This is a genomic window from Sphingobium nicotianae, assembly GCF_018603885.1.
Lineage (GTDB): Bacteria > Pseudomonadota > Alphaproteobacteria > Sphingomonadales > Sphingomonadaceae > Sphingobium > Sphingobium nicotianae.
Map to the genome: position 1 here is coordinate 168,973 of NZ_JAHGAW010000006.1, position 113,053 is coordinate 282,025.

106 protein-coding genes and 1 tRNA gene (2 of these 107 running past the window's edge) are annotated in these 113,053 nt (G+C 65.0%); 69 read left to right on the plus strand and 38 right to left on the minus strand.

All coding sequences use genetic code 11. The features are described 5' to 3' along the window. On the minus strand, nt 1-667 hold the 5' portion of the coding sequence (locus KK488_RS10530) for an SDR family NAD(P)-dependent oxidoreductase (RefSeq protein WP_214623267.1). It extends 104 nt beyond the left edge of the window; the window shows 667 of its 771 coding nt (coding positions 1-667); it begins with the start codon at nt 665-667; its stop codon lies off the left edge, out of view. A 550-nt stretch (nt 668-1,217) separates the two neighbouring features. On the opposite strand from KK488_RS10530, the gene KK488_RS10535 reads away from it, so the two are divergent. The 6 genes from KK488_RS10535 (at nt 1,218) to KK488_RS10560 (ending at nt 6,285) form a co-directional block, all read left to right on the plus strand. After that, the gene (locus KK488_RS10535) at nt 1,218-1,667 is read left to right on the plus strand and encodes a MarR family winged helix-turn-helix transcriptional regulator (protein WP_214623269.1); all 450 of its coding nucleotides are present in this window, start codon (nt 1,218-1,220) and stop codon (nt 1,665-1,667) included. Between the two features lie 254 nt (nt 1,668-1,921). Continuing rightward, complete coding sequence (locus KK488_RS10540; protein WP_214623271.1) at nt 1,922-2,230, plus strand: EthD family reductase; 309 nt, start codon at nt 1,922-1,924, stop codon at nt 2,228-2,230. A gap of 104 nt (nt 2,231-2,334) precedes the next feature. Next, entirely contained in the window at nt 2,335-3,681 is a 1,347-nt protein-coding gene (locus tag KK488_RS10545; protein ID WP_214623273.1) for an aromatic ring-hydroxylating oxygenase subunit alpha, read from the plus strand. Between the two features lie 5 nt (nt 3,682-3,686). Further along, nucleotides 3,687-4,175, plus strand: a complete 489-nt coding sequence (locus KK488_RS10550) for an aromatic-ring-hydroxylating dioxygenase subunit beta (protein WP_250890282.1) — start codon at nt 3,687-3,689, stop codon at nt 4,173-4,175. A gap of 11 nt (nt 4,176-4,186) precedes the next feature. Further along, nucleotides 4,187-5,125, plus strand: a complete 939-nt coding sequence (locus tag KK488_RS10555) for a ketopantoate reductase family protein (protein ID WP_214623277.1) — start codon at nt 4,187-4,189, stop codon at nt 5,123-5,125. Between the two features lie 98 nt (nt 5,126-5,223). Next, the gene (locus KK488_RS10560; RefSeq protein ID WP_214623279.1) at nt 5,224-6,285 is read left to right on the plus strand and encodes an alpha/beta hydrolase; all 1,062 of its coding nucleotides are present in this window, start codon (nt 5,224-5,226) and stop codon (nt 6,283-6,285) included. A 99-nt stretch (nt 6,286-6,384) separates the two neighbouring features. Here the strand turns inward: KK488_RS10560 and KK488_RS10565 are convergent, their stop codons facing one another. Both KK488_RS10565 and mdlC read right to left on the minus strand, forming a co-directional pair. Next, a complete protein-coding gene (locus KK488_RS10565) occupies nt 6,385-7,614 on the minus strand; it encodes an NAD(P)/FAD-dependent oxidoreductase (protein WP_214623280.1) in 1,230 nt (409 codons plus the stop codon). A 4-nt stretch (nt 7,615-7,618) separates the two neighbouring features. After that, nucleotides 7,619-9,178: a benzoylformate decarboxylase gene (gene mdlC, locus KK488_RS10570; RefSeq protein WP_214623282.1), complete on the minus strand. Its 1,560-nt coding sequence runs from the start codon at nt 9,176-9,178 to the stop codon at nt 7,619-7,621. A gap of 97 nt (nt 9,179-9,275) precedes the next feature. On the opposite strand from mdlC, the gene KK488_RS10575 reads away from it, so the two are divergent. The 3 genes from KK488_RS10575 to KK488_RS10585 all read left to right on the plus strand — a co-directional run bounded on the left by KK488_RS10575 (nt 9,276) and on the right by KK488_RS10585 (nt 15,117). Further along, a complete protein-coding gene (locus KK488_RS10575) occupies nt 9,276-10,178 on the plus strand; it encodes a LysR family transcriptional regulator (protein WP_214623284.1) in 903 nt (300 codons plus the stop codon). Between the two features lie 239 nt (nt 10,179-10,417). Continuing rightward, nucleotides 10,418-13,303, plus strand: coding sequence for a TonB-dependent receptor domain-containing protein (locus tag KK488_RS10580; protein ID WP_214623286.1), 2,886 nt, complete (start codon nt 10,418-10,420; stop codon nt 13,301-13,303). Between the two features lie 137 nt (nt 13,304-13,440). Then, complete coding sequence (locus KK488_RS10585; protein WP_214623288.1) at nt 13,441-15,117, plus strand: CocE/NonD family hydrolase; 1,677 nt, start codon at nt 13,441-13,443, stop codon at nt 15,115-15,117. Here the strand turns inward: KK488_RS10585 and KK488_RS10590 are convergent. The 5 genes from KK488_RS10590 to KK488_RS10610 form a co-directional block, all read right to left on the minus strand. Beyond that, the gene (locus KK488_RS10590) at nt 15,075-16,421 is read right to left on the minus strand and encodes a glycosyltransferase (protein WP_214623290.1); all 1,347 of its coding nucleotides are present in this window, start codon (nt 16,419-16,421) and stop codon (nt 15,075-15,077) included. The genes KK488_RS10585 and KK488_RS10590 overlap by 43 nt on opposite strands. Nucleotides 16,422-16,523: 102 nt before the next feature. Beyond that, entirely contained in the window at nt 16,524-16,724 is a 201-nt protein-coding gene (locus tag KK488_RS10595) for a hypothetical protein (RefSeq protein ID WP_214623292.1), read from the minus strand. A 72-nt stretch (nt 16,725-16,796) separates the two neighbouring features. Next, a complete protein-coding gene (locus KK488_RS10600) occupies nt 16,797-17,285 on the minus strand; it encodes a DUF3237 domain-containing protein (protein WP_214623294.1) in 489 nt (162 codons plus the stop codon). Nucleotides 17,286-17,408: 123 nt separating this feature from the next. Continuing rightward, on the minus strand, nt 17,409-17,897 hold the full coding sequence (locus KK488_RS10605) for a DUF3237 family protein (RefSeq protein ID WP_214623296.1): 489 nt from the start codon (nt 17,895-17,897) through the stop codon (nt 17,409-17,411). 23 nt (nt 17,898-17,920) lie between these two features. Beyond that, on the minus strand, nt 17,921-18,322 hold the full coding sequence (locus KK488_RS10610) for a nuclear transport factor 2 family protein (protein ID WP_214623298.1): 402 nt from the start codon (nt 18,320-18,322) through the stop codon (nt 17,921-17,923). A 159-nt stretch (nt 18,323-18,481) separates the two neighbouring features. Here KK488_RS10610 and KK488_RS10615 point away from each other — a divergent pair, with 159 nt between their 5' ends. From KK488_RS10615 to KK488_RS10640, 6 genes are all read left to right on the plus strand, one after another. Continuing rightward, nucleotides 18,482-19,462 carry a MarR family transcriptional regulator gene (locus KK488_RS10615; protein WP_214623300.1) on the plus strand — a complete coding sequence of 327 codons (981 nt, stop codon included), beginning with the start codon at nt 18,482-18,484 and terminating at the stop codon, nt 19,460-19,462. A 67-nt stretch (nt 19,463-19,529) separates the two neighbouring features. Beyond that, nucleotides 19,530-20,984, plus strand: a complete 1,455-nt coding sequence (locus KK488_RS10620) for an aldehyde dehydrogenase family protein (protein ID WP_214623301.1) — start codon at nt 19,530-19,532, stop codon at nt 20,982-20,984. A gap of 83 nt (nt 20,985-21,067) precedes the next feature. Continuing rightward, complete coding sequence (locus tag KK488_RS10625; protein WP_214623302.1) at nt 21,068-21,574, plus strand: nuclear transport factor 2 family protein; 507 nt, start codon at nt 21,068-21,070, stop codon at nt 21,572-21,574. A gap of 133 nt (nt 21,575-21,707) precedes the next feature. Continuing rightward, nucleotides 21,708-22,811: an NAD(P)-dependent alcohol dehydrogenase gene (locus KK488_RS10630; protein ID WP_250890254.1), complete on the plus strand. Its 1,104-nt coding sequence runs from the start codon at nt 21,708-21,710 to the stop codon at nt 22,809-22,811. Beyond that, entirely contained in the window at nt 22,808-23,659 is an 852-nt protein-coding gene (locus KK488_RS10635; RefSeq protein ID WP_214623303.1) for an alpha/beta hydrolase, read from the plus strand. The genes KK488_RS10630 and KK488_RS10635 overlap by 4 nt, the downstream gene beginning before the upstream one ends. A gap of 11 nt (nt 23,660-23,670) precedes the next feature. Continuing rightward, nucleotides 23,671-25,125, plus strand: coding sequence for a carotenoid oxygenase family protein (locus KK488_RS10640; protein WP_214623304.1), 1,455 nt, complete (start codon nt 23,671-23,673; stop codon nt 25,123-25,125). 103 nt (nt 25,126-25,228) lie between these two features. Here KK488_RS10640 and KK488_RS10645 read toward each other — a convergent pair whose 3' ends face one another. Then, nucleotides 25,229-25,612 (minus strand): nuclear transport factor 2 family protein, encoded by a 384-nt coding sequence (locus tag KK488_RS10645; RefSeq protein WP_214623306.1) that lies wholly within the window; start codon nt 25,610-25,612, stop codon nt 25,229-25,231. Next, on the minus strand, nt 25,612-26,964 hold the full coding sequence (locus KK488_RS10650; protein WP_214623308.1) for an MFS transporter: 1,353 nt from the start codon (nt 26,962-26,964) through the stop codon (nt 25,612-25,614). Before KK488_RS10650 ends, KK488_RS10645 begins: the two co-directional genes overlap by 1 nt. A gap of 273 nt (nt 26,965-27,237) precedes the next feature. On the opposite strand from KK488_RS10650, the gene KK488_RS10655 reads away from it, so the two are divergent. The 3 genes from KK488_RS10655 to KK488_RS10665 are packed head-to-tail and all read left to right on the plus strand — an operon-like array spanning nt 27,238 to nt 29,683. Further along, a complete protein-coding gene (locus KK488_RS10655; RefSeq protein ID WP_214623310.1) occupies nt 27,238-29,034 on the plus strand; it encodes a DEAD/DEAH box helicase in 1,797 nt (598 codons plus the stop codon). A gap of 5 nt (nt 29,035-29,039) precedes the next feature. Further along, on the plus strand, nt 29,040-29,495 hold the full coding sequence (locus KK488_RS10660) for a YaiI/YqxD family protein (protein ID WP_214623503.1): 456 nt from the start codon (nt 29,040-29,042) through the stop codon (nt 29,493-29,495). Nucleotides 29,496-29,503: 8 nt separating this feature from the next. Beyond that, nucleotides 29,504-29,683 carry a hypothetical protein gene (locus KK488_RS10665; RefSeq protein WP_214623312.1) on the plus strand — a complete coding sequence of 60 codons (180 nt, stop codon included), beginning with the start codon at nt 29,504-29,506 and terminating at the stop codon, nt 29,681-29,683. Nucleotides 29,684-30,280: 597 nt separating this feature from the next. On the opposite strand, the gene KK488_RS21675 is transcribed toward KK488_RS10665, so the two are convergent. Genes KK488_RS21675 through KK488_RS10680 form a run of 3 tightly spaced genes read right to left on the minus strand, consistent with a single transcriptional unit; the run spans nt 30,281 to nt 33,930 of the window. Then, the gene (locus KK488_RS21675) at nt 30,281-31,924 is read right to left on the minus strand and encodes a GMC family oxidoreductase (protein ID WP_214623314.1); all 1,644 of its coding nucleotides are present in this window, start codon (nt 31,922-31,924) and stop codon (nt 30,281-30,283) included. Continuing rightward, nucleotides 31,925-32,308 carry a nuclear transport factor 2 family protein gene (locus tag KK488_RS10675; RefSeq protein WP_214623316.1) on the minus strand — a complete coding sequence of 128 codons (384 nt, stop codon included), beginning with the start codon at nt 32,306-32,308 and terminating at the stop codon, nt 31,925-31,927. After that, entirely contained in the window at nt 32,305-33,930 is a 1,626-nt protein-coding gene (locus tag KK488_RS10680) for a GMC family oxidoreductase (RefSeq protein ID WP_349356874.1), read from the minus strand. The genes KK488_RS10675 and KK488_RS10680 overlap by 4 nt, the downstream gene beginning before the upstream one ends. Nucleotides 33,931-34,101: 171 nt before the next feature. Here KK488_RS10680 and KK488_RS10685 point away from each other — a divergent pair, with 171 nt between their 5' ends. The 3 genes from KK488_RS10685 to KK488_RS10695 are packed head-to-tail and all read left to right on the plus strand — an operon-like array spanning nt 34,102 to nt 36,955. Continuing rightward, complete coding sequence (locus tag KK488_RS10685) at nt 34,102-35,601, plus strand: aldehyde dehydrogenase family protein (RefSeq protein WP_214623318.1); 1,500 nt, start codon at nt 34,102-34,104, stop codon at nt 35,599-35,601. After that, a complete protein-coding gene (locus KK488_RS10690; protein WP_214623320.1) occupies nt 35,601-36,149 on the plus strand; it encodes a MarR family winged helix-turn-helix transcriptional regulator in 549 nt (182 codons plus the stop codon). The genes KK488_RS10685 and KK488_RS10690 overlap by 1 nt, the downstream gene beginning before the upstream one ends. Then, entirely contained in the window at nt 36,146-36,955 is an 810-nt protein-coding gene (locus KK488_RS10695) for a nuclear transport factor 2 family protein (RefSeq protein ID WP_214623322.1), read from the plus strand. The genes KK488_RS10690 and KK488_RS10695 overlap by 4 nt, the downstream gene beginning before the upstream one ends. Here KK488_RS10695 and KK488_RS21805 read toward each other — a convergent pair. Both KK488_RS21805 and KK488_RS10705 read right to left on the minus strand, forming a co-directional pair. Further along, nucleotides 36,949-37,332, minus strand: a complete 384-nt coding sequence (locus KK488_RS21805) for a hypothetical protein (protein ID WP_432653847.1) — start codon at nt 37,330-37,332, stop codon at nt 36,949-36,951. The genes KK488_RS10695 and KK488_RS21805 overlap by 7 nt on opposite strands. A gap of 40 nt (nt 37,333-37,372) precedes the next feature. Continuing rightward, nucleotides 37,373-38,752 (minus strand): MFS transporter, encoded by a 1,380-nt coding sequence (locus KK488_RS10705; protein WP_250890256.1) that lies wholly within the window; start codon nt 38,750-38,752, stop codon nt 37,373-37,375. Between the two features lie 504 nt (nt 38,753-39,256). Between KK488_RS10705 and KK488_RS10710 the strand changes: the two genes are divergently transcribed. From KK488_RS10710 to KK488_RS10720, 3 genes are all read left to right on the plus strand, one after another. Further along, entirely contained in the window at nt 39,257-39,715 is a 459-nt protein-coding gene (locus KK488_RS10710) for a hypothetical protein (protein ID WP_250890257.1), read from the plus strand. Between the two features lie 312 nt (nt 39,716-40,027). Further along, nucleotides 40,028-40,438, plus strand: a complete 411-nt coding sequence (locus tag KK488_RS10715; RefSeq protein ID WP_250890258.1) for a hypothetical protein — start codon at nt 40,028-40,030, stop codon at nt 40,436-40,438. A gap of 370 nt (nt 40,439-40,808) precedes the next feature. Beyond that, nucleotides 40,809-41,579 carry an outer membrane protein assembly factor BamD gene (locus KK488_RS10720; RefSeq protein WP_214623512.1) on the plus strand — a complete coding sequence of 257 codons (771 nt, stop codon included), beginning with the start codon at nt 40,809-40,811 and terminating at the stop codon, nt 41,577-41,579. Between the two features lie 198 nt (nt 41,580-41,777). Here the strand turns inward: KK488_RS10720 and KK488_RS10725 are convergent, their stop codons facing one another. Next, complete coding sequence (locus KK488_RS10725; RefSeq protein ID WP_214623324.1) at nt 41,778-42,665, minus strand: SDR family oxidoreductase; 888 nt, start codon at nt 42,663-42,665, stop codon at nt 41,778-41,780. 94 nt (nt 42,666-42,759) lie between these two features. On the opposite strand from KK488_RS10725, the gene KK488_RS10730 reads away from it, so the two are divergent. The 10 genes from KK488_RS10730 to sciP all read left to right on the plus strand — a co-directional run bounded on the left by KK488_RS10730 (nt 42,760) and on the right by sciP (nt 51,837). Continuing rightward, nucleotides 42,760-43,632 (plus strand): helix-turn-helix transcriptional regulator, encoded by an 873-nt coding sequence (locus KK488_RS10730; protein ID WP_214623326.1) that lies wholly within the window; start codon nt 42,760-42,762, stop codon nt 43,630-43,632. A gap of 34 nt (nt 43,633-43,666) precedes the next feature. Beyond that, nucleotides 43,667-45,331 (plus strand): DNA repair protein RecN, encoded by a 1,665-nt coding sequence (gene recN, locus KK488_RS10735; protein ID WP_214623328.1) that lies wholly within the window; start codon nt 43,667-43,669, stop codon nt 45,329-45,331. Continuing rightward, a complete protein-coding gene (locus KK488_RS10740; protein ID WP_250890260.1) occupies nt 45,328-45,681 on the plus strand; it encodes a hypothetical protein in 354 nt (117 codons plus the stop codon). The genes recN and KK488_RS10740 overlap by 4 nt, the downstream gene beginning before the upstream one ends. Continuing rightward, complete coding sequence (locus KK488_RS10745) at nt 45,681-46,076, plus strand: putative quinol monooxygenase (protein ID WP_250890261.1); 396 nt, start codon at nt 45,681-45,683, stop codon at nt 46,074-46,076. Before KK488_RS10740 ends, KK488_RS10745 begins: the two co-directional genes overlap by 1 nt. Nucleotides 46,077-46,202: 126 nt before the next feature. Next, nucleotides 46,203-46,613, plus strand: coding sequence for an endonuclease domain-containing protein (locus tag KK488_RS10750; protein ID WP_250890262.1), 411 nt, complete (start codon nt 46,203-46,205; stop codon nt 46,611-46,613). Beyond that, nucleotides 46,610-48,784, plus strand: coding sequence for an NAD-dependent DNA ligase LigA (gene ligA / locus KK488_RS10755; protein ID WP_214623329.1), 2,175 nt, complete (start codon nt 46,610-46,612; stop codon nt 48,782-48,784). The genes KK488_RS10750 and ligA overlap by 4 nt, the downstream gene beginning before the upstream one ends. Nucleotides 48,785-48,922: 138 nt before the next feature. Further along, nucleotides 48,923-49,681: a PEPxxWA-CTERM sorting domain-containing protein gene (locus KK488_RS10760; protein ID WP_214623331.1), complete on the plus strand. Its 759-nt coding sequence runs from the start codon at nt 48,923-48,925 to the stop codon at nt 49,679-49,681. Then, a complete protein-coding gene (locus KK488_RS10765; RefSeq protein ID WP_214623333.1) occupies nt 49,678-50,397 on the plus strand; it encodes a Type 1 glutamine amidotransferase-like domain-containing protein in 720 nt (239 codons plus the stop codon). The genes KK488_RS10760 and KK488_RS10765 overlap by 4 nt, the downstream gene beginning before the upstream one ends. Nucleotides 50,398-50,433: 36 nt before the next feature. After that, complete coding sequence (gene phhA / locus KK488_RS10770) at nt 50,434-51,315, plus strand: phenylalanine 4-monooxygenase (RefSeq protein ID WP_214623335.1); 882 nt, start codon at nt 50,434-50,436, stop codon at nt 51,313-51,315. Between the two features lie 168 nt (nt 51,316-51,483). Next, nucleotides 51,484-51,837, plus strand: a complete 354-nt coding sequence (sciP, locus tag KK488_RS10775) for a CtrA inhibitor SciP (protein WP_214623337.1) — start codon at nt 51,484-51,486, stop codon at nt 51,835-51,837. A gap of 9 nt (nt 51,838-51,846) precedes the next feature. Here sciP and KK488_RS10780 read toward each other — a convergent pair whose 3' ends face one another. Next, entirely contained in the window at nt 51,847-52,881 is a 1,035-nt protein-coding gene (locus tag KK488_RS10780; RefSeq protein WP_214623339.1) for a 50S ribosomal protein L11 methyltransferase, read from the minus strand. 84 nt (nt 52,882-52,965) lie between these two features. Continuing rightward, nucleotides 52,966-54,315, minus strand: coding sequence for a methyl-accepting chemotaxis protein (locus KK488_RS21590; protein WP_214623341.1), 1,350 nt, complete (start codon nt 54,313-54,315; stop codon nt 52,966-52,968). Nucleotides 54,316-54,511: 196 nt separating this feature from the next. On the opposite strand from KK488_RS21590, the gene sdhC reads away from it, so the two are divergent. Genes sdhC through sdhA form a run of 3 tightly spaced genes read left to right on the plus strand, consistent with a single transcriptional unit; the run spans nt 54,512 to nt 57,137 of the window. Further along, nucleotides 54,512-54,946, plus strand: a complete 435-nt coding sequence (gene sdhC / locus KK488_RS10790) for a succinate dehydrogenase, cytochrome b556 subunit (protein ID WP_214623347.1) — start codon at nt 54,512-54,514, stop codon at nt 54,944-54,946. Further along, complete coding sequence (gene sdhD, locus KK488_RS10795) at nt 54,946-55,335, plus strand: succinate dehydrogenase, hydrophobic membrane anchor protein (RefSeq protein WP_214623349.1); 390 nt, start codon at nt 54,946-54,948, stop codon at nt 55,333-55,335. Before sdhC ends, sdhD begins: the two co-directional genes overlap by 1 nt. Beyond that, nucleotides 55,335-57,137: a succinate dehydrogenase flavoprotein subunit gene (sdhA, locus tag KK488_RS10800; RefSeq protein WP_214623351.1), complete on the plus strand. Its 1,803-nt coding sequence runs from the start codon at nt 55,335-55,337 to the stop codon at nt 57,135-57,137. Before sdhD ends, sdhA begins: the two co-directional genes overlap by 1 nt. Nucleotides 57,138-57,361: 224 nt before the next feature. Here the strand turns inward: sdhA and KK488_RS10805 are convergent, their stop codons facing one another. Next, complete coding sequence (locus KK488_RS10805; RefSeq protein WP_214623353.1) at nt 57,362-57,523, minus strand: YdcH family protein; 162 nt, start codon at nt 57,521-57,523, stop codon at nt 57,362-57,364. Between the two features lie 282 nt (nt 57,524-57,805). Here KK488_RS10805 and KK488_RS10810 point away from each other — a divergent pair, with 282 nt between their 5' ends. The 7 genes from KK488_RS10810 to KK488_RS10840 all read left to right on the plus strand — a co-directional run bounded on the left by KK488_RS10810 (nt 57,806) and on the right by KK488_RS10840 (nt 68,554). Next, nucleotides 57,806-58,003, plus strand: a complete 198-nt coding sequence (locus tag KK488_RS10810; protein WP_214623355.1) for a YdcH family protein — start codon at nt 57,806-57,808, stop codon at nt 58,001-58,003. Between the two features lie 104 nt (nt 58,004-58,107). After that, a complete protein-coding gene (locus KK488_RS10815) occupies nt 58,108-58,587 on the plus strand; it encodes a DUF1465 family protein (RefSeq protein WP_214623357.1) in 480 nt (159 codons plus the stop codon). A gap of 120 nt (nt 58,588-58,707) precedes the next feature. After that, nucleotides 58,708-60,834, plus strand: coding sequence for an autotransporter assembly complex protein TamA (locus tag KK488_RS10820; protein ID WP_250890263.1), 2,127 nt, complete (start codon nt 58,708-58,710; stop codon nt 60,832-60,834). Beyond that, nucleotides 60,834-65,018, plus strand: a complete 4,185-nt coding sequence (locus KK488_RS10825; RefSeq protein ID WP_214623359.1) for a translocation/assembly module TamB domain-containing protein — start codon at nt 60,834-60,836, stop codon at nt 65,016-65,018. The genes KK488_RS10820 and KK488_RS10825 overlap by 1 nt, the downstream gene beginning before the upstream one ends. 46 nt (nt 65,019-65,064) lie before the next feature. Continuing rightward, nucleotides 65,065-65,829, plus strand: a complete 765-nt coding sequence (locus tag KK488_RS10830; protein WP_214623361.1) for an NYN domain-containing protein — start codon at nt 65,065-65,067, stop codon at nt 65,827-65,829. Between the two features lie 76 nt (nt 65,830-65,905). Beyond that, the gene (locus KK488_RS10835; protein WP_214623363.1) at nt 65,906-67,000 is read left to right on the plus strand and encodes an AI-2E family transporter; all 1,095 of its coding nucleotides are present in this window, start codon (nt 65,906-65,908) and stop codon (nt 66,998-67,000) included. Nucleotides 67,001-67,204: 204 nt separating this feature from the next. Then, nucleotides 67,205-68,554 carry an aldehyde dehydrogenase family protein gene (locus KK488_RS10840; protein ID WP_214623364.1) on the plus strand — a complete coding sequence of 450 codons (1,350 nt, stop codon included), beginning with the start codon at nt 67,205-67,207 and terminating at the stop codon, nt 68,552-68,554. A 142-nt stretch (nt 68,555-68,696) separates the two neighbouring features. On the opposite strand, the gene glnA is transcribed toward KK488_RS10840, so the two are convergent. The 3 genes from glnA to map all read right to left on the minus strand — a co-directional run bounded on the left by glnA (nt 68,697) and on the right by map (nt 71,582). Further along, entirely contained in the window at nt 68,697-70,109 is a 1,413-nt protein-coding gene (gene glnA / locus KK488_RS10845) for a type I glutamate--ammonia ligase (RefSeq protein WP_214623365.1), read from the minus strand. A gap of 49 nt (nt 70,110-70,158) precedes the next feature. Beyond that, the gene (locus KK488_RS10850) at nt 70,159-70,497 is read right to left on the minus strand and encodes a P-II family nitrogen regulator (protein WP_214623366.1); all 339 of its coding nucleotides are present in this window, start codon (nt 70,495-70,497) and stop codon (nt 70,159-70,161) included. 260 nt (nt 70,498-70,757) lie between these two features. Next, nucleotides 70,758-71,582, minus strand: coding sequence for a type I methionyl aminopeptidase (gene map, locus KK488_RS10855; RefSeq protein ID WP_214623368.1), 825 nt, complete (start codon nt 71,580-71,582; stop codon nt 70,758-70,760). 65 nt (nt 71,583-71,647) lie between these two features. On the opposite strand from map, the gene KK488_RS10860 reads away from it, so the two are divergent. The 3 genes from KK488_RS10860 (at nt 71,648) to KK488_RS10870 (ending at nt 73,489) form a co-directional block, all read left to right on the plus strand. Then, nucleotides 71,648-72,145 (plus strand): GFA family protein, encoded by a 498-nt coding sequence (locus KK488_RS10860; RefSeq protein WP_250890264.1) that lies wholly within the window; start codon nt 71,648-71,650, stop codon nt 72,143-72,145. 79 nt (nt 72,146-72,224) lie between these two features. Further along, nucleotides 72,225-72,737 (plus strand): GFA family protein, encoded by a 513-nt coding sequence (locus tag KK488_RS10865; protein ID WP_214623370.1) that lies wholly within the window; start codon nt 72,225-72,227, stop codon nt 72,735-72,737. Beyond that, on the plus strand, nt 72,734-73,489 hold the full coding sequence (locus tag KK488_RS10870) for a competence/damage-inducible protein A (RefSeq protein WP_214623372.1): 756 nt from the start codon (nt 72,734-72,736) through the stop codon (nt 73,487-73,489). The genes KK488_RS10865 and KK488_RS10870 overlap by 4 nt, the downstream gene beginning before the upstream one ends. A 144-nt stretch (nt 73,490-73,633) precedes the next feature. On the opposite strand, the gene KK488_RS10875 is transcribed toward KK488_RS10870, so the two are convergent. After that, nucleotides 73,634-73,786: a hypothetical protein gene (locus KK488_RS10875; protein ID WP_214623374.1), complete on the minus strand. Its 153-nt coding sequence runs from the start codon at nt 73,784-73,786 to the stop codon at nt 73,634-73,636. Between the two features lie 129 nt (nt 73,787-73,915). Further along, nucleotides 73,916-74,818 carry a hypothetical protein gene (locus tag KK488_RS10880; RefSeq protein ID WP_214623376.1) on the minus strand — a complete coding sequence of 301 codons (903 nt, stop codon included), beginning with the start codon at nt 74,816-74,818 and terminating at the stop codon, nt 73,916-73,918. Nucleotides 74,819-74,984: 166 nt separating this feature from the next. Between KK488_RS10880 and KK488_RS10885 the strand changes: the two genes are divergently transcribed. After that, nucleotides 74,985-76,256 carry a serine hydrolase domain-containing protein gene (locus KK488_RS10885; RefSeq protein WP_214623378.1) on the plus strand — a complete coding sequence of 424 codons (1,272 nt, stop codon included), beginning with the start codon at nt 74,985-74,987 and terminating at the stop codon, nt 76,254-76,256. Between the two features lie 9 nt (nt 76,257-76,265). Here KK488_RS10885 and KK488_RS10890 read toward each other — a convergent pair whose 3' ends face one another. Together KK488_RS10890 and KK488_RS10895 are read right to left on the minus strand one after the other, a co-directional pair. Next, nucleotides 76,266-76,880: a cupin domain-containing protein gene (locus KK488_RS10890; protein ID WP_214623380.1), complete on the minus strand. Its 615-nt coding sequence runs from the start codon at nt 76,878-76,880 to the stop codon at nt 76,266-76,268. 14 nt (nt 76,881-76,894) lie between these two features. After that, nucleotides 76,895-78,040 carry an NHL repeat-containing protein gene (locus KK488_RS10895; protein WP_214623382.1) on the minus strand — a complete coding sequence of 382 codons (1,146 nt, stop codon included), beginning with the start codon at nt 78,038-78,040 and terminating at the stop codon, nt 76,895-76,897. Nucleotides 78,041-78,184: 144 nt separating this feature from the next. Here KK488_RS10895 and KK488_RS10900 point away from each other — a divergent pair, with 144 nt between their 5' ends. After that, entirely contained in the window at nt 78,185-79,618 is a 1,434-nt protein-coding gene (locus tag KK488_RS10900) for a spinster family MFS transporter (protein WP_214623383.1), read from the plus strand. On the opposite strand, the gene KK488_RS10905 is transcribed toward KK488_RS10900, so the two are convergent. Beyond that, nucleotides 79,619-80,839, minus strand: coding sequence for a S8 family serine peptidase (locus KK488_RS10905; protein ID WP_214623385.1), 1,221 nt, complete (start codon nt 80,837-80,839; stop codon nt 79,619-79,621). A 91-nt stretch (nt 80,840-80,930) separates the two neighbouring features. Between KK488_RS10905 and KK488_RS10910 the strand changes: the two genes are divergently transcribed. From KK488_RS10910 to KK488_RS10925, 4 genes are all read left to right on the plus strand, one after another. Further along, nucleotides 80,931-81,425: an RNA polymerase sigma factor gene (locus KK488_RS10910; protein WP_214623522.1), complete on the plus strand. Its 495-nt coding sequence runs from the start codon at nt 80,931-80,933 to the stop codon at nt 81,423-81,425. Beyond that, a complete protein-coding gene (locus KK488_RS10915) occupies nt 81,422-82,159 on the plus strand; it encodes a zf-HC2 domain-containing protein (RefSeq protein ID WP_214623387.1) in 738 nt (245 codons plus the stop codon). Before KK488_RS10910 ends, KK488_RS10915 begins: the two co-directional genes overlap by 4 nt. Before the next feature lie 95 nt (nt 82,160-82,254). Further along, on the plus strand, nt 82,255-82,608 hold the full coding sequence (locus tag KK488_RS10920; protein WP_214623388.1) for a hypothetical protein: 354 nt from the start codon (nt 82,255-82,257) through the stop codon (nt 82,606-82,608). 186 nt (nt 82,609-82,794) lie between these two features. Next, nucleotides 82,795-83,262, plus strand: a complete 468-nt coding sequence (locus KK488_RS10925; protein ID WP_214623390.1) for a DUF805 domain-containing protein — start codon at nt 82,795-82,797, stop codon at nt 83,260-83,262. Between the two features lie 769 nt (nt 83,263-84,031). Here KK488_RS10925 and KK488_RS10930 read toward each other — a convergent pair. The 7 genes from KK488_RS10930 to qatC all read right to left on the minus strand — a co-directional run bounded on the left by KK488_RS10930 (nt 84,032) and on the right by qatC (nt 90,903). Further along, nucleotides 84,032-85,279 (minus strand): TCR/Tet family MFS transporter, encoded by a 1,248-nt coding sequence (locus tag KK488_RS10930; protein WP_214623392.1) that lies wholly within the window; start codon nt 85,277-85,279, stop codon nt 84,032-84,034. A 251-nt stretch (nt 85,280-85,530) separates the two neighbouring features. Then, nucleotides 85,531-86,286: a cytochrome c3 family protein gene (locus KK488_RS10935; RefSeq protein ID WP_214623393.1), complete on the minus strand. Its 756-nt coding sequence runs from the start codon at nt 86,284-86,286 to the stop codon at nt 85,531-85,533. Next, nucleotides 86,283-86,873 (minus strand): hypothetical protein, encoded by a 591-nt coding sequence (locus tag KK488_RS10940; RefSeq protein WP_214623395.1) that lies wholly within the window; start codon nt 86,871-86,873, stop codon nt 86,283-86,285. The genes KK488_RS10935 and KK488_RS10940 overlap by 4 nt, the downstream gene beginning before the upstream one ends. Then, the gene (locus tag KK488_RS10945; protein ID WP_214623397.1) at nt 86,873-87,421 is read right to left on the minus strand and encodes a cytochrome b; all 549 of its coding nucleotides are present in this window, start codon (nt 87,419-87,421) and stop codon (nt 86,873-86,875) included. The genes KK488_RS10940 and KK488_RS10945 overlap by 1 nt, the downstream gene beginning before the upstream one ends. A 295-nt stretch (nt 87,422-87,716) precedes the next feature. After that, complete coding sequence (locus tag KK488_RS10950) at nt 87,717-88,595, minus strand: DUF3800 domain-containing protein (RefSeq protein ID WP_214623399.1); 879 nt, start codon at nt 88,593-88,595, stop codon at nt 87,717-87,719. A 212-nt stretch (nt 88,596-88,807) separates the two neighbouring features. Further along, nucleotides 88,808-89,557 (minus strand): Qat anti-phage system TatD family nuclease QatD, encoded by a 750-nt coding sequence (gene qatD, locus KK488_RS10955; protein WP_214623401.1) that lies wholly within the window; start codon nt 89,555-89,557, stop codon nt 88,808-88,810. Further along, the gene (qatC, locus tag KK488_RS10960) at nt 89,554-90,903 is read right to left on the minus strand and encodes a Qat anti-phage system QueC-like protein QatC (RefSeq protein ID WP_349356875.1); all 1,350 of its coding nucleotides are present in this window, start codon (nt 90,901-90,903) and stop codon (nt 89,554-89,556) included. The genes qatD and qatC overlap by 4 nt, the downstream gene beginning before the upstream one ends. On the opposite strand from qatC, the gene KK488_RS10965 reads away from it, so the two are divergent. The 4 genes from KK488_RS10965 (at nt 90,880) to KK488_RS10980 (ending at nt 95,781) form a co-directional block, all read left to right on the plus strand. After that, nucleotides 90,880-91,857 (plus strand): GIY-YIG nuclease family protein, encoded by a 978-nt coding sequence (locus KK488_RS10965; protein ID WP_250890265.1) that lies wholly within the window; start codon nt 90,880-90,882, stop codon nt 91,855-91,857. The two genes, qatC and KK488_RS10965, sit on opposite strands and share 24 nt — an antisense overlap. A 560-nt stretch (nt 91,858-92,417) precedes the next feature. Further along, nucleotides 92,418-93,041, plus strand: coding sequence for a hypothetical protein (locus KK488_RS10970; RefSeq protein WP_214623405.1), 624 nt, complete (start codon nt 92,418-92,420; stop codon nt 93,039-93,041). Further along, nucleotides 93,011-94,231, plus strand: coding sequence for a MobA/MobL family protein (locus KK488_RS10975; protein ID WP_214623407.1), 1,221 nt, complete (start codon nt 93,011-93,013; stop codon nt 94,229-94,231). The genes KK488_RS10970 and KK488_RS10975 overlap by 31 nt, the downstream gene beginning before the upstream one ends. Nucleotides 94,232-94,359: 128 nt before the next feature. Beyond that, a complete protein-coding gene (locus tag KK488_RS10980; protein WP_214623409.1) occupies nt 94,360-95,781 on the plus strand; it encodes a hypothetical protein in 1,422 nt (473 codons plus the stop codon). Between the two features lie 18 nt (nt 95,782-95,799). On the opposite strand, the gene KK488_RS10985 is transcribed toward KK488_RS10980, so the two are convergent. Both KK488_RS10985 and KK488_RS10990 read right to left on the minus strand, forming a co-directional pair. Further along, nucleotides 95,800-97,896: a DUF6538 domain-containing protein gene (locus KK488_RS10985; RefSeq protein WP_214623411.1), complete on the minus strand. Its 2,097-nt coding sequence runs from the start codon at nt 97,894-97,896 to the stop codon at nt 95,800-95,802. A gap of 139 nt (nt 97,897-98,035) precedes the next feature. After that, a tRNA-Gly gene (locus KK488_RS10990) sits at nt 98,036-98,109 on the minus strand. 208 nt (nt 98,110-98,317) lie between these two features. Here KK488_RS10990 and KK488_RS10995 point away from each other — a divergent pair. Further along, nucleotides 98,318-99,193, plus strand: coding sequence for an alpha/beta hydrolase (locus tag KK488_RS10995; protein WP_214623413.1), 876 nt, complete (start codon nt 98,318-98,320; stop codon nt 99,191-99,193). A 218-nt stretch (nt 99,194-99,411) separates the two neighbouring features. Continuing rightward, complete coding sequence (locus KK488_RS11000) at nt 99,412-100,707, plus strand: MFS transporter (RefSeq protein ID WP_214623416.1); 1,296 nt, start codon at nt 99,412-99,414, stop codon at nt 100,705-100,707. Between the two features lie 30 nt (nt 100,708-100,737). On the opposite strand, the gene KK488_RS11005 is transcribed toward KK488_RS11000, so the two are convergent. Further along, a complete protein-coding gene (locus tag KK488_RS11005; RefSeq protein ID WP_250890266.1) occupies nt 100,738-102,120 on the minus strand; it encodes a tetratricopeptide repeat protein in 1,383 nt (460 codons plus the stop codon). Nucleotides 102,121-102,315: 195 nt separating this feature from the next. Here KK488_RS11005 and KK488_RS11010 point away from each other — a divergent pair, with 195 nt between their 5' ends. Beyond that, a complete protein-coding gene (locus tag KK488_RS11010; RefSeq protein WP_214623419.1) occupies nt 102,316-103,050 on the plus strand; it encodes an SDR family NAD(P)-dependent oxidoreductase in 735 nt (244 codons plus the stop codon). A 120-nt stretch (nt 103,051-103,170) separates the two neighbouring features. Continuing rightward, nucleotides 103,171-104,103: a cupin domain-containing protein gene (locus KK488_RS11015; protein WP_214623422.1), complete on the plus strand. Its 933-nt coding sequence runs from the start codon at nt 103,171-103,173 to the stop codon at nt 104,101-104,103. Nucleotides 104,104-104,136: 33 nt separating this feature from the next. On the opposite strand, the gene KK488_RS11020 is transcribed toward KK488_RS11015, so the two are convergent. Continuing rightward, nucleotides 104,137-104,823, minus strand: coding sequence for a helix-turn-helix transcriptional regulator (locus tag KK488_RS11020; protein WP_214623424.1), 687 nt, complete (start codon nt 104,821-104,823; stop codon nt 104,137-104,139). Between the two features lie 87 nt (nt 104,824-104,910). On the opposite strand from KK488_RS11020, the gene KK488_RS11025 reads away from it, so the two are divergent. The 8 genes from KK488_RS11025 to KK488_RS11060 all read left to right on the plus strand — a co-directional run. After that, nucleotides 104,911-105,315 carry a GFA family protein gene (locus KK488_RS11025; RefSeq protein WP_214623427.1) on the plus strand — a complete coding sequence of 135 codons (405 nt, stop codon included), beginning with the start codon at nt 104,911-104,913 and terminating at the stop codon, nt 105,313-105,315. Between the two features lie 320 nt (nt 105,316-105,635). Next, nucleotides 105,636-107,099, plus strand: coding sequence for an NAD-dependent succinate-semialdehyde dehydrogenase (locus KK488_RS11030; RefSeq protein WP_214623430.1), 1,464 nt, complete (start codon nt 105,636-105,638; stop codon nt 107,097-107,099). A 145-nt stretch (nt 107,100-107,244) separates the two neighbouring features. Beyond that, nucleotides 107,245-108,180 carry a 3,5-dioxohexanoate:acetyl-CoA acetone transferase gene (gene kce / locus KK488_RS11035; RefSeq protein WP_214623432.1) on the plus strand — a complete coding sequence of 312 codons (936 nt, stop codon included), beginning with the start codon at nt 107,245-107,247 and terminating at the stop codon, nt 108,178-108,180. Nucleotides 108,181-108,402: 222 nt separating this feature from the next. After that, nucleotides 108,403-109,416: a DUF8021 domain-containing protein gene (locus KK488_RS11040; protein WP_214623434.1), complete on the plus strand. Its 1,014-nt coding sequence runs from the start codon at nt 108,403-108,405 to the stop codon at nt 109,414-109,416. Beyond that, on the plus strand, nt 109,413-111,203 hold the full coding sequence (locus tag KK488_RS11045) for an SMP-30/gluconolactonase/LRE family protein (protein ID WP_214623437.1): 1,791 nt from the start codon (nt 109,413-109,415) through the stop codon (nt 111,201-111,203). The genes KK488_RS11040 and KK488_RS11045 overlap by 4 nt, the downstream gene beginning before the upstream one ends. Further along, complete coding sequence (locus tag KK488_RS11050; RefSeq protein ID WP_214623439.1) at nt 111,200-111,913, plus strand: nuclear transport factor 2 family protein; 714 nt, start codon at nt 111,200-111,202, stop codon at nt 111,911-111,913. The genes KK488_RS11045 and KK488_RS11050 overlap by 4 nt, the downstream gene beginning before the upstream one ends. Next, nucleotides 111,910-112,665 carry a nuclear transport factor 2 family protein gene (locus KK488_RS11055; protein WP_214623442.1) on the plus strand — a complete coding sequence of 252 codons (756 nt, stop codon included), beginning with the start codon at nt 111,910-111,912 and terminating at the stop codon, nt 112,663-112,665. The genes KK488_RS11050 and KK488_RS11055 overlap by 4 nt, the downstream gene beginning before the upstream one ends. Continuing rightward, a protein-coding gene (locus KK488_RS11060; RefSeq protein WP_214623443.1) for a nuclear transport factor 2 family protein crosses the window boundary here: on the plus strand, nt 112,662-113,053 show its 5' portion. 391 nt of this gene lie beyond the right edge of the window; 392 of the gene's 783 nt are visible here — the first part of the coding sequence; its start codon is at nt 112,662-112,664; its stop codon lies off the right edge, out of view. The genes KK488_RS11055 and KK488_RS11060 overlap by 4 nt, the downstream gene beginning before the upstream one ends.

Here is a 113,053-nt window from a genome sequence, read left to right on the forward strand (position 1 = left end):
GGCCCCAGCGGCCGATCGGCAGGCCCTGGCGGATCAGCGCATCCGGGAAGGGGTCCTCGAACGTGCCGAGGCCGGTCTTGCCGCCGATGCGCGTCTGGATGGCGCCGGGCGCGACGGCGTTGATGCGCACACCGGTCTGGGCAAGCTCCAGGGCCACTGTGCGCACGATGCCGATGATGCCATGTTTCGCCGCCACATAAGGCGTCGCGCCGGGCGCGCCGGAGAAGGCGACGTTGGAGGCGGTGCAGACGATGACGCCCCGGCCGCGCGGCTTCATGTGCCGCACCTGCGCGCGGACGCACAGGAAGATGCCCTTGAGGTTGATATCGACGACTCTGTCCCAGTCCTCGTCGGTCGTGTCCTCGATCGGCTTGAACTTGGAGCCGATGCCGGCATTGTTGAAGCCGATGTCGATCCCGCCGAACGCTTCGATCACGGAGGCGTGGGCCGTATCCACTGCCTGCGAATTGGCGACGTCGATTTCGCGCGTGATGACGTCCGCGCCCATGTCGCGCAGCTTGGCTTCCGCCTCGGCAAGATCGTCCGCGCTGACATCGAGAATGGCGATGCGGGCGCCCTCCCGCGCGAACCCTTCGGCACAGGCGAAGCCGATACCGCGCGCGCCGCCGGTGATGACGACGGATTTGCCCGCCAGTTCCAGGTCCATGCCTCGTCCTCTTCCTCCGGCTGGGCATCGGCATGCCATGCCGCTCCGCCTTAAAACATAACATGATAAGTATGTTTCGACGTTGCCGGAGTCAACGAACGAAATCGCGCTTGTTCAGGCGGGGCGCGGGGAGCAGGGGTTTTCGACTTCGTCGGGTTTGCCACTTATGAAGAATGACGAACCGGATCAGATTCCGGTTGTGCTCGGGGCCTGTCTCGATATAAAATTTCACACGTTAATAAAAATCGTTCAAAACCGCGTCGGAAACCGAAGGGGGAGGGTGTTCAGCAGCAAGTCCGTCGCCGTCTTCTGTCGTCAAGGCGCCCTTGTCTGATGGCGCGTTGTTCTCGCGTCGATGAGCTGTGATGGGTGCACGCAGCGGACGACCTGGTGTCGTGTGGGCGACCCTGCGGATGGCTGGCGAGTGGGAAGGCCGAGGGCGAGGCGCTGCCAGATGTCGATGGTTTATAAATGGCAAATTTTCACGTTCGAAATTTAACCCGACAGGGTTTCTGTTGCGCTAGGCGAAACAGTCAGGCAAGGGGGAAACATGAGCACGATCCGAAAAATTCCTCCGTTCGAACAGTCGCTCGCGGCCGTGACGCTCAGCACGAAGGAAGCCGTGATCGGGCCGATGCGGCCCAAGCTTCGGGAGTATAATATCACCGAGCCGCAGTGGCGCGTGATGCGAGTGATCAATGATCGCGGCGCCACCGATGCCACCGGCCTCGCCGAGGTCGGCCTTCTCCACGCGCCGAGCGTCACGCGAATCCTCAAGGATCTTGAGGATCGCAAGCTCGTGACTCGCGAGCTCGACGCCAATGACCGGCGTCGCACTCTGGTGGCCTTGACCCCGGAGGGGCGGGAGATCGTCAAGGTGATTTCCCGACAAGTGGTACAAATTATGCGGGAATATTCGGACCGTTTCGGTGCCCAGCGACTCGAAAAGCTGGTGACCGAAATGCGGGCGCTTTCTGCGGCTATCAAGGGCGTCGGATAAACCGCCGCGGTCATTTCAGCAGGTTTGAGAGGGAGGCGCGGGAGATTTGTTGTTGCGTCGCAATACTTATCATGTTAAATGCTTTCCGCTGACTGGGCAAATGCGCCCTTTCAGCCGGCTTGCCATCCCTGGGCGAGCCGGGACCGAGACTATGCCGGCAGGCACTGCGAGAGGAAAAGGCATGCGATTGGCCATGGCTTTGCGCTTCGCGGCACTGACGGCGCAAGCCGCCTATGAACGTGATGGAGTCAATCATGCATAAGATCGTCGTCCTTTATCCGCCACAGCCCGATCCCGACGCGTTCAAGGCCTATTATGAAGCGACGCATATTCCGCTGGTGCGCAAGCTGCCGGGCGTGTTGGGCTTCCGGTACAGTTTCAATGTCGAGGCGCTGGGCGGGGAGTCGCCTTATTTCTGCATCTTCGAGGCTGACTTTGCCGATGGCGCGGCGATGGGCGCGGCGCTTCAGTCGCCCGAGGGCGGCGCGGTCGCCGGCGACGTTCCCAATTTCGCGCCGGTCTCCCCGACCCTGATCCACTATCCGGTCACGGGCGGCATGTAACGAGGAGCGGCGGCGCTGGCGGATCGCCGGCGTGGCCCTCGAACGAGAAGATCATGCGGATGCGTCGGCGCGGCCGCCGGGCATCCGCCCAATATGAGGCTGGAATGACAAAACCCTTCGCTCTTCGTGATTTGGTCGATGATCGCCCGCAGGATGGCGTCTTCCGGGTCAATCGCGCGCTGTTCCGCGATCCCGATCTGTTCGCGCTCGAGATGAAGCATGTGTTCGAGGGCGGCTGGGTGTTCGTCGGCCTGGCGACGCAGGCCGAGAATCCGCACGATTATTTCACCGGCTTCATCGGCCGCGTCCCCATCATCGTCCAGCGTGACGGTGACGGTGTTCTTCGCTGCTTTGTTAACGCCTGCCCGCACAAAGGCGTCCGCCTCATCCAGAAACTGTGCGGCAATGCCCGCCGGCATGTCTGCCCCTATCACAGCTGGACGTTTGACAGCACGGGCGCGAACAAGAACATCAAGTGGCAGAAGGCCGGCTGCTATGGCGCCGGGTTCGATGAGGATAATCACGATCTCGCCAGCGTCGCGAAGTTCGGCGAGTATCGCGGCTTCCTGTTCGCTAGCCTCAATCCGAACGTGCCGAGCCTCGAGGATTATCTGGGCGAGGCGCGCAAGTTGATCGACCTCGTCGTCGACAAGAGCCCCGAGGGGCTGGAGCTGGTGCCGGGCCGCGTGACCTTCACCTATGCGGCCAACTGGAAGATGCAGCTCGAGAATTGCTCGGACCAGTACCACTTCACCTCGACGCATCCGAGCTACATCCGCATCCTCGATCAGCGCGCCCGCGAGCAGAGCGCCGAGGTGGTGCAGTCGTCGATCGGCGCGGCCGATTTCTGGCAAGAGGATGCCAGTGGCACGACCGGCGGCACGATGAGCTTCGATCACGGCCATGTGCTCAATTGGGGCATCATGCCGGTGTCGGCGGCGCTACCCGAATATGAGCATGCGGAGGAATGGGCGCAGTTGCACGGCGTCGCCAAGCGCAACTGGATGTTCAACATGCGCAACCTGACGATCTTCCCGAACCTGCAGATCGCCGACAATGCGTCGAGCCAGATGCGCGTTATCCGGCCGATCGCGGCCGGCCTAACCGAGATGCAGACCTGGTGCCTTGCGCCCCGCGGCGAGAGCGCGGAAGCGCGTCGCTTCCGCATCCGCCAGTATGAGGATTTCTTCAATCCGACCGGCATGGCGACGCCCGACGATACGGTCTGCTACGAGGAGGCGCAGCTCGGCATGGCCGAGCAGGACCGGCCCTGGCTGCAGGGGCATGCCCGCGGCCTCACCGCCTCGGTCGAGGGCGGCAACGATTATTCCGACATGATCGATATGAAGCCGGCGCGCAGCGTGCTGGCAGATGCGCAGCTCTGCGACGAGAGCTTGTTCGGGAACTATTATCGCGCCTGGGCCGACCGCATGGCGGAGGTGCTCTCGTGACGGTCATGACACAGGGCGACGCGGCCGCCTATCTCTATGCCGAAGGACTGATGCTGGATCGGCTCGATTTCGATCCCTGGCTTGCGCTCTACACGTCCGACTGTCTGTTCTGGATGCCGGCCTGGCGCGACGATGGCACGCAGACCGATGATCCGGACCGCGAGCTGTCGCTGATCTATTATCGTGGGCGCCGCAATCTTGAGGATCGCGTTCAGCGCATCCGCTCGGGATTCTCGGTCGCGTCCGCCGTCATGCCGCGCGTTGCGCACATGATCGGCGGCGTGCAGCTGACGGAAGCGGAGGAGGGGCGGGTGAAGCTCGATTCCTCTTTCATCACCAATGTCCATGACGTGCGCAGCCGCGCCACCCATGCCTATTTCGGGCGGTACGAGCATGAGCTTGTGCTGGAGGACGGCGCCTGGAAGATCTCGCAGAAGATCATCCGGCTGATGAACGATGTCGTGCCCACCATGCTCGATGTTTACGGCGTTTAGGAGCGATCGGCATGACAACCCTGTCATCGACGCCCAGCGTCGCGATCATCGGTGCGGGCGCCATGGGCTGCCTGTTCGCCGCCCGCATGGCGGAACAGGGCGCGCGCGTGACCCTGGTCGATGTCGACAAGGCACGGCTCGACGCCATCGCGCAAAACGGCATCACGCTCAAGGACGATAACGGCACCCGCACGCTCCCCGTCGGCGCGTCGCTGGCGGCGGATCTTGCGGGGCCGGTCGAGCTGGTCGTGCTGTTCACCAAGGGCATGCACAGCGAGGCGGCGGTCAAGTCTGTCGCGCATCTCGCGGCAAGCAAGCCGATCGCGCTGACCCTGCAGAACGGCATCGGCAATGCCGAGCTGCTCGCGGCCGGTTTCGGCGCCGATCAGGTGCTGCTCGGCACGGCGCATGTGCCGGCCGATCTCAACGGCCCATCTTCGGTCGCGACGCATGGCTTCGGCCATCTCGACGTCGGCGGTTTCACACTGGCGGCGCAGTCCTTCGCGGCACCGGTCGCCGCGCTACTCCAGGCGTCGGGCTTCGACACCCATGTCGCACAGGACATCAACGCGGCGGTCTGGGAGAAAGTGGCCTTCAACGGCGCGCTCAACGCTACCGGCATGATCTGCCAGGTGCCCAATGCCGGCATCGACAACGAGCCGGGGCGCCGCATCGCGGTGCGGATCGTGGACGAGACGGTGGCGGTCGCGGCGGCCAACGGCATCGTTATTGATCGCGATCGGATCGTGGCGACGGTGGATCAGGCGCTGCGCGAGCATGCCCACCACAAGGCCTCGATGCTGCAGGATCGCGAGCATGGCCGGCGGACGGAAATCGAGACAATCAACGGCGCGATCGCGCGGGAAGGCGCTCGCCTCGGCGTGCCGACGCCGGTCTGCGACACGCTGAGCGATCTGGTGCGGGTCATCGAGCTGGCCAGCAGCCGCTGAGCGCTCCGGCCGGCCGTCAAGAATTGCTGCCGCTGGCGCTCGGACGCGCCGGCGCGCCGCGACAATATGCACGGGGAACACGGACGGGAGAGTAGATCATGTCGGCAAAGAGCGTTTCTAATCCATTGCGTTGGGGCCTGCTGGGAGCGCTGACGCTCTCCGCCTCGGCTGCCGTCTATCTGGCGCCGGCGCACGGTGCGCCCAAGAAGGCAGTGGCCAGGGCCGAAGCGCCGATCATGATCAAGGAGGAAGGCAGCTTCGCGGCCGGCGGCAAGATCATCGGCGACGACAGCAAGTCGATCCATTGCGACCAGGGCCATGTCGAATATCAGATCCCGGTCAATCCGCGCAAAGTCGGCCTGTTCATGTGGCACAGCTCCAGCGCCCACGTCTGGCAGAACCGCTGGGATGGCGGCGAGGGCTATCAGAGCATTTTCCTGCGCCGTGGTTTCCCTGTCTTTATCTGGGACGGCCCGCGCGTTGGCCGCGGCAACATGTCGTGCGAACCGACGACCTACGAGCCGCGTATGGGCCAGGATCAGGGCAACTGGATCGCCTGGCGCTTCGGTCCCAAGCCAGGTGAGTGGTTCCCCGGCGTCCAGTTCCCGACCAAGAGCAAGGAAGCTTATGATGCGGCGATGTATGCGCGCTATCATGAGTATGACTTCGCCAAGAACGCGCACATGGAAGCCGAGGCCGCGGCCAAGGCGATGGATAAGATCGGCCCCGTCGTGGCGCTCACCAACAGCGCTGGCGGCTGGCGCGCCATGCTCGCCGCCCTCAAGAGCGACAATCTGAAGGGCATCGTTGCCTATGAGACGGCGGCGTTCGTGTTCCCGGAGGGCGAGGGACCGCAGGGCGTGGAAGGCGGCTTCGGGCCGACGCATGTGCCGCTGGCCGAGTTCAAGCGCCTGACCAAGATCCCGATCCAGCTCGTCTGGGGTGATTATACCGCGCAGACCTACTGGAAGACCAACGTCGAGATCAGCAAGCAGTTCGTCGCCACGATCAACAAATATGGCGGTCATGCCGAGCTGCTTATGCTTCCCGATGCCGGTCTCAAGGGCAACACGCACATCGCCTTTGCGGACATGAACAATGTTCAGGTAGCAGACCTGCTCTCGGCCTTCCTCAAGAAGAACAAGCTCGACCTGCGGTAATCCCTGGCGGTGGAGGCCGTGTTCCTGCCAGCGCAGGAGCACGGCTTGCATCCAGCGCGAGGCAGGCGCGTTGTCGCAGCCTCGCATCAGTCTTTTCTATCAGCCTTGCGGTAACAGTTCCTTCAGCGGAACGGTGACGTCCGTCAGCGCTTCCGCCGCGATCACTGCCCGCGCCTCGACCAGCTTGCGCCCGGCGACATAGTCCTTGACCGCGTTGACGCAGTCGAGCGCGATGACCTGAGCGTCGCGAAGATAGACGATCGAGAAGCTGCGCTCGGGGATATTGCCGCGCACCAGCGCCTGATCATGGCCACCGCTCAGGCCCACGGTCTGCAGCTTGAGATCATATTGGTTGGACCAGAACCAGGGGGTGGCGCGATAGGGGGCGGGCGTGCCGCACAGATGTCTCGCGACCGTGCTCGCCATGTCGTTGGCATTCTGCACGCTCTCCAGGCGGATGACGGCGCCGTCCGCGAACGCATTCGCGTGCGCCGCGCAGTCGCCGATCGCATAGATGTTGGGCAGACTGGTCCGGCAATGCTCATCCACCAGCACGCCATTGCCACAGGTGGCGCCGGCCGCTTCCAGCGGAACGATGGAAGGCAAAATGCCGATACCGACGATGACCGCGTCGCAGGCGATCGTCTCGCCGTTCACTAGCGCCACGCCGGTGACGTGGCCGTCCCGGCCGTCGATGTGGCTGATCGCGGCCTCGAGGCGCAGATCCACGCCATGCGCGCGATGCTCCGCTTCATAGAAGCGCGAGAGCGGTTCGCCCGCCACGCGCGCGAGCACGCGCGGCAAGGCTTCCAGCAGCGTGACCTGGCAGCCGCGCTTGACGAGCACCGCTGCCGCTTCCAGGCCGACATAGCCGCCGCCCACGATCACGACGCGCTGCGCTCCGCCTTCCAGCTCGGTCATGAGCTGATCGACATCGGCGCGGCCGCGGATGACATGGGCTCCGTCGAGATCAGCGCCGGGGCAGGAGAGGCGCCTTGGATCGCCGCCCGCTGTCCAGATCAGGCTTTCATAGTCCAGGGTCGATCCGTCATCGAGCGTGACGCGCTGTGCCTGCGCATCGACGGCGACCACCGAGCGCGACAGGATAAGATCAATCGCCTTGTCCGCCCAGAAGGATCCCGGGCGCAGGAGGATGCGCTCGAAAGGCTTCTCGCCCGAGAGATAATCCTTGCTGAGCGATGGCCGGTCATAGGGGAGATGATCCTCCCGGCCGATCATCGTGATCGATCCGGCATAGCTCTGCTGGCGCAGCGAGATCGCGGCCTGCGCGCCGCCATGGCCGGCGCCGACGATGACGACACCCGCCATGACCTCAGGCGACCATCACTTCGATGAGGGTCGGGCCATTCACCGCATAGGAGTCGGCGAGCGCCTGTTCGAGAGCGGCGACGTCGGAGACTTTGCGGCCGGCCGGGAGGCCATGCCCGGTCGCGAGCGCGCAGAAATCGAGGCCGGAAAGGTCCGTGCCCACCACCTGCTGCATGCCGAAGGTCTGGCCGAAGTCGCGCAGCGCCTGATATTTGCTGTTATTGATGATCACGAAGGTGATCGGGCTGCCGAGCTGGAAGGCAGAGAAGAGCGACTGGATGCCGTACATGGCCGAGCCATCGCCCATGATCGCGATCACGCGCTCGTCCGGCCGCGCCAGCGAGACCCCGACCGCCGCCGGCATGCCGTAGCCAAGGCCGCCGCTCGCGGTGGTGTAGAAGCAGTCCGGCCGGTTGAGGCGCAGATAGGCCTGCATGATCGGACGCGTCGTCGGGGCCTCCTCGACGATGATGGCGTTGGCCGGCAACGTGTCCGCGATGGTCCTTAGCGCGAGGCGGTCGTCGAGGACGGCGCGGTTCAGCTCGGCGGGGGCAGGGCGGGGCTCAGGCGCGGCGCGGTTGGCCGGCTTGCCCAGCGCGACCAGCGCCTGCGCGATCGCGCGCGTATTGCCGAGAATGGCGTTGCCGACCGGGGCCCAGGCGAGCACGCCCGGATTGTCGCCGACCGTCCAGCATTCGGCATCCTCGGGCAGATGCGGGCCGAACCCCTCGGCGTGATAGAGATTGAGCGGGCCACCCATCGACAGGATGAAATCATGCCCGCCGAGCATGGCGTTCATCCGCTCCTTGAAGGCGGGCACGAAGCCGCCGAACAGGGGATGATCCTCGGGGAAGACGTTCCGGCTCGCATAAGGCGCGGTATAGACAGCGGCTTTCTGCTGCTCGGCAAGCGCGATCAGCGCCTCCCAGGCGCCGTCGCGCGCCGTGCCGGCGCCGAGCACGAAGGCCGGGCGCTTGGCGCGCGCCAGTGCGGCGGCCAGCTTGGCGATGGCGGCCGGATCGCCCGGATTGAGCGTCGCGACGCCGCGCGCATCGACCCAGTCGCACTCGACATCCCAGTCGTCGACGGGAACTGAGATGAACACGGGACCGCAAGGCGGTGTCATCGCCTCATAATAAGCTCGCGCGATCGCGATCGGCACGTCCTGCGCCCGAGCAGGCTCCACGGTCCACTTGACGAAGGGGCGCGGGAATTCGGTCGGTCGCTCGGCATGGAGGAAGGGCTCGAACGGCATGATCGAGCGCGCCTGCTGACCGGCGGTGACGATCAACGGGGACTGGTTCTTGTAGGCCGCGAAGATGTTGCCAAGCGCATGGCCGGTGCCGGCGCTGCTGTGCAGATTGACCATCGCGGCATTGCGGGTGGCGAGCGCATAGCCGTCCGCCATGCCGACTACGACCGACTCCTGCAGGCCAAGAATATAGCGGAAATCCTCGGGGAAATCGCGGAACATCGGCAGCTCGGTCGAGCCGGGATTGCCAAAGATGGTTGTGATGCCGAGATCCCGCAACAGGCGGATGGTGGCGTCGCGGACTGTGGGCATTTGGCTCTCCGGGCATTGAAGCTTGTTGGGGTGACAGGTGGCGCTTTGCAGTCATTCGGTCTATTGCAAATCTCTCACCAACTCATACTGATTCTGCATGACTTTCGAGCGACACCTTCTCGCCGCTTTTCAAGCCGTGGCGGAACATGGCACGGTGGGCCGGGCGGCGAAAGCGCTCCATGCCGCTCAGCCGACCATCTCGCGCTACGTGCGCGCGCTGGAGGAGCAATTCGGCCATGCCCTGTTCGACCGGGACAGTCGCGGCATGCATCTGACGCCGGCCGGCGCCGACCTGCTGCCGCGCGTCCATCTGCTGCTATACGAAATGGCTGCGGCGCAGGATCTTATGGATGCGCATCGCGGGCTCAAGCGCGGCGCGATCCGGATCGGCGGCGTCACCGCGATTTCCCGCGCGGTCTTTCCCGCCGTGCTGGCACGTGTGGCGGAGCGCGCGCCGGGCCTGCGCGTCGAGGTGATGGTGGCGTCGGAAGATCAGCTCGATCGCGCGCTGGCCAATCGCGACATCGACATCATGTTCGCCACCGATCCGCCCAGGGAAGTCGAGGCCGTCAGGATCGGCACGCGCGCGTTCAGCGATCGCTGCGCGGTTTTCTGCGGCCGCTCTCATCCCATTTTGGCTGACCGGCCGGTCAGCGCCGCCCGCGCGCTCCGGGAGCAATGGGCACTGCCCGGCCTCGAGGCGACGCCACGGCGCCAGTTCGAGAGCCTGGTCCGCCAAGCCGGCTTCGATCCGCCCAGTGTCGCGCTGGAGACGGATTCGGTGGAACTGATCCTCGCCGTGGTAGCGCGCAGTTCTATCCTGAGCTGGTTCCCCGAACCGCTCCTGCCCGAGGCGCTTGGCCGGGGCGACATCGTCATCCTGCCTGTTCCGGATCTGGAACTCGCCAGGACCTTCTCCATGTATCGCCGCTCACGAGGGACATTCCCGGCCAGTGCGCAGATCTTCATCGACGCGCTGGGAGAAGCCGCGCGAGCGTAGCCGGGTGCGCATTGCTCGCGCACCGGGCCGTGAAAACGGCGGCAGAGCGCTGTTGCCGATCTGCATCAACGCTTGGCCAAGAGCGCCCTTGGCGCTTTTCTCGACGCGCATTGCATCAAAGGTTGTTGAGAACTCAACTCATCGCTGATAATCGATCGATGACTGGGCCATTCGCGTCACCGCGCGTTGGCTGGCGGACAGCGTCGAGTGAGCGCCGCCGCATGGAGAGGAGAGAGACTATGACGGCACCCATCGTTCGTTTGCGCAATCTGCAAGTTAGTTCCGGAAGCAGCGCCACCGCCCTCGCGCTTGGCCTGGCGCTCATGGCCAGCCCGGCTCTGGCGCAGGATGCCGCTGCCGCCGCAGCCGCGCCACAACAGGCCGAGGCGGCGCCCGAGGAAGCCATCGTCGTCACCGGATCGCGCATCGCGCGCTCGGGTTTCGATCAGCCGACGCCGGTGACGATGATCAATGCCGAGCAGATGCAACGGCAGGCTGTGACCAATATTTCCCAGTCGCTCAACGATTTGCCATCGTTCCGCCCGCAGTCCACACCGGCGACGACCGCGATTTTCGTGAGCAACCTCGGCGCCGCGACGGCCGATCTGCGGGGGCTAGGGGCCAATCGTACGCTCGTTTTGATCGATGGCCGGCGGGTCGTTCCGGCGACTGTTGCGGGCGGTTCCTTCACGCCTGGCGGTACCGTCGATCTTAACCTCATCCCGACATCGCTCGTGCAGCGGGCCGAAGTCGTCACCGGCGGCGCATCTGCCGCCTATGGCTCGGATGCCGTTGCGGGCGTGGTCAACCTGATCCTCGACACCAAGTTCAGCGGGATCAGGGGCTCGGCGCAATATGGGCTGGCCGAAGCCGGCGACAATAAGGAATATCAGCTCTCCCTTGCGGTGGGCACGGGGTTTGCCGACAGCCGCGGCCATATCGTCGTGGGCGCGGAATATTCTGACAGCAAGGGCGTCGGCGACTGCTACACGCGCGACTGGTGTGCTGCAGGTTCAGGGACGATCAGCAATCCGCTGGTTTCAGGCAGCACGACGCAGCGCGTCGCCGCCGGCCAGCCGGCCACAATATTCCTGCCCAACCCACGCACGGCCACGGCTTCCATGGCTGGTCTCATCACCGCCGGCCCACTGCGCGGGACTGAATTCAACACTAGCGGCACGACCTTCGCCCATAATTATGGCACATTCTACAATGCCGGGCTGTTCCAGAGCGGCGGTGGCGATCCGGTCATGGCCTATTATGAGAATTTCCCGATCGTATCGCCGACCGAGCGCCTCAACATTTTCGGTCATGGCGAATTTGAGCTTGGCGACGCTGTAACATTGTTCGCCGAAGGCTCCTACGGTCGGGTCCATGGCACGATCATCGGCGCCCAGCGACGCGATACGGCAATCACCATCAGGCGGGACAACGCCTTCCTGCCCACGACGGTCGCCACCAGAATGGATAGCCTCGGGCTCACGAGCTTCAACATGGGGCGCATCTGGGACGACATCGGCCCCCAGGTTGGCACCGTGACACGCTCGACGAGCCGCGCCGTGTTCGGAGCCAAGATCCGCATGTGGGGCGACTGGACGATGGATGCCTATTATCAATATGGGCAGACCAATTATCACCAGATCGGCCGCAACACGACGATCACGCCGCGCATGACCTTCGCGCTGGATTCGGTTCTGGTAAACGGTGTCGCGACCTGCCGCGGCGTGCGGGATAATGTCGCTGCTGCCGCCGGCTGCCAGCCGCTCAACCCGTTCGGCAATGGCAGCGTCCAGACGACGCCGGCTGGCGTAGCCTACGTCACCGGCACGGCGACGCAGGACTCGAAGCTGACCCAGAATGTGGTTTCGGCCGCCGGACAGGGAACGCTGTTCCAGGGCTGGGCGGGGCCGATCAAGCTGGCCACGGGTCTTGAGTTCCGCCAGGATATCGCGCGCGGCACGGCCGATCCAATCTCGACCGCCCTGCAGTTCTACACCAGCCCCGGCGCCGCGATCAGCGGCAAGGTGGATGTGTTCGAAGCCTTTGGAGAACTGAGCGTGCCCTTGTTCAAGGGCGCGGAGCTCAATGGTGCGTTGCGGACCACTGATTATTCGACGACAGGTGCGGTGACCACCTGGAAGATTGGTGCAGATTATGCGCCGCTGCCCTGGCTCCGCTTGCGTGGCACACGCTCGCGCGACATTCGTGCACCCAGCATTTTCGAGCTTTATGGCCCGCGCTCGACGTCGTTCCAGACCGTGATTCCGGCGACCAGCCCCGGCGGGCAGGTGCTCGCCTCCGTCCTGCTGGGCGGCAATGACAAGCTGGTGCCGGAAGTGGCGGATACCTGGACGGTCGGCGTGGTGTTGCAGCCCGACTTCGGGTCGGCGGGACGTCCGCGCCTCTCCGTCGATTATTACGATATTCAGCTCAACAATGCCGTCTCTCAGCTGGGAGCGCAGGTCATTGCCGATGGCTGCGAGAAGAACAAAAATCCCGAATTGTGCGCGCTCGTCACTTATGACGGGACCGGCAAGATCGCCCAGATCGTCAATCTCAACATCAACCTGGGCAGCCTGATCACGCGCGGATGGGACGTCGAGGCGTCCTACACCCTGCCGATGACGGTGTTTGGCGGCCAGATCAGCTGGCGCGGGCTGGCCACGATCGTCGACGATCTTATCACCGTGTCGGCGAGCGGCACGGTGGACCGGGCTGGCATGAACGGCGCGCCGACCTCCCAGCCGTCCGGCGTGCCGCGCTACATCATCAACAGCTATCTGACCTATACGTCCGACCGGGTCACGGCGCAGGTCCAGGTCCGGCACCTGTCGGGCGGCATCTACAATGTCACCTCGATCGGGCCGGGGCAGGCTGGCTATGATCCCGCGCTCGCCAACAGCGTAAACGACAATCTGATCGGCAGCGCTACCTATGTGAACCTCAATGCGAGCGTAGCGGTCTGGAAGAAGGATGATCGCAAGCTCGAGATTTTCGGCGCGGTCAGCAATCTTCTCGACAGGGATCCGGCGAACAATACCCCATCGAGCTTCGGCCCGGCCAACAACGTCCTGTATGACGTGATCGGCCGCAGCTATCGCGTCGGCGCGCGGTTCAAGTTCTGAGCAACAGGACGTCCCAAATTACCCCCTCCCTTTCAAGGGAGGGGGTCGGGCGTGGGTGTCGCGCAGCGTCAATCGCAGCGTTGCAGCTCCACCCCAACGCCTCCCCTGAGGGGAGGACTAGATTATAGGAGAGGCTTATGAGCAGCACCACAGGCTTCACGCTGATCATGAAGAACGGTGTCGATCCCGCGACCGCGCCGGGCAAGCCGCCTTTGCCGCCGCGCGAGCATCAGCAATGGGTCGATGACGGACTGCTCATCGATCGCAACATCGAAGTCACGTTGCGCGACGGCGTGCCCATCCTGATCGACCTCTATCGCCCGGCGAATGCGCCCGACGGGCCGATGCCGGTGCTGCTTGGCTGGAGTCCCTACGGCAAGCATGGCATGTCCGACACGCTCTTTCCGCCGCATTCGGGCGTAGAGGCGGGCTGGATGTCGCGTTTCACCGCCTTTGAGGCAGCCGACCCGGCTTACTGGTGCGCGCACGGCTATGCGGTGTGCAACGCAGACTCGCGCGGCATGTGGCTCAGCGAAGGCGACGTACGTCACAACGGCATCGGCGAGGGCGAGGATTGCTATGACCTGATCGAGTGGCTCGGCGTCCAGCCCTGGTGCAATGGCAAGGTCGGGATGACCGGCGTCTCCTATCTCGCTGCGATCCAGTATCTGGTCGCGCAATTGAAGCCGCCGCATCTCGCGGCGATCAATCCCTGGGAGGGCTTTTCCGACTGGTATCGCGAGTTCGCCTATCATGGCGGTATTCGCGAGACCGGTTTCGTGCCGCGCGGGACGGGCAATCTGCGCTTCTCCAATGGGCACTACGAGGACACGAACGCGAACGTGCAGGCGCATCCGCTGTATGACGATTATTGGGCAAGCAAGGAGGTCGATCTTGCGGCTATCGACGTGCCGGCCTTCGTGGTCGCGAGCTGGTCCGATCATGGACTGCACACGCGCGGAACGATTGAGGCGTTCCGGCACATGTCGTCCCGGCAGAAATGGCTGTTGGTCCACGGCCAGAAGAAATGGGCGCATTTCTATGATCCCAAGAACCGCGAGCTGGCACGGGCTTTCTTCGATCAGTTCCTGAAGGGCGAGGCGCAGGGTGTCGAGCAGTGGCCGCCTGTCCAGATCGAAGTGCGCGAGAGTGCGCGCATTCATCCGCTGCGGGCGGAGCGCGAATGGCCCCTGGCGCGGACGCGCTACGAGCCGCTCTATCTGGATGCAGCGACTGGAGCCCTGTCCCAGCAACCGGTTGAACAGGCGGGGCAGGTCGCCTATGATCCGATCGACGAAGCGGGCGAAGCGCGGTTCGACTATCGCTTCACGGCCGATACCGAGATTACGGGTTATATGAAGCTGCGCCTGTGGGTCGAGGCGCAGGGCGCGGACGACATGGACCTGTTCGTCGCGATCCAGAAGATCGATGTGGCCGGAAATCCCGTCGGCATGACCTTCTATGCCTTTTACGAAAATGGCCCGGTCGCGTTAGGCTGGCTGCGGGCCAGCCATCGTGCACTCGACGAGACGCGCTCGACGCCCTGGCAGCCGGTGCACAGCCATCTGGAGGAGCAGCGGCTGGAACCTGGCGTTCCTGTGCCGGTCGACATCGAGATCTGGCCGTCATCCACCCTGTTCCGCGCTGGCGAGACGCTGCGCCTGGTGGTGAAAGGCATGGACATTTATCGCGACGCGCTGCCGATGCTGCCGTTCGCGCGGCATGAGGAGCTGCGCAACGCTGGAACACACGTGATCCACGCGGGCGGGATCTACGACAGCCACCTGCTGCTGCCGGTCGTCCCGGCCACCTGAAGTTCCGGTCTTATCACATGGCACTGCTCGGTCGCCAGCATAGCCTCGATAGCGGCCGCGGCGGTCGAGGGGCCGTCTTCCGCGCCGATCGACGCGGCAAGGGCTGCAGCCTTCTCGCTGATCCCGCGATCGCGCAGCAGGGCGAGGAGGGCCGGTGCCGCGATGCGCTCGCGGAAGCGGGCAGCCTTGATCGTGGCGCCGACGCCCAGGCCGGCGATCCGGTGCGCGTGATCGAACTGGTCGCCCATGTGCGGCACCACCATCTGTGGCTTGCCGGCACGCAGGGCCTGCCCCACCGTTCCGATGCCGCCATGGTGGACGATCGCGGCGCAATGCGGGAAGAGCTGCGCGTGCGGCGCGTAGGCGCAACGGAAGATCACGCAGTCGCTGGTCGCGGGCTCGGCCTTGCCGGTCAAGAGGATGGCGCGCATGCCGATCGCGCGAGCGACCTTCTCGGCCTCGTCATAGAAGCGTCCCGCCGCATGGATCGCCAGCGTGCCGAGTGAAAACACCAGCGGCGGCGGTCCTGCCGCGAGAAATTCGGCGAGGCGCTGATCGAGATGCTCGTCCGACGAGCGATCGCCATCGAACCAGGGGAAGCCGACCAGCTGCGTATTGGGCGCCGCATCAAGCGGCAGCGGCGCGAAATATCTGGAATAGAGGCCGAGCGTGAGGCCGGTCAGCGGGCTGGCCTTGAGGGGCGCCTTGCCGCTGCGGCCAAGGCCATGCGAGGCGCGCGCCGAACTGATCTTGCGGCCATAGGAAATCCGCATCGCGCCATGCAGGCTGGCATAGACGAGGCGATTCCATCCCGCACCCACGGTGCCGACCGGGCAGCGCTTCATCATCGCGAAGTCGCGCGTGTTGGGCGGATCGAGTGCGGAGAGCAGCGCCATCGGCTGCAACACTGCCGACACCAGGGGGACGCCGCATTTCTCGGCGGCGATCGGGGCACCAAGGGCGAACGGCGAAGCGACGATCGCCGCCGCACCCTCCGTCAGCTCGGTCAGCCGGGCGGCGCTGGAGGAAAGGTCCGGCAGGATTACTTCTTCGAACATGTAGCGCTGGTTGCTGATGATCCGGTGCGCCGCGTCACTCCGCTCGGCGCCCATGCGCGCGCAAATTTCGTCGAAGCTCGGCAGGATCGCAACGGCCTCAATGTCCGTCGCCAGCGCCTTTTTAACATGGTCGGCGGGGCATCCCAGGATCGGACGGAATCCGCGCGCCTGCAGCGCCTTTGCCACCGCCAGGAAGGGATGGAGATCACCCAATGTGCCAATGGTTGCGAGGACGATCTTGCGCATCGCGCTCGCTATAGCGGACCGTACGCGGCGTGCGATATACGGGGTGTGCTTTTTTTGACGGGCGTCATACCGGTCCTGTGCCGAAATGAACGCCGCGCGGCGCTATTCCAGCAGATCCTGCAACTTGGTGATCAGCGCCTGGATGCGCTGCGCCGCCTCGGTGAAGGTGGCGACGTCGGCGCGATTGCCATTGCCGCGCGCTTCCTTGGCCGATTCGACATAGCCTTCCAGGTCGGCTTCGAGCGCATCGACAAGAATTTCGACCTCATCTTCGGTCAGCGAGAGTTTGATTGCCTTGGCCATGAGTGTCTCCATCCATGAAGTGCGGTCCCCCTAGGGACCACACGAGACCGGCGCAACCGACATTCTGCTCTCTCAGTCGATCTCGGACTTGAGCGCATAATAAGAGAAGATGGAATGATCCGGATCGGTGCGGCGATGGCCCACGCCGACGATGAGCGTGCGGCTCATCCAGTCGTGCGGTCCCTCGGGCACGGTGAAGGTCGGCGAGAAACAGAAATAAGCCGGCTGGCGTACACCGTGAACCAGCTTGCCTTCGCCCGGCTTGGAGGGGACGAGATAGCCATTATTGTTGATGTAGATCTTGGTGCCGTCGTCCGCTTCCAGCAGATAATGCGAGTTGACCACGACCACGCCGTCGCCGCGCACATGTGCGAAATCGGCGCCGCTGTCGGGCACCACCTTGCCCGAGAGGCGCGGGCCATAGATGGTGCCGCCCGAGCAGGGCGTATAGCCCTGATGCCCGCCGCCCGGCAGCGGCCCGAAGATGCAGCGCTCGGGACGGAACTCAACGCGCATCTCGAAGACATAGTCCAGATGAGCGGGGACTTGGGGGGCGTTCATGTCTTTCGTCCTTTTTTCCGTCATTCCCCCGAACGAGGGAATCCAGGATAGCGAAGGGTTGCCCTATCCGGGCCTGGATTCCCGCATTCGCGGGAATGACGAGAGGGTTGGGTGAGGCGAGTCCTAAAGCAGCATGAAATAATGGATGCGGTTCGCCTTGGGGATCTTCTCCGCCACGCCGACGAAGATGTGCTTCCCGAGCCAGTCGTGCGGCCCCTCGGGCACGTCGAATTTGGGGCTGACCCGCATATAATATTCATCCGCCCCGACCGGCTCGTTGCGGGCCATGCGCTCCATCGCGTCGCCCTCCGCCCAGCGATAGCCGCGGCTCTGCAGATAGATGGGCGTACCGTCGTCCGCCTCCAGCAGATAGCGCGCATCGAAGTCGATCACGCCGTTCGGTCGCACCAGCGGGAAGTCGCCGCCGCTCATCGGAATGACGCGGCCCTTGATGCGCGGTCCTTCGAACGTGCCCTGCGCGGCCCAGATCGCCGCGCGAGTCGCGCCCATGCTGCTGGGCGTGATCCAGATCGGCGGCGTGAGGTCGATCGAGACGGTGAAGGCGAACTCGAATTGAGGCGCGAACGGATGGGGCGGCGCTGGTGTCGCCATGGCAATGGTCTCCTTGGGATGGGTCAGGCGGACGCTTTGATGGTCGGCAGCGTCTTGTAGCGTGCTCCGAGAATCTGCGAGAATTTGCCGTCGCGCAGATAATAGAAGCCCAGGCTCTCGATGTTGAGCGAATCGCCCTTCATCAGTGGCCCCGCGATGAAATCGGGCCAATCGACGAGCCCGTAGAACTCCGTGCGGACATGGCAGGCAAGCGTGCCGGCGCCGACCGCGACGCCGACGATGTCGAGCGTCTCGCGCACCTTGGACTTCACGTCGCGATAGAAATCGAGGATATTCTCGCGTCCGATGATCTGGCGCTTCTCGCCGAGGTTGAACACGACATCATCGCAATAATAGCGGCCGAACCCCTGGAAATCATTGGCATTGAAGCGGGCGATATAGTCCGCATAATCGTCTTGCGTCATGATCCTCGCCCTCACCGGTGTTGATGTTGATTTGTCAACAACTAGGCCAGGCTCGGATGCCGATCAACCCAAAAACCACCCTGCATTCCACGTTGCCAAGGCGTCGCATTTTTGATCCAACGGCGATGATGAAGAGGAACGCGATTTCGGGATGCCGGCATGGCTGAGGGAAATCGCGACATCAGGCGCGTGCCGGTCGACGATGTCATGCGCATTTTCATCGCCAAGCCCGGCTTTCTGCTCGCTCGCGTCGATCAGATCGCAAATGCCCTCTATGCGAAGCTCACCGAAGGCGCCGAGACACTGGCGCAGGCGGAGCTGCTGTTGGCCATCGCGGCACAGGGCGAGTGTGGCGATCAGGCGGGGCTGGCGCGCGCTTGCGGCAGCGATACCTCGACGACGGCCATCATCCTGGACAATCTCGAGGTGGCGGGCCTCATCGTCCGCCAGCAGGATTCGCGCGACCGACGCCGCAGCATTCCTCTGCTGACCGCGGCCGGGAGCGCGCGCATGACGTCGGTGCGGGCCGCGTTCGGCGCATTGCAGATCGAGTTGTTGCGGGATTTCGACGCGAAACAGCGCGATGTTTTCATCGGGCTGATCGGCGCGATCGCGCGGGGCACGGATCACGCCGCGCCGCGCTGGGAAGCGGAAAGCTCACCCTTTCTCAAGGAGCCGAGTTTCCTGTGCCGCCGCGCGCTGCAAATCTGTCAGGCGCAGTTCAGCGCCTGCGTCGCGCCACTCTCGCTCACCTTGCGGCAATTCTCGGCGCTCGTGATCCTTCATCTCCATCCCGGCCTCAGTCAGGTCGACTTCGCGCGGGTGTTCGGGCTGGACCCGTCAACCTGCGCGGTCGTGCTCAAGAAGTTGGCGACGAGGGGGCTTCTGGAAGCGGCCCGGGCGCCCGACGACCGGCGCAAGACGCTCTATTTCACGACCAGGGATGGAAGCGGGCAGGCAGCGAGCGTCCAACCCGCGGCCGACCGATCCGAGCAGCTGACCTTCTCGCCGCTGGCGTTGGACGAGGCGGACCTTTTGCTGCGCATGCTGCAGGCGATCGTGCGGCGTCATGCCGCGCGGTTGCGCTATCCGGGCTGCCTTCCCTGGGACGACGAGACGAGCGAGGTCCATGTTGATTGATTGTTCAACATCGATATACAACGATGTCTGACTATTTGGCGAGTCTCTCGCCGAAGGAGAGGAATTGATGGCGGACAGCGAAGGACGCACCATCCCGGTGCGTAATCCGCGCACGGGCGAGATCGATTTCGCGCTGCCGGTGACGACGGCAAGGGAGCTGGCCAACAAGGCGGCGCGGCTCCGCGCCAATCAGGCGCTCTGGGGCGCCCGGCCGCTCGCCGAGCGCATCGGCGTCATGCAGCGCTGGCTCGGCGAAGTCGCCAAGCGCGCCAACGACATCGCGCAGGCGGATGCGATCGACACCGGCGGCTGTCACACCTCCTATCTCCAGGGCTTCATCACCATGGGGAATATCGGTGGCTGGATCGAGGATGCGCAGGCCGCGCTCGACGCCGCCAGCTATGAAGGCCCATCCAGGGCAATGCCGAGCGTCACGGTGCGGACCCAATTCGTGCCCTATCCGCTGGTCGGCGTGATCGGGCCGTGGAACGCGCCGATGATGCTGGTGCTGCTCGACGCGATCCCGGCCCTGTTCGCGGGCTGCGCGGTGATCATCAAGCCGTCCGAAGTGACGCCGCGCTGGGTCGAGCCCTTGTTCGAGACGGTCGCGGCGGTACCCGAGCTCGCTGGCGTGTTCGACTTTGTGCAGGGCGAGGGCGAGACCGGCAGGCAGCTCATCGATATGGTCGATCTCGCCTGCTTCACCGGCAGCGTGCCGACCGGCCGCAAGATCGCGGTGCAATGTGCCCAGCGGCTGATCCCCTGCTATCTGGAACTGGGCGGCAAGGACCCGGTGATCGTCACGCAGAGCGCCGATCTGGAGCGCGCGACGACAGCCGTGCTGCGGGGCGGGGTGCATGCCAACGGCATGGTCTGCTTCTCGGTCGAGCGCATCTATGTGGCGGAGAGCATCCACGATGCCTTCGTCGCGCTGCTCGTCGAAAAAGCGCAAAAGGTGCGCCTCAACAGCGACGACCCGCGTGCCGGGCATCTCCATCCCTTCACCTTCGCGCCGCAGGCCGGCATCGTCGAGCAGCAGCTTGCCGAGGCAGTTGCCAAGGGCGCGACGATCCTGACCGGCGGCAAGACCGAGACGATCGGCGGCGGCCTCTACATGCGGCCGACGGTGGTGACGGGCGTGACGCACGACATGACGCTGATGACGGACGAGACCTTCGGCCCGATCCTGCCGGTGATGCCGTTCAAGACGATTGAGGAAGCGATCGCGCTGGCCAACGATACCAGCTTTGGCCTCACCGCCAATGTGATCGCGGGGAGCGAGGAAGAAGCGCTGCCGATCGCCAAGCAGATCAATGCCGGGTCGGTGTTCATCCAGGATACCTTCCTGACCTTTGCCAAGAACCGCACGGTCGGCAGCAACAGCTTCGGCCGTTCGGGAGTGGGCGGTGGTGCGCGCACTGGCCCCGAGGCAATCCTGCGCTACGTCCGGCGCAAGGCGCTGCTCACCCAGCATGGCGAGCCGGCGGATATCCAGAACGACCATCATCTGGGGCAGCATTGATCGGCCGCCGTCCTGTCGTCACCCCAGCGAAAGCTGGGATGACGATCGAGAAGACTGATAGAGAAAAGAGAGAAGGTTGAGACATGGCGTGGAGACTGACCGCAGAAGACCGGCTGGAAATCCAGGAGCTCTACTCGCGCTATGCCTGGGGCATCGATCTGGCCGATGCCGACATGGCGATGTCCACCTTCACGCAGGATTGCTCGTTCGACCATCTCTGGCAGGGCAAGGTGCAGGGGCATGAGGCCATCCTCGCCAATCTCCAGTCGCTGTGGAACGACCGTCAGCACTGGTGGTACGGCCGTCAGCATCTGATGAACCATTTCATCATGGAACCGCGCGAGGAGGAGGGCGAGTGCGACGTGCGCTGTTTCTTCCAGATCATTCAGTTCCAGACCGACTATCACACCAATTTCGTGTTCGGCATCGGCACGCGCATCGATCATGTAACGAACAAGGAGGGGCCGTGGCGCTTCCAGTCGCTGCACGTGAACGCCTGGACGGCGGCGGATCAGGTGCCGTGGAAGGGTGAGCTGCTGATGGTCAAGAAGCCGGTCCACAAGGCCGCGCCGGTGGCGGGGAAGAAATGATGGAGAGAGTTACGCATCACCCCTCTTCAGAGGAGGGGGCGGGGGTGGTGGCGATGCGCAGCATCGCGCGCACAGCAACCAGAGGTCGGGTGGCGAAGCACCACCCCAACCCCTCCTCTGAAGAGGAGGGGCTATGATGCAAATAACCGCCGCCGTCAGCCGCTCCAATCAGGCCGCACCGGAGTTGGAATCGCTGGAGCTGGAAATGCCCCGTCCCGGCGAGATGCTGGTGCGTATCGTCGCGGTCGGCATCTGCCATACCGATCTCCACGAGCATCCCGGTCGCCACGCGCCACACCCGATCGTGCTCGGCCATGAAGGCGCGGGCGTGGTCGAGGCGCTGGGCGATGGCGTGCGCGGGTTCGAGATCGGCGACCATGTCGTGCTTTCCGGCAGCAGCTGTGGCGTCTGCCCGAGCTGCGTCGCGGGACGGCCGACCTATTGCGATCTCGCCATGCCGATGAGCTTCGGCGGCAAGCGGCTCGACGGATCGGTGGCGCTCGCCCATGGCGACGAGAAAATCCACTCGCATTTCTTCGGCCAGTCGTCGTTCGCGACCTATTCGATCGTGCCCGAGCGCACGGCAGTGAAGGTCGACAAGGACATTCCACTCGACAAGCTGGCGCCGCTGGGCTGCGGCGTCATCACCGGCGCCGGCTCGATCATCGAGGCGCTGAAGGTGCGGGCGGGACACACCGTCGCCATTCTCGGCACGGGCGGCGTTGGCCTTTCGGCGGTGATGGCGGCCAGGCTGGTCGGCGCCAAGCGGATCGTTGCGGTGGACATCAACCGCAAGCGCCTCGACCTCGCGCTGGAGCTTGGCGCGACCGACATCATTGCGGCGGACAGCGAGAATGTTGCGCAGCAAATCCGCAGCATCACTGGCCGGGGCGTCGACTTCAGCTTCAATTCGACCACGGTGCCGGCCGTCCATACGATCGCGCTGGAATGCCTTGCCATGAATGGCACCGCCGGCTTCGTCTCGGCGCCGCGCGGCGAGTGGGCGCCGGCCATGTTCGCGATGCTCGCGGGCGGCAAGCAGCTCCGTGGCATTCTGGGCGGCGACGCCAATCCGCGCACCTTCCTGCCGATGCTGATCGACTATTGGCGGCAGGGGCGCTTCCCGTTCGACCGGCTCATCGAGACCTATCGGTTCGACGAGATCGGCAAAGCCTTTCACGATTGCGAAGCAGGCACGGTGATCAAGCCGGTCCTCAAGGTTGGAGACGCAGCATGACCCCCGAAATTCGCACGCAACTGGCCGGCTTCGGTGCCGAGCTGACCCCGGACATGCTTGGCGGCACCCAGGCCATCTACCGCGCGCTGCAGCCCGGCCTGCCGCGCCACGCCAAGGTGACGCGCGACATCCGCTATGGCGCACACGAGCGCAACCGGCTCGACATCTTCCAGCATGACGACGGACATGACGGCGCGCCGGTGCTGGTCTTCGTCCATGGCGGCGGTTTCGTGCAGGGTGACAAGACCAGTGAAGGTTCGCCCTTCTACGACAATATCGGCGCCTTCGCGGTCGACGAGGGCTGGGTCGGCGTCACCATGACCTATCGCCTGGCGCCCGATCATCGCTGGCCCGCCGGCGGCGAGGACGTCGCGGCGGCGGTCGACTGGCTGCGCGAGAATATCGCGCAATATGGCGGCGATCCCGAGCGGATCTTCGTGATGGGCCAGTCGGCGGGCGCGGTGCATGTCGCCGAATATGTCGCGCGTTTCTCGCCCAAGATCGCGGGCGCTCTGCTGCTTTCCGGCATCTATGACGTCACGACCGCCCTTCCGAGCCCGCTGCACGTCGCTTATTATGGCGAGGATCGCGCCGCTTATGGCCCGACCGCGACCGTGACCGGCATCATCAACGCGAAGATTCCCGTGCTCATCACCGTGTCGGAATATGATGCTGAGGATTTCCAGATGCAGGCCGCCTCGCTCGCGTATCGCTACACGCAGCAGCACAAGGCGATGCCGCGCCTGCACTGGCTGCACGGCCACAATCATCTCTCGCCCGTGCTGGAGATCGGCACGCCGGGCAGCGATCTCGAGCGTCACATTATCGACTTCATCCGCGCCGTCTGAGGAGCCTTTCCATGGTCGAATCCATCCATTTCCCGGACATCGAACTCTATACCGGCTGGGGCGAGCCGATGCGCGCAGACATCGCGCTGCGCGGGCTCGAGCTGATCTCCGGCGCCATCCCCGATGGCATCGAAGGCGCGCTCTACCGCGTCGGCGCCGATCGCCAATATCCCTCCGGCCGCACCGATGACATTTTCATCGATGGCGAAGGCCAGATGCACATGTTCCGCTTCAAGGACAATCAGGTCGATTATGTCGTGAAGTGGGTCGAGACCGAGCGCTACAAAAGGCAGAAAGCGGCCAGGCGCGGGCTCTTCGGGCGCTACCGCAACCGCTATACGATCGACGAGAGCGTGAAGGACGTGCATCTCGGCACGGCGAACACGACGGCGATGTTCCATGCCGGCCATCTCTATTCCCTGAAGGAGGACGATCTCCCCTACGAGATCGATCCCGACACACTGGAGACCAAGGGCCGCGTCGATTTCAATGGGCTGATCTCGTCCGAGACGTTCACCGCCCACCCCAAGGTCGATCCGATCACCAACGAATTGCTCGCCTTCGGCTATCAGGCCAAGGGTGACGCAACGAAGGACTTCGTCTTCTACGTGTTCGACGCGGACCGGAAGATCAAGACCGAGATCTGGTTCGAGATGCCCTATGCGGCCTGCGTCCATGATTTCGCGATTACCGACGAGTGGGTGGTGGTGCCCTTCTTCCCGCTGATCACGGATCTCGATGTGGTGAAGGCGGGGGGGCCATATTATCAGTGGCATCCGGACGAGCCGGTCCATGTCGCCCTCGTGCCGCGCTACGGCAAGGCGGAGGATATCCGCTGGTTCAAGGGGCCGACCGGCAGTGCTGGCCACATGATGAATGCCTATCGCGACGGCACCAGGATCCACCTCGACATCTGCTATTATGAGGGCAATTGCTTCCCCTTCTTCACCACGCCGAGCGGTGAGACCACCGAGGGCGTGCCGCCCTTCCTGACGCGCATGACCTTCGACCTCGCCAGCAACGACGATGGCTTCACCAAGCAGCGCCTACTCAACATCCCCTGCGAGATGCCGCGCACCGACGATCGCTATCAGGGCCGGCCGTACCGCTATGGCTACGTCATCGCCCGGTCGATGGACGGGTCGAGCGGGATGGGCAAATTCGATCACCAGACCGGCGAAATCGACATCTGGCGACCCGGCCCCGGCGACAGCGTGCAGGAAGCGCAGTTCGTGCCGCGCACGCCGGATGCGCCGGAGGGCGACGGCTGGCTGCTGTGCCTGGTCTCGCGCGTCTCGCAGAACCGCAGCGATCTGGCGATCCTCGACGCGAAGAACCCGTCGGCCGGCCCGGTCGCTTTGCTCAAACTGCCGATCCGCGTGCGCGCAACCTTCCATGGGACATGGGTGCCGGAGGAGACGCTGCGGAGCGGGCAGTATCGGATGAGCCTCGGGGAAGTGGCCTGAGCACTTGTTCAGTCACATCCGTCACCCCAGCGAAAGCTGGGGTCTCGTGAGTTGAAGGCCAGACCTCGCCTGCCTGGGACCCCAGCTTTCGCTGGGGTGACGATTAGGGCAGACGCCGGAACCGCGCCGATCTGATTCGCGTGAACTTGCCGTCCGCAAGGTTATAGAGGGCGAAGTTGATGCTCTGCCGTCGCTCGCCCTTCGTGAGCGGGCCGGTCGGAAAGTCCGGCCAGTCCGCGAGCGGCACGAGAGTCGTGCGGATTTCCGCGGCGACCATGTCCTCGCCCCCGACGAAGCTCAACAGGTCGACCTGTTCGTCGATCCGCGCTCTCACGCCGCGGTAGAAATCGAGAATGGCGGCGCGTCCGCTCAGCGTTGCCGCCTGCCCGAAGAACTCGACATCGTCCGCATAATAAGCGCCGAAACCCTCGAAATCGCAGCGGTTGAACGCATCGAGATAGGCTTGGAACCAGCCGCGGTCGGTCATCAGGCGGTGACTGGCTGCGCGGTTCCGTCCCGGCGGTCGGCGCGGACCGCGGCCAGCAGGAACATGAGCAGCGCCACGCCGAGCGGCAGTGCGGCCGCCAGCGCCAGCGTCAGCTGCAGCGAGAAATGCTGCGCCAGCGCGAAGCCGCCCGCGATCGGCGCGACCACGCCGCCGATGCGCCCGGCGCCGCCGGCCCAGCCCAGCGCGGTCGATCGCATGCGCGGCGGATAGACCTGCGTGATCAGCGTGTTGAGGCCCGCTTGGCCGCCCGTCTGGAAGAAGCTCCAGGCGATCACCAGCGGCAGGAAGCCGGCCGAGTGGAACGGCACCCAGGCGAGCATGTTGAGGCAGGCGGCGAGCACCACATAGAAGCCCGAGAGCAACAGCGCCGGCCGCATCCGGTCCATCATCCAGCCGATGACCAATGTGCCGCCGACACCGCCGAGATAGCCGATCATGGCGGTGACGGCGAACTGCTGGATGGGGATGCCGGCCATTTCCTGGAAGAAGCTCGGCAGCCAGGCGCTGAGCAGGGCGGTGTTGGTCATGCTGAGCGTGCAGGCGGCCCAGATGAGCGTCGTCATGGCGAGCCGGCCCTCGGAGAAGATGTCGGTCAGCTTCGCCTTGCGCCCCTTTGTGTCGCCGGTGCCGAGCACGAACAGCTCGTCGCCATTGAGCGTGGCCGCCGGATCGAGACGGCGCACGGTGCGCGCGATGCCCACATCGGACGGATTGCGTTCGGCCCGGAACTTGAGCGACTCCGGCACGAACAGCACGAGCAGGGGCACGCAGAGCAGCGGCACACCCCCGCCGATCCAGAAACCGCTCTGCCAGCCATAGGCGTCGAGCAGCCAGGCCGCGACGATCCCGCTCGCCGCGCTGCCGGTCGAGAAGCCGGCGAGCGCGACCGCCACCAGCATTGAGCGGCGCCTGATCGGCGTCAGCTCGGAGATGAGTGCCATTGCCATGGGCAGGCCGGCGGCCATGAACACGCCCGCCACGCCGCGCATGATCGCGAGCTGCTGCAGGCTTGCGGCGTGGGCGGAGACGAGCGTGATCGTGCCGAAGACCAGACAGGAGAAGATCAGCATGAAGCGCCGGCCGAAGCGGTCGGCGAGCGGGCTCATCGTGAAGGCGCCGACGGCGAGGCCGATCTGCTGATAGACGAAGACCGGCGTCATGGCCTTGGCTGTCGTGCCGAAATCCTGCGCGATCGCGGGGGCGATCTTGCCGATCATAAAGATGTCGAACCCGTCGATGAAGCAGATCAGGATGCAGACGAGGAGCGCGACGCCCTGCGTCGATCCGATGCGGGTGCGGTCGATGAAGGCCTCAATGTCGAACCTGGTCATGAAAAGCCTCCTCGTGCGCCCGGTTTGCCCGGACTGGTTGTCGCCGCGCACTCAATCATGAGGTTGTTGGGGAATCAACAAGGATGTGGGGGCCTCCTCTTTCACCCCTCCCTTTCAAGGGAGGGGTGAAAGAGGGAAGGATTGCGCTTGTTGCTGTCTGATCAAGACACGCCCATTGAACAATTGCGCCGGGACGCGTATCGCGCGCCATCACCGGGCGAATGACGCCCGACACGCGGTCGAGAGGGACCGCCCAGCACATAAGCAGAGATTATGACCTTCCAAAGCCTTCCCACGCTTCTGTCCGAAGCGCTCGCCGCCCGTGGCTATGACGCCCCGACGCCGGTCCAGGCCGCCGTCCTCGAATCCGAGGCGCATGGCCGCGATCTCATCGTCTCGGCGCAGACCGGCTCCGGCAAGACCGTCGCCTTCGGCCTCGCCATGGCCGCGCAAGTGCTGGACGAGAGCGGCCGGGTCCGCCCTGCGCAGGCTCCGCTGGCGCTGATCATCGCACCGACACGCGAACTCGCCCTGCAGGTGAGCCGCGAACTGGCCTGGCTCTATGGTGGCACCGGCGCGCATGTCGTGACCTGCGTCGGCGGCATGGACGCCAGCAAGGAGCGGCGGGCGCTCAATCATGGCGCGCATATCGTCGTCGGCACGCCCGGCCGCCTGCGCGATCATCTGGAGCGCGGCGCGCTGGACTTGCATGTATTGGCCGTCGCAATCCTCGATGAGGCCGACGAGATGCTCGACATGGGGTTCCGCGAAGATCTCGAGGAAATTCTCGACGCCACCCCGCACGAGCGGCGCACCTTGCTGTTCTCCGCGACCATGCCGCAGTCGATCGTCGCGCTGGCCCGCCGTTACCAGAATAATGCCCTGCGCATCTCTACGGTCGAGACCGATCGCGGCCATGGCGACATCGCTTATCAGGCGATGGCCATCGCGCCGGCCGACATCGAGCATGCCGTCGTCAATCTGCTGCGTTTCCACGAGGCGGAGACGGCGATGCTGTTCTGCGCCACGCGCGACAATGTCCGCCATCTTCACGCCAGCCTGACCGAGCGCGGTTTCGCTGTCGTCGCGCTCTCGGGCGAGCATAGCCAGAATGAACGCAATCAGGCCTTGCAGGCGCTGCGCGACCGGCGCGCACGGGTCTGCGTCGCCACCGACGTCGCGGCGCGCGGCATCGATCTGCCCAGCCTCAGCCTGGTCGTCCATGTCGAGATTCCGCGCGATGCCGAGACGCTCCAGCATCGCTCCGGCCGCACCGGCCGGGCGGGGAAGAAGGGCACGGCCGTGCTGCTGGTGCCCTATCCGCGCCGCAAGCGGGTGGAATCGATGCTGCGCGGCGCGCGCATCCCCGCCGAATGGATGCCGCCGCCCTCGGCAGAGGATATCCGCCGCGCTGACGGCGAGCGCATGCTCTCCGCTTTGCTCGCCCCCCTGGAATTTGACGAGCAAGATCGTGCGCTCGCCGCCAAGGTCATGGCCGAGCGCAGCCCGGAGGACATCGCCGCCGCGCTCGTTCATGCGCACCGCGCGCGCCTGCCCGCGCCTGAGGATCTCCTCGGCAGCGAAGCCGCGCAGGAGCAGCGGGGACCGCGTCCCGGCTTCGAGGGGAGCGTCTGGTTCCGCATGAACATCGGCCGCAACCAGAATGCCGATCCGCGTTGGATTCTGCCTTTGCTGTGCCGGCGCGGCCATGTCAGCCGGGGCGATATCGGCGCGATCCGCCTGGCCGCCAACGAATCGATGTTCGAGGTGGCGCGCGACGCAGCCGATCGCTTCCTCCAGGCGGTGCGCCGCACGGCGGAGGATGAGGATGATGGCGTCCTGATCATTCCGTTCGAAGGCGCCCCGCGCGACGAGGCCAAGCAGAACCGGCGCGACAATGCGCGGCGCGGCCCCAACATGCCCAAGCCCTATCGCCAGCCCGAGGCCCGGCCCAAGCTGGAAGCGCGCCCCGGCGCCAAGCCCGCCGACCGGCCCAAGCCCGGTCCCAAGGGGGCGATCAAGCACAAGGGGGCCTGGAAGAAAGGCCCGAACAAGGCGCCGCGGGGCTGACGATGATCCGCATCCTCGTCGATGCCGATGCCTGCCCGGTGAAGGAGGAGATCTACAAGGTCGCCTTCCGGCACGAGGTGCCGGTCACGATCGTCAGCAACAGCCCGATCCGCGTGCCCGCGCATCCGCTGATCGACCGGGTGGTGGTGAGCGACGGCTTCGATGCGGCGGATGACTGGATCGCGGAGCGCTGTGAGCCGGGCATGGTCTGCGTCACGGCCGACATCCTGCTTGCGGATCGCTGCCTCAAGGCCGGGGCATTCGTCCTCGCGCCCAACGGCAAGCCGTTCACGACCAGCTCGATCGGGAGCGCCGTCGCGACGCGCGCGATCATGGCGGACCTGCGCGCGGGCGCGGTGGGCGATCCGATTGGCGGGCCGCCGCCCTTCAGCAAGACCGACCGCTCGCGCTTCCTTTCCGCGCTCGATGAAATGCTCGTGCGATTGAAGCGGGGGCGGTAAGAGAGCGCATGGCAGAGAAATTCGAACGACATCGCCAACCCTGGACGCCGGCGGAAATCCAGAAGCTTCACACGCTCGCCAAGAAAGGCATGGCGCTCAAGGCCATCGCCAAGGCGCTCACCCGCAGCGAGGAATCGGTCAAGGACCGCGCCAAGAACGACGGGCTCAGCATCGCGAAGCTGCGGTAGAGTCTGTCCTGTTTAGACTGAACCGGCATGTGTTTCTGCTTTTTACACAGGACAAGCTCTAGGTAGCGGCCTCATCTTGGCCCTCCGCACTTTCTGACTTGTCCCTTCGTCATCCCCGCGAAAGCGGGGATCCAGGATCCGGCCGAACGCCCGCTGCGCCCCTGGATTCCCGCTTTCGCGGGGACGACGAGGGCTGCTGGGAGAGGTGTGGGTTCAAGGGTGGCGCGGACCTCACTCAAAGGACCGACCCGCGAAGCGGAAGGGTGGGGATCCCTGTCCTACAAAACCCCGTCAATGCTATGGAAATGCACGAGGTTCCAATACCTCCCGCTCTTTGGCCCCGTCAAAAATCCCTAAAATCAGATAGTTCCGTTCGACCCGAGCCGAACTTTCGCGCATTCCCATATGCGATACGTGCGACCTTCGTGATGTTTCGCCCGAAACCCGTGGAAAAGCGCCATTTCTCGCGCTCAAAACCTCACACGTCGGCCTCCGGTCAGCGGGTTCGAGTGAGCTTCGGAGGGTGGAACTGCTCTCGAACCGTCGAACGGCATCCAATTCCGGGGTCGGCCCGCGAGTCGTCGCGCCAATCGTCATTCAGGCTATCGCCAGCCCGTTGTCCTGCTTGATCATGTCGGCCGCCTTCTCGCCGATCATGATGCAGGCAGCGTTGGTGTTGCCACCGACGATGCGCGGCATGATCGCCGCATCCGCCACGCGCAGGCCCTTGAGGCCGTGGACGCGCAGGCGCGGGTCGACGACGGCCATGGGGTCGCCTGTGCTGCCCATGGCGCAGGTGCCGACCGGGTGCAGTGCGGTGTTGCAGGCGGTGCGCACCCAGGCGTCGATCTCGTCCGGCGTCTGCACGTCCGCGCCCGGCATGACTTCGGCGCCGAGCACTTCGGCAAGCGGCGAGGTCGCGAAGATCTCGCGCAGTTGCGGGATGAGGCGGCGGAAGAAGGCGCGGTCATTCTCGGTCGAGAGCACGTTGGAGAGAATGCGCGGCTTGTCGGCGGGATCGGCCGAGCGCAACTTGACCCAGCCGCGCCCCTCGGGCCGCAGCAGCACGCAGGCCATCGCGACCACGTCCGGCTTTGGCTTGCGCCAGCCCGGGAACCAGGTCTGCGCGCCGATCATCGTCGGCTGGAACAGGCATTGCGCATCGGGCCGCTCCAGCTCGGGCCGAGTCTTGAGGAAGCCGTTGGCGGTGACCGGCATGTCGCCGATCATGCCGCCGCGGGTGAGCAGCCAGTGCAGCGCGGAGAGCGCCGCGCGGTCGAGCCGCAGCGCGTTGGTCAGCGTCACCTCGCGCGCGGCATTGAGCACCATCGCGACCGAGGGATGATCCTGCAAGTTCATGCCGACGCCGGGCAGATCGTGGACCGTCTCGATGCCATGGCTCGCCAGCTCGTCGGCCGCGCCGATGCCGGAGAGATTCAGGATCTGCGGCGAGTTATAGGCACCGCCCGAGACGATGATTTCCTGATTGGCGGCGACGCGGCGCATCTGGCCCGAGGCATCGCGGAACTGCACGGCGACCGCGCGGCCCTTCTCGATCTCGATCCTGGTGACCAGCGCGCCGGTCTCGACCTTGAGGTTGGGCCGGCTCATCGCGGGGATGAGGAAGCGCGCCGCGGTGCTGCCGCGCGTGCCATTGTGGATGGTGAGGGGCGGCGGCCCCCAGCCTTCCAGGCCGCCACCGTCCCTGGCGCTGTGGAAGGTGTCGCGCTCCTCATAGCCGAGCTTTTCGACGGCGCTGATGAAGCGGCGGTAGAGGTCATTATCCTTGGGTTGCTGCTTGATCGAGAGCGGCCCGCCCTTGCCATGCCAGGGATCGGCGGGGCCCCAATGATTCTCCGACTTGCGGAAGTAAGGCAGCACGTCGTCATAGCTCCAGCCCTCGTTGCCGAGCTGGCGCCACTCATCGTAATCGCGGCTGTGGCCACGGGCGTAGAGCATGCCGTTGATCATCGAGGAGCCGCCGAGCGCCTTGCCGCGCGGCTGGCGGATCTGCCGGTCGTTCGCGAAGGGCTCCGGCTCGCCCATATAGCTCCAGTTGAACTTGGGATCGGCCATCACGAACGGGAACAGAATCGGCATGGCGAGGCGGATGCCGTTCTCGCGCTTCCCCGCCTCGAGCACGAGCACGTTGGCGTGCGGGTCTTCCGAGAGACGGGTGGCGATCACCGCGCCTGAAGAGCCGGAGCCGATAACGATGAAGTCGGGACTGGGTGAAGGCACTTAGCTGAGATCCTTGAACCGGGCGGATTTGATGTGCGTAAACTTGCCGTCCTTGATCTTGTAGAAGACGATGCTTTCGATCGTGCGGACGTCGCCCTTCTTCGTGGGCCATATCTCGAAGTCCGGCCAGTCCTTGACGGTGGTGAAGACCGTGCGGTTGTGCATCGCCACGCCGTCCGGCGCGATGATGAGATCGAGAATCGTCAGTTCCTCGTCGATATGCGCCTTCACGCCGCGGTAAAAGTCGGCGATCGCCGTGCGGCCGATGATGCGCTTGCGGTCACCCAGGTTAAAGTCGACATCGTCAGCATAGAAGCTGGAGAAACCGTCGAAATCGTTGCGGTTGAAGCAGTCGATATAGCGCTCGAAATCCTCGCGGGTCATGCGGTTCTCTCCTTCCGTGGCGGCAGCTCGGCGGCGGGGAGCACCTTGCCCTTGATGATGTCCGCCGCCTTCTCCGCGATCATGATCGTCGGGGCGTTGATGTTGCCGCCGGTCTCGTCCGGCATGACCGAGGCGTCGATGACGCGCAGGCCCTCCATGCCGATGACGCGCAGCTGCGCGTCGACGACGGCCATCGGCCCCGCGCCCATACGGCAGGTGCCGAGCGGGTGCGAGGTGGTGGTGCCGGTCTCGCGGATATGCGCGTCGAGCGCCTCGTCGCTGGCGGCACCGGCGCCGGGGCTGATCTCCGGGCCAGTGATCTCGGCCTGCGGCGAGGTCGCGTAGATCTTCCGCGCGATGCGGATCCCGGCGCGGGCGGTGGCGAAGTCGGTCGGGGCACTGAACAGGTTGAGGCTGATGCCGATATGGTCCTCGGCCCGCGGGCTCTTGAGGAAGACCCGGCCGCGGCTCTCGGGGTGCAGCAGGATCACGTCGGCGGTGAACTTGTGCTGCGGCGCCTTCCTGATGCCGGGGAACCAGAGATGCGCGTCCAGCGTCACCGGATTGCACCAGAGCTGGATGTCCGGCTGGGCGAGGCGCGGATCGGTGCGCAGCACGGGATTGGCGCTGTTGACCTGGCGCGCGAAGGGGCCTTTGCCGGTGAAATACCAGCGCAGCACCGAGAGCGTCGCGCGGTCGAAGCGCAGCTCGTTGACGAAGGTCACCGGCTGGGCCTCGAACAGCAAAGGCACGCGCGGATGCTCGGAGAGGTTCTGGCCGACCCCGGGCAGGTCGTGGACAATCGCAATGCCTTGCTCGCGCAGCTCGTCGGCCGGTCCGATGCCGGAGAGCATCAGCAGTTGCGGCGAGTTGTAGGCGCCACCGGAGAGGATGACCTCGCGGCCGGCCCTCGCGGTGACGAGCTGGCCTTCGCGCCGATACTCGACACCGACCGCGCGCTTGCCTTCAGTCAGCACGCGCTGGGTCATCGCGCCAGTGACCACCCTCAGATTGGGCCGGCTCATCACCGGCTTCAGATAGGCCTCATAGGTGGAGGCGCGGCGGCCGTTGCGGTCGATGGTCAGCTCGACCTTGCCGACGCCTTCCTCGTCGCCGCCGTGAATATCGTCAGTTAGCTTATGGCCCGCCGCCTTGGCCGCTGCCATCAGCTCGTCGTGGAGCAGCCACTTGGTCGCGTTGGGCGTGACGCTGAGCGGGCCCGAGCCACCATGCAGGTCGCTCTCCCCGCGCCAGCTCGTCTCCATCTTGCGGAAGTAGGGGAGCACGTCGGCATAGCTCCAGCCGGTGCAGCCCATCTGCGCCCAGCGGTCGAAATCCGCGCTATGGCCGCGCATGAAGACCATGCCGTTGATCGAGGAGGATCCGCCGAGCAGCCGGCCGCGCGGCAGGATGAGCTTGCGGCCGTTCATGTGCGGCTCGGGCTCGGTCCAGTAGGGCCATGTGATCTCCGGGCGCCGCAACGCCTTCAGGAAGCCGAGCGGCATGCGGATGAGCCAGTTGTCCGCGCTTCCGCCTGCCTCCAGCAGGAGCACCCGCACGGCCGGATCCTCGGTGAGGCGCGCGGCGAGTACGGCGCCGGCGGAGCCCGCGCCCACGATCACATAATCATATGGCTCGGCGGGCGTTTGGGCGGACAGGGGCTCTCTCCCGTTGACTTTGTCGCGCCGGTCTTGGCGCTCGCTCGATCCTGCTGTTATTGAGGAGATCGTGACGAATCAACAACTGTCGGTTGCCACGATGGCCGGACCGACGATGGAAAGGATGCCAGCGCCATGAACGCTCCCTACAGCCCCGGGCTGCTCGACCAATTGCAGCTGCGCTATGCCAAGGGACCAGTGAAGATGCTGATCGGCGGCGACTGGGTCGAGGCGGCGTCGGGCGAGACGTTCGAGACGCTCAATCCCTCGACCGGCGCGCTGATCGCCCATGTCGCGAGCGCCGGCGAGGCGGACGTGGACCGCGCGGTGGCGGCGGCGCGCAAGGCGTTCGAGGGGCCGTGGTCCAAGGTGAAGCCGGACGAGCGCACGCGCCTGCTGCTCAGGCTCGCCGAGCTGATCGAGGCCAATGCCGACGAGCTGGCGCTGCTGGAGACGCTGGACGTGGGGCGGCCAATCCAGTTCTCGCGCATGATCGACGTGCAGGGCGCGATCGGCCAGCTGCGCTACAATGCCGGCTGGGCGAGCAAGATCGCGGGCGAGACGGCCGAGATCAGCGCGCCGGGCGAGTGGCTGAACTATATCCTGCGCGAGCCGGTCGGCGTTTGCGCGCAGATCGTGCCGTGGAACTTCCCGCTGGTGATGGCGATGGGCAAGCTGGCGCCGGCGCTGGCGGCAGGCTGCACGATCGTCCTCAAGCCCGCCGAGCAGACCCCGCTCTCGACCCTGCGGATCGGCGAGCTGGTACTGGAGGCGGGCATTCCCGAGGGCGTGGTCAACATCGTCAGCGGGCTCGGTCGGACGGCGGGCGCGGCGCTGGCGGCGCATCGCGATGTCGACAAGGTGGCTTTCACCGGCTCGACCGTGACCGGCAAGGCGATCATCGAGGCGAGCAAGACCAACTTCAAGCGGGTGCAGCTGGAACTGGGCGGCAAGTCGCCGACCTACATCTTCGCCGATGCCGATCTCTCCAAGGCGATCCCCGCCGCGGCGATGGGCATCTTCTTCAACGCGGGGCAGGTCTGTGCGGCGGGCTCGCGGCTGTTCGTGCATGAGAAGGTGGCCGACCAGGTGCTCGAAGGCGTGGTCAATATGGCCAGGGGCATGAAGGTTGGCCAGACCCTGGAGGCGGACACGATGATTGGCCCACTGGTGAGCGCGACGCAGCTGGAGCGCGTAACCGGCTACATCGCCTCGGGCCGCGAGCAGGGCGCGAGCGTGCTCGTCGGCGGCGAGACGATCGGCGATCAGGGCTACTTCGTGCAGCCGACCGTGCTGCTCGACACCAGGCCCGAGATGCGGGTGCGGGCGGAGGAGATATTCGGTCCGGTGCTGTGCGCGATGCGCTTCGGCGACGACGATGATGTCGACGCGCTGGCCGGGCGCGGCAACGAGACCGAGTTCGGCCTCTCGGCATCGATCTACACGCAGAACATCACCACCGCGCACCGGCTGGCGCGGCGGCTCAAGGCGGGCACGGTGCGCATCAACGGATCGGGCGGCGTCGATCCCGCCCTGCCGCTCGGCGGCTTCAAGGCCTCGGGCTGGGGCCGCGAGAACGGCAAGGCGGGGATCGAGGCCTATACCGAGCTCAAGGCCGTGAGCGTGGCACTCTGATGGCAAGCCGGGGAGCGGGCCGTCCGCCGGCGCAGGAGGTGACGGCACTCGAGACCGCCGGACCGCTGGAGGATGCCTGGAAGATTTTCGACGCGCGGCACATGCCCTACCGTGTGCTGATGCTCGGCAAGATGCTTGATCGACTCTCGGTCCAGCATGTGCGCGATCTGGGCGGCATCTCGCTCGCCGAGTGGCGGGTGCTGGCGCATCTTGCGGTCATGGGGCCGAAGAGCGCGAGCGAGGTCTCGGCGGCGGCGCTTGTCGACCGGGCCGAGGTCAGCCGGGCGGTGCGGATGCTGGAGGAGGGCGGCTATGTCGTGCGCGAGGACAATCCGCGCAACCGCAAGAGCAACCTGCTTGTCCTGACCGACGCCGGCAAGACGATCTACGAGCGGGTCCACAAGGAAAGGCGCCTCTTCTTCGATACACTGACGGCGGACTTCGGGCCCGACGACCTGGGGCTGCTGGACAACCTGCTGCTGCGCATGGCGCGGCAGGCGGACCGGCTCCTGCTGGACGGCTTCGCGACGACCGGCAAGGCGCCATGAATTACGATGACTATATCGCGGCGTTCAATCAGGGCGACGACGCGGCGCTGGTCGAGACCTGGTTCGCGCCCGATTGCGTCATGTATTCGAGTTCGCGGGTCAGCCGGGGGCGGGCGGAATTGCTGGCCTTCCTGCGTTGGGCGCATGACGGCGTGCGCGAGGTGGTGCGGCCGCGGCAGGTGATGAACCATGGCGACCGGCTGTTCGTCGATGTCGACATGGACTTCGTCTGCACCGCGCCCCGGCCGGACTTCCCCTTCGTGCCGCTGCTGCCCGGTGACATCGTCACGGTACGCTTCTTCGTCACCTATGCGCTCGACGGGAATGGCCTGATCAAGGAGCTCTGCTCGATGACCTGGCCGGCCGAGCAGGGCGTCATCAAGGCGCCGATGCTCTCGGGCCATGCCGGCGGCCGCGCTTCCTACCATGCCTATGCCGCCGCGTTCAGCGCGGGCGACATGGAGCGCGCCGGACGCTTCTACACCGACGACTGCACGCTGCGCCTCTCATCCATGCCGCCGATCATCGGCAAACAGGCGATCTGCGACTTCTACCGCACGATGTTCCGCTCGGTGCGCGAGCATCTGACGATCCACAGCCTGGTCATGGACGATCATGGAATCGCGGTGGATTGCACCAGCACCTTCACGGCGCAGCAGGACGCGCCCGATTTCGTGGTGGCGCCGCTCAAGGCCGGCGAGTCGGTCGCGGTTCGGGTGTTCGTGATCTATGGTCTGCGAGACGGCCGGATCTGCAAGATCGATGTGGCACGGGCCGGAGAGCCCAAGCGGGAAGGGTCTCAGTAAGCTGGCGGGTCGCTCGCCGGGAAGGATTCGTCCGAGGCTTCGTCGACCTTCTCCCATTTGCGGACTGGCTTGTCCTTCATCGCATCCGGACCGGCATCGCGGACCTCGGGCGTGGGATGGGGCTTGGGCTGCTTTTCGTCCTTTGCCGTCATGGCGCTTCTCCGTTGCAGGCCATGATCCTGCCACTGTACCGCGCGCCGCACCAGCGCGTTTTGCCCGGAGCGGTGATCGAGACAATCGATCAGACGGCGTAATATTCTTGCGAAGTTCACGAAGGTCACGGGAAAAATAAAATTTTTTCGGCAGGTGGACGGCGCATTTCCGCCGTCATCATCGAGAAAAACGATTACAGAGCTGAGAAAGAACCGGGCGGTCATGACATGATCCCGGCGATGTAGGACAGCGATTTCGGAAGGCTCACTCGCCCAGCGTGGCATAGGCGATGACGCCCGCCAGAACTGCGAAGACGGCCGCGACGATGGCGGCGAACTGGAAGGCGCCGAGCAGGGCGCCGTCGGCCGCCGCGATGACGGCGCCGGCCAGCGCGGTCGCGATCAGGCCGCCGGTGCGCGCGATCGCGCTGTTGAAGCCGGACGCGGTGCCGGTGTGACGATCATCGACCGATGAGAGCACGGCGGTGGTCAGCGGGGCCACGGCGCCGGCCATGCCCAGCGCGATGATCGCCATGCCGGGAAAGATGCTGGTCCAGTAGCTGGCCTGCGGATCGGCGCGGGTCAGCAGGGCGAAGCCGAGGCCCGTGACGATCGGGCCGAGGGTCAGTGGCCAGCGCGAGCCGATCTTGCCGGTGAGACGGCCGGCGAGACGCGAGGCCGCGCCGATCACCACCGAGAAGGGCAGCAGCGCGAAGCCGGCTTGCGTGGGGCTGTAGCCCCCGCCGACGATCAGCAGATAGGGCAGCAGGACGAGCAGGCCGCCGAGCGCGCCATAGAGGAAGAAGGTGAGGAGGCTGAGGCCAACAAAGGGGCGGGAGGCGAACAGGATGAGCGGCATCATGGCGCGATTACCCAGATGCCGCTCGGTCAGGATGAAGCCGAGCAGGAGCGCCAGCCCGATGCCAAGGCCGAACCAGATCTGGAGAGAGGCGCCATGATGGCTCGACCAGAGGGTGAGCGCCCAGGTCAGCGCGCCGAGGCCGGCGGTCGCGAGCAGGGCGCCACGCCAGTCGAGCGCTTCCTTCCCCTCGGCGCTTTCCGCCACGTAGCGGCCGGCGATGATGACGGCGAGGAGCGCGACGGGGATGTTCAGATAGAAGATGGCGCGCCAGCCGACCGTATCAACCAGCCAGCCGCCGAGCGGCGGGCCGATGGCGCTGGCGATCGCACCGGCCGCCGCCCATGTGCCGACCGCGCGCCCCCGCGCCTCTCCCTCGAAGGAGCTGCCGAGAATGCCGAGGCTGTTGGGCATCAGCAGCGCGGCGCCCGCGCCTTGCAGTACGCGGCAGGCGAAGAGCATCTCCAGGCTGGCGGTGAGCGCGCAGCCGATCGAGGCAAGGGTGAAGATCGCGATGCCCAGGATCAGCATCCGGCGCCGGCCATAATGATCGCCCGCCGCGCCGCCGAGCAGCAGCAGGGCGGAGAGGGGCAGCAGATAGGCGTTGATCGTCCAGGGAAGCTCGGCCGCGCCGCCGCCCAGATCGCGCCCGATGGCGGGCAGGGCGACGTTGGTCACGGAACCGTCGATGAAGGCGAGGCTGGAAGCCAGCATGGTCGCGGCGATCGTCCAGCCGGGATGGGCGATCGATTTCGGGTTGTCCGCTGGAGAATCGGTATCGCTCAAGGATTGCATCCCATGGAGACGGCCGGAATAGACAGGGGGACCTGGAAAATAAATGGCCAGCGATGGCAGCAACGGGCGGGATCGGGACGTCAATTTGGCCCTCTCACGCGAAAGCGGAAAAGGGCTAGAAAAGGCAATGTCGGAAATGTCGTGGTGTCCGGACGGTCTGTTTCAGAATGAGGAGACGAGGCATAACCCGTTGAAGGTCAATCGGCTTAGCGGCCGGGAGGCTGGCCTGCCGTCGGGTCAAAAAGGCCCGCTGACTCATATCGGGACAAGTGGTCAAAATGCGTCATAAAGAGCGGGGCGCGGCCCGCCTTTTCTGTTGACTTCACCGGTGCGACGGGGACACAAGGCGTCGTCGAAACAAAACAATATTGCTTCAGAAAGCCGCCAAGGCTTCGAAGCTTTCGCGAGGGTCGCACCTATGTCAAGCATGTACGGGACATGACGTTCACGTCAACGGAACCTATAAGCCGTCCTTCGTCCAAGGGATGATCCGCCATGCGGCGCGATCCCGGCGACGGCTATCGTGTTTCTCCTGACATCGGGAAATCGAACGTGACATTCGGAGCGAATGACTTCGCGCGCGCGGCGCGTGACGACGCCGACAACGCGCGCGTCGAGGCGGCGAATGCGAAGCTCGAGACCAAGGCCCAGCGCCTGCTCGACCTGACCAAGCGACGCGACACCTACTTCCGGCAGTCGATCATGGCTGACAGGACGATGGCCGTCATGTTATCTTTGTTCCTTGCCGAGTTGAAAGCGGTACCGCTCACGGAAGCGACACTCGCGCTTATCAATCTGCTGGAAGACGACGAAGGAAGAGGCGTCGTCGAATCCCTCATACATGCGGGGCTGGTCGTCGTTACCGGAGCAAATCCGGATCGGCGGACAGTCGGGCTCACGCCGCTCGGATCCGCAAGAATGCGGAGCTTCATCAGCGACTACCCAGACACCTGATGAGCTTCGCGGGCCAGCGTGCGCCGATCACCGCCGTCCTCCCAGAACCCACGCGGCAGGACGGACTCCACGACGATCGACGTGCGCTGGCCCACCCCACTTTCCCTGGGCGCCCCCAGGACCGATTGGCGAGTTTTCCGCACTCATGATTTTCAGATGGATGAACGTCTTTGTCCGGTAGTTACGGGACATGCAAAGCCGTGAGGTTGCGTTTATCCGGGCATCAACAGGACAGGGAATGTGCCGGACGAGTGCGGAGCCACGCTTTCGCACGAGGACGGCCTTTTCTGTTGAAAACAAAGGTTCTTTGACATGTCGAACGATGCGCAGCGCGGCAAGTCGCCGGCGTTCCATGCCGCAACTCCCGAAACGGGCAGTGCCGGCGCGGGCCCGGAAGTCCGGCTGGAGGCCAAGGCCACGCGGCTGCACACGCTCAGCCGTCTGCGCGGCAAGCATTTCTTCACGCCTGTCATGGCTGACAGCGCGATGGACGTCATGCTTTCGCTCTTCGTCGGTGAACTCCAATCCAGCAAGGTGAGCGACACGGCGCTGGCCGTGGGCAATATGCTCAACCGCGAGGAAACGGAGACGATCATCGACAGACTGGTCCAAGCGGGACTGGCCGTCATCACTGGCCACGAGCCGGATCGACGGACAGTAGGGCTGACGCCCCTCGGGTCCGCAAGGATGCGGAGTTTTGTCAACGACTACCCGGACGTTTGACAGCTTCGCAGGTCGGCGCGCCGTTATGCCTTTGTGAACGCCATCCCCCACGCTGGCGATCACGGACCAAAAGGCTGACGGAGCGTCGACCACAACCCAAGTCCCGGCTGTGTCGCCACACCCTTCTCCTCCCACGGAAGATGGTGGCGCAGCCGGGCACTTTCCTCCCTATCATCCAAATGTGTCCGGCATTTTTCACGCCGACCCGCCAAGCGGCCGCCCGGTGAGCGCCGTTCATCGCCCATTCAAGCGCGCGGCGCTGTTTCGGCGCGATGACTGGATCTGGCAAAACGGGCGCACAGGCGCGCGCATCAATCGCTTGGCGACCTCTCCCTGCTTCGCTAAGAGGCTGCGCATGAACCTGCTCAAGATGCGCCGTCCCGCCCTGCTGACCGCGGCGCTGATCCCCATCATCCTCGTCGCCGGCTGTTCCAAGAACAAGAATCGGCCGGATACGCAATATGTCGCGCGTGACGTCAGCACGCTTTATATGGCGGGCAAGCAGCGGCTCGACCGCGGCGCCTATGCCGAGGCGGCGATCCTGTTCGACGAGGTCGAGCGCCAGCATCCCTATTCGCCCTGGGCGCGGCGCGCGCAGCTGATGAGCGCGTTCAGCTATTATGCCTCGCGCGACTACACCAAGTCGATCCAGTCTGCGCAGCGCTTCCTCTCGATCCATCCGGGCAATCGCGACGCGCCTTATGCTTATTATCTGATCGCGCTCTGCTACTACGAGCAGATCAGCGACGTGACCCGCGACCAGAAGATCACGCTGCAGGCCAATGACGCGCTCAACGAGCTGGTCCGCCGCTTTCCCGATTCGCGCTATGCCTCGGATGCGCGCCTCAAGCTCGATCTGGTCGCCGACCATCTCGCCGGCAAGGAGATGGAAGTCGGCCGCTTCTATCAGCGCCGCCGCGAGTGGATCGCCGCCTCGCTGCGCTTCCGCAAGGTGGTCGATGCCTATCAGCGCACCAGCCACACGCCCGAGGCGCTGGAGCGGCTGGTCGAATGCTATCTCTCGCTCGGTGTCATCGAGGAAGCCAAGCGCGCCGCCGCCGTGCTGGGCGCCAACTATCCGGGATCGGAATGGTATGCGCGCAGCTACAAGCTGATGCGCGAGCACGCGCCGGGGGCCTGAGGGCGGATCGACATTCGGCCCATATCGGCCTGCAAATGTCGCTTTTGCGCGCTTCCGGTGCTCACGTGCGTTAAGTACGCTGCGCTCCGGGTCACACAAAAACACCATTTTCGGCTCGATCTGGACTAAATGTCGATCCGCCTCAGGAGTATTCCCTCACCAGCCGGGGCGACGGCCGCCACCCCGGCCCGTTTCATCTCATCCCGCGAAATAATGCTGGGCTATGTCGGCCAGCAGGTCGATCTGCGTCGGCTGCCAGCCGAGCAGGTCACGGGTGCGCGCGCTCGACGTCGGCACGTTGATCGCGGCGAAGCGGGTGAACCAGCCGAAATGCGTTTCGGCATCCGCCGGTGCAACCGACGCGACGGGGAGGCCGAGCCCCTGGCCGATTGCCTCGGCGATCTGGCGGAAGGCGATGCCTTCCTCGGCAACGGCATGATAGGGGCCGTCGGTCGCGCCGCGTTCCAGGGCGAGGCGATAGACCTTGGCGGCATCGGCGCGGTGCGTCGCCGGCCAGCGGTTCATGCCGTCGCCGATATAGGCGGAGACACCCTTGCTGCGGGCGATGTCGATCAGGATCGGCACGAAGCCGTGATCGCCCGCGCCATGCGTGGAGGGCGGCAGGCGCACGGCCGTCGCCTGGAGCCCTTGCGCAGCCAGAGCGGCGGCCGCCGCTTCCGAGCGGCGGGGAAAGGCCGATGCGTCGGGAGGCAGATCGGCCTCCGTGGCCAGCCGGCCGTCGGTCAGCAGCGCGACGCCGGACGTGACCAGAAGCGGGCGATCGCTGCCGACCAGCGCCGAGCCGAGCGCCTCGATCGCGCGGGCATCCTCGGCGCAATTATCGAGGAACTTCGAGAAATCATGATTGAAGGCGGTGTGGATGACGCCGTCGGCCGCGCTTGCGCCGCGCTGCAGGATGTCGGGATCGGCGATCGAGCCGCGCAGCACCTGCGCGCCGGCGGCTTCGAGCGCGGCGGCCGAGGCATCGGAGCGGGCGAGGCCGGTCACGGCATGGCCGGCCGAGAGCAGCTCCCGGACGATGGCCGAGCCGACGAAGCCGGTCGCGCCGGTAACAAAGATGTTCATGGAAAGCTCCTGAGCTTGAGGGGAGGCCGCCTCTTTCTCACGCAGATTTATCCTGTTAAAGTAGTGACATTATCATGGTATAAAGGCTAACAGGATGAGCAGCGCGGCACCGGGGCACAATCCGCTGGGCCTCTATCTCAAGGATCGGCGCGCGAAGCTCGATCCCGCCGCTTTCGGCCTCTCTGGCACGCGGCGGCGCACGCCGGGACTGCGGCGCGAGGAAGTCGCCCAGCGCGCCAATATCAGCCCGACCTGGTACACCTGGCTGGAGCAGGGGCGGGGCGGCGCGCCCTCGGCCGATGTGCTCGACCGGATCGCGCGGGCGCTGCTGCTCACCGATGTCGAGCGCGAGCATCTCTATCTGCTGGGTCTCGGCCGCCCGCCGGAAGTGCGTTATCGCCCGACCGAGGGCGTGACACCGCGCCTGCAGCGCATCCTCGATGCGCTTCCCTATAGCCCGGCGCTGGTCAAGACGGCGACCTGGGACGTGGTCGCCTGGAACAAGGCGGCGGTCGTGATGCTCACCGACTATGCGATGCTGCCGCCCGAGCAGCGCAATATCCTGCGGCTGATCTTCCTCGATCCGCACGTGCGGGCGGCGCAGAATGACTGGGAGGCGGTCGCGCGCTTCGTCGTCAGCGCCTTCCGCGTCGATGCGGCGCGGGCGGGAGCGGCCGAGGAGGTGGAGCCGCTGGTCGAGGAATTGTGCCGGCTCAGTCCCGAGTTCGACGCGATGTGGCGCGACAATGACGTGCGCAGCTATGGCGGCGGCCTCAAGCATCTGCGCCATCCGACCGCAGGCACGATCGCGCTGGAATATTCGGCCTTCGCCGTCGACGAGCGGACCGATCTGACGATGATTATCTATCATCCCGCCACCGCCGAGGATCTGGCGCGGCTCAAGGGACTGGTGGAAGCGCGATACGGCAAGCTGTCCGATGGCGATGGGCGAGCAATCCCCTCGTGACGGCCCGGCGATGATGCACTAGGTCTCGCTCGACATGCTCACCGGCCTCGCCATCCGCAACATCGTGCTCATCGAGGCGCTCGATCTGACCTTCGAGCGGGGGCTGACCGTGCTCACCGGCGAGACGGGGGCAGGCAAGTCGATCCTGCTCGACGCGCTGGGGCTGGCGCTCGGCATGCGGGCGGACAGCGGGCTGGTGCGCGCCGGCACCGATCAGGCGAGCGTGACGGCGAGCTTCGAGCCGGCGGCGGCGGGATCGGCGCTGGCTGCTTTGCTCGCCGAGAACGAGATCGATCAGGAGCCGGGCGGGCCGCTCCTGATCCGCCGCACGCTGAAGGCCGATGGCGGCAGCCGCGCCTTCCTCAACGATCAGCCCTGCTCGGCGGCGCTGCTGCGCGATGTCGGCGCGCTTCTGGTCGAGATTCACGGCCAGCATGACGAGCGCGGCCTACTCAATCCGCGCGGCCACATGGACCTGCTCGATGCCTTTGGCGGGCTGGACACGGGCGCGGTGCGGGCGGCGCATGCGGCGTGGCAGGATGCCGGGACGCGGCTGGCGGCTGCGCGCGACGCGCTGGAGAATGCGGCGAAGGAGCGCGACTATCTCGCCCATGCCGTCGACGAGCTGACCAAGTTCGCGCCCGAGCCGGGCGAGGAGGAGGCGCTGGCCGCCGAACGCGCGACGATGCAGAAGGGCGCGCGGCTGACCGAGGATCTGGCGGCGCTCGATGCGGCGCTCGGCGGGTCGGAGGGCGCTCTCTCCAAGCTGCGGCAGGCGGCGCGGCGGCTCGACCGGATCGCGCCCGAGCATGAACTGCTTGCCAGCGCACTGGCGGCGTTCGACCGCGCGGTGATCGAGGCGGCCGAAGCGGAGGACCAGCTCGCCCGGGCGAGCGAGGCGCTGAGCGTCGACCCGGCGCGGCTGGACGCGATCGAGACGCGCCTGTTCGATCTGCGCGCGCTCGCCCGCAAGCATCAGGTCGCCGCCGACGATCTCGCCGCGCTGGCCGAGCAGATGAGCGCGCAACTGGCGCGGATCGATGCCGGCGAGGCGGGGCTGCTCGATCTGGAGGGCGAGCTTGCAAGCACGCGGGCGGCCTATGAGGCGGCGGCACAGGCGCTGAGCGACGCCCGGCGCGCGGCGGCGGCCCGGTTGGACAAGGCGATGGCGGATGAACTGGCGCCGCTCAAGCTGGATGCCGCACGCTTCCGCACCGATGTCGAGCCGCTGCCCGAGGGACAATGGCGCGCATCGGGCAAGGACCGGGTCGAATATATGATCTCGACCAATCCGGGCGCACCCTTCGCTCCGCTCACCAAGATCGCCTCGGGCGGCGAGCTGTCGCGCTTCATCCTCGCGCTCAAGGTCGCACTGGCGGCGCAGGGCAGTGCGGGCACGATGATCTTCGACGAGATCGACCGGGGCGTGGGCGGCGCGGTGGCCGGGGCGATCGGCGAGCGGCTGGCGCGGCTGGCGGGTGGCGCGCAGGTCGTCGTGGTGACGCACTCGCCGCAGGTCGCCGCGCGGGGGGCGGAACATCTGTTGATCGCCAAAAGCTCGCAGGGGACGATCACCCGCACCGGCGTCCATCCGCTGGACGAGGCCGAGCGGCGCGAGGAGATCGCCCGCATGCTATCGGGCGCCGCCATCACCGACGAGGCGCGGGCGCAGGCCGATCGGCTGCTGGAGGGTGTGTGAGCGCGACGGTGACCCTGTGGCGCCCGATTGGGCCGGAGGAACTGGCGCTGATCGAGCAATCCGGCATGCGCGCCTTCCCGCCGCGCCTGCCCCAGCAGCCGATCTTCTATCCGGTGACGACGCGCGAATATGCGATCAAGATCGCGCGCGACTGGAACGTGTTGGCGAGCGGCAGCGGTTTCGTCACGCGCTTTGAGGTCGATGCCGATCTTCTCGCGCGCTATCCTGTCGAGACGGCGGGCGGCCGCGCACATCAGGAATATTGGATCCCGGCCGAGGAGATGGACGCCTTCAACGCGGCGATCGTCGGAGCCATCGAGGTGACCGACCAGTTCGGGCAGGAGGCTTGATGGCAGCGGAGATGACGCGGCGCGAGGTGGCGACGGCGGGCGCGGGCCTCGCGCTGCTGGCTTTGGCCGCGCCCGGGCTGGCGGCAACGGAGACAAGGCGCATGGAAGAGGAAAAGCCGCATTACGGCCTGATCGGCCAGATCAAGGCGCTGCCGGGCAAGCGGGATGACCTGATCGCGATCCTGACCGAGGGCAGCGGCGAGATGCCGGGCAATGTCGCTTATATCGTCGGCGCGGACGTGGCGGACGCGGACAGCATCTGGATCACCGAGCTGTGGATGACGAAGGAGGCGCACGCGGCCTCGCTCAAGCTGCCCAAAGTCCAGGAGGCGATCAAATATGGCCGGCCGCTGATGGCGGGCTTCGGCGTGCGGGTGGAGTTCGTGCCGGGATGAGGGGTGACGTTTGTGGTGGTTCGGCACCACCCCCGACCCCTCCTCTGAAGAGGAGGGGAGTGGACCCTGTTCCCGATTGCGAGGCAGATCAGGCAAAGCAGCCGTTTTTTGCTCCCCTGGTGCCGGATGAACGCAGATCGACCGACGATGCTGGCTCGCGCGGCGCGCATGCGGAGGGAGCCGACCGAGCCGGAGCGACGGTTGTGGAGGCAATTGCGGGCGTCGCAGCTCAGCGGATACAAGTTCCGTCGGCAGGCGACGATCGCGGGGCGCATCGTCGACTATTTCTGCCCGGCGAAGAACTTGATCGTCGAGCTCGACGGTGACACGCACGATGTGGAATCTGATGCGGCGCGCGACGCCGATTTGCGAGAGAGGTTTGGCTTCGTGACGCTGCGTTTCGGCAATCGCGATGTGATTGAGAATATGGAGGGCGTTTTGTCGAGGCTTTTGCTGACGCTCGACACATTGCCCGACCGGTGGGTCAGCGGCACCACCCCCGGCCCCTCCTCTGAAGAGGAGGGGAGAGAGTCATGACCGATCCCGCCACCCTCTCCGAAGCGGATGCGGCAAACCGCCTGATGCGCCTCGCCCGGGAGATCGCGCATCATAACCGGCTCTATCATGCGGACGACGCGCCCGAGATCAGCGACGCGGACTATGACGCGCTGGTGCGCGAGAACAACGCGCTGGAGGCGGCGTTTCCGCATCTGATCCGCGCGGACAGCCCGAACCGGCAGGTGGGCGCCTCCGTCGCGGCCTCGGCGCTTGCCAAGGTGCGGCACGAGAAGCGGATGATGAGCCTCGACAATGCCTTCGCGGACGAGGAGGTCGAGGAGTTCGTGGCGCGGGTGCGGCGCTATCTGAACCTGCCCGAGGGCGAGGGCGTCGCGATGACGGCGGAGGACAAGATCGACGGGCTGTCGCTCTCGATCCGCTACGAGGGCGGCAGGCTGGTGCGCGCGGCGACGCGGGGAGACGGCGAGATCGGCGAGGATGTCACGCCCAATGTCAGTCACATAAGCGACATTCCTCAGGAGCTGCCGGAAGGCGCGCCGGACATTTTCGAGGTGCGCGGCGAGGTCTATATGGAGAAGGCGGCGTTCGTCGCCCTCAACGCGCGGCTGATGCGCGAGGGGCAGGCTGTCGCGGAGGCGCGGGGCGAGACGTTCGACCCCGAGGGGGTCCGCCAGTTCGCGAATCCGCGCAACGCCGCCGCCGGATCGCTGCGCCAGAAGGATGCGAGCGTGACCGCGAGCCGGCCACTGCGGTTCCTTGCGCATGGCTGGGGTGCGGTGTCGGCGCTGCCGGCGGACACGCAATATGGCGTCATGAAGGTGATGGAGCGCTGGGGCATCCCGGTCTCGCCGCGGCTGGTGCTCTGCCCGGACAGCGCCGCGATGCTGGCGCATTATCGCGGGATCGAGCAGATCCGTGCTGATCTGCCCTACGACATTGACGGGGTGGTGTATAAGGTTGACCGGCTGGACCTGCAGGAGCGGCTGGGCTTCGTCGCCAAGGCTCCGCGCTGGGCGATCGCGCGTAAATTCCCGGCCGAGCAGGCCGAGACGACCCTGCTCGGCATCGACATCCAGGTTGGGCGGACCGGCAAGCTGACGCCGGTCGGCCGCCTCAAGCCGGTGACGGTGGGCGGCGTGGTCGTGCAGAACGTGACGCTGCACAATCGCGACGAGATTGCGCGGCTGGGGGTGCGGCCGGGCGACCGGGTCCTCATCCAGCGGGCGGGCGACGTGATCCCGCAGGTGGTCGACAATCTGTCCCGCGACGACGACCGGCCGGCTTTCCTCTTCCCGGATCATTGCCCGGAGTGCGGCAGCGAGGCGGTGGCGGAGGAGGGCGAGGTCGACGTGCGCTGCACGGCCGGGCTGATCTGCCCGGCGCAGCGGATCGAGCGGCTCAACCATTTCGTCAGCCGCGGCGCGATGGACATTGATGGCCTGGGCGACAAGACGATCCGCGAATTCTTCGAGCTGGGCTGGCTGGAGCATGGGCCGGCCGACATCTTCCGGCTGAAACAGCATCGCGCCGAGTTGCTCGGACGTGAAGGCTGGAAGGACAAGTCGGTCGATAACCTGCTGGCAGCGATCGAGAATCGGCGCGAGCCGGACGCCGCGCGGCTGCTCTTCGGGCTGGGGATCCGCCATGTCGGCATCGTCACGGCACGCGACCTGCTGAAGGGGTTGCACGATATTCACCGACTGCCCGCCAAGGCCGCCGAATTCCGCGCTTATCGCGCGGACTATCCGCAGGGCGAGGCCGAGAAGCCCAGCCCTTTCGCCGCACGCATGCTTAAGGCGGTGAAGCAGATTTTCGAAGTGAGCACGGATGGCATCGGCATCGCGGTCGGTCATGCGCTCGCGGATTTCTTCCACGAGGACCATAATGTCGCCGTCTGGGACGACCTGCTGGGTCAGGTGTCGCCACCGCCTTATGTGGTCGAGGTGAGGGCGAGCGCGGTCTCGGGCAAGACGATCGTGTTCACCGGCAAGCTCGAGACGATGAGCCGAGACGAGGCCAAGGCGCAAGCGGAAGCGCTGGGCGCGCGGGCGGCGGGATCGGTGAGCGCGGCGACGGACCTGGTGGTGGCCGGGCCGGGCGCGGGCTCCAAGCTCAAGAAGGCGGCCGACCTCGGCATCGAGGTGATCGACGAGGCGGCCTGGGCGGAGATCGTGAAGGGGGCGGGATAGGCGCGCGCCGAGGCCTGCCGGCCTGTCCCAAATGCTGACAAGATGGTTTCCGGACATGGTTAACGCGCGTTGACCGCGCCGGCCTCCGGTGAGACTTTCGCATCGGCGATCGCGGATCGTCGCAGTGGGAGGACGCTTATGTTTCGCAAAATGATTTTTGCCGCCGCCTTGCTCGGCGGCACGGTTCTGGGCGCGGGTGCCGATGCGCAATCGATCACCATCGCGCCGGGCTCCGGGCCGGCGGGCGGCTATCTCGGCCTGTCGCTGTTCGGCATCGGCCCGATCGCCAACCTGACCGGCGACGGCTCGGTCTCGCTGAACATTCCGGGCATCACCTTCGGCGGCCAGAGCTGGACGAGCCTCACGGTTGCCGAAAATGGCTTCGTCACGCTCGGCAACGCGGCCGTGCCGGGCAGCCTGTGGACCTCGGCCAATCTCAGCCTGCCGGCGGGCGGCGTCACCGCGCCCATCCTCGCGCCGTATTGGACGGACATCGATTCCACCGGCGGCGCGATCCGGGCCGGAACGCTCACCGATGGCACGCACAGCTGGGTCGTGATCGATTGGGACAGCGTTCTCCTGCCCAGCAGCACGGCCCGATCCAGCTTCGAGCTGTGGATGGGAGTCGGGTTCGACGACGTGACTTACAGCTATGCCGCGATGGGCTCGACCGCCGCTTTCACCATCGGCGCGCAGGATGCCTCCGGCACCATCGGTACCAACTATCTCTACAATAATGGCTCGATCAGCCGGAGCGAGTTGAGAGTGACGTCGACGGGTCTGCCGGTCACGCCCTCGGTGCCGGAGCCGGCGAGCTGGGCGATGATGATCGCGGGGCTGGGCGTCGTGGGCGGGGTGCTGCGCCGCCGCCAGATTGCCAGCGTCCGGTTCGCGTGACACGTGCGGCGCTCCGGCCGGTGGGTCGGGGCGCCCATGCGGGAGGGTTGTTTCTCGCCGGCGGCGGAACGCCGGAGCAATCCTTGCTGCTCGATGGCGCGTTCATCGGGCGATGCTCATCGTCCGGGCCACTGGTCTATGTCCCGACGGCTCGCCGCGACCAGCCGCCGGCCGACAGCCTGAGCTGGTTTTGCGCGGCAATGGCGCCCCATGGCGTCGGGGCGATCGAGATGTGGCACGACCTGCGGCCGAGCCTCCCGGTCGATCGGATCGGCGGTCTCTACATCGGCGGTGGCGACACCGTCTTTCTGTTGCAGGAAGTACGGCGCACGGGGTTCGATACCTTCATTCGCAGCGCGGCTGCGGCGGGCATTCCCATCTATGGCGGAAGTGCGGGGGCGATCATCCTTGGCGAACGGCTTGGCGGATCGAAGGCAGCCGCAGCCGCTGGTCAGGCGATGATGGCGGGGCTTGGATTGCTTGCCGGGCATATGGTCGGCTGCCATTTCCAGGAGGATGAGATCGATCGCCTGCGCGCGGCGAGCATCGATTGCGGTGCGCCGATAATCGCTATTCCCGAAACGGCCGGCGTGATCGTGGAAGGCGCGCAGCTGCGCAACATGGGGCCCGATCCGGTCTTCCTGCTGGACGGGATGGAGATGCTGTCCGTAACAGCGGGAGAGGCAGTGGGGTTGCGGCGGCCGCGCGACGTGTAATTTTCTTTCTCGCGCGGGACATGATAGAAGAAGCGCATGGAGAGTCACATCCATGAGACACCGCCGGAAGGCGCTGCGGCCGACTGGACCATCCCGCAGGACTGGTCGGCTTACACCGCGCAGGATCATGCCACCTGGGACAGGCTGTTCGCTCGGCAGAGCGCGCAGTTGCAGGGGCGGGGCTGCGCTGCCTTTTTGCATGGGCTCGACGTGCTACGGCTCTCCAGGCCGGGCATTCCCGATTTCGAGGAGCTCTCCGCGCGGCTGATGGCGCTGACCGGGTGGCAGGTCGTCGCGGTGCCGGGGCTGGTGCCGGATGCGGTTTTCTTCGACCATCTCGCCAATCGGCGCTTCGTCGCGGGTAACTTCATCCGGCGGCCGGACCAGCTCGATTATCTGCAGGAGCCGGACGTGTTTCATGACGTGTTCGGCCATGTGCCTTTGCTCGCCGATCCGGTCTATGCCGACTATATGCAGGCCTATGGGCAGGGCGGGCTGCGCAGCCTGGCGTTCGGCGCGCTGCACAAGCTGGCGCGGCTCTACTGGTATACGGTCGAATTCGGCCTGATCGAAGAGGATGGCGGCCTGCGCCTGTTCGGGGCGGGGATCGTTTCCAGTCACGGCGAGAGTGAGTTCGCGCTCGATGACCCGAGCCCCAATCGCATCGCCTTCGATCTGATGCGGGTGATGCGGACCAACTACCGAATCGACGATTATCAGCAGAGCTATTTCGTGATCCCGAGCTTCGAGTCGCTGCTCCGGGCGACGGTCGAGACCGATTTCGCGCCGGTCTATGCGGCGCTCGAAACACTGGATGACATCGCTCCGGATGCGGTGTTGCCGCAGGATCGGTTGTTAACGCGTGGCACACAGTTACGCGCGCGAGGCGAGGTGCGTCAGAATATTTCGCAGGAGTAGTAGTTTGAATATCTAAGCGCGGTGCTCTTGAGGGAAAATTCTTTAAATACAATTGCGTGAGTGGATATTGGCTCCGTCGATCGGCGCCGTGCCTCGATCCGTCGCATTTCCAAAGCTTGTTAAACAGGGTTAATGAGTCGTTAGGGATATTCGCCGAAAGTTAACGGCATGGAACAGAGCACCTACCCCCGGGGTGGCCAGTCTCGCCCCCAAACCGCCGCCGGCCGATCCTGGGTGATCGGACCATTGGGTCAACCGCTTACCGAAGACTGCCTTCCCGTGGCGGGATGCAGCTACTGGACGCCGCGCCGCAAGGCGGAGGTCGTCGCCGCCGTCAATGGCGGGCTGCTCAGCGTCGACGAGGTTTTCGCGCGCTATCAGCTGTCGGTCGAGGAATTCGCCGGATGGCAACGGGCCGTCGACCGGTTCGGCATGCCGGGCCTCAAGCAGACGCGGCTCAAGCGCTATCGCGACATTCAGGAGCGCGCGCAGCAGTCCGGATTCGCGGCCATGGCGGCCTGAGCCGATCGCTTACCAGCTCCCGTAGCCCGGCGCCTCGCCGACATCCTCGGCGCGAAAGCGGGTGGGGCGGCGCCAGCCGAAACGGCGGCGCTTGCGCAGGTGGAGGGTGGGCCAGTCGCCTCCCTTTTCGCCGGCGCTGTCGATGCGGCCCGCGAGGCGCAGGCCCTGCTTCCAGTATGCGGCGATGACGCGGTCCGCCTGGCTGTCCAGCAGGCCGGCGAGGATCAGCGAGCCACCGTCCGCCAGTTGCTTGGCGAGGCTGGGGGCCAGCTCGATCAGCGGACCGGCAAGGATATTTGCGATGATCAGATCATAGGGCGCGAGGCCCTGGATCAGCGCATGATCGACGCCGGGCGCCGCAACGAGCTGGAGCTCGCCCGGGCCGCTGCCTAGCGCCACGCCATTCAGATCCGCATTTTCCGCCGTCACGTCTATCGAGATCGGGTCGATGTCCGAGGCGAGGGCATGGGCGTGGGGCCAGAGGGTCATCGCGGCGAAGGCGAGCAGGCCGGTGCCGGTGCCGATGTCGGCGATATTGCCGAAGCGATGGCCGGTCTCGTGCAGCCGCGCGAGCGTCAGCAGGCAGCCATAAGTGGTCTCGTGCTGGCCAGTGCCGAAGGCCTGACTCGCCGGAATGAGGAAATTGGTGAAGCCCGGCTGCGGCGGGTCTCCCTCGTCATTGCGGACATGAAACGGTCCGGCCGTGATCGGATCCAAGCCGGCCTGGCTCTGCGTCACCCAATCCGCGTCGGGCACCGGTTCAAGCGTATATTGGGTGCGCCTGCCGTCCGGGAGCAGAGCGAGGAGCGCGTCGATGGCGGCGCCGTCCGGCTTGCCTTCGAAGATGACGTCGAGTTGCCAGTCGTCCGGCCGGGCGATGTCCGGCTCGCTGGCGATGATCGCGGGCGGGCTTGGCCAATCGGCGAACAGGCTCTCCGCCTCGAACTGGATATGCTCGGCGGTGGCGCGGGAGCAGGGGAGAGTCATCTGCCAGGCTGCTGCGGGCGATGCGGCGGATTTGGGAGAGCGCTTGGACTTGGCCATGCACGCGGCTCTAGCGGATTTATCGCATTTGGGGAGCGGGCAAATTTATCGGCCCGCTCCATTTGTGTGCGTGGGGCGGGGCGCTCAGCCCACGGCGCGCTGCTCGCCGCCGACGGTCTGGACGAAGTTCAGCGAGCGGCTGCGCAGGTTGCCGAGATGACTGCGCACCTCGGTGAAGCCGCTCTCCAGCTCGTCGATCTCGGACGCGACGATCTCGGTATCCTGGCGGATCGCCGAAATATTGGACGACATGGAGTCGGCGGCGAGCGCGGTCTCGTCGACGGCGGCGGTGATCATGGTGACGGTCTGCGACTGCGCGTCCATGGCGGTGCGGATGCGCATGCCCATGGTCTGCACTTCCTGGACGGTGACGCGGATGCGCTCATTGGTCTCGACCGACTGGCGCGTGGCATTCTGGATGGAGGCGATCTTCTGGGCGATGTCGTCGGTCGCGCGGGCGGTCTGGCTGGCGAGCGACTTCACTTCCTGCGCGACCACCGCGAAGCCGCGACCGGCATCGCCGGCGCGCGCCGCCTCGATCGTGGCATTGAGCGCAAGCAGGTTGGTCTGGCCGGCAATGTCGCGGATGAGGCCGAGGATCGACTCGATCGACTGGGCATGATCGGAGAGGGCGGCGGACATGTTCACCGCCTCGCCGGCCTGCACGGAGGCGCGCGAGGCGACTTCGGCGGCCTGATCGACTTCGGTGCGGGCTTCCTCGATGGCGCGAATCAGGCCCGAGCTGGTGTGTGCGGCCTCGCGCATCGCGATGGCGGACTGCTCGGCGGCGGCGGCGACTTCGCTCGCCTTGTCGAGCATGCCGCGCGTCGCGCTGGAGGCTTCGCGCGCCTGATCGCGGAGGCGATCGCCCAGATCGGCGGCCTTGTCGATCTGATCGGTCAGCAGATCGGAGAATTCCTGGCGCTGCTGGTCGCGCTTGATGCGGTCCTGCGCGCGGATATGGTCGGCATAGGCGGCGCAGCAGACTTCGACCTGCACCAGCGAGATGTAGCGCATCTGCGCCATCAGCCTGGCGCGCTCCTCGAGATCGTCCATCAACTCGCCGAGAATGTCGCGGAGCTTGTCGACGACGCTGTTGATCGTGAAGATCTGGGTGCGGATCGAGAGGCCGCGCTCGATGGCGTAGATGAGGAAGGCGCGGGCCTGCTCGCCCCACGCCTCGCCGGTGAGATTGCCGAGCAGCTCATGATGGAAGGCGCGGGCGTTGCGACGCAGCTCGTCCAGTTCGGTGGCGCTGTGCGAGAATTTGCCGGCATTGATCATGTAGGCGTCGAATGCCACGTCACCGAGCTCGTCGACGCGATCGCCGATGATCTCCCTGATCCGCAGTGCGGCTACGGGCAGCTTGCCCTGCGGATCGAACTCCCTGAGGCGCTCCGCCATGGAAATCGTGTCGCTGATAATTGCGGTCATGATCCAAATCGATCCTCTGCCAGGCGCTACACCCAGTCGCGCTCAGACCCCGCAGATAGCCGGTCTTCGTTAACCGCCGGTTATTGCTGGGCCGTCCGCCCGCACGGCCGAACATCGATAAGCCCACCCTGACCGTTTGCAGTGCGGCGGCTTTGCGCTAAAGGGACGCCAACTTTCACGATCAGGGTCGCTTATCATGGCGCAATCCCGGCCGAGGCCGCTCTCTCCGCATCTGACCATCTGGCGATGGGGTCCGCACATGCTGATCTCGATCCTGCACCGCGTGACGGGCGACGGCCTGGCGATTGTCGGCGGCCTGGGGCTCACCTGGTGGCTGTTCGCGGCCGCGAGCGGCCCTGCGGATTACGCGACATTTCAATATTATGTGTGGCGCGCCGATGAGGCGGACCTGGCCGGGCTGATCGCCAACTATGTGAGCCGGATCGTGCTGATCGGCTTGTCCTGGGCCTTCTTCCAGCATCTCTTCTCGGGCCTGCGCCATCTCGTGATGGACATGGGCGCGGGCTATGAGCTCAAGACCAACCGCACCTGGTCGCTGGTCGTCATGGCCGCGGCAGTGATCGCGACCATTGCGCTCTGGGCCTATATCTTCACGCGGGGAGCGCACTGATGGGCAGCGGAACCAAAGTCGGCAAGGTCCGCGGCCTCGGCTCGGCCAAGAGCGGTGTCCATCACTGGGTCGCCCAGCGGTTCACCGCGATCGGCAACGCGCTGCTGGTAAGCTGGCTGATCGCCGGGCTGGTCATGCTGCCGTCGCACGATCATGGCGCGGTCGCCGGCTGGCTCGCCCAGCCGATCGTCGCGGTGCCGATGATGCTGATGATCGTCAGCGTCTTCTATCATATCCGCCTCGGCCTGCAGGTGCTGATCGAGGATTATGTGCATGATGACGGGCTGAAGTTCGCCGTGCTCGTGCTGCTCACCTTCTATGCGATCGGCGCGGGGGCGGTCTGCCTCTTCTCGGTCGCCAAGCTCGCTTTTGCCGGAGGGCCCCTCTGATGGCCGACGCTTACAAGATCGTCGATCACACTTATGACGCCGTCGTGGTGGGGGCCGGTGGATCGGGCCTGCGCGCGACCATGGGCATTGCCGAGAGCGGTCTCAAGACCGCCTGCATCACCAAGCTGTTCCCGACGCGCTCGCACACCGTGGCGGCGCAGGGCGGCATCGCGGCGAGCCTAGGCAACATGGGTCCGGACCACTGGACCTGGCACATGTACGACACGGTCAAGGGCTCCGACTGGCTCGGCGACCAGGACGCGATCGAATATATGGTGCGCGAGGCGCCGGCGGCGGTCTACGAGCTGGAGCATGCGGGGGTGCCGTTCAGCCGCACCGAGGAAGGCAAGATCTATCAGCGCCCGTTCGGCGGCATGATGCAGAATATGGGCGCCGGCCCGCCGGCCCAACGCACCTGCGCCGCCGCCGACCGCACCGGCCACGCCATGCTTCACGCGCTCTACCAGCAGAGCCTGCGCTACGACGCTGATTTCTATATCGAATATTTCGCGCTCGACCTGATCATGGAAAATGGCGAGTGCCGCGGCGTCATCGCCCTCAACATGGACGACGGCTCGATCCACCGCTTCCGGGCCCATGCCGTGGTGCTGGCGACCGGCGGCTACGGGCGCTGCTACTTCTCGGCGACCTCGGCGCATAGCTGCACCGGCGACGGCGGCGGTATGGTGTTGCGCGCGGGCCTGCCGCTGCAGGACATGGAGTTCGTCCAGTTCCACCCGACCGGCATCTATGGCGCGGGCGTGCTCATCACCGAGGGCGCGCGCGGCGAGGGCGGCTATCTGACCAACTCCGAAGGCGAGCGCTTCATGGAGCGTTATGCGCCCTCGGCCAAGGATCTCGCCTCGCGCGACGTGGTCTCGCGCTCGATGGCGATGGAGATCCGCGAGGGCCGCGGCGTCGGCAAGAACAAGGATCATATCTACCTGCACCTCGATCACATCGATCCCAAGGTGTTGCACGAGCGGCTGCCCGGCATCACCGAGACGGGCAAGATCTTCGCGGGCGTCGACCTGACGCGCCAGCCGCTGCCGGTGGTGCCGACCGTGCACTATAATATGGGCGGCATCCCGACCAATTATCATGGCGAAGTCGTGACCTTGAAGGACGGCAATCCCGATGCCGTCGTGCCGGGCCTGTTCGCGGTGGGCGAGGCGGCGTGCGTCTCGGTCCATGGCGCCAATCGCCTGGGCTCGAACAGCCTGATCGACCTCGTCGTCTTCGGCCGCGCGACCGGCAAGCGGATCGCCGAGATCGTCAAGCCCGGCGCGGCGCACAGGGCGCTGCCGGCGGACTCGGCGGAGCTGGCGCTCGCGCGCGTCGACCATTTCCGCAATGCCAAGGGCGGGACGCCGACGGCCAATATCCGCCTCGACATGCAGCATACGATGCAGGCCCATGCCGCCGTGTTCCGCACCGACGCGCTGATGGCCGAGGGCATCGAGAAGCTCGAGAAGGTCTATGCCGGGATGAGCGACATCGGCATCACCGACCGCTCGATGATCTGGAACACCGATCTCGTCGAGACGCTGGAGCTGGACAATCTGATCGGCCAGGCGCTCTGCACGATCAAGGGCGCGCGGGCGCGCAAGGAAAGCCGCGGCGCGCACATGCACGAGGATCATCCCGATCGCGACGACGCCAACTGGATGAAGCACACGATCAGCTGGTTCGACGGCTGGGGCGGCAAAGGGGGCGCGGTGACGCTCGATAGCCGGCCGGTGCACGACTATACGCTGACTGACGAAATCGCCTACATCGAGCCGAAGAAGCGGGTTTATTGAGCCCGCCGGGCAGGCTTCCCCGGAAAGGAAGCGCTGCCCGCGCAGGACACCCGGCTCATCCAGCACACCGCCGGTCTCTCGTCCGGCAGGGACAGGGATGGCAAGGAAAGGACTCCTCCGGGCCGCCCGATGGGGCCGTCGGTCCGGTCGGTGCCGGTCAGTCTCCTGGATGCTTCCTTGAGGGCATGCTGCGCGGATGCGCTCACATGCCCGTTATGCGTCGCTCAGCCGGTGGCTTGTGCCAGTTCCTGCTTGATTCGAAGCTTCTGCTTCTTGAGCGTCGCGACGAGAAAATTGTCCGGCGCGGGCCGGGCCGTCTCGTCCTTGATCCGGGCTTCGAGCCCGGCATGTTTGGCGTGAAGTGCGGAAACATGGGATGTGTCCATACTGTCCTCCTTAGCCATTGCGACAATGGAGGGTCAGTAAATCACTCCGGCGCGGACCTGTCTCCCCCCTTTTTTCGATTTGCGATAAGCCGCAGCACAGGCGGCGACGATGTGATTGATCGTTAAACAAAATTCCGATGGCGCTGCCCTGTCATTTCGCGACTGCGGAAGAAAAGGCGTTAACGCTGAATTTTTGTTGCGATGGGTTCGGCCGTTGCGGGCGGGGAGACGCGATGCGATGATGCAGCCGCGCGCAGAATGACGGGAGGTTGCGAGTCGGTGTTGTCGATCGAGGAAATCGAGCAGCGGCTGGAGTTTCTGCGGGTCGAACATCGCGATCTCGATTGCGCGATCGTCGCCCTCAGCCAGATCGCCCAGCCCGACCAGCTTCAGCTCGCGCGCATGAAGAAGCGCAAATTGCGCCTGCGCGACGAAATCACGATGCTGGAAAACAGCCTGATTCCCGACATTATCGCTTGAACAACCGCCCCATTTCGGGACGAGCCACGGTCCGACGCCGACATGTGGTTGATTCGAAGTTAATCGGCGCGACAGCCGCCAGGGTCTGTGGCAGCAACGATGGCATGAGCGACTCAACCACCCTGCTCAACCAGTTCGACCGGCGCCTGATCGACAGTCTCTATGTCGAAGCCATGGTGCTTGCCGACGAGGCGCGTTCCTTCTTCGACCATCGGGCCGAGGAACATCGCGCTTTGCTCGGTCAGGTCGACCGCGTTGAATTCGCCTGCGAGTCGCTGAAAGTGACGACGCGCCTGATGCACGTCATCGCCTGGCTGCTGACCCAGCGCGCCATCCTGAACGGCGAGCTGCCCGAGTCCGCGCGTGGCGAGGAGCGCCACGGACTTGGCGCTGCCGCACCGACACCCGCCGGCATTGCCGAGCGCTTCAGCGTCGACATGGCGGCCCTGATCGAAACGAGCGAGGATCTCTACGATCGGGTCTCGCGCCTGGAACGCCAGCTGATCGGGCGCGGCCGGAACGACATCGCCTTGCCGCTCAGCCCGGCGCGCGACCTGCTGATCCGGCTCGAACGGGCCTTCTGATCCGCCGGGAATGGCCGCGCCGGTCGCCCGGGCGATCGGCGGTGCCTCCAATCGACCCAAAACCCTGCGAAATGTCCGAATGCGGGTTGCAGTCGAGCCGCGAACCCATAGACAGAGGTCATGTTGCGACGGTCGGGCCTTGGCTGGTCTCCCAATCCTGAGCTGAGTGTCGGCTGGACCGTCATGGCGATGATGCTTGCGGTGCCGGGCATCGCGCGCGCGCAGCCCAGTCCGACGACAGTGCCGTCGCCGTCCGCCACGCCGGCACCTGCCCAGACCGCGCCGGACAATAGCCTCGATCTTGAGGAGATGCCGGACATCGGCCTCGACTGGCCCGATCTCGCCGCGCCCTCCGCGTCGCTGCCTACGGACCCGGTGCCGGAACCGGAAGCGGCCAGCCAGAATCAGGCGCCGCCGCCGCCCTATCCCCCCTCGGATGCGGAGGTCGCGGCGGAGCAGGCGACATCCGATGCGACGCGTGACGCGCTCGCCGCACTCGATCCGAGCGTGCCGCTGCGGTATCACACCACGCTGGACGGCTTCAGCGCGGTTGCCGACGCGACCTTCTATACGCGGTTCGATACGCTCTCCGTGCTGAAGCAGGGCGAAGGCGACCGCGCCAATATCGCCCAGATTCGCCGGCGCGGGCAGAGCGACACCGACCTCGTCGATGAGCTGCTGCGGGCGCGGGGCTATTACGACAGCCGGACGCGCATGAGGTTGGGCGTCGACGCGGGGACGGACCCGCACGTCAACGTCATCCTCGGCGCCAGCGCGGGGCCGCGCTATCTGCTCAGCAACGTGCAGGTCTTTGGCCTGGAGGGCGCTAGCCCGCTGGGCACGGACCTGCGCGGGCTGTTCACCGTCAAACAGGGCGATCCGGCCGACACCGACGCGATCCTCGCCGCCACGGACAAGCTGCGCACGGGGCTGGGCGAAGGCGGCTATCCCTTCGCGGACGTGCGCGAGCCGGTGCTGACGGTCGATCACCAGCAGCGCGAGGCGATCCTCAATCTCAACGTCACGACCGGCGGCTTCCGCCGCTTCGGCGAGATCAAGGTGAACCAGCAGGCGCCGTTCGATGCCAGGCATGTCGCGGTCATCAGCCGTTTCAAGCCCGGTCAGCCCTATAATCAGAGCGACATTACCGACCTCGACCGCGCGCTGATCGCCACGGGTCTGGTCTCGCAGGTGACGATCACGCCGCAAGAGGGCAAGACCGATCAGCTGGTCGATCTCGCGATCAGCATGACTCCCGCGCCGCCCCGCACCATCTCGGGCGAAATCGGCTATGGCACGGGCGAGGGCGCGCGTATCGAGGCGAGCTGGCAGCATCGCAACTTCTTCCCGCCCGAAGGCGCGCTCACCCTGCGTGGCGTGCTCGGTACGCAGGAGCAGAGCCTGACGGCGACGCTTCGCCGCAACAATCTGGGCCGCCGCGACCGTGTGCTCAACCTCGAGCTCAGCGGCGCCAATGTCGACCAGCCGGCCTATCAGGCCCTGACCGCGGGCATCGCCGGCAGCTTCGAGCGGCAGACCAATCTCATCTTCCAGAAGGACTGGACCTGGTCGTTCGGCGCCGAACTGCGGATCAGTGACGAGCGCGACCTCTACGGCGCCTCGCTGACACCGCGGCACCGCACCTATGTGATCGCGGCACTGCCGACCGGCGTCACCTATGACGGCAGCGACGATCTGCTGGATCCGCGCAAGGGCTTCCGACTGGGCGCGCGCATATCGCCGGAAGTGTCGCTGCAAAATGGCGTGTTCAGCTATATCCGGGGCCAGGTCGACGGCAGTGCCTATGTGCCCTTCAGCGATCGCGTGACGATCGCCGGACGGTTCCGCCTGGGCACGATCGTCGGTGCCTCGGCGGATCGCATCGCACCGACCCGGCGCTATTATTCCGGCGGCGGCGGATCGGTGCGCGGCTATGGCTATCAGGCGATCGGCCCCCGTGACCTCAACAATGATCCGGTCGGTGGCCGCAGTCTCGGCGAATTGTCGCTGGAAGCGCGCTTCCGCTTCGGCAGCCTCAATCAGTTCGGCCTCGTGCCGTTCATCGATGCCGGCACGATCTCCGCCGATCCCTGGCCGAGCGCCAGGGAACTGCGCATCGGGGCAGGGCTGGGCCTGCGTTATTACAGCAATTTCGGCCCGATCCGCATTGATGTCGGCACGCCGCTGAACCCGCAGCCGGGCGACTCGCGGATCGGCGTCTATGTCTCGCTGGGGCAGGCCTTCTGATGGCCGAGGAGATCGCTCCCGACCTCGCGCCCGTGGCGGCGGCTCCCGCCCGGCGTCGCTGGTGGCGGTGGGTGAGTCTCTCGGTGCTGGTGGCCATCGCGGCGCTGTTGCTGGCGATCTGGGGCGGGGTGCGCTGGCTCGACAGCCAGGCGGGACACCGCTTCATCATCGGCCAGATCGCGCGCTGGGAACCGGTGACGGGGCTGCGCGTGAGCGTCGGGTCGATCGAGGGGCGGCTGTTTCGCGACCTGACGTTGCGCGACGTGCGCTTCTCCGACCCGAAGGGTGAGTTCGCGCGGGTCCAGCGCGCCGACATGAGCTGGTATCCCCTCGGCTGGCTCTCCAACCGGCTCGACATCGATCGCCTGCACATTGTTTCGGCCGATCTCCATCGGCTGCCGCAATTCCGGCCGACCGAGGCCAAGACGTCGATCCTCCCGGGCTTCGACATTCGTCTCGCCGACCTGCGCGTCGACCGGCTTGGGCTCGGCGCTGGAATCGCGGGCGAGCGACGCACGATCCGCGCGGTCGGCAAGGCGGATATTCGCTCCGGCCGGGCGGTCATCAATCTGCTGGCCTTCTCGGCCAATACGCCGGACGTCGTCCGCCTCGCGCTCGACAGCCGGCCGGATGATCGCAAGTTCGACATCGATCTCGTCGTGGTCGGGCCGCGTGGCGGCATCATCGCCAAGCTCGCCGGCACCGATCGGCCGGTCGCGTTCACGATCAGGGGAGATGGCGACTGGCGCCGGTGGAGAGGACGCGCGCTGGCGCTCGATGGCAAGCAACTCGTCGTCAATCTCGCGCTCGGCATGGAGCAGGGCAGCTATCATGTGCGCGGGCCGCTGGCGCTGATCGGGCCGATGACATTGCTCAAGCCGCTGGCGCCGGACGGCCGCGCGCAACTCGATGCGACGCTGCGTTTCGACAATCGCCTGCTATCGGGCACGGCATCGCTCGGACTGTCCGCCGCGCAGCTCAGGGCAACCGGCGGCCTCGATCTCGCCCGCAACCGCTTCGATGAACTGCGGCTGGACGCCGCGATCGCGCAGCCCGGTCGCCTCGCGCCCGGCGTGAGCGGTCAGCCGATCCAGCTGCGCGCGCGGCTCGCCGGGCCCTTCGCCGACGCCCAGCTTGATTATCTGCTGACCGGCGCCGAACTGCGGCAGGGGAGCCTGCAGCTGCGCGACCTGCGGCTGTCCGGCGAGGGACGGCTGGCCGGCACGAAGGGGAGCTTCCCGATCCGCCTGACGGCGCGTTCGCTGGCGCTCGGCAATCCGATGATCGACGAGCGACTGCGCAATCTCACCGTGAACGGCATGCTCACGCGAGACGGCGACGCGCTGCGCATCGCACCGACCGCGGTGAAGGCGAGCGGGCTTGCGGCCGTGCTCGACGGGCAGGCGAACCTGCGCGCCGGGAGCTTCCTCGCCAATCTCAAGGGCGGGTTCGACAGGCTGGAGATGCGCGGCCTCGGCCGGCTCGATCTCAGTGCCGTGCTGCGTCTCGCGCATCTGCCGCGCGGCGCGACGACTTTCACCGGCACGGCGCGCGCGACGATGCGGCGGCTCGACAATGGTTTCCTGCGCGGCCTCGGCGAAGGGCTGCCGGTGCTGACCAGCAACTTCGCCTTCGCGGGGCAGGGTCGCATCGCGCTGAGCAACCTGCGCGTTGCGGCGCCGGCGCTGACTCTTGCAGGCAACGGCTTCGTCGATCCCAAGGGCAATCTCCAGATCGCGGCGACCGGCCAGCACCGCGCCTATGGCCCGCTGCGCGTGACGCTCGCCGGCAAGGCCGACCGGCCCGAGGTGGACCTGCTGCTCGAGCGGCCGCTGCCCGTGCTGCGTCTCGCCAATGTCCATGCGCATCTCACGCCCGACGAGCGCGGCTATGCCGTGAGCGTCGAGGGCGGATCGATGCTCGGGCCGTTCAAGGGCGAGGCTGCGGTGCTGCTGCCGCCCAATGGCCAGGCGACGATCGCGCTCACCAATCTGGGTATCAGCGACGTGGTGGTGAAGGGCGAGATCGTCCCGGTTGCCGGCGGGCTGCAGGGGCTGCTCACCTTGTCAGGTCCGGCCGAGGGGCAGATCGAGCTGTCGATGGTCGAGGGCGTCCAGAAGATTGGCCTCAATGTCGATCTGGGCGGCGCCAAGTTTGCGGGATCGCCGGCGATCACGGTCAATCGCGGCACGGTACGCGGCGACATTTTGCTGCGGCCGGGCGCGGTGAGCATCACCGCCAGTGCGCAGGGGCGCGGCTTGCGGATCGGGTCGCTGGTCGTCGGCCGTTTCGCGGCAGCCGCCAATCTGGTGAACGGGGAGGGGACGGCGACCCTCTCGATGAGCGGCCAGAACGGGCGCCTGTTCGACATTCAGGGGCGCGCGGGCATTGCGCAGGACCGCATCCGCATCGATCTGCAGGGATCGGTCGACCAGCGGCCGCTCAAGCTCGATCGGGCCGCGGTGCTGACCCGCGAAGATGAGGGCTGGCGCCTCGCTCCGGTGACGCTGCACATGCAGGGCGGCGGCCTGCGCCTCGCCGGACTGCTCGGCGCGACCGCGACACATGTCGAGGCGCAGATGCAGAGCCTGCCGCTCGCCTTGCTCGATCTGGTCAATGGCGAGCTCGGCCTCGGCGGCACGGCGGACGGGACGCTGGCGTTCGACTGGCCGCGCGGCACCGTGCCCAGCGGGCGGATGAACCTGCGCATCAAGGGCCTGACCCGTTCGGGGCTGGCGCTCAGCTCGGCCCCGATCGACATCGGCCTCAATGCGATGCTGGACAGCCAGCGGCTAGCGGCCCGTGCCGTCTTCGCCAAGGGCGGCACCGTGATCGGCCGTGCGCAGGCGCTCGTCGCGCCGCTCGGGACGGGGTCGCTCGCGGACCGCGTGCTCAATGCCCCGCTGCGCGCCCAGCTCCGCTATGCGGGCGATGCCGACACGCTCTGGCGGCTCACCAATGTCGAGATCATCTCGCTCGGCGGCGACGTCCGGCTCATCGCCAATGCGACCGGAACGCTCTCCGACCCGCTGATCCTGGGCTCACTCGACACGAGCAATGCCCGCCTGCAGAGCCCGGTCACCGGTATGTCGCTGACCAACGTCTCGGCGCACGGCACGTTCAGCGGCTCGCGCCTGAGCATCGGCGACATTCAGGGCCGCACCGCCGGCAATGGCGCGGTGGCCGGCAGCGCGATCTTCGATCTCTCGGCCGAGCGCGGCGTGGGCATGGACATCAATCTGCGCGCCGAGCGGGCCGTATTGCTCGACCGCGACGATGTCGGCGCGACCGTGACCGGGCCGCTGCGGATCCAGTCCTCGGGCAGCGGCGGCGTGATTTCCGGCGACCTCGATGTCGTCGCCAGCCGCTTCGTGCTCGGCCGCGCCTCGGTCGCCGCCGAGATCCCGCAGCTCCGCCTGGTCGAGATCAATCGCGCGGGCGATGAAGTGGAGCGCAACCGCGCCGCCGCATCCTGGCGGCTCGACGTGAAGGCACGCGCGCCGCAGGGCCTCATGGTCGAGGGCCTGGGCATGCAGAGCGAATGGTCGGCCGATCTCACGATCGGCGGGCTGGTGACGGCACCGGCCTTCCGCGGCACGGCGACGCTCATTCGCGGCACCTATGACTTTGCCGGCAAGCGCTTCGACCTGCGCGAAGGCCGGCTGACCTTCAACGGCAGCACGCCGGTGAATCCGGTGCTGGACGTGCGCGCCGTGGCGGATGTGCAGGATCTGTCCGCGACGATCACCGTGACCGGCACCAGCCAGCGGCCGATCATCAACTTCTCCAGCATTCCCGCCATGGCGCAGGACGAGCTGCTCGCGCGGCTGCTGTTCGGCACGTCCATTTCGAAGCTGTCCGCGCCCGAAGCGCTCCAGCTGGCATCGGCAGTCGCGGCTTTCCAGGGTGGGGGCGGCGGGCTCGACCCGATCAACGCGGTGCGCCGTGCCACCGGCCTCTCGCGCCTGCGCGTCCTCGCCGCCGATCCGACGATCGGGCAGAAGACGGCGATCGCGGCGGGCAAGAACATTGGTCGCAATCTTTACGTGGAACTTATCACCGACGGGCAGGGCTACAGCGCGACGCGCGTCGAATATCAGATCACGCGCTGGCTTTCGCTGCTCTCGACGGTCTCGACCGTGGGTCGCCAGAGTGCGGCCGCGCGGATATCTAAGGATTATTGAGCGCTCGGCCCTCGCTAAATCGGCCGTCAGCAGGCATGTTGCTGACATGGCCGCTTCCGATCGTCTGCCGCGACTCGCCGTCCTCATCGACGCTGACAATGCGTCGGCCCGGATCGCCGACGGCCTGTTCGTCGAGATCGCCAAGATCGGCGAAGCCAGCGTACGTCGCATCTATGGCGACTTCTCCAGCAGCCGCCTGAAGGCCTGGACGGACATATTGCAGCCGCATGCGATCATGCCGCACCAGACCTTCGCCTATACGACGGGCAAGAACGCCTCGGACATCTCCCTGGTCATCGATGCGATGGACCTGCTGCACGATGGCCGCGTCGATGGTTTCTGTCTGGTATCGTCGGACAGCGACTTTACCAGCCTCGCCGCGCGCATTCGCGAGCATGGGCTCGATGTCTATGGCTTTGGTGAGCAGAAAACCCCCGAGAGCTTTCGAAATGCCTGCAAGCGCTTCATTTACAACGAGAATCTGATTCCCGAGGCGCCGGTGGCAGCCGAGCCGAGCAAGCCCGACGAGCGGCCAAGGTCGCTGGTCCGCAAGCCCTCGGAAGCCGTTCCTCTGATCACCCAGGCGCTGGCTCAGTTCGAGGGGGATGATGGCTGGGTGGCCCTGGGCGGGGTGGGTCAACGCATCGGCACCTTGTCGCCCGATTTCGATCCGCGCACCTATGGATCGGCGAAGCTGCGCGACCTGATCAGCAGGACGGGCGCATTCGAGCTCAAGCAGGAAGCCGGTCGTGGCGTCTATATCCGCGAGAAAGCCAAACCGAAGGCCAAGGGCAAGGCCGCTGCCAAATAAGCGGTGCCCGGCGGGGCATTTGAGGGTATGCGCGGCGGATTGACGGGCCGCCCTCTGCGGGACGGCGGAGGACGAGATGACCGATCACCACCAGACGCAGGAACAGGAGGAACGGCGCTCGTCGCTCGTGAAGGTCGTCGTCTCGCTGGCGCTGCTGCTCGCCGGGCTCTGGATCATCTGGGGTTTCATCCATGCGCTGGTCTGGGCGGTCATCATGGCGATCGCCATCGATCCGCTTTATTTGAAAGCCGTCGACAGCCCGTGGGGCCGGCGCCATCGCACTTTGCTCGCCGCGCTCATCACGGTGGCGATCGCGCTCGTCCTGACCGCCCTGCTCGCGCTCGGCATTTCGCGCGCGGCCATCGAGGTTTCGACCATCGTCGCCTGGGTCACGCAGGCGCAGCAGCATGGCGTGCCCGTGCCTGGCTGGGCGCCGCAATTGCCCTTCGTCGGTCCTGCGCTGACCGACTGGTGGCGCCTCAACCTGGCGACCGCGCAGGGCGCGCAGATGCAACTCCATCATCTCAACACGGCGAACTGGCTGGAGCATAGCCGGATCATCGGTGCAGGTGTGTTCCGCCGGATCGTGATCCTCGTCTTCACGCTTATCACGCTCTTCTTTCTATTGCGCGACCGGGAGTCGGTCGTCGCGCAATGCCGCGTGGCGGCGGACCATCTGTTCGGCGCCACCAGCGAGCGAATCCTGCGGCAGACGGTGATCTCGGTGCGCAGCACGATCGACGGGGTCGTTCTGGTCGGGCTCGGGGAAGGCGCGGTAATGGCGGTCTTTTATATCTTCCTCGGCGTGCCGCATCCGCTGCTCATGGGGATGCTCACCGGCGTGGCGGCGATCTTTCCGTTCGGCGCGGTCGTCATGCTGGTGATCGCCGCCTTCCTGCTCCTGCCGCAAAGCGCGATCGGCGCGGCGATCGCGGTGCTGGTCATCGGCCTGATCGTCATCGGTTTCGCGGATCATTTCATCCGCCCGGTCATGATCGGCGGCGCGACCAAGCTGCCCTTCGTCTGGGTGTTGATCGGCATCCTCGGCGGCGTGGAGGCCTTTGGCTTGCTCGGCCTGTTCATCGGTCCGGCGACCATGGCGGTGCTGGTGATGCTCTGGCGGGACTTCGTGGAAGTCTCGTCCATCGCCGGCCGGACTGAGGCGGGATAAGGCCCTGCACATGTAGCGTCCGTCCGAGAGGCTGGTGCAACGATTGGCCGGATTTCCGTCGTTGTGCTCTCTAGATGATGATTATGTCCAGAATTTCGTATAGATGAAATCGCGTCCCGATATGCGTCTGACCCTTGTCTTGTCGCATGCGGACCCCCTACAAGGCTGCCGATTCCCCCCATCCGATCACAGACGGAAAGCCTCATGACCACCACCCAGCAAACTGCCGCCGACCTCTCCAAGGACATTGCCCGCGTCTTCGCTCTCCAGCAGGCGCATCAGTGGGATGTCAAAGCCTCGACCGCCGAGCAGCGCAAGGCGAAGCTGGCCAAGCTGAAGGCAGCCGTGGAGGCCCATGCCGACGAGATCGTCGCGGCGGTGCTGGAGGATACCCGCAAGCCCGAAGGTGAGATCCGGGTTACGGAAGTGCTGAACATCGTCGGCAACATCCAGCTCAACATCGACAGCCTCGACGACTGGATGAAGCCGACCGAGGTCACGCCCTCCAAGAACCCCAACGACCGGGCGCTGATCGCCTATGAGGCGCGCGGCGTGTGCCTCGTCCTTGGGCCCTGGAACTTCCCGCTCGGCCTGACGCTGGGTCCGGTTGCGGCCGCCGTTGCCGCCGGCAACTGCTGCATGGTCAAGCTGACCGACCTGTGTCCGGCCACCGCGCGGATCGCCGGCGTGATCCTGCGCGAGGTGTTCGACGAGAATGAGGTGGCTTTGTTCGAGGGCGATGTGAGCGTGGCGACGGCGCTGCTTGAGCTGCCGTTCAACCATATCTTCTTCACCGGGTCCCCACGCGTCGGCAAGATCGTGATGGCCGCCGCTGCCAAGCATCTGGCGAGCGTGACGCTGGAGCTGGGCGGCAAATCCCCGGTGATCATCGACGACGGCGCCGACATCGACAAGATCGCCGCCGATCTCGCTGGCGCGAAGCAGTTCAACGGCGGTCAGGCCTGCATCTGCCCCGACTATGTGTTCGTGAAGGAAGACCAGAAGGACCGGTTGGTCGAGGGCTTCAAGGCCAATGTCGCCAAGAATCTCTATGGAGAGGACGGCAAGATCAAGAAGGACAGCATCGCCCAGATCGTGAACGAGGCTAACTTCAACCGGGTCAAGGCAATGGTCGACGACGCGGTCGCCCAGGGCGCGACGGTGGCCGTGGGCGGCGAACTCGATGCCACCGATCTCACCATCCACCCCACGATGCTCACCGACGTGACGCCGCAGATGAAGATTCTGCAGGACGAGATCTTCGCGCCGGTCCTCCCGGTGATGACCTACGACACGCTCGATCAGGCGATCGGCTATATCGAGGCGCGCGAGAAGCCGCTGGCGCTCTACGTCTATAGCCCTGATGAGGCCCATGTGCAGAAGGTGCTGGATCGCACTTCCTCCGGCGGCGTGACGGTCAATGGCGTCTTTTCGCACTATCTCGAGAACCGGCTGCCCTTCGGCGGCGTCAACGGCAGCGGGATGGGCAGCTATCACGGCTATTTCGGCTTCAAGGCCTTCTCCCACGAGCGGGCGATCTACGTGCATCAGTGACGGCGGCTGGGCGTGAGCGCCCGGGCGTTGCAGCAGAAAATGGCCCCTCCTCTGAAGAGGAGGGGCTTTTACGTTCGGCAGCGAAACGAAAAGGGCGCCCGGATCGCTCCGGACGCCCCCTCTTTTTGACTGATCGCTTAAATCAGGCGCTGTAATACATGTCGAACTCGACCGGGCTAGGCGCCATTTCCCAGCGATACACTTCCGGCCACTTGAGCTCGATGTAAGCGTCGATCTGGTCCTTCGAGAAGACGTCACCCTTGAGCAGGAAGTCGTGGTCGGCTTCCAGGCTGTTGAGCGCTTCACGCAGCGAGCCGCACACGGTCGGCACCTGGCTCAGTTCCTTGGGCGGCAGATCGTAGAGGTTCTTGTCCATCGCCTCGCCCGGGTGGATCTTGTTCTCGATGCCGTCGAGACCCGCCAGCAGCAACGCCGCGTAGCAGAGATAGGGGTTAGCCATCGCGTCCGGGAAACGGAACTCGACGCGCTTTGCCTTGGCGCCCGAGCCGTATGGAATACGGCAGGAGGCCGAGCGGTTGCGCGCGGAGTAAGCGAGCAGCACCGGTGCCTCGAAGCCCGGGACCAGACGCTTGTAGCTGTTGGTCGTCGGGTTGGTGAAGGCGTTGAGCGCCTTGGCATGCTTGATGACGCCGCCGATGAAATAGAGGCACATGTCGCTGAGCCCGGCATAGCCATTGCCGGCGAACAGCGGGTTGCCCTTGTCCCAGATCGAGATATGCGTGTGCATGCCCGAACCATTATCCTGGGCGATCGGCTTGGGCATGAAGGTCGCGGTCTTGCCATAGGCCTGGGCGACCATCTGCACGACATACTTGTAGATCTGCATGCGATCGGCCGTGGTGACCAGCGTGCCGAAGGTCAGGCCGAGCTCGTGCTGCGCGGCGGCCACTTCGTGGTGATGCTTATCGCAGGGCAGGCCCATTTCGAGCATGGTCGAGACCATCTCGGCGCGGATGTCGGTGCACGGATCGACCGGCGCGACGGGGAAATAGCCACCCTTGGCGCGCGGACGGTGGCCGAGATTGCCGCCCTCATATTCCTTGCCGGTGTTGGTCGGCAGTTCGATGTCGTCGATCTTGTAGAAGCTCTCGTTGTACGCATTGTTGAAGCGCACGTCGTCGAACATGAAGAACTCGGCCTCCGGGCCGACATAGACGGTGTCGCCGAAGCCGGCGGCCTTCACATAGGCCTCGGCGCGAACGGCGGTCGAGCGCGGGTCGCGGCCATAAAGCTCGCCGGTGGAGGGCTCGACGATGTTGCAGAAGAGGATCATCATCGGCGTCGCGCTGAACGGGTCGACATAGACCGCGTCCAGATCCGGCTTCAGGATCATGTCGGACTCGTTGATCGCCTTCCAGCCCTCGATCGAGCTGCCGTCGAACATCAGGCCTTCTTCCAGCTCATCCTCGCCAAGAACACTCGAGACCATGGTCAGATGCTGCCACTTGCCCTTCGGATCGGTGAAGCGAAGGTCGACCCACTCGATCTCCTTGTCCTCGATGATCTTGAGAATGTCTTTTGCCGAATTGGCCATGGCGACGTACCCTTCCTCTTTGACTTAAAGTGTTGCGATAATTCGAAAATCAGATGGCGGCCTCGTCCAGCTCCCCCGTGCGGATGCGGACCGCCTTCTCGACGGGGATGACGAAAATCTTGCCGTCGCCAATGCGCCCCGTCCGCGCAGCGCCGGAAATTGCCTCGACCACGCGATCGACGATGCCGTCTTCGACCACCACCTCGAGCTTCACCTTGGGCAGGAAGTCCACGACATATTCGGCGCCGCGATACAGCTCGGTATGGCCCTTCTGCCGGCCGAAGCCCTTGGCCTCGGTGACCGTGATCCCGGAGACGCCGACCTCGTGCAGCGCTTCCTTCACATCATCCAGCTTGAAGGGCTTGATGATTGCTTCCACCTTTTTCATGACCAATATACCCCTTTGCTTCGCATGAAGCGCGGCGAGAGCGACCCCGGAAACCGCGCCATCGACTCGCCCCTGCCAAGACAAGATCGATGCGCGCGACCGCGCAAGGGCTGAACGCTACAGCGCTGGCTCGCGAATCACCAGCCAAGCATTGGCTGCTTTGCGAACGAATGTCGATATTGCCCGGATTTCGGGCATTTTCGAGCCGAATTGCTTAATAATTAGGCAGACGAAATGACCGGCCGAAAGTGTCCGCCGTTTCAATAAGGCGGTTTGTGGAGGTCTTGCGGACTGAGCGTGAAAATCTCGCAGCCGGTCTCGGTAATGCCGATCGAATGCTCGAACTGCGCCGAGAGCGAGCGGTCGCGGGTGACGGCCGTCCAGCCGTCCTCCAGCATCTTCACGCCGGGCTTGCCGGCGTTGATCATCGGCTCGATCGTGAAGATCATGCCGGGGCGCAGCTCGGGTCCGGTGCCTGGCCGGCCGACATGGACGACCTCGGGCGCATCATGGAATACGCGGCCGAGACCATGGCCGCAAAAGTCGCGGACGACGCCGTAGCGATGCTTCTCGGCGTGGGTCTGGATGGCGTAGCCGACGTCGCCCAGCGTATTGCCGGGTCTGGCCTGTTCGATGCCGAGCAGGAGACATTCGTAGGTCACATCGACCAGCCGGCGCGCCTTGATGGGCACCTCGCCGACCAGATACATGCGGCTCGTGTCGCCATGCCAGCCATCGACCAGGGGCGTCACGTCGATGTTGAGGATGTCGCCGTCGCGCAGGATCTTGTCGCCCGGCATGCCGTGGCAGATCACATTGTTGAGGCTGATGCAGCAGCTGTACGAATAGCCGTGATAGCCGAGCGTTGCGGGCACGGCGCCGGCGTCCAGCGTCATCTGGCGGACGAAGTCGTCGATCGCGCTGGTCTTGATGCCGGGGCGGACCAGCGGCACGACCGCGTCCAGGATCTCCGCCGCGAGCCGTCCAGCCTTGCGCATGCCGGCAAAACCCTCCGGGCCATGCAGCTTGATGGCGGATGTGCGGACATTGGCGGTTTCGGCCGTCGGCGTCATGTACGTCGTCATGCGGATTGATATAGTGCGCACGCGCCGGAAAGGCGAGGGGGTAGCAGCAAGGAGATCTGGCGGTCATGACGAACGGGGCAGCGATGGAGGGCGGTTGCGCCTGTGGGGCGGTGCGATACCGGCTGACGGCGGCGCCGATCTTCGTCAATAATTGCCATTGCAGCCTCTGCCAGCGCCAGACCGGTTCAACCTCGGTCGTGAACATCTTCATTGAAAAGGAGGCGCTCGTCCTGCTCACCGGCACGCTCAGCGAGCATGTGGTGAAGGCCGGCAGCGGCGGCGACCACAGCATCTGCCGATGCGCCGCCTGCGGGACGGCGATGTGGAGCTACTATCCGCGTCTGGGACGGCTGGGGGCGGGCCTGCGCGCCGGAACGCTGGACGATCCGGGAAAGGTGCGGCCAGACGCCATCATCTTCGTCGCGGACAAAATGCCCTGGGCGGCGCTACCGGACGACATTCCGCAGTTCGAGACGACTTACAACCCTGCCGAACTGCTCCCGCCGGAGCGGTTCGCGCGGCTCAAGGCGCTGATCGACAGGCGCGCAGCTGGAGAAGGGTGAGACGCCCAATCAAGAAAGCCTGCCGCCATGGGCATGCCCTGCGCTTGGCGAGGGCTGCGAGGAGAGTTAAGCAGATGGCATGACCACGCACGACAAGGCAATCATGGGTGGCGGCTGTGGCTGCGGCAGGACGCGTTATCGCGTCGATCGCGAACCCATCTTCGTCAATAATTGCTACTGTGCGCTCTGCCAGCAGCAGAGCGGCGGCACATCCGCCGTCTACGCCTATTTCGAGGCGGAGGCGGTCACGGTGCTGAAGGGCAATCTCGTCTCCTATGCGGCGCGGACTGCCAGCGATCTCAACCAGGTGGTGATGCAGTGCGCCGACTGCGGCGTCACCCTGCTGCGCCAGCCCCATATCACCGGACGGCACGGCATCTCGGTGCTGGTCGGCACGCTCGACGATCCGTGGGAAGTGGTTCCGGACGCCGCGATCTATGTCAGCGAGCGCATGCCCTGGGTGACGCTGCCCGAAGGCATTCCCGCGTTCGACGCTTATTACGATCCCGACCAATTGCTCCCGCCCGAGCGCGCGGCGCGGTTGCGGGCGGTGTTCGCGCGGCATCACGCGGACCAGGGCCAGGAGGCATGAGCGAGCGGGTCTGGACGGCCGGCGTCATCGTCATCGGCGACGAGATTCTCTCGGGCCGCACACAGGACAGGAACGTCGCGCAGATCGGCATTTGGCTGAATGTGCAGGGCATTCGCCTGCGGGAAGTGCGCGTGGTTGCGGACGACGAGGCGGCGATCGTCGAGGCGGTGAACATCCTGCGCGCGCGTTACGATTATCTCTTCACCACCGGCGGCATCGGCCCGACGCATGACGACATCACGGTCGATGCGATCGCGGCGGCGCTCGGTGTGCCGGTGGTCGTGCATCCGCAGGCGCGCGCAATCCTGGAGGGCTATTATGCCGCGCGCGGCGGGCTCAACCCGGCGCGGCTGCGCATGGCGCGTGTGCCGCAGGGCGCCGAGCTCATTCCCAACAGCAGCTCGGGCGCGCCGGGCATAAGGTTCGACAATATCTACATCATGGCGGGGGTGCCGCACATCACCGCAGGAATGCTGGCCGAGCTGACCGGGACGCTGGAGGGCGGCGCGCCTCTGCTCTCGCGCACGCTCGGGACGCGCGCGCCGGAAAGCGAGATCGCCGACCTGCTGCGCGAGACCGAGAAGGCCCATGAAGGCTGCCAGATCGGCAGCTATCCCTTCTTCCGCGAGGGTATGGTTGGCGCCAACTTCGTGGTGCGCGCGACGGATCAGGCGCGGCTGAACGCTTGCGCCGATGCGCTCAAGGCGGGGCTGGAAGCGGCCGGATATGCCGTGACCGAAGGCGGAATCTAGGACGGATCGACATTCGTTTCATCATCGTCACCCCGGGCTTGACCCGGGCGTCCCGCTCTCTTTCGCGTGCGGCTGAGGAAAGGCGGGATCCCGGGTCAAGCCCGGGATGACGAAATCAATGTGCCGAACTTTCGATCCGGGTGACTAGAAAAGCCCCAGCGCGGCGGCCAGGCCCGCGATCACGATCGCAAGGCCAGTCAGGTGTCGCGCCGAGAGGGTGAACGGCATCGCCGGGGCGTTCTGCCGCTGCATGAAAAGGGCATTTGGAAACTGCCTGCCGTCCAGGATGGTCATCATGCAATTCATTTAATGCAAATAGTTCGCAATAGCAATATATAATTCAGGCAGACCTGAGAGACGACATACCAAAGCCCGGCACCGTTTCCGATGCCGGGCTGGCTGGCGAGCTGGGTGGGAGGTCGGGCGTCAGCTCGCCGGCTGTTCCTTCGCCTGCTTCTTGCTGGCGCTCTTGATGTCGCCCTTGCTCATGCCGGTCACGAGCACGTCGCCGCTGCCGGTGAAATTACCGGCCGGGAGGGTGGCGAGCCGGTCGCCGGATTCGACCACCACGGAGCGGACGCGGCCGCGCGAGTCCGTGACCACGTTATGGACGGTGCCAATCGTGTTGCCCTTGGCGGACTGGATGACCATGCCCGGCGCGACCGCGAAGGCCCCGGCCGTGCTGGCCGCCGCGCTGCCGGCGATGGCGAGCTGATTGTTGGCGGCCGACAGCGCATTGGCGGTGGAGGCCTGCGCCGTGGCGTGAGCGGAGCCGACCGCGTTCACCGTCGCGTTGCGCGTGGTGCCGACGACATCGCCGGCGGTGGCGCGGGTGGAATCGGCGGTCGAGCGGAGCTGCGAGCGGGCCCCGCCGATCGTGTCGCTGGCGGTCGAGCGGGTGCCGCGCACCGTGTCGCGCACGGCATCGGTGCCGACGAGCTGCGCCTCGCCGCCCAGATTGGCGCTGCCCGAGCCATTACCCGAGGCGCCGGCATTGACGGCCTGGCGCGGCGTGTCCACGGTCTGGTCGACCGTGCCGCCGAGCGAGCCGGTCACCGAGCGATTGCCCGAGATGCGACCGCTGTGACGATCGACGCTCTGGTCGCCGCTGGTGCCGGCGGTCCCCGACAGGGTGCCGCGCGTGGTGTCGCCGATCCGCGAGCCCATGCCGCCGAGATTGCCCCCCATGCTGCCGCCGAGCATGCCGCCGGCGCCGCCGCCGAGCGTGCCGCCCAGCGATCCGCCCAGGCCGCCGCCGCCCAGAAGCTGCGCCGAAGCCGGCGAGACGGCCAGTGCGATCGCGGCCGCCGTGGTCAGAAGTGCCTTCATGATGAATTCCTTTCGTCTGTCCTGCGAACGCCGACCGTGGCGCTCTCATCAACACAAACGAGGGGGCCGCGCGCTTTCATCCATGGTGCATGATTTTTTGTGGCGATCAGGCTTTGACAAAGTGGCGGCCCTGGCGGAAGCTTCGGAAAAACAGGGAGGATGTCCGATGGCTATCACCGATTTCGTGGCCGATCGCCGCCAGTTTTTCGGCTTGCTCGGCGCGGCGGCGGCGATGCCATCGGTCGCATTGGCCAAGGCTGCGGTCGCGGCCACCCACCCCGCGATGAAGGCACTCATCGATCGCTATGTCGCGGAACGGAAAGTCGCCAACATGGTCGTGGCCGTCGGTGGAAGAGAGGGACCGCCCGCTTTCCTGTCAGCGGGCACACTGGAGCTGGGGGAGGGGGTGCCGGCCAGTCCGGACACGCTCTACCGCATCTATTCGATGAGCAAGTGCATCACCGGCTGCGCGGTGATGATGCTGGTTGAGGATGGCAAGCTCACCCTCGACACACCGCTCTCGGCAATCTTCCCCGGCTATGCCCAAATGACGGTGCTGACCGACCCCGCGAATAGTCTCGCGAGCCGACCGGCGGTCAAGCCGATCCTGATCCGTCATCTCGTGACGCACAGCGCCGGGCTCGCTTATGGCTCGACCGCGCCGGCCCCACTCGCCAAATTCTATGCCGAAAAAGGGATAGAGACCGCTTCGGCCATGCGCGACGGGCAGTCACGCCGGCCGGCTAACCTGATCGAGTTTGCCGAGGCAGCGGCGGGTGTCCCGCTGCTCTTCGAGCCGGGGTCGGGCTGGAACTACTCGATTGGGCTGGATGTCGCGGGCGCCGTTGTCGAGAAGGTCTCGGGCATGAAGTTCGAGCTGTTTCTGGAGCGGCGAATTCTGGCACCACTCGGCATGGCGGACACGGGCTTCATGGTGCCGCCTGCCAGGCTCGACCGTTTCGCCACAAACTACAAGCATACCCTGACAGGGCTGGAGGTGATCGACACGCGCGAGCACAGCGTCTTCACGCGGATGCCCGCCATTCCCTCCGGCGGCGGTGGACTCATTTCGTCGACGCGGGATTATGCACGCTTCATGGCGATGCTGCTGGGCGAGGGGCGGCTCGGTCGTACCCGTATCCTCAAGATCGCCACGGCCCTTACGATGATGTCCAACCTGATGGAGCCGGGCGTGCTGGCGAAGACGGGGTTCGGCACGGGCGGTTATGGCGCCGGCGGGCGATCGGTGATCACCGCGACGCCGGGCGGCGAGGGCCTCGGCACCTACGGCTGGAGCGGCGCGGCCAACAGCGTCACCTGGGTGGATCGCGCCAGCGGGCTATATATCGTGCTGATGACGCAGATCATGCAGTGGTGGCCCAATCCCATCTATGACGATGCGAACCATGCGCTGTATGGGGATTTGCACCGGGCGTGAGCGCAATGGCTATTTCTTGAGCGCGGGGTTGATCCAGCCGGGTGTCAGGATGCCTGTCGAGGGTCGGAAGCTCAGATAATCGACATGGTCGGGGATATCGAGCCAGCCGTGGACGACGCCGGCCGGGATGATGATGATGTCGCCTTCCTTCACGATCTTGCGCGTCACCCCGTAGGCTGTGCCGAAGCAGGTCGGGCCGTTGAGATCGGTCATGTCGATCTTGGTGCCGTTGGCGATGTAGCCGTCGGTGAACATCGTGCCTCCGCCCGAGACGATATAATAGCCCTCGGTCTGGTTGTCGTGGGTGATGCCGGCCGGCGTGCCGCCCGTCGCCGGCGGCGCGTCGACCTTACGTCCGCAGAGCTGGCCGGGCGGCAGCTTGAGGGCGGGACGGCCTTCGCTGCCATTCACGGTCTTGCCGCGGTGGACGATGCCGACGGCGAAATTCTCGTGGCCGATATTTGCCACCTTGATGTTGCGGTCGCCATCGGGGATGGCCCGGGCGACCGTCTCGATCTCTTCCTTGGTGATCCAGGTCGCCTTGTCCGGCGGGGCGGTTTCCTGCGCTGCGGCGGTGAGAGGGATGATCATGGCGAGCGACGCGACGGTCAGGCGAAAGCGCATGATCGTTTCTCCCCTTACTTGACCGGCTCAAAGCGCTGGATGCGCGAGGCATTGCCGACTTCGCTGATGTAGAGCCGGCCTTCCTGATCGACCGCAATCTGGTGCGGCCAGTGCATCTGGCCGGCATAGCGGCCGGTGCTCTGGTAGCTGGCCGAGACGGCGCCGCTGTGTGTGTCGAGGATGGCAACCTCGCTGTTGGTGCCGTCCAGCACGAGGATCTTGTCGGGATGGCCGGGCACGGGCGCGGCGTCCCAGGTCGAGCCGGACATGCCGCCGAGGCCGCGATTGAAGGATATCTCGCGAAGATAAGTGCCGTCCGGCTTGAAGACCTGTATGCGCTCATTGTTGCGATCGCAGACGTAGAGCTCATCGCCGATCATCGTCACGCAATGGACGGTGGTGAAGCGCTGCGGATTATCCGACCCGCGCGAGCCGATCTGGTTCGGCGGGGACACATAAGTGGGGTCGACCGGCTTGCCGTAGGCGGTCCATTGGCGCTTGAAAGCGCCGGTATCGGCATCGAACACGATCACGCGCTTGTTGCGATAGCCGTCCGAGACGAAGACTTCCCGCTTCTTGGTGTCGACATAGATGTCGGTCGGCAGGCCAAGCATCGTCGGATCGTCGCCGGCAACGAAGTCGCCGCGCCGGCCGATCCGCAGCAGCAGCTTGCCGTCGGGGGTGAACTTGAGGAGCTGGCCGTCCTTCGCGCCGGCGCCGAGCACCCAGATATTGTCGTCGGCATCCGCGAAGATGCTATGCTCGGACGCAAACCAGTCCGTCACCTGCTTGGGGCCGCCCCAGCTGCGCAACAGCTTGCCGGACGTATCGAACTCCAGGACCGGCGGCGCGGCCACGCAGCATTTCGCGGTGGGCGGGGTCAGCCCTGCCTGAACGTCGGCGGGCAGGAGCGTACCGGGGCGATGGACGACCCAGATATGATCGTGCCGATCGACGCTGACCCCGCCGACATCGCCGACTAGCCAGTTGTTGGGTAGCCTTTGGGGCCAGCTCTGGTCGACCCGATAGACGGGAGAGCCCGATGTCGTGGGACTGCCTTGAGCATGGATCGCGGAGGCCGGGAGGATCATGGCGAGGCAGGCGGCGGCCAGCCTTCGCGCGCAGGCAAGCCGGTGCCGAGCGGATGTCCAACGTCGCATCGCGTCCTCCCCTGTGTGCGGCGCCCGCCTTGCCGTGCGCGCCCGATCTGTTTAACACGTTAAGTGGTCCGCGCAACCCGCAGAGGTGGGCAGGCAGGAAAAGGGGGATGGAATGTTGAAGGCCGGATCTTGGTGGAGGGCAGCTTGAGCGGGGCGGAGCAGGGTGTGATCGGCAGCCTGAGCGGAGCGGTACCGACCGGCCCATCGCCCGATATGTCCGCCGCCGAACGGCGGACCGCCCGCATCGTGCTCGCGACCTTGTTCGTCGTCTATTTCCTGAGCTCGGTCGATCGCTCCATCTTCGGCATCCTCGCCCAGCCGGTGAAAGAGGAACTGCTGCTGCAGGATTGGCAGATCGGCTTTCTGTCCGGTGTCGCGTTTAGTGCGGTGCAGCTCGTCTTCGGCTTTCCGATGGCGCGCTTTACCGACAAGGGCAGCCGCGTTGGAATCCTCTCGGTCTGCGTCGCCCTCTGGTCGGTGCTGACGGCGCTTTGCGGCCTCGCGACGAGCTTCGTCCAGCTGTCGCTCTATCGCATGGGCGTCGGCGTCGGCGAGGCGAGCTGCATGCCGGCCTCGCACTCGCTGATCAGCGACTATTTCCCGCGCAGCGACCGCGTCAAGGCGCTGGCTCTCTATGGCCTGGGCTTTCCGATCGGGTCATTCGTCGGCATCATCATCGGCGGCATCGTGCAGGATCATTGGGGCTGGCGTGCGGCTTTCTATGTGCTGGGTGTGCCGGGCCTGTTCGTCGCCCTGCTGACCTGGAAGGTCATCAAGGAGCCGCCGCGCGGCCGCTACGACATTGGGGCGGAGGTGGATCCCGCCTTCGCCGATCCGCGACCCTTCAGCGAGGTCGCGCTGATGCTGTGGCGATCGCCGGTGCTGCGTCAGATGATCCTCGGCCTCACCCTGCTCTCGCTGTTCGATGCGCCGACCGCGACCTTCCTCGGCCCCTTCCTCGCGCGGAAATTCCCGCTGTCATACACGCAGCTCGCGTTCATCATGTCCATGTCGATGATGCTCGGCGCCTCGCTCTCGACCTATTTCGGCGGGATCATCTCGCAGCGGCTGGCGCGGCGCGATGAGCGCTGGCTGATGTGGTTCACCGGCGTCACGACGGCGATGGGCGCGCCGCTCTATTGCATCTCGCTCATGCAGACGGAATGGCTGCCGCTGGCGATCTGGATGTTCCTCGGCGCGCTGGTCAACGCGACCTTCTTCGCGCCCTGCTACACCGTGCTCTACAATATCGTCCCGCCGGGCGGGCGAGCGAAGGCGCTCGTGATCGTCGGCTTCTTCTCGGGCTTTCTCGGCCTCAGCGTGGGGCCGCTGCTGGCGGGCATCGCCAATGATGTCGTCTCGGGCATCCTGTTCGGCGGCTATGATCCGCGCGGCTTCGTGGCGGCCTGTCCCGGCGGGCATGCGGCCAAGGGCGCGGCCGTGGCGCTCGATCTCGCCTGCCGCAAGGCGGTGGGCGACGCCACGCAGATGGTGCTGATCGTGACGATGGCGGCGACAGTCTGGCCGTGCTGGCATTTCTTCCGGGCTGCCAAGCACATGAAGACGCACAGCCTCTGATCAGCGTCCGGTGCAGTCTCCGCAGAGCAGGCCGCGGCCGAACTGATCGTCCGGGCCTTTGCGGCCGAGATCCTTCGCCTCGGCGTCGAGCGTTGCTCGGACGGGTTTGCCATGGTCGACGGCGGCGGCGGCGCGCGCGGCAGCGAGCGGCGTCGCGAAGGAGGTGCCGCGCACGGGCCTGCGAGCGCCTGCCGCATTGAGCGCGCTGATGTCGGCGCCGGGAGCGGCATAATCGAGATGGCTGGCCCGGCCGGCCTCGATCAGGGCGCGGTCGCGGCCATCGACGGCGGTGATCGCGAACACGCCGGGATAGGAGGCTGGGAAGGCGGGCGGGGCCGAGGGGCCGTCATTGCCGACCGCCGCCAGCACCGTGACCCCGCGCGCCAGGGTCGCCGCGATGGCGCGCTCGAGTAGCGGATTGCGCGGGCCGACCAGGCTGATCGAGACGACGCGCGTGCGCTTCTCGACCAGCCAGCCGAGCGCGCGGGCGATGGCGAGGGCGGTGCCGCCGGCGGGGTCGCGGCCGTAAACATCGGCGGCAAAAAGCGTGTGAACGCCGGCGTCGCGCAGCAGGCCTGCGACGGCGGTGCCGTGATCAGTGGCGGCGGGGGCGCCGGGGGCGAAGCCGCGCCGGTCCGCCACCGGAACGACAGCGGCAACGCCGCCGTCGATAAGGCCGACCGGCGTGTCGATCGTGGCGCCGCGGACGGTCGCGCCGCCGGACGGCGCGGCGGCCGATGCGCTTTCGAAATGGAGGACGTCGGCGCTCAGGCTCTTGCCCGGCAGCGCCTTGCGGAGCTGCTTCAGCGCGCGGGGCAGGCTCATCCCCTGCGGCGCGGTCAATTCGGCGGTGGCGAGGCCGAGGGCGTCCAGTCCCTCGACGGGAGTGGCGGTGAAGCCGAGCTTGCGCACGGCGGCCAGCGAGGCCGCATCGGGATCGAGCAGCAGGACGACGCCGCGCCGGGCCGGTTCGCCATGATCGTCGAGCTCGATCCGCTCGGGATTGGCGCGGGCGATGCCGGTGAGACGCCGGACCCGGTCGCGCGCGAGCGTGGTTGCCGCATTTGCCAGATCGCGGGTCGCATCGAGCGTGCGGTCCAGCGTCCGGTCGACCGCGCCGATGACGGGATCGAGCACCCGGCCGGGTTGCGGCAGGCCGATCTGCGCCATGACCGGGACGGCGAGGCCGAGCAGGAGGATCGAAACGAACAGCCGCCGCATGACGTGCATGACCTTTTTGCAACTTTGAGACTATGTAGGGATGAAACGCGCGAGGCCAGACGTTTCATCCATGTGAGAAAGGGCAGAGGCTCTGAGTTCGACGTTCGAGGAAGGCATTGTCGATCTGCTGCCCCGGCTGCGCCGGTTCGCGGCGGGGCTGGCGCGCGACCTCGCGGCGGGCGACGATCTTTGCCAGATGACCATCGAGCGCGCGCTCAAATCCCGCGAGCAGTGGGCGGAGGGCACGCGCCTGGATAGCTGGATGTACAGGATCATGCGCAATATTTGGATAGACGAGGTCCGCGCCGGCAAGCGCCGGGGCCAGACCTTTGCCGATGAGGACGCCGGCCTCGATGTCGGCACCACGGGCGGGCAGGAGGCGCGCGTCGAGCTGTCGATGGTCGATCGCGCGATGGCGCGGCTGCCGGAGGATCAGCGCGAGGCGATCCTGCTCGTGATGGTCGAGGGTTATGGCTATCGCGAAGCCGCCGACATCATCGGCTGCCCGATCGGCACCCTGACCTCGCGGCTGATCCGCGGGCGCGATGCCTTGCAGGCGATGCTGAGCGAAGGAGAGGCGGCATGACCATCGATCCCGAGATGATCGCGGCCTATGCCGATGGCGAGCTGGGGCCGGACGAGGCGGCGCGGGTCGAGGCGGCGATGGCGGCCGATCCGGCGATCGCGCAGCAGGTCGAGGCGCATCTGGCGCTGCGCAGCCGGCTTGGCGCACACTTCGCGCCTATCCTGGACATGCCCGTGCCGGACCGGCTGACGGCGATGCTGAAGCCGGTAGATGCGCCCGCCGCCACTATCGTCGACCTCGCGGCCGCGCGGCAGGCGAGAGCCGACCGCGCCGCGCCGCAACCGCGCCTGCGCTGGATGATGGGCGGGGCGCTCGCGGCGTCCCTGGCGCTGGGGCTGGTGCTCGGCACGCAGATCCCGCGCGGCGGATCGATCGTGACGCAGGGTGGCCGTCTGGTCGCCAGCGGCGCGCTCGACAAGGCGCTGACCACGCAGCTGGCGTCCGCGCAGGATGGCAGGGACGTGAGCATCCTGCTGACCTTCAAGGCGAAGGATGGCCGCTTCTGCCGCGGCTTCGAGCAAGCGGGCGCGGCCGGCATCGCGTGCCATAATGGGACGGGATGGGGTATCGAACGCATGCAGGCGTCGGATTTTCGGCCCGGTTCGTCAGGGGGCTATCGTCAGGCGGGATCGGCATCGAAGGAGATCATGGAAGCCGCGCAAAACATGGCATTGGACGGTGCTCTTGATGTCGATTCGGAACGCGTCGCGCGCGACAAAAATTGGGGCGACTGAACGAAGATCGCTTTTTCCCGGGATGAAAATGATCCTGCGGTTCGTTGTCCTGGATGAGCGAGGTTGAATGTCGCCTCGCCGGAAGGAGACGACCAATGTTGAAGTTCATGACCATCTCGATGCTGGCGCTGGGCGCCGCGACCGCCGCCACCAGCGCGATCAACACGCGGATCGTGACCGACGAGGAACGCGCCGCGCACGAGCAGGAAGCGCTCATCATCCAGAGCCCGATCGGCGGCCTGGAGAATAAATATTGGTTCAATTACCGCGCGAACATCAATGAGGCGCGTAAGGAGGTCGTCAGCGATCTCCGCCATGCCGATGATATGGAGGATACGCGGCGTGCCTGGGACGAATATCGTGGCGAGTTGTCGCACGAACGCGGGCATTATGTGAAGCAAATGGCCAAGCGCGGTTTCCGTTACGGCACGGTGTCTGTGGGAGATTGACGCGGTGCCGGGGCCTGCGGACGCCTCCCGCCTCCGCAGGCCCTAAAGGCGTCGAACTAGGCGGTGTGGAGAAATTCGAGCGACGGCTATCCGACATTTTCTCCCGGAAGCGGGCAGTCGGGACGCGACGGCATTGCGGACGCTGGATGACTTGCCGGTTTGTCCATAAGCAGACATAATTGATGCATGGCTTACGGCGACAGCGGGCAAGGCAATTCGATCCTCCAAACGGTGCGGCTTACCTTTGACGCCACAGGGAGAGCCCGTCGAACAGACCTGATTTATTTCGGATTGGTGTCCGGCTTCGTCAGCGCCATCGTCACTTTCGTGCTGTCCGGTAATTCCTTCATCGTTGACACCATGATGATGGCGATTGTTCCGGCGATTGTTGGCGTCCCGTTTTATGCATTATTCGCTCGGCGTCTTCACGATCAGGGGCGTTCGGGTTGGTGGGCGCTCCTGATAATCCCGTCAGTCATGGCCGCTTTATGGAAGCAGTGGCATTTCGCGACAGCGCCCTTCGATGAGCTAGATAAAACGTCCGTAAGTGATTGGATCGGTGCACCGTTCAGCTTAGCGGTCTTCGTTCTGGCGTTTTTGCCTCCCCAAGAAGGCTCCAACCAATACGGGGCCAATCCTCGCGTCGCTGCATGAGTTTGCGGCGTACCACGCTCAATCATACAGTCCCGAACGAAGTGGAAACAAAGCTAATGAGGTCGTAACGTCCGCCAAGGACCATTTTCATCGAAAAGCCGCCAGTCCGCAAACCACGACAATCTAGCCGAAGCGGCCTGTCGATAGACGATGCGATTGCGGACATGGACCCCAAAGCATAAGTTGAACATTAGCTTCTGCGGTTGCCTATGAGGTCCGAGGCAAAATCGCCGTCAAGGAAGACCTATGTTATATCTGGTTTTGGTTCTGGCGTTGTGGGCCTTGGTGACCGGGTTCCTTCTCTGGCTCCTTATAGACTGCTTGAGGCGCGGTGTGGTGGGTTCAGGCAGCATCTGGCGGCGAGGGGATGCTCATCGCGACAAACAACCAATTCGCTATTGGACAGGCGTCGCTGCGCTTGCAATTGGGTTGGTTGGGATGATCGGCAATCTAATTTTCGTAATGACACGGTAGCGCGGATCACAACACTTCCGCTTCCTAACTCAATCTGGCCGGATCGCCTGGTTGGCCACCGACGCCATAGCGGCCATTGCGTTTTCCCCTCTCCCGCTTTCGCGACAGATGAAGCGCTCCAGTCGGCGGGCTCAAAGACCCTCACCCTCCCGCTTCGCGGGCCCCTCCCTCTCCCGCGAAAGCGGGAGAGGGCTCTTGCAACCGGCCACTTCCCACCCCCCTTTTCAGCCATCTGGGGTGGATTGTCAGCGCGTAACAGCGGACAAGCATGGAAGCGGGGATTCGTCCGCGCGGCCTAGGACGTGATTTTTGCAGGATCCAGCTGAACGGCGCGCGCCGACGTCGAGAGCGTCATCATGCGCACCAGTGCGGCGAGGCCGAAGATCACCGCAACGATGAAGCCGGCGCCGGCAAACTGGAAGGGCGCGGCGGGTGAGGTGAAATAGGCCATGGTCGGGTTGATCAGCAGCGGCGCGATGATGCCCGCAATGCCCTGCGCCATGGCGGCCATGCCCTGTATCTCGCCCTGCGAATCCGACCCCGCCCGGTTGGAGAGGATCGCGGTCAGCGCCGGGCCGACGAGCGACTGCGGCACGAAGCCGATGAGCAGCGCGAAGGCCATCCAGCTCTGCGTGGCGAAGGCATAGCCGAGCAGGATGGTGAGGCCGGCGGTCATGCCGATCAGCACCGATTTGCGCTCGCCGAAGCGGCGGATCAGGCGGCCGTTGAGGAAGGCCTGGCTCGCTGCGGTGATCGCGCCGACGATGGCGAGCGAGAGGCCGATCACGCCGCTCGACCAGCCGAAGCGCGCAATGCCATAATAGGACCAGGTCAGCGGGTAGACCGCGCCGGCGATGTTCCAGAGCATCAGCACGGCGATGACCGCGCCGATGCCGGGCATGGCGCGCATCGCGGCCAGCGCGCCGAGCGGATTGGCGCGGCGCCAGTCGAATGGGCGGCGATTTTCGGGCTTGAGCGTATCGGGGAAGACGAAGAAGCCGAACACCAGGCTGCCGAGGGTGAAGAGCGCGGCGGCGATGAACGGCATGCGCTGGCCGAATTCGCCGAGCAGGCCGCCGATCGACGGCCCGACGATGAAGCCCATGCCGAACGCCGCGCCGATCAGGCTGAAATTATGCGCCCGGTCCTCCCTGGCGGTCATGTCGGCGATGGCGGCCTGGCAGGTGCCGATCGTGCCGCCGAAGATGCCAGCGAGCGCCTGGCCGATGAAGAGCAGAGGCAGGCTGTGCGCCACGGCCATCAGGCTGTAGTTGATCACCAGCCCGGCGAGCGCGATGAGCAGCACCGGCCGCCGCCCGAAGCGATCCGACAGATTGCCGACCACAGGCCCCATCGAGAATTGCAGGGTGGCGAAGGCCAGCGTCATCCAGCCGGCGATGCCGATCGCATGGCTGATGTCGAGCTTGCCGATGTCCATGATCAGGCGCGGCAGGACCGGGTTGGCGAGGCCGAAGCCCATCGCATCGATGAAAATCGTGAGCAGCACGAAATAGATCGACGATCGCTTGGGCTGGCCGGTCATGGGGGTCCATTGATTATGTTGGAATGCGCGCGGAAATCACCCGCCCGTCAGCGCTTTGACGGCGCGCGTGGATCAAGTCAACGATGCACGGGATGGCGGGCCGATGAGAGCCGTTGCGGGCGGCTGGCATGAGGCTGGTCGTCGGGGGCGAGAAGCGGGCCGGTCGGTTCGTTGCGGCAGCTTCGCGCTCTGCGTCTCGACCGTCGTGATCCTCGGAGGATTTGCGGCAGATAGTCCGGGCCCTGACCGGCTCAGTCGTCCCGATCCTCGCCCTGTCTTTCGCCTTCACCTTTTCCTTCGCCTTCGCCTTCCGGGGAACGATGGCAACGGACGCAGTTCTCGACGTTGCGGATGCCTTCTTCGGCGTGCTCGGCGATGATCCGCCCGGGTTGATGCTCGTGACAGCCGTAGCAGGTGTAGCGTTTGAACTGATTGCCGATGTGGCACGTCGTGCAGGCCACATTGTGATGGGCATCGAGCCGGAAGAACCGATCATGCGCGAAATTGGCCGGTGTCCATCCGCTCGTCGCGTGGCACTGCGCGCAGCCGCCGGTGATGGTGGCGTGAAGGCTGTCCCTGGGCTTGGCATGGCACGCGGTGCACTGTGCGGCGATCGCCGGCTTGAGCAGCTCGTGCGCAAAGCCTTTGGGCTTGCTGCGGGTGAGCGGGATGGCCGCATGATCCGTGTGGCAGGCCATGCAATCGGCCTCGCGCAGCTGGGCGTGGAACGCGACTTTCGGATGAGTGCTGTGGAGCAGCTGCCCCTTCGTCGTCCTGACCCCGATCTCGGCGGGCCGGTGGCACGCCATGCACCGGGCAGCCGAAGGCCCGCGCAGGGGCGCATGGCACGCGAAACAATCCTGCTGCAACTCGGCATGCGCGGGGATGAGCGCCCCGGGCGCGATCATCTGGTGCGGATAGATGAAGAGCAACGCCAGCAGCACGGCCAGTGCGACGGCGATTCCGGCGAGAAGGGCGCGTCCTGTACGAGGGCCGGGGCGCATCATTTCCAGCCCCAGAACAGGCAGATGGCGATGATGTGAGCCAGGGCCAGCCCGGCAAAGGCCAATGTGATCGGGATGTGGATCACCCGCCACTGCTTGATGATGTCCATCGCCAGGCTGTCGAGGTGGGTGCGTTCGGCAATGTCCTCAGCCGAGAGGCCCGCATCCGCGAGCGCCCGCCGCCGCTCGGCGAGGCGCTTCTGCGCGCGGCCAAGCAGATATTTGCCGGTGAGGCCGCTGGCGACGTTGATGAGCATCGCCGCGATGGCGAGCCAGCCCAGCCATGCGTTGAAATGGATGCCGGCGTGGACGAGCACGAGCAAAGATCCCATCCATGCCAGCCACTGATGCTCCTTGAGCAACTGCGCCGGTTTTCCCCATGAGATGATCTTGTGCTTGCGCAGCGAGTATCGGGCCGAGACCAGGATCAGGACCGTTCCCGGAATTCCCAGATAGCGCCCGATCCAGACGGCGTTGCCGAGGTGCAGCAGCGCATCGAGCAGCAACGCCGCGCCGACCAGAGCGAGCAGCGATGCGTAAAAGGGCAGGACGTCGCGAGCGATCAGGCTCTGCAACCTGCCCGCCGGCATCAGCGCCGGCCCGGCAACATTCGCCGCAAGGTGTCATCCTTGAGGAAATAGTGATGGAAGAGGGCCGCGAGCGCGTGCAGGCCGATCAGGAAATAGCCGATCGTGCCGATCGTCTCGTGCACTTCCTCGACCTGCTCCGCCAGCGTCTCGCCGGGGCCGACGAGGGCGGGGAGGTGCAGTCCGAAAAAGGGAATGGCCTTGCCCGAGGCGCTCAGGGCGACCCAGCCCAGGAGGGGCATTGCGACCATGAACGCATAAAGCGCCAAATGCGTGATCCTGGCGAGACGCATCTGCCAGGCCGGCGGTTCCGGCACGATCGGCGGTTCGGTGCTGACGAAGCGCGCCACGATGCGCACGAGAACCAGGACCAGGACAGCCAGCCCGAGCATGAAATGCCAGGTCTTGAGGCCTTCGCGCAGATCGCTTCCCCTAGGATAGGTCCCGCGCAGCAGGATGCAGGCATAGACGGCTGCGATCAGCGCCACCATGACCCAGTGGAGGGCGATGGCCAGAGGCGGGAAACGATGCGGGGCGGCGGTCGAACTCATTGCGGGCCTCTCATTCGAAGGCGGCTATAGCAGCTAGGCGACATGGAAGGCATTGTCCTGGATCAAGCGGCTCTGCCGATCGCGCAATCGCGAGAAAACGGGGGGTGTGCTCGTCCGCCCGGAGCTGACACCAAATCAGATGCTGACCTTGCAGGGGACGATGCCCGCCCTTCCGTTGGCAGCACTATTCGGATTGGAGAATTTTCTCCATCGTGCAGTTCAAGTCCCTCCGAATACTCCACGCGAAGCTACTGCTTTCAATTCGTTCGCAATGAAGTGCGGAGGACAGCTTACCCTAATTTGTGTTGGGTTTGGTCCATCCTCGATCCGGATACCTACTGTCTGTGACGGGCACGCCATGGCCGACAATTTCGTTGACCGTTTTCCAATAAATGTCGGCCAACAAATCTTCATCAACTTCGAGGTTGAGCATGTAGGGGCCACGCTTCGGTATCCACCCTTCGAAGCCGCCGTTGGCCAAGTCGTCGAAGGTGCCTTCGACGTGCCATTTCCGAACCCACCAGGCCCAAAGATCAGCCGCTTGCAGGGACGGACATTTATGGCTGTCCTCGAATACTGGGCGCTCACCGTAAGCCTTCCGCATCATGTTCGGCCGCGTCGACAGGAAGGTTTCCCATCCGTTGGTAACGATGCCGCTGTCCGAGCGTTTGTCGAATGTGAAGTTGAAGTTGGCGCCGAGTGCGGAGGCGCCGGTTCTGAAATCGATATCACCCCTCCGGCTCATGATTGCGTCAAGCAAGGAACTGAACGTAATGACAAATGGGTTTTTCAACGTTGTCCAGTTGAGCGTAAGATTTGGCGCGCTAATTCGGGCCGCTGCAGCTTCGATTTTGTCCATGTGAAGCACAACTGACGCGAGCACCGGTACATGCTCAGTGATGATGTTGAAAAATGCGCGCGTTTTCACGTAGCCGTTGTCGCGCTGTGCGAGTTCAACCATATGAAACTCGGGTTGCCCCTTGTCGTTTACCCCTGCGTAGGGGAGCATCTCGTTCCAACTATTGGCGAACTCAGGCCATGCCGTTTCAGGGGCTAAGGCGCCGGCGAGGACGAACAAGCCATCTGAGACGCTTTCGTCCATGAAACCTTTCCAGCGCGCCGGCTTCCATTCCCTCCCGCTGAGTGATCCTTTTTCCATCTTCCTAGTGCTCATATCTCGGCCTCGATTTAGGTAAATCCAGCCTTTTCCACCATAACTTGAGGTGGGTTTCACAGCGATTCGAGATGGCGCACTTACAACGAAACTGGAGCGGGTGAGGGGATTCCACTCCACTAGCTGCCTATTCTAGAAACGGCAGAAAACCGTGGTTTCTACGTTGTGTGAGACGGGTTGTATCCTGCTGTGTGAGAAGGTCAAGACGATCCTCATATGGCCACTCTAGCCTGGAGGGCAGTCGGCAGCATCCTTAGATTTTCTTTGATCTGCCGGGCGAGCGTTTTGATGTCTAGACTGCTCAGTTTGCTTAGTTCGGGAAGGCAATCATAGGCTTGCCATGGCATAAGTGGCTGGTCGCCATCCCGCGCAAACGGAGCATCGGTTTCCGTAAGCAGGCGGTCGAAGGGCATCATGGAAGTGAGCTCACGCCCTCTTTGCGATCTGAGCATCGCTGGCCCAACAGAGAACCAGCATCCCAAATTTTTGGCTCGTTCCAACTCACGGGCGCTGCCGCTGAACCAATGCAGAATGGGCACGCCAGCGTGTGGATGGCTCTCCAGCGCGTCCAGGACAAGAGACGCCGCGCCCCGCGAGTGAATGGTCATAATCCGACCGCCATGGACCGAACAGGCCCCTAGGATCCTGTTGAACACCTCACGCTGGATGCTCAGCGCATCTCGATGCGCGGGACTGCCGTCGAGGCCTATCTCACCGACGTATCGCGCCTCGGGCAGAAGCCCGCAAAGAAGCGCGACCTCGGCATGGCGCTGCGCCACCACCTCGGGATGCAAACCGAGCGCCACCCGCACCCGCTTTCGGTCTCCGACCAGTTTCCTCGTCCCGCGCCACGCCTTGGGCGTCGTCGTCACCGCCAGCACATAAGTCTTGTGCGAATCGACCTCCTCTAGAATCTTGGTCGGGTCGGGATACAGGTCGATGTGGCAGTGAAAGTCGATCAAGGGATCCTCAGCTTTGCATGCAGGGCGGCAAGTTCCGCAATGCCATTCTGCACGACCTGCCGATAGGGGCCGGGATTACCGAGCAGCTGCCGATTCATGGATCCGCCGATTAACGCGTCAAGTCCCCGGAGGCGGACGGTCTCGATCGCAATCGCCACGGAGCGCACGTCGTCAAAACGTGCGTGGCGCACATCGTCTTGGCCCAGCGGTCCGTATTTGTAACCACCGTGCGTGGTGTCCGGACGACCCCAGGCGAGATAGGCACCGCGCCGGACCTGGCATGGCACGCAGCGCCCGCAGTGCTGAAAGCCAGTGCGGGAGTATCGCCCGCAGCTTGTCGAGCGGTCGACAAGCTTTGCCAGCAGGGCGGGATCGGTGCATCCCCGTAACATCTCACCCTTGGTCTTATGCTCGTAGGGGTTGTTAATACGGACCCGCAGTCCTGCATCGTCAAGCGCCTCCTGGATTAGGCGCAGGAAGAACGGATGCGTCGTGCGGGTGCTGAGGGATCCTGTGCGTAGCGGGGTCAGCGGCACGTTCTGACTGATGAAACCGTTTTCTGGAACGCGCAGTTCAACGAGGGCGCCGTCCGCGTGCCGCTGGAGACAGCTGGCGGCGAGGACGCCGAAGCCGAGGAAGGCGATTGATCTGGCCCGCTGCGATCGTTCGGATGCGTGGGGAGGTCGGGCATGATGATTGAGCTGCAGGTGACGGCTGCCAGGTGCTATGCTCGAGGCGAACAGTTTTTGGTCCTGCGTGTCGCCCTTCGCCATCTGGCTAACCAGCAAAGGGTTCAGACCCTCGCCAACCACGTCGATCGCACCTATTAGGCTGTCCATGCCGCCAGAGAGGAGGCAGACCATGTCCTCGGCGCGTGGACTGGCACCGGTTCGCGGAGAAGGTGCACCACCGCCACCGATGAAGCGAATCTCCCAGATGTCTCCGGACAGGAAGCGCAGTGCCTGCGTCAGGCGGGTGGCCTGCGTGTTCCAGAAGTCGGGCGCTGCGACGGCCACCGTCAGCTCGATCTGACGCGTCCAGCCATCGGGACTGCGCTCGCGCGAAACCGCCTCGTCGGCCGCGACGACGGCCATAGCCAACGAGGCGAAGTCCCATGCCTGCCCGGACGGGGAGAGGCCGAGCTTCCGCAAGCGACGCGGGACGAGGTCTCCTACGCGACCGCGCCCTCTGATCCGAGAGTTGGCGTAGATGTCGAACCTGGTGTCGGTGCCCGGAACGTCCGGCAGGTCTTGGGGAAGGCAAGCGATCCTCGTCACAGTCCACCGTCCTCCTCGAAGACATCGAACGCGGACTGCCGCGACTTGCTCGCCGATATGGATGTGCATGGCTGGCTGGGCGCTGACGCCGCCAGTGCGCCGGCTGTCGATGCACTGGACGACGATGCCCTGCTTGCTGAATTGGGCATGGATGAACCTGCCTTCACCGACATCACCCAGCTGCGTAATGTCCGCTCGAACGTCGAGCGGCAGGCCGCAGAAGACATAGCCACCGCCAAGCGGTGTGAGGATTTCGCGACGTTCAAGCCGCTATTCGACCAAGTCCAGGCCGATCTTGAAGCGGGGGTGCGAACGACCATTCCGTTCGTGAAGGATGCCGGCTTTTCCAAGGCCGCCATCCTGGCCGGTGAATTCTTCATCGTCAGCGGCCAGATTGCCTATGTCGCCGAAGTCGGCGATCCCATGAAAGCACCGAATGGCGAGGCTGACGCGCGCCTTCGTGTCATTTATTCCAACGGCACTGAGAGCGATCTGCTCTTGCGGTCGCTCCAGCGTGCCCTCTACAAGGATGAAGGTGGACGCCGCATCAGTGAGCCGACAGCCGGACCGCTGTTCGAGGCGGTGGCAACAGATCCCAAGATGGATGAGCCGGAACACTTGCCGACGGGCCTGCTGTATGTCCTGCGCAGCCGCTCTACGCACCCAAACATCGCGGCCAATCGCGACCTGATTCACAAGATCGGGATCACCGGCGGCACTGTCGAAGCGCGGATCGCCGGTGCCGCCAATGATCCGACCTATCTCCTCGCCGACGTCGAGGTGGCAGCGACCTACAAGTTGTTCGACGTTAACCGGCCCAAACTGGAGCGGCTGATCCATAGCGTGCTCAGTGCCGTCCGCTTCGACACCGCGATCCCCGATCGCTTCGGCACCCCGGTGCGGCCGCGCGAATGGTTTATGGTGCCACTGCCCATCATCGACGAGATTGTTGAGCGCATTGGCGATGGGTCCATCGTCGGCATGCGTTATGACCCCACCACGGCGTCATTAACGCATAGCTGACGTGGTCGTCAGCTAGCAAAGCGCCTGTCTTACGGCTGTTCATCCGGCATAAAACCCATTTATCCGGAAGAACGGAATGGGCGCGCGTTGTCAGCGTAAATCGCTTTCATCCCGACATAAAATAGATTTATCCGGAAAATCGCAAATGTCTGCCAGAACCATAATTCATCGCTACTGAATGGGCAGGCAGAATAAGGCGCACTACCACAAAGTTGGCGAGGCCACCTTTGTCCGCGCGGCGAATTCTCATTCGAATGAGGGTTTACGATCTTCTGCAGCATAGTGATCTTCACTTTGCTCAAACTAATTTTGAAAAAATTTGCGATCTGCTTGTCGATTTCCTTCGACGCTCCCAAAAGCTATCCGGATGCGCATCCGCGCGTCCGGAGGACGTTCGGTGCGAGATGCTCTCGATCAATTGCTGAAGCAGATAGAGGCGCGTCACGAGCGAGCCCTCTATAAACTCAGTCTGATCCAAGATGGCTTGGTTGACGACGTTGTCGTCGACCATCGGCCTACAACGCACGCCATGCGTCTGCTCGTGCGAAGCCAAATTGTATGTGCGCAAGATCGCAACGCGCCTCAGTTCCATCGCCCTGCAGTCCGGCCGCATCGCCACATTACACCGGATGGCCGCACCTCGTTCCATTTCCGGTTTGACCGGGTCAACAAAAGCGCGGCGCCGACGCACCGGCCGCAACGCGGAAAATCAGCCAAGACTGACAAGCGAAAAGCGCCTCCGCATGTCCACGGCCGATACATTGAGCGTGAGGATGCTGTCGCATCCACCAACGTCGCTCTCGGAGATGATCCGATTTCCCAGCACGCTGCTGTCGCCGTTGCGATTGCTGCCCCCTTACCATCGTCAAGCGCACAGGAGAAACAGACTGATGTCCAATCCGTCATCGGGGGCCATTCCGACATCGCAACAGCTCTCGTCGAGCGATCCTTTCTTCAGCCCGATCCTGAAGGTGATCGAGGAGGGAAAGGGACGGGAAGCCACCGACGGCCGGTTGGCGTGCCGATCCTGCCCGGGTTGCAACTGGCTGGAGATCGAGACAGATCGTCCGGACGAGACCGAACTCAAGGGCAAGTGCCTTCCTATGGGCGGAGATATAGCGCCCTTTGGCCGGACGGTGAAGAACTGCGACGCGTGGCATCGTATCTGCAGCCAACTGCGGTAAATATCATTAATGCGCCATCGGCTGCGATTGAGCAGGATCGCTATATCGATCGTGCTGCAGCGGTCGCCATTCAGCCGGATGGGACCAAGGCCCTTATCACCAACATCGATCGCGATCCGGAAAAAAGAGAAGAATTCTGGCGCTTGGTGGAGGAGCATGAGCGATCCGCAAAGCGGGAGCGCATGACGGTGCGTTTCGCCGATGATCCAGAATTCTGGCGAGCGATTGTTGCAGTTGAGGATTGTCCGCCAGTCCTGAGGCAATTTTATCGCGACGGCGATCATGACACGTCGATCACCTTCGACGTGGACAACTGCAAGGCAATCCGTGCTTATCTGAAGAAGCGGCCTGGCTGGAATGAGAAAGAGAAGAAGCCAAAGGGAATGAGCAAGGCAGATTGGGCTGCTCGCCCTCAACCCCAAGCTACATTTCACGATGGGCGTGATGGACGCACTCAATATCGAGTCGTTGGCGAGTTGCCCGCAGAACTTGATGCGCAACAATGCACTATGGTGCTCCGCGAACTCTGCCGCGAATTTGAAAAGCGGAAACTGCCCTTCGTTGCGGTGGTTCATGCGCCGGACGCCCACAATCATGACGCTAACTGGCATTTTCATCTGATTTTCTACGACCGGCCGTGTCGCCGGGTAAGGGCGGCAGAGATTGAAACGCTGCGCCGTGCAGGCGTCGACGTTGGCGACTATAAAGAAGGGGATTGGGATTTCTCGGTGCGGGTGCCGGTTCCGAACCGGAAGGATCGTTGGAATTACCCTCTACGCCGCGCGAAGGATCGCGCCGTAATCCATGATGATTATGTGATCACGCTCCGGCGTTCACTCGCGCGGGTGACCAACCAAGCGCTCGCCAAGGCAGGAATAGCGCGACGGATCGATCCGGGCACATATGAGGATATGAAAATTGACGTTGAGCCCCAGGAGCATCTGGGCACGACGAATGCCGGACTGGAAGGGCGAGGCATCTCGACATCCGCTGGGATCCGCAATGAGGAGAAGCAGAATCGCTATTTCCGACGCGAGATAGATAAGCGCCGAGCCGCCGCTCGTGCCGAAGCCGCTGTTCGGGTGAGAGAATGTCGGGGTCGCTTTCGCGCTGCGCATTATAATGCCGCTCTGTTGAAGGTCGCCGCAAATCTGCGCCTTGCTATCGAGCTCGAATATCAGCTGATCTGATCGATCATGAACTTCGCCGTTCGCGCTCGCGCGCCGAAAACACCGACCGGATTAATAGTAAACTCGTCAACGCCGCGCAGTATGATGAATCTCTTCTTTCAAAACGGGAAAAGGAGCGTCGAGAAAGATTGGTCTTCGCGGCATCGGACTATTTGGAATGGCTGGACATAGTGTTTGCCGACGAAAGGGATGCCATTAGAGAAGCGAGAACGGCAGCGTCCGATCTTCGCAAGTCGGTTGAAATGGACGTCAACGGCCTGAGCGACCGCCATGTCGTGATGTCGCCCAGCCCATCGCAAGCTGAGGCGATGGCCAGAGCGCTCGATCGGGAGCCGGAAATCCATATGTCGCCGGAAGCCGAAGTTGAAACTCCACAATTGGTGGTTCAACCTCCAACAGTCGCGTCATCGCCGCCAGTAGATCGGCCAGTTCTTATCGCCTCCGCGACGCGGCCGGTCGTTTCGAAGGTCGACTGGATCGAAAAGGTAGAGGAGGAGCGCCCGTTGATCGGCGTAACCGTGACCGCCAAGGGGGCATATTATCATGTCATCGGCGACGCCACGGGCAATGACACGTCGCGCGATGTGCAGCGTCGGCTCCAAATTCTGCACATCCTGCAGTCCGATGAGATCGGCGCGCTTGCGGATTATATCGAGCATCATCCGCAAAATGTGGAGCTTCTGCCGGAGGGGCGTGGCGCGCGCAGATATGACGTTCGGGGATTGACGCCAGAATTATCCGAGGCGCTAAAGCGCTATTACGCCAATCCGCTGCTCCTCAATATACTGGAGCAGCGCGACGCCCATCAGGAAGCAGTTCTCCCCGCGAGAGATCCAGATCCAGTCCGCCCAGATAAGCAAGAGCTGCCTCTGCTCGTCATCAGTGAGCCAAGCCATTGGCAGACCATGCGTGAGGCGGAACCGATCGCATCCAGTGCGGCGAAGGATGACAGCGGTCATGTCTCTCCACCGTCATCGGGCAAGGATGTAGCGACCGTCGTCGCAGCAACTCCGGCAAATTCGGAGCCCTTCGATATACGGGTGTTCCGCCGTCAGGCGAGAGCAAGAGACTTTGAGCTTACTCGCGATACGGATGGCGCTGTCTCGCTGCACTGCCTCAGAAAGGCGGGGGTTCCAGATGACAGGCTGGCAGCTGTTCAGGCTGACCTTCTTATCAGCGCTGAGGCCGAGGTGCACATCGGTGAGGCTGTGCGGGAGATAGAACGGCATCTCCGCATCTCGCCGAATGACTTCACGATCAGTGAGCGTTTTTCCTTGAATGAGACAGCACCAAAGGCTTTGCGCGAACTGTGGGCCTTCCATCAGGAAGCTGAGCTTTTCCGCGAAAAGCTGGAGGCGGCGTTTGCTCGCGCCTATCATCAAGAGGAAATTGATCAGACGGACTCGCGTGAAAGCAGGCCGGATTCTGACGAGGGTCGGCAGGGACACGAAGTTGCAAAGTCGACTGAGCTGTCAAACCGGGGAGGCAATATCTTGACGGGTGAAGCGGCTAAGGCTGCCGCCATAGCGGCGGCCCAGCGGCAGCGATGATCGCGCATTCGTCGCCGATCACGCGCAAAAACGGTGTTTGGCGTTGCGGCCCGGTGCTGATCCGACCCGCGACCTCTGGTTGAGGGGAAGCAGGTTCAATTCCTTGGCGAAGGGGACGCCTGCAGTGACGATCGGCATATGGTCATTCATGAGCTGCAGCCGTTCCTGCAACTCCCTGAGCTCTCCAAGCGCCAGCGCACGGCGGAGATAGCGGCGGGAGCCCGTCCCTTTTTGCGCGTGGCCCATATGCTTGGCGATGATGCTGTCGCTGACTTCCGGGGACGCCAGAACAGAATTGTTGTAGGTGCGCTGCGAATGAAAGTCGGCTTTCTTGCCGTCGCTTGTTGCCGGCAGCGGCATGAGTGCATGAGTTGCATCCATGATAAACACCCACGAGATCGCGTAGAAGCGGCGTCCGCCGAACGCCTCTCGGCCCAGCCTCGGTTCTGCGCTCTCCTTGCTCGACGCAAACTTGGCCTCGGCGAGGTAAAGTTCGGGGAATATCATGGTGTGCCCTTCCTCCGCGATCGCCTCGACATAGCGTTTCAGGCCCAGACGTAGCAGCTCCGGATGCAATGGCATGACCCGGCGGCGCGCCTTACGCTTCAAGCCGCCTTTGGTTTTTCCGTCCTTGCTGCGCGTCATGTTGGCCTGAACGAGCACGAATGGCACGTCGCATTCGAAGTTGAAGTCGGCCACCTCGAACCCTGCGCCCTCTTCACGCGCGACGCCCATGTAAGTGCCGAACAGCGGCAGCCAGTAGGCTGCATCCTGATAAATTCTCGGCTTCTCGCTCGGTTTCAGGCGCTCGCCGCTGCCACCGCCCCCTGTCCAGGCGGCGAGAGAATACATGGCGCCAAGGTGTTCCGGTGTCCACGGCATCCGCTTGGGATCCATAGGATCATCTTCCTCGACTTTCGCCCAGGATGCCAGGAAGTTGACCACCCTGCTTCCGTTATACTTCGGTCGCCAATGTGTCTCATGGAGGATCTCCTCCGCAGCAGCCAGGATGGTGAGGTCCCTGTTCAGCGTTCGCAGGCTGCGTTCTGTCTCGGGCGTTTTTAGCGGTAGAACGGTGGGATCGAAAGGCAATTTCATCAAACCCTCCTTTCCAAGCACGCCGAAGCGACGGACTGTATTGGGGATCGCCATCATTGCGTTCACATAATCGATGCGGTCGGACGGCCCATAATCGCTCATGACCTTGTCGCCCGTGATCCATGCGAACCGCTGGAGAATAGCCAGCCGTTGGCCATTGTCCGGCTTATAGCCTCGTCGCAAAGTTACCGCAGCCAGGAGGCTGTCAATTTGTTCGCTGAACCGGATCTCGGTCTGCTTTACATAGTAGCTCTCGTCGTTGCTCTGAGCCGCATTGACGGATGGGTTTGCTATCGGCCCCGTTGAGCCGGCTGAAATGTCCATCGGCATGGCGCGGGCTTGCCCTACGAGCATATCATCCATGAGATGAAGCGCAGGGACATCGCAGCCCGCAAAAATCGGATGATCCGCCAGAGCCGAGCGCTTCTGGGCTTCGATCATCCCTCTGAAAATGGTTTCTCGCCCTTCTGTCAGCGTGCCTTCATTTACTGGGGCGCCGATTGCCCTGAGCATTTCCATGGTCCAGCTACGGCTGACATAGTTGGGGGTGTAGGGGCCGAAGGAAAGAATCCGGCCCAACAGCTTGCGCTCTGCGTCGGTCCACGTCGCATCTATTTTCGCCTCCGCCATCTCGACTGTGATGGCCGCGGCGTCATGAGGAACTGAGCCGACGATCGCGAGCGCGGTGGCTGCTACCTTCGCATAGCTTTCCTCATCGATGTTAGGGCGATTGAAGGCAGTCACGTGGCGCGTGGCGTGAACCAGTTCCTCCTCGAGCCCGCGTCGGAACAGCATGCGCTGTTGCTCGGCGCTCAATGTGCCTGGCTCGATCCTGCCCTGATGTTCCATCATCGCATCCCATTTGACGGCCAGCCGGTTCGCGACGCGGCGCGCTTCGGCTGGGTCCGATGTTCCCAATGCAATGCTTATAGGTTTGGATGTCGCGCAATCCGGTGAGAATCTGCGCCGGAAGTGATAGCGCCCGGACTTTCTGAGCAAATAGGTCTGTCTGGCCACTGCTCAACGCCCCCGGACCGGACAGCGGCTGGCAGCGGTGATAAAAGAATCCGTGTGGGATTCTATGTGTGACGCTGTGGGAGAAAAATCGCGCATTTCCGCCTCTTTCTGGCGGTTTTGTGCGGTTTCAGATGGGTAGTGGAGCGGGTGAAGGGAATCGAACCCTCGTCGTAAGCTTGGGAAGCTTCTGCTCTACCATTGAGCTACACCCGCGCCGTTCAGCGCTTCGGGGCGCTTGCCACAGCGGGGCGCGGCCGGTCAAACATTTTACTCTGTCCCGTGACTGCGTCGCTTGCCGGGTTCCGCAGAAATCTGCATGGTGCGGGCAACCGATCGGGGCGGTGGGACCGCTCTTCCTGACAAAGCAACAAGCACGCGGGAAGCAACTGCATCGGGTGATGCTATGCTTGAGGGGGCATTGATGCAGACACGGACACGCGAGCTATTAAAATCCCTGGGCTGCGAATTGTCCCATGGGCTGATCGAGCGCACGCAGAAGCATCTCGCCGCCAATGTCACGCTCCCCGCCGAAGCGCCGGTCGTGACGCGCGATCTGGCTTACGGACCGGATGCGCGCCATTGCCTTGATCTGTTCAAGCCTGCGGGCGCGGAGAATGCGCCAGTGCTGGTCTTCGTCCATGGCGGCGGGTTCGTGAGGGGCGACAAACGGCTGCCCAAAATGCCCTTCTACGACAATATCGGCTGCTGGGCGGCAGAGCAGGGCTGGATCGGCGTCACCATCAACTATCGGCTCGCGCCCGACCATATGTGGCCGGCGGGGGCGCAGGACGTGGCCCTGGCCGTCGCGTGGCTGCGCGAACATGTCGCGGATCATGGCGGCAATCCCCGGCAGATCTTCCTGATGGGGCAGGCGGCGGGCGCCTCGCATGTCGCGACCTATCTCGCGCTGCCGCAGGTGCAGCCGGCGGGGGGTGTCGGCGTGGCGGGCGCGGTGCTGCTCTCGGGCAATTATGATCCGGCGACCGCATCGCCCAATGCCTATCATCTGGCCTATTACGGCACCGATCTGGATCGCTACCCGAGCTTCTCGATGGTGCCGGGCCTCGTCGTCACCAATGTGCCGCTCTGCTTCGTGGTGTGTGAATATGACGGCATCGACTATCGGCGCCAGGCGGCGACGCTCGTCGGCGCCTATGGCAAGGCGCGGGGCGACATTCCGCGCATTCACTGGCTGCCGGGGCATAATCATCTCTCCCCGGTGATGGCGGTCGGCACGCCCTATGATGCGTTGGGGCCGCTGGTGAGCGACTTCGTGCGGGGGCATGTCGGGGGATAGATTGACCACTATCCGGGAATGACGAGGGGTGCTGCTTCCAAAGCGGGCGCGCCGGGACAGCCTCGAACAGATCTATGTGCGAGCGTTGAGCAATTTCTCATGCCGGTTTGAGCAAGCGGGCGCGCGATCATGATGGGCAGGGTCGGGGCTCGTGGTCTGGCCGCGTGGCGCGGCGTCATGCTAGTCAGGCCGCAAAGCGGAGAGGGACGCCCACACTCATGATGACCTGGTACAAGGAAGCCGACCGGAAGACGCGGCGCGTGTTCTGGACGTGCAGCGCGGGCTGGGCGCTCGATTCGGCCGACAGCGTGGTCTATTCCTTCCTGACGCCCTTGCTCATGGCTGGCCTCGGCATGACGCTGACCCAGGCGAGCAGCATCGCGAGCGCGAACTTCTTCTCGGCGGCGGTGGGCGGCTGGCTGGGCGGCTGGCTGTGCGACCGGTTCGGCCGCGCGCGCATCCTGCAGCTCACCATCGCCTGGTTCTCCTTCTTCTCGTTCGCGTCGGGCTTTGCGCACAGCTATGAGCAGATGTTGATCATCCGCGTGCTGCAGGGCATCGGCTTCGGCGCGGAATGGGCGGTGGGCGCGGTGCTGCTCGGCGAGATGATCAACCCGAAGCATCGCGGCAAGGCGCTCGGCACGGTGCAGAGCGGCGCGGCGATCGGATCGGGCCTTGCCGCGCTGCTGGCCGGGCCGTTCGCGGCGATGTTCGATCCCGATCTGGGCTGGCGTATCGTGTTCTGGATCGGCATCGCGCCGGCGCTGCTGATCTTCTTCGTTCGGCGCGAGTCCGACGACAGCGACCTCTTCAAGCAGGCGCAGCAGCGCAACCGGGAACTGGGCCGCAAGACCAGCCTGGCCGACGTGTTCAAGCCCAACATCCTGCGCATTACCATCTTCGCGGGCCTGCTCTCGCTCGGCGTGCAGGGCGCGGCCTATTCGATCAGCAACTTCCTGACACCCTTCCTGCACAATGAGCGCGGCTTGCCGATCGCGACGGCGGGCTTCTGCATCCTGTTCAACAGCGCGGGTGGCTTCTTCGGCTTCCTGACCAATGCCTATGCCAGCGACAATCTGGGACGGCGGATGGTGTTCCGGCTGTTCAGCGTCGGCTTCATCATCGCGGCGTCGGTCTATCTGTTCGCGCCGCTCGGCTCGTCGGTGCCGGTGCTGATGGCGGTGGGCTTCGTCTATGGCTTCTTCCAGTTCGGCTCCTACGCCTCGTTCGGGCCCTATTTCACGGAGCTGTTCCCGACCGAGCTGCGCGGCACGGGGCAGGCCTTCGCCTATAATTTCGGGCGCGGCGGCAGCGCGATCTTCTTCACCGGCGTCGCGATGGTCGCGGCAACGGGCGTGACGCTCAGCACCGCGATGGCCACCTTCGCGATCAGCGCGGCCTGCTGCGCGATCCTGTCGACCTTCTTCCTGCCCGAGACGGCCGGGCGGGCGCTGATCGGGATCGATGACCTGACCCTGCACGACGGGGCCGAGGGCGTGCCGCCGCAGGTCTGATCCCGCAGCGGAAGATGGGGGCGATGCCCGTCAGGCAACCTGTGCGAGCGCAGCGCTGGAGGCGATCTCCAGCGGCTGCAGGATCAGGGTGATGCGGTCATGCCCCACGGCGAGATCAAGCGTCTGCCCCGCGCGGACCTGGATCGGCTTTGGGAAGTTATGCAGGATCTGCAGCCAGCCGCCGTCGGTATAGCCATCCGGATGATTGTCGAACGTGACGCCATCGGCGAGGTCGACATGCATCCACTGGACCACACCGGTCGCGACGCCATCTGCCAGCACCGGGACGCTGACGACCGACAGGCCGCTCGGATGCTCTCTGGCGGTGAGGTCGATGCGCAGCAGCTCGACGTCGCTCGACAGGCGGCGCCAGTCGGTCATCGTGCCGTGGATCGGCAGCTTCTGCGCGGCGAAGGCGCCGAAGCGCGATAGGTCGAAGCCCGAGACCTGATCGACATAGACATAGTCGTTGAGCACATTGCTTTCGACCAGACAGCCGACCGCGCTCGCGGCGCGCGGGATGACGATCGCGTCCGGCTTGAGCAGGCGGGCGTGCGCGTCCTCGAAGGTTTCGAGCACGTTCTCGGTGAGGAGATCGCTCGACAGGATCTCGGAGACGAGGATATCGGCCGGCTCTTCGAGCTCGGCGCCGACCGAGAGCTGCGTCGAGAGCTTGTCATGGATCGTGACGCGGTCGGCATAGCCATTCTCGGCGACGATCTGCTGCGCCATGTCGGCGATGATCGGCACCGCCTCGCACGCGACGACGGACTGTGCGCCGGCGCGCGCGGCCATCATCGAGAGCAGGCCGCTGCCGGCGCCGATGTCGAGCACGCGGGCATGGGGGCCAACCTTGTCCAGGGCCGCGATGATCGCCGCCTCGAAGGCACGGTTGCGCCGCACGTCGTTGAGCATCGGGATGTGCCAGAAGGGCACCTGATCGGCGCTGAGGCGGCGGATCTGGTGCTGCACGTGGACATTGCCGGGCTGCAGGGCGAGCGCGCGCTGGAAATAGGCCAACGCCTCGCGCTTGCGGCCGGCATTGGAGAGCATGACCGCCAGATTGTTGGCGGCGACCGCATCGGCGGCATTGAGCCGGCAGGAGATTTCGAGGCAGGCAATGGCCTCGTCACGCCGGCCGAGCCGGTCGAGGATCAGGGCCTTTTCGTGGAAGGCGACCGGCCGATTGGGCTCGAGCGCGAGCAAGGCGTCCCACTGCTCGATCGCCTCGTCGAGCGCGCCGCGCTGGGCGAGCATGCCGGCAAGAATGGGAAGGACGTCAGCGACTCGATAACCATGTTCGATCACCATCCGGAAGCGCTGTTCGGCGGCGAGCAAGTTTCCCGCAATCTGGAGTTCCAAGGCTTCATGCAACAGCGTTCTGGCGACGGCGATCTGCTTATCAATGCTCATGGTCATCCTTGCGACACATAGGGTGTGCGGCGAGTTTATTGACGGAGATGGTTAAGGATCTGTCATCGCTGCCGTTATTATTCCCCTTCACGGATGCGCAGCCGTCGGTGCCGCAACGATCGGTGCCATCTCGATCAAGTCGCTCCGGCGGCCTAGGCTAGGGAGACGCGAGGTCTGAAGAGCGAGGGCAGGGATATGAGCGCACCGGTGTTTCTGGTCACGGGCGGCAGCCGCGGAATCGGTGCGGCGATCGGCAAAGCCGCGGGCGAGGCGGGATATACCGTGGTGCTGACCTATGTGAGCAACCCCGACGAAGCGGAGCAGGTCGCGGCGCGGATCAGGGCCGAGGGTGGGCAGGCGCAGGCAATCCGCGCCGACACCGGCGAGCCGGCCGACGTCGAGACGCTGTTCGCTGCGGTGGATGCGGCCGGCACGCTCGCGGTCATGGTCTATAATGGCGGCATCACCGGCCCGGCCTCCCGACTCGAGGCTGCGGATCCGGCGACCTTGAGCAAGGTGGTCGGCGTCAATCTCGTCGGTGCGATGCTCTGTGCGCGCGCCGCCATCCCGCGCATGTCGACGCGGCAGGGCGGGGCGGGTGGCGCGATCATCTTCATGTCCTCGCGCGCCAGCGTCTATGGCTCGCCTGATGAATGCGTCTGGTATGCCGCCTCCAAGGGCGGGATCGACAGCCTGACGCTGGGCTTGTCGCGCGAACTGGGGCTGGACGGCATCCGCGTCAACGCCGTCTCGCCCGGACCGATCGACACCGGCATGCTGGGCGAGGAGAAGAAGAGAATGGCACTGGCGCTCTCGCCGGTCGGTCGCATCGGCACGCCGGAAGAAGCTGCGGCGGCGGTCATGTTCCTGGCCTCGGCGGAGGCGAGCTTCGTCACCGGGGCCAATCTGGCGGTCTCCGGCGGGCGCTGAGAGCGGTTTCAGTATGGCCGGCGGTCAAACCGGTATGCCGACTCGATCAAGCGACGCTCTGGCCTGCCGGTAGATCAATCGCCATAATCACCGCATCCGACCCAGACAGGAGTCTGCCCGATGGCCACCGCGAACACGATGTACACCTCCGACGATCCGCGCTCCAAGCTTGCGAGCGGCAGCGCTGTCTCGGGCGGTACCGCCGCGCTCAAGGGCTTCGGCGCATCGAGCTATGCGCTGTTCGGCGAGACCGCGCCGCAGATCGACGACGAGACCGGCAAGACCTGGCTCGCGCGCGGGCAGAACTTCATCATCGCCTATACGCTGGCCAAGCCGGGCGCGACCTTCGAGCGCAGGGGCCAGGTCGACGAATATGTGCTGCTGATCGAGGAGCAGGACGTGCCCGCGACGCTCTCGGCCAATGGCCAGAACGAGAGCATTCCCGGCTTCTCCTTCGTCATCATGCCGCCGGGCGACAGCAGCATCACGCTGCCCAAGGGCGGCGAGATCGTGCGCATGTTCTCGCGCGACAATGAGGATCTGGCGGCGCTCTGCTCGAACGCGGCAGTCTATGCGCAGCAGCACCCCAACATCCCGCCGTTCGTGAAGTGGCCGGAGCCGCCGGCCGGCTACAAGATCCGCGTCTACAGCCTCGACGTGCCGGAAGTGCAGGGGCGCTTCGGGCGGATGTGGCGGTGCACGACCTTCATGGTCAATGTCTTCTATCCGGTCGGCCCGCGCGATCCCGAGGCACTCTCGCCGCATCATCATGACGATTTCGAGCAATGCTCGCTGGCGCTCGGCGGCTCCTATACGCATCATCTGCGCTGGCCGTGGACCGCCAAGCAGTCGGAATGGCGCGAGGACGAGCATGTCGTCTGCCCGGCGCCGTCGATCGGCGTGATCCCGGCCAAATCGATCCACACCTCGGCCTGCACGGCGCCGGAGGACAACCGCCTCGTCGATATCTTCGCGCCGCCGCGCCACGACTTCTCCAAGATGGAGGGCTGGGTGCTGAACGCGGACGAATATCCGGTGCCGCCGGAGGGGTGAGCGTCGCTTAGCTTCTGACGAGGCGGCGGATGGTCAGTCGCAAGCTTTCAGCGTCTTGAGATATTGCGCGCGCAATAAGGCCGGGCGTTTCGGGATGGCCTCGTCCATGAACTCGGCATGGCGGATGCGATCGAGGCGGAAGGTGCGGAAGTCCGTGCGCAGCTCGCACCAGGCCACCAGCAGCCGCGTCGCATCCCGATAGCCGACCAGCAGCGGCCAGATCGTCCGCTCGCTCGGGCGATCCGCCTCGTCGCTATAGGCGATGGCGATCTTGCGACCCTTGCGGATCCATGAACGCAGCTGGACCACATCGAGCCCGTCCGGCGCCATGTTCCAGCTGCGGACGGCGCGCGTGGGACTGTCCATCAGGAACGGCCGCAAATCCTCCGGCAACACCGCCGCGACCTTGGCGAGCACGTCCAGCGCGGCGCGCGCGAGGCCGGGGTCGCCATGCTCCGCCACCCAATGCGCGCCGAGCGCGACGGCATCGATCTCGTCGGCCGTCAGCATGAGCGGCGGCAGATCGAAGCCACCCTCCAGCACATAGCCGACGCCGGCCTCGCCGCGGATCGGCACGCGCTGGCCCATGAGGGCGGCAATGTCGCGATAGATGGAGCGTTTGGACGTTTCCAGCTCCTCGGCGATCGCGTCGGCAGTGACGGGGCGGCCATTGCGGCGGAGGATCTGGACGATCTGGAAGAGGCGGTCGGCTTTGCGCATTACAGATCCTTACTGCCATGCTGCTGACATCATGCTGTCAGCAGCATGGCAGTAGTCTCTTTCGCACACAAGACGGGAGATTCGACGATGCTCAAGACCTATTTCGGCAGTTGCCATTGCGGCGACGTCACCTTCGCGGCCGAGATCGATCTGGCCGAAGGGTCGGGGCGGTGCAACTGCTCGATCTGCACCAAGCGGCGGGCGTGGAGCGTGATCGTGAAACCGGAGGACTTCCGCCTGCTGCGCGGCGCGGACAAGCTCAGCGATTATCAGTTCGGTACGCGGAGCGGCCACCACCGCTTCTGTTCGCGGTGCGGCTGCGCGCCGTTCGGCGACGGGCATATCGAGGAGATTGGCGGCGACTATGTGTCCATCGCCGTCGCCTGCCTGGACGAGGTGACGCCGGAGGAACTGGCGGCTGTCCCGGTGCGCTATTCGGACGGCCGCAACAATGCCTGGTGGGACGAGCCCCGGGAGATGGCCTATCTGTGAGCGGCCCCCTCTTTCGTCATTCCCGCGAACGCGGGAATCCAGGATGGCGAGGACTGCCCTGCCGCATCCCTGGATTCCCGCGTTCGCGGGAATGACGGAAAGGGAGTATGATGGCGAGTAATGCCACCGATCGTTTCCTGCTGCTCGGCGCTCCGCATCGGCCCCTCAACAACTTGCCGCATGACGCAACCTTGGCTACCGGACAGGACAAGTCGCTCGGTCGGACGAGCCGCTAGAACCGGCCGCATCCGGCCTTGTGGCCCGGTGCCCCGCTCCCCAGATGCGGGGCGCCTGTCCTGACGTCATCATCGGAGCCATTTGTGGATCAATCTCAGCGCAACGCGTCCGTCACCTATAAGCCGCTGCTGCGGTCCTCGGCCTATATCGACGGCAAATGGGTGGACGCCACGACCGGCCAGAGCGTGGACGTGACCGATCCCTTCACCGGCGGCGTGATCAGCAGCATTCCGCTGCTGGAGCAGGCGCAGGTGCAGGCGGCGATCGACGCGGCGGAGCGGGCTTTCCCGGCCTGGGCACGCACCCCGGCGCGCGAGCGCGGCAAGATTTTGCGCAAGCTGCTGGAGCTCATCAACCAGCATCGCGACGATTTCGCCCGGCTGATCACGCTGGAGAACGGCAAGCCGCTCAAGGAGGCCTATGGCGAGGTCGATTATGGCGCGGGTTTCGTCGAGGTCTATGCCGAGGAAGGCCAGCGCTCGCTCGGCGAGATCATCCCGGCGCCGGTCCCGGGCCGCAAGCTTTATGCCGAGCGCGAGCCGGTCGGCGTCAGCGTCGCGATCACGCCCTGGAACTTTCCGCTGGCGATGCTGACCCGCAAGTTCGCGCCCGCCCTCGCGGCCGGCTGCACGATGGTCGCCAAGCCCGCGAGCCAGACGCCGCTCGCCGCACTCGCGCTCGCCCAACTCGCCGAGGAAGCGGGCGTGCCGCCGGGCGTGTTCAGCGTCGTCACCGGCAAGGCGAGCATGATCGGCGATCTGTTCACCAAGTCGCCAATCGTGCGCAAGATCAGCTTCACCGGCTCGACCGAGATCGGCGTGCAGCTGATGGCGGCCTCCGCGCCGACCGTGAAGCGCCTGTCGATGGAGCTGGGCGGCAACGCGCCGATGCTGATCTTCGACGATGCCGATCTCGGCACGGCGGTCGACGCGGCGATGATCGCCAAGTTCCGCAATTGCGGCCAGAGCTGCATCGCGGCCAACCGCATCTATGTCCAGAAGGGCATCTACGACACGTTCGTGAACACCTTTGCGCAGCGCGTCGGCGCGATGAAGCTGGGCGATGGGCTGGAGATGGACACCGACATCGGTCCGCTGATCGACGAAGCGGCGGTCAACAAGGTCAACGAGCATCTTGACGATGCGCTGGCCGGCGGTGCGGTGCTGAAGGTCGGGGCGCGGGGCGAGGGACGAATGCAGCCGCCGACGCTCGTCACCAATGTCGCGCAGGACGCCTTGCTGACGCGCGAGGAGACATTCGGTCCGCTTGCCGGGCTCGTTGCGTTCGAAAGCTACGACGATGCGATCCGCCTCGCCAACAATACGCCGTTCGGCCTTGCGTCCTATGTCTGCTCGACCAGCATGGAGACGATCACGCGGGCAACGCGCGACATCGAGAGCGGCATGGTCGGGGTCAATACCGGCCTTATCTCGACACCTTATGCGCCGTTCGGCGGGGTCAAGCTGTCCGGCATCGGCAAGGAAGGGTCGCACCATGGCCTCGAGGAATATCTGAACCTCAAATATGTCTGTCACGCCGGGTTATAACTGATCCTCCCCATCGCAGATGGGGAGAGGGACCATCCGCAGGATGGTGGAGGGGAAACCCGGCGTTGCGCCATTTCCCCTCCACCGCCTTCGGCGGTCCCCTCTCCAGACAAGTCTGGGGAGGAATTTGGAAGAGAGGAACATTATGCGCCGCGCCAAGAAAGTGATCCTGACCTGCGCGCCGACGGGGTCGATCCACACGCCGTCGATGTCGCCCTATCTGCCGATCACGGCGGCACAGATCGCGGAGTCCGCAATCGAGGCGGCGGAGGCGGGTGCGACCGTGCTCCACCTGCATGCCCGCAACGACGCGGACGGTAGTCCGAGCCCCAAGGCGGCGGACTTCGAGCGCTTCCTGCCGCGCATCAAGCAGTCGACCGACGCAGTGATCAACATCTCGACCGGCGGCAGCGCGATGATGTCGCTCGACGACCGGCTGGAGGGCGCCAAGACCTTCAAGCCGGAGGTCTGCTCGCTCAACATGGGGCCGCTGATCTTCGACTTCAGCGCGGCGGGCAAGCGCGTGGAGACCTGGCAGCATCCCTGGGAAAAGGAGTATGTCGAGAGCTCGCGCGGCCGCATCATGTACAACGACAATGTCTATATCGAGCGGATCATGACGGAGGTCGGCCAGGCCTTCGGCACCAAGTTTGAGTTCGAATGCTACGATATCGGCCATCTCTACAATCTCGCTCATTTCGTCGACAAGGGCCTGGTGAAGGCGCCTTTCTTCATCCAGGGCGTGTTTGGCGTGCAGGGCGGCCTGGGCGCGGATCCCGGCAATCTGGCCTATATGGTCGCGACCGCGGACAAGCTGTTCGGCGAGGATTATATGTTCTCCGCCTTTGCCGCGGGGCGTATGCAGATGCCGTTCGGGACGCTCAGCGTCATCAATGGCGGCCATGCCCGTGTGGGCCTGGAGGACAGCCTGTTCATCGGCCGGGGCGAGCTGGCGACAAGCAATGCCGAGCAGGTGCGCAAGCTGCGGATCGTGATCGAGACTCTCGGCTATGAAGTCGCGACCCCCGCCGAGGCGCGCGAGATGCTGGGCCTGAAGGGCGGCGATCAGGTCGGTTTCTGAGGCAAGAGGCAAAGAGCTCAGGGCGAACGGTTTGTAGAGAGGCGAAGTGGCTCTCTTGATCCAGCCGGACTGGTGAGCCGACTGATCTGGAAATAGTGGCTGAAATCAACATGGGCGGCGTGACAAGGTCGCAGCGCCGGTCCTATGGTCATGCTCGACTCTGCTGCTTCTGCCCGGCGAAAGGGACCGGACGGGCGGCAGGGCGGTCACGGAGGGGACAAAGTGCGACACGAGCTTCATCGCTGGCGGGGGCGGCTGGCGGCCGCTCTGGGCGCCACGATCCTGGCGGGAGCCCCCGCCATGGCGCAGGCGCCCGGCGAGGCGAGCGCCGTCAATATCCCGACCTGCGACCGCGCCTGCCTTATCGATCATGCGCGCGACTATATGAAGGCGCTGGCGGCGCATGACGCGGGCAAGGCGAAATTCGCCGACGATGTGCAGTTCACCGAGAATAATGTCGTCATCCCCATCGGCAAGGGCCTGTGGAACTCGATCAGCAAGGTCGCGCCGACCGGGCTGGAGCTGGCCGACCCGCTGACCGGGCAGGCTGGCTGGTTCGGCGTGATCTGGGAGCATGACATCCCCGCCATTTATGCGATGCGCATCCATGTGACGGCCGGCAAGATCGACGAGGTCGAGACCGTCGTTCACCGCAAGACAGGCCTGCCGGCGCCGTTCGGCGACCCGGACAAGGTCGAGCATGATCCCGAGTTCAACGCCGTGCTGCCGCCCGAGGAGCGCCGCTCGCGCGCACGGCTGGTCGCGGTGGCGCAGAGCTATTTCAACACGGTCGAGCGCAATGACGGCATGACCTTCGCCACCTTCTCGCAGGATTGCGGGCGGCTGGAGAACGGCATCAGCACGACCGCGCCGCGCTCCGGGCCGGGCGGCAACGCCTCCAATATCGCGGCTGGCTGCGAGGCGCAGTTCAAGCTCGGCATCTACCGGATCAACAAGCGCATCCGCGAACGGCGCTTCCCGCTGGTCGACGAGGAGCGCGGCGTGGTGATGGCTTCGGGCTTCTTCGATCATGACAATGAGGTCGACAATTACAAGCTCACCAACGGGCGCGAGATGAAGACGGCGCTCAAATGGCCCAACAGCATCTCGCTGCTGGAGGCGTTTCGCGTGAAAAATGGCGAGATCCAGCGGATCGAGGCGGTGTTCACCTACGTCCCCTATTTCATGCACAATCCCTGGGCGACGGGCCCCGGCCGCGAGGAGGCAAGCGAATGAGCCGGCAGATGATCCGCTTCGCGCTCGCCGCCACCAGCCTCGCGCTCGTCCCCGCCACCGCGCGGGCGCAAAGCTGCGACGCCGCCTGCATGGCCGACCTCGCCAATCGCTTCATGGACGCAATGACCAAGGCCGATCCGCAGGGCCTGCCCTGGGCCGAGAAGGTCGGCTATGCCGAGAACAGCACCAAGGTGCGGATCGGCGAAAGCAGCTGGGTGACGATCAAGGGTCGCGCCAAGTCGCCGCTCGTCGTCGCGGATCCGCAGACGGGGCATGTGACCTGGATCGGCATGATCGACGATCATGGCCAGCCGGGCTTCTACGCGATGGATATGCGCGTGAAGGACGGCAAGATCGCCGCGGTCCAGTCCGTCATTCGCCGCAAGGAAGGGCGTCCGCCGTTCGGCGATCCGGCCACATATGCGCCGGACAAGAAATATGCGACGGTGGTGCCGGGCAAGGCGCGGCTGCCGCGCGGGCAGATGATCGGCCTGGTCGATGCTTATTATGCCGGGCTGGCGTCCAATGGCGCCAAGCTCTCGGTCGGCTTCGACAAGGGCTGTGCCGTCATCGAGAATGGCGTGCGCATGACCGGCAACCTGCCCGCCGTCGCGGGCGGCGACGCGGGCTGCGAGAGCGCCTTTAAGCGCGGCCTTTATGGCGAGCTGGAAGCGGTGCGGCATCAGGTGCTGGCCGTTGACGAGGCGAGGGGATTGGTCGCGGCGATCGGCTATCGCGACATGCCCGGCGCCAAGACCAGCTTCACCGCGCAGGACGGCACGACCTATCCGGCCGAGGCGCTCTATCCGCGCACGGTGGGCTTCGTCAGCGTCTTCAAGATCGAGGGCGGCAAGATCGCGCGGCTGGAGACGATCGCCAACGAGGTGCCCTATCTGATGCCGGCGCCATTCAACGCGCCCAAGGCCAAGGATGTCGTGATCGACGACACCGCCGTCTTCATGGAGAGCGCGACGTCCGACAGTGCGGGCAATCTCTATTCGGGCAGCTTCAAGGGTAATATCTACCGCGCCGTCCCCGGCAGCGGGACGGCGATCGCGTGGATCCGGCCGGATGCAACCAACAAGCTGGCCTCGGTGCTCGGCGTGCTCGCGGATGAGAAATCCAACACGCTGTGGGCCTGCTCGATCCCGATGGGCAAGACCGGCGAGGTCTCCGCGCTGGCGGCGTTCGATCTGAAAAGCGGCGCCTTCAGGCAGCGCTACGAGATGCCGGCGCCGGCGAGCGCCTGCAACGACATCGCGATCGACAAGGACGGCACCGCCTTCGTCGCCGAGACGACCAACGGTCGCATCCTGACCCTGAAGCCGGGCGCCAGGGAGGTCTCGCTGCTCGTCGAAGACAAGGCGCTGCTGGTCGGCGTGGACGGCATCGCCTTTGGCGGCGACGGCACGCTCTATGTCAACAATGTCCGGCAGAACAGCATGTTGCGGGTCAATCGCAAGGCGGACGGCAGCTTCGCCAGCCTGACCCCGCTCAAGGTCTCGATGCCGCTCAACGGGCCGGATGGTCTGCGGCCAATCGGCGGCAACCGCTTCCTGCAGGCGGAAGGGCCGGCGGGGCGGATCAGCCTGCTCACCATCGAGGGCGATGTCGTCACGATGAAGGTGCTCAAGGACGGAATGGACGGGGTGCCGGGCGTCACGACGATCGGCCACACCGCCTATGCGGTCGAGAGCAAGGGGCGCTTTCTGTTCGATCCGGCGATGAAGGGCAAGGACCCGGGCGTGTTCGCGCTACGGGCCGTGCCATTGGGAGGGATACAATGAAAAGAGCCATGATCGCGCTGGCTGGTGCGGGATTGCTGGCGGCGATGCCGGCGCCCGTGCTGGCGCAGGGCAATGTCGATGCGGAGATCGCCGCGCTGACCCTGCGCGTGCAGAAGCTGGAGGGCGCGCGCGCCGTCAAGAAGCTGCAGCGTGCCTTTGCTTATTATGTCGACCGCGGCCTGTGGGACGACGCGGCCGACCTGTTCGCCGACAATGGCACGATCGAGATCGGCGCTGACGGCGTCTATGTCGGCAAGAAGCGCGTCCACGACTATCTCGAGAAGCTGCATGGCGGCCAGGACGGCCTGATCTACGGCCAGCTCAACGAGTGGGTGACGCTGCAGCCGCTCGTCGACGTCGCGGCCGACGGGCGCAGCGCCAAGGCGCGCTGGCGCGATCTGGGCATGCTCGGCCAGTATCACAAGCATGCCGAATGGCGCGACGGCATCTACGAGAATGAGTATGTGAAGGAGGACGGGGTCTGGAAGATCAAGTCCGTCCATCTCTACGTCAATTTCGTCACACCGGTGGAGAAGGGCTGGGCGCGGCTGAAGCCAGGCGAAGGCCTGGCGCCGAGCGAGACGAGCAAGGCGATGCCGCCGGACCGGCCGTCGACCGTCAAATACAAGGTCTTCCCGGATACGCAGATCCCCGCCTTCCACGGGCCCAATCCGGTCAGTGGCCGCAACGTGACGGAGACAGCCCGATGAGCGCGCGCATATTCATGCGGGGAGCGCTGCTCCTCGGCCTTGCCACCGTCGCCGTCTCGCCCGTCGCTGTCCAGGCGCAGGGCGGCGACGTGAGGGCCAAGCTCGCTGCCTACAAGCATCGCGTCGAGTTGCTGGAGGATCAGGACGCCGTGGAGAATCTCCAGGCGAGCTATGGCTATTATTTCGACAAGGGCCTGTGGAACCAGGCGGCCGACCTGTTCAGCGCCAGGGGCACCTTCGAATATGGCCAGCGCGGCGTCTATATCGGCCCGGCACGCATCCGCCAGGCGATGCTGCTGTTCGGGCCGCAGGGGCTTGCCAAGGGGCATCTCAACAATCACATGATGCTGCAGCCGATCATCGTGGTCGCGCCGGACGGGCGCACCGCGACCGGGCGCTTCCAGGGCATGGTCATGCTGGCCGAGCCGGGCACCAACGGCATCTGGGGCGTCGGCATTTCCGAGAATGAATATGTCAAGGAAGCCGGCGTCTGGAAGATTTCCAAGCAGCATTTCTACGTGACGGCCGAGACCGATTATGACTTGGGCTTCGCCAAGCAGGCGCTGCCGATGCCCGGGCCGAGCGCGCTGTTCCCGCCCGATCTGCCGCCCACCGAGGTGTACCGGTCGTTCCCGCAGGCCTATATTCCGCCCTACAGCTACAATCATCCGGTGACCGGCAAGCCGCTCAAGGATCTTCCCATGGCGGGCGACGATGTCGTGGGCCGCCCGGACAGGGGGATGAAGAAATGACGATGAAGAAAGCGCTCATGGCTGCCTTGCTCGCGGCCATCGCCACCCCCGTGCTCGCGCAGTCCGCGGCGGACAAGCTCGCCGATCTCGACAAGCGCATCACGCGGCTCGAGGACCTCAACGCCATCGAGCGGTTGCAGCGAACCTATGGCTATTTCGTCGACAAAAGCCAGTGGATCCCGCTCGCGGACCTGTTCACCGACGACGCCACGCTGGAGATTGGCGGCAAGGGGCTGTTCCTCGGCAAGAAGCGCGTGCTCGAATATATGCAGGTCGCCTTCCATGGTGACGGTGCGAAGGTTGGCTCGCTTGCCAACCACATGCAGTTTCAGCCGATCCCCGACATCTCGGCGGACGGCAAGACCGGCTGGGTGCGCTCGCGCGCCTT

Excerpts from the sequence above, each read along its gene's own strand:
- KK488_RS10535 (WP_214623269.1), top strand. The coding sequence starts at position 1,218 with ATGAGCACGATCCGAAAAATTCCTCCGTTCGAACAGTCGCTCGCGGCC.
- KK488_RS10540 (WP_214623271.1), top strand. The coding sequence starts at position 1,922 with ATGCATAAGATCGTCGTCCTTTATCCGCCACAGCCCGATCCCGACGCG.
- KK488_RS10545 (WP_214623273.1), top strand. The coding sequence starts at position 2,335 with ATGACAAAACCCTTCGCTCTTCGTGATTTGGTCGATGATCGCCCGCAG.
- KK488_RS10550 (WP_250890282.1), top strand. The coding sequence starts at position 3,687 with ATGACACAGGGCGACGCGGCCGCCTATCTCTATGCCGAAGGACTGATG.
- KK488_RS10555 (WP_214623277.1), top strand. The coding sequence starts at position 4,187 with ATGACAACCCTGTCATCGACGCCCAGCGTCGCGATCATCGGTGCGGGC.
- KK488_RS10560 (WP_214623279.1), top strand. The coding sequence starts at position 5,224 with ATGTCGGCAAAGAGCGTTTCTAATCCATTGCGTTGGGGCCTGCTGGGA.
- KK488_RS10565 (WP_214623280.1), bottom strand. The coding sequence starts at position 7,614 with ATGGCGGGTGTCGTCATCGTCGGCGCCGGCCATGGCGGCGCGCAGGCC.
- mdlC (WP_214623282.1), bottom strand. The coding sequence starts at position 9,178 with ATGCCCACAGTCCGCGACGCCACCATCCGCCTGTTGCGGGATCTCGGC.
- KK488_RS10575 (WP_214623284.1), top strand. The coding sequence starts at position 9,276 with ATGACTTTCGAGCGACACCTTCTCGCCGCTTTTCAAGCCGTGGCGGAA.
- KK488_RS10580 (WP_214623286.1), top strand. The coding sequence starts at position 10,418 with ATGACGGCACCCATCGTTCGTTTGCGCAATCTGCAAGTTAGTTCCGGA.
- KK488_RS10585 (WP_214623288.1), top strand. The coding sequence starts at position 13,441 with ATGAGCAGCACCACAGGCTTCACGCTGATCATGAAGAACGGTGTCGAT.
- KK488_RS10590 (WP_214623290.1), bottom strand. The coding sequence starts at position 16,421 with ATGCGCAAGATCGTCCTCGCAACCATTGGCACATTGGGTGATCTCCAT.
- KK488_RS10595 (WP_214623292.1), bottom strand. The coding sequence starts at position 16,724 with ATGGCCAAGGCAATCAAACTCTCGCTGACCGAAGATGAGGTCGAAATT.
- KK488_RS10600 (WP_214623294.1), bottom strand. The coding sequence starts at position 17,285 with ATGAACGCCCCCCAAGTCCCCGCTCATCTGGACTATGTCTTCGAGATG.
- KK488_RS10605 (WP_214623296.1), bottom strand. The coding sequence starts at position 17,897 with ATGGCGACACCAGCGCCGCCCCATCCGTTCGCGCCTCAATTCGAGTTC.
- KK488_RS10610 (WP_214623298.1), bottom strand. The coding sequence starts at position 18,322 with ATGACGCAAGACGATTATGCGGACTATATCGCCCGCTTCAATGCCAAT.
- KK488_RS10615 (WP_214623300.1), top strand. The coding sequence starts at position 18,482 with ATGGCTGAGGGAAATCGCGACATCAGGCGCGTGCCGGTCGACGATGTC.
- KK488_RS10620 (WP_214623301.1), top strand. The coding sequence starts at position 19,530 with ATGGCGGACAGCGAAGGACGCACCATCCCGGTGCGTAATCCGCGCACG.
- KK488_RS10625 (WP_214623302.1), top strand. The coding sequence starts at position 21,068 with ATGGCGTGGAGACTGACCGCAGAAGACCGGCTGGAAATCCAGGAGCTC.
- KK488_RS10630 (WP_250890254.1), top strand. The coding sequence starts at position 21,708 with ATGATGCAAATAACCGCCGCCGTCAGCCGCTCCAATCAGGCCGCACCG.
- KK488_RS10635 (WP_214623303.1), top strand. The coding sequence starts at position 22,808 with ATGACCCCCGAAATTCGCACGCAACTGGCCGGCTTCGGTGCCGAGCTG.
- KK488_RS10640 (WP_214623304.1), top strand. The coding sequence starts at position 23,671 with ATGGTCGAATCCATCCATTTCCCGGACATCGAACTCTATACCGGCTGG.
- KK488_RS10645 (WP_214623306.1), bottom strand. The coding sequence starts at position 25,612 with ATGACCGACCGCGGCTGGTTCCAAGCCTATCTCGATGCGTTCAACCGC.
- KK488_RS10650 (WP_214623308.1), bottom strand. The coding sequence starts at position 26,964 with ATGACCAGGTTCGACATTGAGGCCTTCATCGACCGCACCCGCATCGGA.
- KK488_RS10655 (WP_214623310.1), top strand. The coding sequence starts at position 27,238 with ATGACCTTCCAAAGCCTTCCCACGCTTCTGTCCGAAGCGCTCGCCGCC.
- KK488_RS10665 (WP_214623312.1), top strand. The coding sequence starts at position 29,504 with ATGGCAGAGAAATTCGAACGACATCGCCAACCCTGGACGCCGGCGGAA.
- KK488_RS10675 (WP_214623316.1), bottom strand. The coding sequence starts at position 32,308 with ATGACCCGCGAGGATTTCGAGCGCTATATCGACTGCTTCAACCGCAAC.
- KK488_RS10685 (WP_214623318.1), top strand. The coding sequence starts at position 34,102 with ATGAACGCTCCCTACAGCCCCGGGCTGCTCGACCAATTGCAGCTGCGC.
- KK488_RS10690 (WP_214623320.1), top strand. The coding sequence starts at position 35,601 with ATGGCAAGCCGGGGAGCGGGCCGTCCGCCGGCGCAGGAGGTGACGGCA.
- KK488_RS10695 (WP_214623322.1), top strand. The coding sequence starts at position 36,146 with ATGAATTACGATGACTATATCGCGGCGTTCAATCAGGGCGACGACGCG.
- KK488_RS21805 (WP_432653847.1), bottom strand. The coding sequence starts at position 37,332 with ATGACCGCCCGGTTCTTTCTCAGCTCTGTAATCGTTTTTCTCGATGAT.
- KK488_RS10710 (WP_250890257.1), top strand. The coding sequence starts at position 39,257 with ATGCGGCGCGATCCCGGCGACGGCTATCGTGTTTCTCCTGACATCGGG.
- KK488_RS10715 (WP_250890258.1), top strand. The coding sequence starts at position 40,028 with ATGTCGAACGATGCGCAGCGCGGCAAGTCGCCGGCGTTCCATGCCGCA.
- KK488_RS10720 (WP_214623512.1), top strand. The coding sequence starts at position 40,809 with ATGCGCCGTCCCGCCCTGCTGACCGCGGCGCTGATCCCCATCATCCTC.
- KK488_RS10725 (WP_214623324.1), bottom strand. The coding sequence starts at position 42,665 with ATGAACATCTTTGTTACCGGCGCGACCGGCTTCGTCGGCTCGGCCATC.
- KK488_RS10730 (WP_214623326.1), top strand. The coding sequence starts at position 42,760 with ATGAGCAGCGCGGCACCGGGGCACAATCCGCTGGGCCTCTATCTCAAG.
- recN (WP_214623328.1), top strand. The coding sequence starts at position 43,667 with ATGCTCACCGGCCTCGCCATCCGCAACATCGTGCTCATCGAGGCGCTC.
- KK488_RS10745 (WP_250890261.1), top strand. The coding sequence starts at position 45,681 with ATGGCAGCGGAGATGACGCGGCGCGAGGTGGCGACGGCGGGCGCGGGC.
- KK488_RS10750 (WP_250890262.1), top strand. The coding sequence starts at position 46,203 with ATGAACGCAGATCGACCGACGATGCTGGCTCGCGCGGCGCGCATGCGG.
- ligA (WP_214623329.1), top strand. The coding sequence starts at position 46,610 with ATGACCGATCCCGCCACCCTCTCCGAAGCGGATGCGGCAAACCGCCTG.
- KK488_RS10760 (WP_214623331.1), top strand. The coding sequence starts at position 48,923 with ATGTTTCGCAAAATGATTTTTGCCGCCGCCTTGCTCGGCGGCACGGTT.
- phhA (WP_214623335.1), top strand. The coding sequence starts at position 50,434 with ATGGAGAGTCACATCCATGAGACACCGCCGGAAGGCGCTGCGGCCGAC.
- sciP (WP_214623337.1), top strand. The coding sequence starts at position 51,484 with ATGGAACAGAGCACCTACCCCCGGGGTGGCCAGTCTCGCCCCCAAACC.
- KK488_RS10780 (WP_214623339.1), bottom strand. The coding sequence starts at position 52,881 with ATGGCCAAGTCCAAGCGCTCTCCCAAATCCGCCGCATCGCCCGCAGCA.
- KK488_RS21590 (WP_214623341.1), bottom strand. The coding sequence starts at position 54,315 with ATGACCGCAATTATCAGCGACACGATTTCCATGGCGGAGCGCCTCAGG.
- sdhC (WP_214623347.1), top strand. The coding sequence starts at position 54,512 with ATGGCGCAATCCCGGCCGAGGCCGCTCTCTCCGCATCTGACCATCTGG.
- sdhD (WP_214623349.1), top strand. The coding sequence starts at position 54,946 with ATGGGCAGCGGAACCAAAGTCGGCAAGGTCCGCGGCCTCGGCTCGGCC.
- sdhA (WP_214623351.1), top strand. The coding sequence starts at position 55,335 with ATGGCCGACGCTTACAAGATCGTCGATCACACTTATGACGCCGTCGTG.
- KK488_RS10805 (WP_214623353.1), bottom strand. The coding sequence starts at position 57,523 with ATGGACACATCCCATGTTTCCGCACTTCACGCCAAACATGCCGGGCTC.
- KK488_RS10815 (WP_214623357.1), top strand. The coding sequence starts at position 58,108 with ATGAGCGACTCAACCACCCTGCTCAACCAGTTCGACCGGCGCCTGATC.
- KK488_RS10820 (WP_250890263.1), top strand. The coding sequence starts at position 58,708 with ATGTTGCGACGGTCGGGCCTTGGCTGGTCTCCCAATCCTGAGCTGAGT.
- KK488_RS10825 (WP_214623359.1), top strand. The coding sequence starts at position 60,834 with ATGGCCGAGGAGATCGCTCCCGACCTCGCGCCCGTGGCGGCGGCTCCC.
- KK488_RS10830 (WP_214623361.1), top strand. The coding sequence starts at position 65,065 with ATGGCCGCTTCCGATCGTCTGCCGCGACTCGCCGTCCTCATCGACGCT.
- KK488_RS10835 (WP_214623363.1), top strand. The coding sequence starts at position 65,906 with ATGACCGATCACCACCAGACGCAGGAACAGGAGGAACGGCGCTCGTCG.
- KK488_RS10840 (WP_214623364.1), top strand. The coding sequence starts at position 67,205 with ATGACCACCACCCAGCAAACTGCCGCCGACCTCTCCAAGGACATTGCC.
- glnA (WP_214623365.1), bottom strand. The coding sequence starts at position 70,109 with ATGGCCAATTCGGCAAAAGACATTCTCAAGATCATCGAGGACAAGGAG.
- KK488_RS10850 (WP_214623366.1), bottom strand. The coding sequence starts at position 70,497 with ATGAAAAAGGTGGAAGCAATCATCAAGCCCTTCAAGCTGGATGATGTG.
- map (WP_214623368.1), bottom strand. The coding sequence starts at position 71,582 with ATGACGACGTACATGACGCCGACGGCCGAAACCGCCAATGTCCGCACA.
- KK488_RS10860 (WP_250890264.1), top strand. The coding sequence starts at position 71,648 with ATGACGAACGGGGCAGCGATGGAGGGCGGTTGCGCCTGTGGGGCGGTG.
- KK488_RS10865 (WP_214623370.1), top strand. The coding sequence starts at position 72,225 with ATGACCACGCACGACAAGGCAATCATGGGTGGCGGCTGTGGCTGCGGC.
- KK488_RS10870 (WP_214623372.1), top strand. The coding sequence starts at position 72,734 with ATGAGCGAGCGGGTCTGGACGGCCGGCGTCATCGTCATCGGCGACGAG.
- KK488_RS10875 (WP_214623374.1), bottom strand. The coding sequence starts at position 73,786 with ATGATGACCATCCTGGACGGCAGGCAGTTTCCAAATGCCCTTTTCATG.
- KK488_RS10880 (WP_214623376.1), bottom strand. The coding sequence starts at position 74,818 with ATGAAGGCACTTCTGACCACGGCGGCCGCGATCGCACTGGCCGTCTCG.
- KK488_RS10885 (WP_214623378.1), top strand. The coding sequence starts at position 74,985 with ATGGCTATCACCGATTTCGTGGCCGATCGCCGCCAGTTTTTCGGCTTG.
- KK488_RS10890 (WP_214623380.1), bottom strand. The coding sequence starts at position 76,880 with ATGCGCTTTCGCCTGACCGTCGCGTCGCTCGCCATGATCATCCCTCTC.
- KK488_RS10895 (WP_214623382.1), bottom strand. The coding sequence starts at position 78,040 with ATGCGACGTTGGACATCCGCTCGGCACCGGCTTGCCTGCGCGCGAAGG.
- KK488_RS10905 (WP_214623385.1), bottom strand. The coding sequence starts at position 80,839 with ATGCGGCGGCTGTTCGTTTCGATCCTCCTGCTCGGCCTCGCCGTCCCG.
- KK488_RS10915 (WP_214623387.1), top strand. The coding sequence starts at position 81,422 with ATGACCATCGATCCCGAGATGATCGCGGCCTATGCCGATGGCGAGCTG.
- KK488_RS10920 (WP_214623388.1), top strand. The coding sequence starts at position 82,255 with ATGTTGAAGTTCATGACCATCTCGATGCTGGCGCTGGGCGCCGCGACC.
- KK488_RS10925 (WP_214623390.1), top strand. The coding sequence starts at position 82,795 with ATGGCTTACGGCGACAGCGGGCAAGGCAATTCGATCCTCCAAACGGTG.
- KK488_RS10930 (WP_214623392.1), bottom strand. The coding sequence starts at position 85,279 with ATGACCGGCCAGCCCAAGCGATCGTCGATCTATTTCGTGCTGCTCACG.
- KK488_RS10935 (WP_214623393.1), bottom strand. The coding sequence starts at position 86,286 with ATGATGCGCCCCGGCCCTCGTACAGGACGCGCCCTTCTCGCCGGAATC.
- KK488_RS10940 (WP_214623395.1), bottom strand. The coding sequence starts at position 86,873 with ATGCCGGCGGGCAGGTTGCAGAGCCTGATCGCTCGCGACGTCCTGCCC.
- KK488_RS10945 (WP_214623397.1), bottom strand. The coding sequence starts at position 87,421 with ATGAGTTCGACCGCCGCCCCGCATCGTTTCCCGCCTCTGGCCATCGCC.
- KK488_RS10950 (WP_214623399.1), bottom strand. The coding sequence starts at position 88,595 with ATGAGCACTAGGAAGATGGAAAAAGGATCACTCAGCGGGAGGGAATGG.
- qatC (WP_349356875.1), bottom strand. The coding sequence starts at position 90,903 with ATGCACATCCATATCGGCGAGCAAGTCGCGGCAGTCCGCGTTCGATGT.
- KK488_RS10995 (WP_214623413.1), top strand. The coding sequence starts at position 98,318 with ATGCAGACACGGACACGCGAGCTATTAAAATCCCTGGGCTGCGAATTG.
- KK488_RS11000 (WP_214623416.1), top strand. The coding sequence starts at position 99,412 with ATGATGACCTGGTACAAGGAAGCCGACCGGAAGACGCGGCGCGTGTTC.
- KK488_RS11005 (WP_250890266.1), bottom strand. The coding sequence starts at position 102,120 with ATGAGCATTGATAAGCAGATCGCCGTCGCCAGAACGCTGTTGCATGAA.
- KK488_RS11010 (WP_214623419.1), top strand. The coding sequence starts at position 102,316 with ATGAGCGCACCGGTGTTTCTGGTCACGGGCGGCAGCCGCGGAATCGGT.
- KK488_RS11015 (WP_214623422.1), top strand. The coding sequence starts at position 103,171 with ATGGCCACCGCGAACACGATGTACACCTCCGACGATCCGCGCTCCAAG.
- KK488_RS11020 (WP_214623424.1), bottom strand. The coding sequence starts at position 104,823 with ATGCGCAAAGCCGACCGCCTCTTCCAGATCGTCCAGATCCTCCGCCGC.
- KK488_RS11025 (WP_214623427.1), top strand. The coding sequence starts at position 104,911 with ATGCTCAAGACCTATTTCGGCAGTTGCCATTGCGGCGACGTCACCTTC.
- kce (WP_214623432.1), top strand. The coding sequence starts at position 107,245 with ATGCGCCGCGCCAAGAAAGTGATCCTGACCTGCGCGCCGACGGGGTCG.
- KK488_RS11045 (WP_214623437.1), top strand. The coding sequence starts at position 109,413 with ATGAGCCGGCAGATGATCCGCTTCGCGCTCGCCGCCACCAGCCTCGCG.
- KK488_RS11050 (WP_214623439.1), top strand. The coding sequence starts at position 111,200 with ATGAAAAGAGCCATGATCGCGCTGGCTGGTGCGGGATTGCTGGCGGCG.
- KK488_RS11055 (WP_214623442.1), top strand. The coding sequence starts at position 111,910 with ATGAGCGCGCGCATATTCATGCGGGGAGCGCTGCTCCTCGGCCTTGCC.